This is a genomic window from Streptomyces atratus (assembly GCF_014648655.1).
Classification (GTDB): domain Bacteria; phylum Actinomycetota; class Actinomycetes; order Streptomycetales; family Streptomycetaceae; genus Streptomyces; species Streptomyces atratus.
The window spans coordinates 343,194-443,251 of record NZ_BMRN01000004.1 but is presented as its reverse complement, the minus strand read 5'-3'; the positions used below and the strand labels follow the sequence as shown (position 1 = coordinate 443,251).

78 protein-coding genes and 3 pseudogenes (1 of these 81 only partly in view) are annotated in these 100,058 nt (G+C 69.8%); 39 read left to right on the top strand and 42 right to left on the bottom strand.

All coding sequences use genetic code 11. The features are described from left to right. Positions 1–242: 242 nt before the first annotated feature. The 8 genes and pseudogenes from IEZ15_RS09995 to IEZ15_RS09965 all read right to left on the bottom strand — a co-directional run bounded on the left by IEZ15_RS09995 (position 243) and on the right by IEZ15_RS09965 (position 5,860). Positions 243–1,640, bottom strand: coding sequence for an 8-oxoguanine deaminase (locus tag IEZ15_RS09995; protein WP_093895919.1), 1,398 nt, complete (start codon positions 1,638–1,640; stop codon positions 243–245). Between the two features lie 44 nt (positions 1,641–1,684). Continuing rightward, positions 1,685–1,828: pseudogene (locus tag IEZ15_RS44575) on the bottom strand (purine permease); the annotation flags it as partial. 60 nt (positions 1,829–1,888) lie between these two features. After that, complete coding sequence (gene pucL / locus IEZ15_RS09990; protein ID WP_189275925.1) at positions 1,889–2,836, bottom strand: factor-independent urate hydroxylase; 948 nt, start codon at positions 2,834–2,836, stop codon at positions 1,889–1,891. A gap of 7 nt (positions 2,837–2,843) precedes the next feature. Continuing rightward, positions 2,844–3,233: a hydroxyisourate hydrolase gene (gene uraH / locus IEZ15_RS09985; protein ID WP_114247467.1), complete on the bottom strand. Its 390-nt coding sequence runs from the start codon at positions 3,231–3,233 to the stop codon at positions 2,844–2,846. Beyond that, positions 3,233–3,745 carry a 2-oxo-4-hydroxy-4-carboxy-5-ureidoimidazoline decarboxylase gene (uraD, locus tag IEZ15_RS09980; protein ID WP_114247466.1) on the bottom strand — a complete coding sequence of 171 codons (513 nt, stop codon included), beginning with the start codon at positions 3,743–3,745 and terminating at the stop codon, positions 3,233–3,235. The genes uraH and uraD overlap by 1 nt, the downstream gene beginning before the upstream one ends. Positions 3,746–3,936: 191 nt before the next feature. Continuing rightward, positions 3,937–4,317, bottom strand: coding sequence for a helix-turn-helix domain-containing protein (locus tag IEZ15_RS09975; RefSeq protein ID WP_189275922.1), 381 nt, complete (start codon positions 4,315–4,317; stop codon positions 3,937–3,939). Beyond that, positions 4,314–4,565 (bottom strand): YkoF family thiamine-binding protein, encoded by a 252-nt coding sequence (locus IEZ15_RS09970; RefSeq protein WP_114247464.1) that lies wholly within the window; start codon positions 4,563–4,565, stop codon positions 4,314–4,316. Before IEZ15_RS09970 ends, IEZ15_RS09975 begins: the two co-directional genes overlap by 4 nt. Positions 4,566–4,663: 98 nt before the next feature. Beyond that, on the bottom strand, positions 4,664–5,860 hold the full coding sequence (locus IEZ15_RS09965) for a lactonase family protein (RefSeq protein WP_189275920.1): 1,197 nt from the start codon (positions 5,858–5,860) through the stop codon (positions 4,664–4,666). A 224-nt stretch (positions 5,861–6,084) separates the two neighbouring features. On the opposite strand from IEZ15_RS09965, the gene IEZ15_RS09960 reads away from it, so the two are divergent. The 3 genes from IEZ15_RS09960 to IEZ15_RS09950 all read left to right on the top strand — a co-directional run bounded on the left by IEZ15_RS09960 (position 6,085) and on the right by IEZ15_RS09950 (position 9,546). After that, entirely contained in the window at positions 6,085–6,924 is an 840-nt protein-coding gene (locus IEZ15_RS09960; protein ID WP_189275917.1) for a TIM barrel protein, read from the top strand. Positions 6,925–6,971: 47 nt separating this feature from the next. After that, on the top strand, positions 6,972–7,871 hold the full coding sequence (locus IEZ15_RS09955; protein ID WP_189275915.1) for a 2-hydroxy-3-oxopropionate reductase: 900 nt from the start codon (positions 6,972–6,974) through the stop codon (positions 7,869–7,871). 217 nt (positions 7,872–8,088) lie between these two features. Further along, positions 8,089–9,546, top strand: coding sequence for a catalase (locus IEZ15_RS09950; RefSeq protein WP_189275913.1), 1,458 nt, complete (start codon positions 8,089–8,091; stop codon positions 9,544–9,546). Positions 9,547–9,831: 285 nt separating this feature from the next. Here the strand turns inward: IEZ15_RS09950 and IEZ15_RS09945 are convergent, their stop codons facing one another. Next, the gene (locus IEZ15_RS09945) at positions 9,832–12,936 is read right to left on the bottom strand and encodes a tetratricopeptide repeat protein (RefSeq protein ID WP_189275910.1); all 3,105 of its coding nucleotides are present in this window, start codon (positions 12,934–12,936) and stop codon (positions 9,832–9,834) included. Positions 12,937–13,079: 143 nt separating this feature from the next. Between IEZ15_RS09945 and IEZ15_RS09940 the strand changes: the two genes are divergently transcribed. Further along, positions 13,080–13,985: a hypothetical protein gene (locus IEZ15_RS09940; protein ID WP_189275908.1), complete on the top strand. Its 906-nt coding sequence runs from the start codon at positions 13,080–13,082 to the stop codon at positions 13,983–13,985. Between the two features lie 67 nt (positions 13,986–14,052). Here the strand turns inward: IEZ15_RS09940 and gcl are convergent, their stop codons facing one another. Further along, positions 14,053–15,828, bottom strand: a complete 1,776-nt coding sequence (gcl, locus tag IEZ15_RS09935; RefSeq protein WP_189275906.1) for a glyoxylate carboligase — start codon at positions 15,826–15,828, stop codon at positions 14,053–14,055. A gap of 351 nt (positions 15,829–16,179) precedes the next feature. On the opposite strand from gcl, the gene IEZ15_RS09930 reads away from it, so the two are divergent. From IEZ15_RS09930 to IEZ15_RS09920, 3 genes are all read left to right on the top strand, one after another. Beyond that, a complete protein-coding gene (locus IEZ15_RS09930) occupies positions 16,180–16,908 on the top strand; it encodes a hypothetical protein (RefSeq protein ID WP_189275974.1) in 729 nt (242 codons plus the stop codon). A gap of 23 nt (positions 16,909–16,931) precedes the next feature. Then, positions 16,932–17,486 carry a GNAT family N-acetyltransferase gene (locus IEZ15_RS09925; RefSeq protein WP_189275903.1) on the top strand — a complete coding sequence of 185 codons (555 nt, stop codon included), beginning with the start codon at positions 16,932–16,934 and terminating at the stop codon, positions 17,484–17,486. 76 nt (positions 17,487–17,562) lie between these two features. Next, positions 17,563–17,784: a hypothetical protein gene (locus tag IEZ15_RS09920; protein WP_114247456.1), complete on the top strand. Its 222-nt coding sequence runs from the start codon at positions 17,563–17,565 to the stop codon at positions 17,782–17,784. A gap of 22 nt (positions 17,785–17,806) precedes the next feature. Here the strand turns inward: IEZ15_RS09920 and IEZ15_RS09915 are convergent, their stop codons facing one another. Next, on the bottom strand, positions 17,807–19,414 hold the full coding sequence (locus tag IEZ15_RS09915) for an AMP-binding protein (protein ID WP_189275901.1): 1,608 nt from the start codon (positions 19,412–19,414) through the stop codon (positions 17,807–17,809). Continuing rightward, positions 19,411–21,087, bottom strand: a complete 1,677-nt coding sequence (locus tag IEZ15_RS09910) for an AMP-binding protein (RefSeq protein ID WP_114247454.1) — start codon at positions 21,085–21,087, stop codon at positions 19,411–19,413. The genes IEZ15_RS09915 and IEZ15_RS09910 overlap by 4 nt, the downstream gene beginning before the upstream one ends. Positions 21,088–21,220: 133 nt before the next feature. Here IEZ15_RS09910 and IEZ15_RS09905 point away from each other — a divergent pair, with 133 nt between their 5' ends. Next, positions 21,221–22,063, top strand: a complete 843-nt coding sequence (locus tag IEZ15_RS09905) for a response regulator transcription factor (protein WP_114247453.1) — start codon at positions 21,221–21,223, stop codon at positions 22,061–22,063. A 15-nt stretch (positions 22,064–22,078) separates the two neighbouring features. On the opposite strand, the gene IEZ15_RS09900 is transcribed toward IEZ15_RS09905, so the two are convergent. Then, the gene (locus tag IEZ15_RS09900) at positions 22,079–23,233 is read right to left on the bottom strand and encodes a winged helix DNA-binding domain-containing protein (RefSeq protein WP_189275899.1); all 1,155 of its coding nucleotides are present in this window, start codon (positions 23,231–23,233) and stop codon (positions 22,079–22,081) included. Positions 23,234–23,363: 130 nt separating this feature from the next. On the opposite strand from IEZ15_RS09900, the gene IEZ15_RS09895 reads away from it, so the two are divergent. Together IEZ15_RS09895 and IEZ15_RS09890 are read left to right on the top strand one after the other, a co-directional pair. Continuing rightward, positions 23,364–24,239: a DMT family transporter gene (locus IEZ15_RS09895; protein WP_189275897.1), complete on the top strand. Its 876-nt coding sequence runs from the start codon at positions 23,364–23,366 to the stop codon at positions 24,237–24,239. A 146-nt stretch (positions 24,240–24,385) separates the two neighbouring features. Beyond that, complete coding sequence (locus tag IEZ15_RS09890) at positions 24,386–24,811, top strand: cold-shock protein (protein ID WP_114247450.1); 426 nt, start codon at positions 24,386–24,388, stop codon at positions 24,809–24,811. An 81-nt stretch (positions 24,812–24,892) separates the two neighbouring features. Here the strand turns inward: IEZ15_RS09890 and IEZ15_RS09885 are convergent, their stop codons facing one another. Beyond that, the gene (locus IEZ15_RS09885) at positions 24,893–25,123 is read right to left on the bottom strand and encodes a DUF6296 family protein (protein WP_093895936.1); all 231 of its coding nucleotides are present in this window, start codon (positions 25,121–25,123) and stop codon (positions 24,893–24,895) included. A gap of 620 nt (positions 25,124–25,743) precedes the next feature. Here IEZ15_RS09885 and IEZ15_RS09880 point away from each other — a divergent pair. The 3 genes from IEZ15_RS09880 to IEZ15_RS09870 all read left to right on the top strand — a co-directional run bounded on the left by IEZ15_RS09880 (position 25,744) and on the right by IEZ15_RS09870 (position 29,914). Beyond that, the gene (locus tag IEZ15_RS09880; protein WP_189275895.1) at positions 25,744–27,870 is read left to right on the top strand and encodes an ATP-binding protein; all 2,127 of its coding nucleotides are present in this window, start codon (positions 25,744–25,746) and stop codon (positions 27,868–27,870) included. Then, the gene (locus IEZ15_RS09875) at positions 27,855–28,511 is read left to right on the top strand and encodes a response regulator (RefSeq protein WP_189275972.1); all 657 of its coding nucleotides are present in this window, start codon (positions 27,855–27,857) and stop codon (positions 28,509–28,511) included. Before IEZ15_RS09880 ends, IEZ15_RS09875 begins: the two co-directional genes overlap by 16 nt. Before the next feature lie 149 nt (positions 28,512–28,660). Then, positions 28,661–29,914, top strand: a complete 1,254-nt coding sequence (locus IEZ15_RS09870) for an alpha/beta fold hydrolase (protein ID WP_189275893.1) — start codon at positions 28,661–28,663, stop codon at positions 29,912–29,914. Between the two features lie 418 nt (positions 29,915–30,332). Here the strand turns inward: IEZ15_RS09870 and IEZ15_RS09865 are convergent, their stop codons facing one another. Continuing rightward, positions 30,333–30,554, bottom strand: coding sequence for a transposase (locus IEZ15_RS09865; RefSeq protein ID WP_229845821.1), 222 nt, complete (start codon positions 30,552–30,554; stop codon positions 30,333–30,335). Positions 30,555–30,559: 5 nt separating this feature from the next. After that, a complete protein-coding gene (locus IEZ15_RS09860) occupies positions 30,560–31,237 on the bottom strand; it encodes a hypothetical protein (protein ID WP_189275889.1) in 678 nt (225 codons plus the stop codon). 50 nt (positions 31,238–31,287) lie between these two features. Here IEZ15_RS09860 and IEZ15_RS09855 point away from each other — a divergent pair, with 50 nt between their 5' ends. The 3 genes from IEZ15_RS09855 to IEZ15_RS09845 all read left to right on the top strand — a co-directional run bounded on the left by IEZ15_RS09855 (position 31,288) and on the right by IEZ15_RS09845 (position 33,763). Next, the gene (locus IEZ15_RS09855; protein ID WP_189275887.1) at positions 31,288–31,761 is read left to right on the top strand and encodes a hypothetical protein; all 474 of its coding nucleotides are present in this window, start codon (positions 31,288–31,290) and stop codon (positions 31,759–31,761) included. Positions 31,762–32,712: 951 nt separating this feature from the next. Continuing rightward, the gene (locus IEZ15_RS09850) at positions 32,713–33,168 is read left to right on the top strand and encodes a DUF5709 domain-containing protein (RefSeq protein WP_114247444.1); all 456 of its coding nucleotides are present in this window, start codon (positions 32,713–32,715) and stop codon (positions 33,166–33,168) included. A gap of 226 nt (positions 33,169–33,394) precedes the next feature. Continuing rightward, positions 33,395–33,763: a nuclear transport factor 2 family protein gene (locus IEZ15_RS09845; RefSeq protein ID WP_189275885.1), complete on the top strand. Its 369-nt coding sequence runs from the start codon at positions 33,395–33,397 to the stop codon at positions 33,761–33,763. Between the two features lie 301 nt (positions 33,764–34,064). On the opposite strand, the gene IEZ15_RS09840 is transcribed toward IEZ15_RS09845, so the two are convergent. Further along, a complete protein-coding gene (locus IEZ15_RS09840) occupies positions 34,065–34,874 on the bottom strand; it encodes an ArsR/SmtB family transcription factor (RefSeq protein ID WP_189275883.1) in 810 nt (269 codons plus the stop codon). Between the two features lie 247 nt (positions 34,875–35,121). Here IEZ15_RS09840 and IEZ15_RS09835 point away from each other — a divergent pair, with 247 nt between their 5' ends. The 5 genes and pseudogenes from IEZ15_RS09835 (at position 35,122) to IEZ15_RS09815 (ending at position 43,638) form a co-directional block, all read left to right on the top strand. Further along, a complete protein-coding gene (locus tag IEZ15_RS09835; RefSeq protein ID WP_189275881.1) occupies positions 35,122–37,539 on the top strand; it encodes a DUF8508 domain-containing protein in 2,418 nt (805 codons plus the stop codon). 305 nt (positions 37,540–37,844) lie between these two features. Next, a complete protein-coding gene (locus tag IEZ15_RS09830; RefSeq protein WP_229845820.1) occupies positions 37,845–38,396 on the top strand; it encodes a 4-hydroxy-2-oxovalerate aldolase family protein in 552 nt (183 codons plus the stop codon). A 216-nt stretch (positions 38,397–38,612) separates the two neighbouring features. After that, positions 38,613–40,163, top strand: a complete 1,551-nt coding sequence (locus IEZ15_RS09825) for a peptidoglycan-binding protein (protein ID WP_189275879.1) — start codon at positions 38,613–38,615, stop codon at positions 40,161–40,163. Positions 40,164–40,758: 595 nt separating this feature from the next. Further along, positions 40,759–41,179: pseudogene (locus IEZ15_RS09820) on the top strand (transposase family protein); the annotation flags it as partial. A 134-nt stretch (positions 41,180–41,313) separates the two neighbouring features. Then, entirely contained in the window at positions 41,314–43,638 is a 2,325-nt protein-coding gene (locus IEZ15_RS09815; protein WP_229845819.1) for a M9 family metallopeptidase, read from the top strand. Between the two features lie 182 nt (positions 43,639–43,820). On the opposite strand, the gene IEZ15_RS09810 is transcribed toward IEZ15_RS09815, so the two are convergent. Further along, positions 43,821–44,069, bottom strand: a complete 249-nt coding sequence (locus IEZ15_RS09810; protein ID WP_189275874.1) for a hypothetical protein — start codon at positions 44,067–44,069, stop codon at positions 43,821–43,823. A 510-nt stretch (positions 44,070–44,579) separates the two neighbouring features. On the opposite strand from IEZ15_RS09810, the gene IEZ15_RS09805 reads away from it, so the two are divergent. From IEZ15_RS09805 to IEZ15_RS09775, 7 genes are all read left to right on the top strand, one after another. Further along, positions 44,580–46,034: an MFS transporter gene (locus IEZ15_RS09805; protein WP_189275872.1), complete on the top strand. Its 1,455-nt coding sequence runs from the start codon at positions 44,580–44,582 to the stop codon at positions 46,032–46,034. A gap of 100 nt (positions 46,035–46,134) precedes the next feature. Continuing rightward, complete coding sequence (locus IEZ15_RS09800) at positions 46,135–47,712, top strand: FGGY family carbohydrate kinase (RefSeq protein ID WP_114247438.1); 1,578 nt, start codon at positions 46,135–46,137, stop codon at positions 47,710–47,712. 75 nt (positions 47,713–47,787) lie between these two features. After that, positions 47,788–49,461 carry a glycerol-3-phosphate dehydrogenase/oxidase gene (locus IEZ15_RS09795; protein ID WP_189275870.1) on the top strand — a complete coding sequence of 558 codons (1,674 nt, stop codon included), beginning with the start codon at positions 47,788–47,790 and terminating at the stop codon, positions 49,459–49,461. Continuing rightward, positions 49,458–51,011, top strand: coding sequence for an FAD-binding oxidoreductase (locus IEZ15_RS09790; protein WP_114247436.1), 1,554 nt, complete (start codon positions 49,458–49,460; stop codon positions 51,009–51,011). The genes IEZ15_RS09795 and IEZ15_RS09790 overlap by 4 nt, the downstream gene beginning before the upstream one ends. Before the next feature lie 43 nt (positions 51,012–51,054). Further along, positions 51,055–51,714, top strand: a complete 660-nt coding sequence (locus tag IEZ15_RS09785) for a glycerol-3-phosphate responsive antiterminator (RefSeq protein WP_189275868.1) — start codon at positions 51,055–51,057, stop codon at positions 51,712–51,714. Positions 51,715–51,721: 7 nt separating this feature from the next. Continuing rightward, entirely contained in the window at positions 51,722–52,024 is a 303-nt protein-coding gene (locus IEZ15_RS09780) for a putative quinol monooxygenase (protein WP_189275866.1), read from the top strand. Continuing rightward, positions 52,021–53,160, top strand: coding sequence for a zinc-binding dehydrogenase (locus tag IEZ15_RS09775; protein ID WP_189275864.1), 1,140 nt, complete (start codon positions 52,021–52,023; stop codon positions 53,158–53,160). Before IEZ15_RS09780 ends, IEZ15_RS09775 begins: the two co-directional genes overlap by 4 nt. A gap of 88 nt (positions 53,161–53,248) precedes the next feature. Here IEZ15_RS09775 and IEZ15_RS09770 read toward each other — a convergent pair whose 3' ends face one another. The 4 genes and pseudogenes from IEZ15_RS09770 to IEZ15_RS09755 all read right to left on the bottom strand — a co-directional run bounded on the left by IEZ15_RS09770 (position 53,249) and on the right by IEZ15_RS09755 (position 55,664). Further along, positions 53,249–53,674, bottom strand: coding sequence for a nuclear transport factor 2 family protein (locus IEZ15_RS09770; protein WP_114247432.1), 426 nt, complete (start codon positions 53,672–53,674; stop codon positions 53,249–53,251). A gap of 105 nt (positions 53,675–53,779) precedes the next feature. Continuing rightward, positions 53,780–54,303, bottom strand: a pseudogene (locus IEZ15_RS09765) (dihydrofolate reductase family protein). Between the two features lie 19 nt (positions 54,304–54,322). Beyond that, positions 54,323–55,000 carry a class I SAM-dependent methyltransferase gene (locus IEZ15_RS09760; protein ID WP_114247431.1) on the bottom strand — a complete coding sequence of 226 codons (678 nt, stop codon included), beginning with the start codon at positions 54,998–55,000 and terminating at the stop codon, positions 54,323–54,325. Between the two features lie 148 nt (positions 55,001–55,148). After that, complete coding sequence (locus IEZ15_RS09755; RefSeq protein ID WP_189275862.1) at positions 55,149–55,664, bottom strand: DinB family protein; 516 nt, start codon at positions 55,662–55,664, stop codon at positions 55,149–55,151. A 232-nt stretch (positions 55,665–55,896) separates the two neighbouring features. Between IEZ15_RS09755 and IEZ15_RS09750 the strand changes: the two genes are divergently transcribed. Further along, positions 55,897–57,129: an MFS transporter gene (locus IEZ15_RS09750; RefSeq protein ID WP_189275860.1), complete on the top strand. Its 1,233-nt coding sequence runs from the start codon at positions 55,897–55,899 to the stop codon at positions 57,127–57,129. On the opposite strand, the gene IEZ15_RS09745 is transcribed toward IEZ15_RS09750, so the two are convergent. From IEZ15_RS09745 to IEZ15_RS09715, 7 genes are all read right to left on the bottom strand, one after another. After that, on the bottom strand, positions 57,116–57,844 hold the full coding sequence (locus tag IEZ15_RS09745) for a DUF4097 family beta strand repeat-containing protein (RefSeq protein ID WP_189275858.1): 729 nt from the start codon (positions 57,842–57,844) through the stop codon (positions 57,116–57,118). The two genes, IEZ15_RS09750 and IEZ15_RS09745, sit on opposite strands and share 14 nt — an antisense overlap. A 251-nt stretch (positions 57,845–58,095) precedes the next feature. Then, the gene (locus tag IEZ15_RS09740) at positions 58,096–61,854 is read right to left on the bottom strand and encodes a S8 family peptidase (protein WP_189275856.1); all 3,759 of its coding nucleotides are present in this window, start codon (positions 61,852–61,854) and stop codon (positions 58,096–58,098) included. 105 nt (positions 61,855–61,959) lie between these two features. Continuing rightward, positions 61,960–63,111, bottom strand: coding sequence for an XdhC family protein (locus IEZ15_RS09735; protein ID WP_189275854.1), 1,152 nt, complete (start codon positions 63,109–63,111; stop codon positions 61,960–61,962). A gap of 65 nt (positions 63,112–63,176) precedes the next feature. After that, a complete protein-coding gene (locus tag IEZ15_RS09730) occupies positions 63,177–64,628 on the bottom strand; it encodes an NCS2 family permease (protein ID WP_189275852.1) in 1,452 nt (483 codons plus the stop codon). A 349-nt stretch (positions 64,629–64,977) separates the two neighbouring features. Continuing rightward, positions 64,978–67,362 (bottom strand): xanthine dehydrogenase family protein molybdopterin-binding subunit, encoded by a 2,385-nt coding sequence (locus IEZ15_RS09725; RefSeq protein ID WP_189275850.1) that lies wholly within the window; start codon positions 67,360–67,362, stop codon positions 64,978–64,980. Between the two features lie 2 nt (positions 67,363–67,364). Further along, positions 67,365–67,991 carry a (2Fe-2S)-binding protein gene (locus IEZ15_RS09720; RefSeq protein ID WP_189275848.1) on the bottom strand — a complete coding sequence of 209 codons (627 nt, stop codon included), beginning with the start codon at positions 67,989–67,991 and terminating at the stop codon, positions 67,365–67,367. 2 nt (positions 67,992–67,993) lie between these two features. Continuing rightward, positions 67,994–68,884 (bottom strand): FAD binding domain-containing protein, encoded by an 891-nt coding sequence (locus IEZ15_RS09715; protein ID WP_189275846.1) that lies wholly within the window; start codon positions 68,882–68,884, stop codon positions 67,994–67,996. A gap of 426 nt (positions 68,885–69,310) precedes the next feature. On the opposite strand from IEZ15_RS09715, the gene IEZ15_RS09710 reads away from it, so the two are divergent. Both IEZ15_RS09710 and IEZ15_RS09705 read left to right on the top strand, forming a co-directional pair. Beyond that, positions 69,311–71,071, top strand: coding sequence for a PucR family transcriptional regulator (locus IEZ15_RS09710; protein ID WP_189275844.1), 1,761 nt, complete (start codon positions 69,311–69,313; stop codon positions 71,069–71,071). A 163-nt stretch (positions 71,072–71,234) separates the two neighbouring features. Then, positions 71,235–72,020: a hypothetical protein gene (locus IEZ15_RS09705; RefSeq protein ID WP_114247421.1), complete on the top strand. Its 786-nt coding sequence runs from the start codon at positions 71,235–71,237 to the stop codon at positions 72,018–72,020. 22 nt (positions 72,021–72,042) lie between these two features. Here the strand turns inward: IEZ15_RS09705 and IEZ15_RS09700 are convergent, their stop codons facing one another. Continuing rightward, positions 72,043–72,819 (bottom strand): GntR family transcriptional regulator, encoded by a 777-nt coding sequence (locus IEZ15_RS09700; RefSeq protein ID WP_114247420.1) that lies wholly within the window; start codon positions 72,817–72,819, stop codon positions 72,043–72,045. 145 nt (positions 72,820–72,964) lie between these two features. On the opposite strand from IEZ15_RS09700, the gene IEZ15_RS09695 reads away from it, so the two are divergent. Continuing rightward, positions 72,965–73,813 carry a (2Fe-2S)-binding protein gene (locus IEZ15_RS09695; RefSeq protein WP_189275842.1) on the top strand — a complete coding sequence of 283 codons (849 nt, stop codon included), beginning with the start codon at positions 72,965–72,967 and terminating at the stop codon, positions 73,811–73,813. A 192-nt stretch (positions 73,814–74,005) separates the two neighbouring features. Then, positions 74,006–75,082 (top strand): DUF2637 domain-containing protein, encoded by a 1,077-nt coding sequence (locus IEZ15_RS09690; protein WP_189275840.1) that lies wholly within the window; start codon positions 74,006–74,008, stop codon positions 75,080–75,082. 42 nt (positions 75,083–75,124) lie between these two features. On the opposite strand, the gene IEZ15_RS09685 is transcribed toward IEZ15_RS09690, so the two are convergent. Then, a complete protein-coding gene (locus tag IEZ15_RS09685; RefSeq protein ID WP_308427394.1) occupies positions 75,125–75,487 on the bottom strand; it encodes an ATP-binding protein in 363 nt (120 codons plus the stop codon). Positions 75,488–75,828: 341 nt separating this feature from the next. On the opposite strand from IEZ15_RS09685, the gene IEZ15_RS09680 reads away from it, so the two are divergent. Together IEZ15_RS09680 and IEZ15_RS09675 are read left to right on the top strand one after the other, a co-directional pair. Continuing rightward, entirely contained in the window at positions 75,829–76,221 is a 393-nt protein-coding gene (locus IEZ15_RS09680) for a guanyl-specific ribonuclease (RefSeq protein WP_189275837.1), read from the top strand. 93 nt (positions 76,222–76,314) lie between these two features. Then, positions 76,315–76,704, top strand: coding sequence for a barstar family protein (locus tag IEZ15_RS09675; protein ID WP_189275835.1), 390 nt, complete (start codon positions 76,315–76,317; stop codon positions 76,702–76,704). A gap of 100 nt (positions 76,705–76,804) precedes the next feature. Here IEZ15_RS09675 and IEZ15_RS09670 read toward each other — a convergent pair whose 3' ends face one another. Then, positions 76,805–79,189: a M9 family metallopeptidase gene (locus IEZ15_RS09670; protein WP_229845817.1), complete on the bottom strand. Its 2,385-nt coding sequence runs from the start codon at positions 79,187–79,189 to the stop codon at positions 76,805–76,807. 329 nt (positions 79,190–79,518) lie between these two features. Here IEZ15_RS09670 and IEZ15_RS09665 point away from each other — a divergent pair, with 329 nt between their 5' ends. Beyond that, a complete protein-coding gene (locus tag IEZ15_RS09665; RefSeq protein ID WP_229845816.1) occupies positions 79,519–80,985 on the top strand; it encodes an aminopeptidase P family protein in 1,467 nt (488 codons plus the stop codon). Positions 80,986–81,076: 91 nt separating this feature from the next. Here the strand turns inward: IEZ15_RS09665 and IEZ15_RS09660 are convergent, their stop codons facing one another. From IEZ15_RS09660 to IEZ15_RS09630, 7 genes are all read right to left on the bottom strand, one after another. Continuing rightward, complete coding sequence (locus IEZ15_RS09660; RefSeq protein ID WP_114247414.1) at positions 81,077–81,805, bottom strand: GntR family transcriptional regulator; 729 nt, start codon at positions 81,803–81,805, stop codon at positions 81,077–81,079. A gap of 88 nt (positions 81,806–81,893) precedes the next feature. Continuing rightward, a complete protein-coding gene (locus IEZ15_RS09655) occupies positions 81,894–82,838 on the bottom strand; it encodes an ornithine cyclodeaminase family protein (protein ID WP_229845815.1) in 945 nt (314 codons plus the stop codon). Continuing rightward, positions 82,835–83,836, bottom strand: coding sequence for a proline racemase family protein (locus IEZ15_RS09650; protein ID WP_189275831.1), 1,002 nt, complete (start codon positions 83,834–83,836; stop codon positions 82,835–82,837). The genes IEZ15_RS09655 and IEZ15_RS09650 overlap by 4 nt, the downstream gene beginning before the upstream one ends. 87 nt (positions 83,837–83,923) lie before the next feature. Further along, the gene (locus IEZ15_RS09645) at positions 83,924–84,832 is read right to left on the bottom strand and encodes a dihydrodipicolinate synthase family protein (protein ID WP_189275830.1); all 909 of its coding nucleotides are present in this window, start codon (positions 84,830–84,832) and stop codon (positions 83,924–83,926) included. Between the two features lie 111 nt (positions 84,833–84,943). Further along, positions 84,944–86,422, bottom strand: coding sequence for an FAD/NAD(P)-dependent oxidoreductase (locus IEZ15_RS09640; protein ID WP_189275828.1), 1,479 nt, complete (start codon positions 86,420–86,422; stop codon positions 84,944–84,946). After that, on the bottom strand, positions 86,403–86,729 hold the full coding sequence (locus IEZ15_RS09635; RefSeq protein WP_229845814.1) for a (2Fe-2S)-binding protein: 327 nt from the start codon (positions 86,727–86,729) through the stop codon (positions 86,403–86,405). The genes IEZ15_RS09640 and IEZ15_RS09635 overlap by 20 nt, the downstream gene beginning before the upstream one ends. A 37-nt stretch (positions 86,730–86,766) precedes the next feature. Further along, positions 86,767–87,927 carry an NAD(P)/FAD-dependent oxidoreductase gene (locus IEZ15_RS09630; RefSeq protein WP_189275825.1) on the bottom strand — a complete coding sequence of 387 codons (1,161 nt, stop codon included), beginning with the start codon at positions 87,925–87,927 and terminating at the stop codon, positions 86,767–86,769. A 160-nt stretch (positions 87,928–88,087) separates the two neighbouring features. On the opposite strand from IEZ15_RS09630, the gene IEZ15_RS09625 reads away from it, so the two are divergent. Continuing rightward, on the top strand, positions 88,088–91,201 hold the full coding sequence (locus IEZ15_RS09625) for an alpha-mannosidase (protein WP_189275823.1): 3,114 nt from the start codon (positions 88,088–88,090) through the stop codon (positions 91,199–91,201). A gap of 58 nt (positions 91,202–91,259) precedes the next feature. Here the strand turns inward: IEZ15_RS09625 and IEZ15_RS09620 are convergent, their stop codons facing one another. The 3 genes from IEZ15_RS09620 to IEZ15_RS09610 form a co-directional block, all read right to left on the bottom strand. Next, positions 91,260–93,002 (bottom strand): pyruvate dehydrogenase, encoded by a 1,743-nt coding sequence (locus IEZ15_RS09620; RefSeq protein ID WP_114247407.1) that lies wholly within the window; start codon positions 93,000–93,002, stop codon positions 91,260–91,262. Positions 93,003–93,067: 65 nt separating this feature from the next. Further along, positions 93,068–94,738: a protein phosphatase 2C domain-containing protein gene (locus tag IEZ15_RS09615; RefSeq protein WP_189275821.1), complete on the bottom strand. Its 1,671-nt coding sequence runs from the start codon at positions 94,736–94,738 to the stop codon at positions 93,068–93,070. Positions 94,739–94,865: 127 nt separating this feature from the next. After that, positions 94,866–98,627 (bottom strand): S8 family peptidase, encoded by a 3,762-nt coding sequence (locus tag IEZ15_RS09610; protein WP_189275819.1) that lies wholly within the window; start codon positions 98,625–98,627, stop codon positions 94,866–94,868. A 210-nt stretch (positions 98,628–98,837) separates the two neighbouring features. On the opposite strand from IEZ15_RS09610, the gene IEZ15_RS09605 reads away from it, so the two are divergent. Together IEZ15_RS09605 and IEZ15_RS09600 are read left to right on the top strand one after the other, a co-directional pair. After that, complete coding sequence (locus IEZ15_RS09605) at positions 98,838–99,827, top strand: helix-turn-helix domain-containing protein (RefSeq protein WP_189275817.1); 990 nt, start codon at positions 98,838–98,840, stop codon at positions 99,825–99,827. A 128-nt stretch (positions 99,828–99,955) separates the two neighbouring features. Beyond that, positions 99,956–100,058: the beginning of a DUF456 domain-containing protein gene (locus tag IEZ15_RS09600; protein WP_189275815.1), read on the top strand. It continues 380 nt past the right edge of the window; only the first 103 of its 483 coding nucleotides appear in the window; its start codon is at positions 99,956–99,958; the stop codon falls past the right edge of the window.

The following is a 100,058-nucleotide window of genomic DNA, read 5'->3' as shown; positions in this document are numbered from 1 at the left end:
CAGCTGGTGCGGGCAGCTTTGGTGCAGGTGGGGCAGGTCGTGCAGCTGGTGCGGGCAGCTTTGGTGCAGGTGGGGCAGGTCGTGCAGCTGGTGCGGGCAGCTTTCTTCACCGGTACGGGGGGCGCGTACGTGCAAGTACCCGCCCCCTGCACCGGTTGCCGTGGACCCCGCTCGGGTCCACGGCGGTCGGCCGAGGGCCGTCCCCCTCGGCCGGCCGGTATCGGGGGGGGTGTCCCGGAGCGTCAGGCTCCGGCGGCGATCTGCGCGAGACGGCGGGCCTCGTCGCGGGTGGCGCGGGCGATGGCGTCCTCGTCCGCGGTGATCAGGTGGTTGCCCTCGACGACCGGCTTGCCGTTGACGAGAGAGAGGGTGACGGGGGCCGCGGCGCCGAAGACGAGTGCGGTCACCGGATCGGCGATGGAGGCGTGGGCGAGGGTGTCCAGCTTCCAGAGCACCAGGTCGGCGAGCTTGCCTGGCTCGAGGGAGCCGATCTGGTCGGCGCGGCCGAGTACCTGGGCGCCGCCGTACGTTCCCAGGCGCAGGGCCTGACGGGCATTCAGGGCCTTTTCGCGATGGGCGCCGAGGCGGTTGATGAGGAGGGCGTTGCGCAGTTCGGTGTGGAGTTCGCCGGACTCGTTGGAGGCGGTGCCGTCGACACCGAGGCCGACCGGGACGCCCGCGGCGAGCATGTCGGGCACCCGGGCGATGCCCGCGGCGAGCCGGGCGTTGGACGAGGGGCAGTGCGCCACGCCCGTTCCGGTGCGGGCGAAGGCGGCGATGTCGGAGTCGTTCATATGGACGCAGTGCGCCATCCATACGTCGTCGCCGAGCCAGCCGGTCGACTCGAAGTAGTCGGTCGGGCCCATCCCGAACAGCTCGTGGCAGAACTTCTCCTCCTCCACGGTCTCCGATCCGTGGGTGTGCATGCGCACCCCCTTGCGGCGGGCCAACTCGGCACCCTGTCGCAGTAGTTCGGTGGAGATGGAGAACGGGGAGCAGGGTGCGACGGCGACCTGGGTCATCGCGTCGAACGAGGCGTCGTGGTGCGCGTCGACGGTCGCCTCCGTCCCGGCGAGCGCACCGTCCAAGGTCTCCACGGCGAAGTCCGGCGGCAGCCCGCCGTCCTTCACGCTGCGGTCCATGGAGCCGCGGGCGAGGGTGAACCGTACGCCCATGTCACGAGCGGCCCCGATGATGGCGCCGGACAGATCACCGGTCCCCTGCGGGTAGACGTAGTGGTGGTCCATGGCCGTGGTGACGCCGCCGCGCGCCATCATGGCGAGCGAACCCTGCGCGGCGGCGCGGACCATCGGCTCGTCGATGCGCGCCCATGTCGGGTACAGCGCGACCAGCCAGTCGAACAGGTTGTGGTCGGTGGCTAGGCCGCGGGTGATCCACTGGTAGAAGTGGTGGTGCGTGTTGATCAGGCCGGGGGTGACCAGATGCCCGGTGCCGTCGATGCGGCGTACGACGTTCTCCAGGCCCTCGGGTGCCCGGCCCGCGCCGACGGATTCGATGCGATTGCCCGCGACGACGACATGGCCCGAGGCGTACTCGGTGTCGTCGGCGTCGACGGTCGCGATCGAACAGTTCTCGATGACGATGCGTTCCACGTGCTCAGGAGCTGCCGATGCTGCCATGGTGCTTCCTCTTCCTTGTCCGGCGATGTGGGCACGGCAGGACCCTAGGAGGATTTGAGTGCCACAGCCGGGTGGCCGTGGGTGCCGAGATGGTGGAAGAACAGATTGAGCAGGACCGTGACGAGCACCCCGGCGCTGATGCCGGAGCCCGGGACGGTCTGGGCCCAGGGCGGGAATCCTGCGTAGAAGTCGTACGGGAGCTCGTCCCCGGGGCCGCTGCAGTGCCCCGGGGATTTTTGCGTCTCGCGTCAGAGGTTGGTCATGTCGACCGGGATCTGCGGCTCGATACCGTCCCGCAGAACGGTGGCCTCGATCAGGCCGTACGGGCGGTCCGCCGCGAAGTAGACCTCATTGTCGTTCTTGAGCCCGAACGGCTCCAGGTCCACCAGGAAGTGGTGGTTGTTCGGCAGGGAGAAGCGGATCTCATCGATCTCGCTGCGGCTGTTGATCACCCGCGAACCCATCTGGTACAGGGTCTGCTGCAGCGAGAGGGAGTACGTTTCGGCGAAGGCCTGCAGGATGTGCTTCTTGGCCTGCTCATACGACTTCTCCCAGTTGGGCATCCGGTCGGCGTCGCTGGTCCAGTTGTAACGCCAGGCGGCGGAGACGTCGGTGCACAGGATGCGGTCGTACGCTTCCTTGAGCGTCGTGTACTTGTCCTTGACGTAGCCCCAGAACTCCGAGTTGGTGGAGTTCATGACCGTGAGGTCCTTGAGGCCGGAGATGATCTCCCACTTCTCACCGTCGAAGGTGATCTGCGCAGTACGCAGCTCCTGGCCCTTGCGGGCGAAGGAGTGGTTGATCTCGTCCGAGCCGATGAACCTCGAGTTGTTGTCCGAGGTCGCGATGCGCTCCCAGGAGTACTCCTGGATCCGGATGCGCGCGACCTTGATCGGCTCCTGCGACGTCACGAAGTGGCGGGCGAGATGGATGCCGAACTGTTCGGCCGACTCGATGCCGTGTTCCTTGGCGAACGCGTACACCGTGTTCTTGGTGGTGTCGGTCGGCAGGACGTGGGCGTTGGAGCCGGAGTAGTGGACATCCTCCATGTCTCCGGAGAGGGCGATGGAGACGTTCAGGTCCTTGATGTGGTGGGTGTCTCCGTCCCGCGTGATCCTGACGACGCGGTTCTCTGCTTTGCCGTACTGGTTCTGGCCGAGGATCACAGGGCGGGGGCGGTGGGAATCGGCGGTCATGTCGGTGCTAGCTCCCTCGGTATACGGAGTAGCCGAACGGGTTGAGCAGCAGCGGTACGTGATAGTGCTCGCCCGGCCTGACGGCGAAAGTGATCGCCACCTCCGGGAAGAACGCACCGCTGTCCCTTACGCGGGGGGCGTCCTGCTGCGCCTCGGCTTGCTTCTTGGAGAAGTACGTCTCGACCTCGAAGTCGAGTCGTACGTGAGTGGTGCCTTCCGGCAGGGCCGGCAGGTCCTTGCACCGCCCGTCCGCGTCGGTCGCACAGCCGCCGAGCGCCACCCAGGCGGCTTCCGGGCCGGAGCGGGCCGAGAGCGAGACGGCGACACCTCCGGCGGGGCGTCCGACGCTGGTGTCCAGGATGTGCGTGGACACCGATGCGGTGGTTCTGGTGCTCATCAGTCCTTGTCCTCTTCCACGAGACGGGTCAGCCGGATTCGGTTGATCTTCCCGAGTTCGGTGCGCACGATGTCGCGCTCCTGCTCGGGCGAGTTCCCGATCCGGGACTTCACCGCGTCGCGCATCTGCTCACCGGTGGCTCCGGTGGCGCAGATCAGGAAGACATGTCCGAACCGCTCCTGGTAGGCCAGGTTCAGTTCGAGCATCTCGGCCTTGAGTTCCTCGGTGGCGTCCGCCATCCCCCGCTGTTCGCGGGAGGAGGTCGGGTCTTTGGGCTTCGGGCGGCCGATAGGCGGGTGACCGGCCATCGCATCGGCCAGATCCTCCGGGGTCAGTGCGGCCGTGGCGGCGTCACCGGCAAGGAGTAGGGCTTGTGCGGTGACGTACGGGCGTCGGGAGAGGATCGCTCTCCCCCATGCCGCACTGGCACACACCTCGTGCAACACGGCGGTGGCCTCGTCGTCCGCCAGGGTGTTGAACCGGGCGAGGCCCGGTGTGGAGCTCGAAGTCACGGGAGCCTCCGTGGCTGTTTTCGCTGTGCGTCTCTTCGCGTCGCGTCGGTCGGGCTGCGGATAGCTAACGCCCTCCACAACATCACGTCAACACTTTGTTGAAATTACGCGAACGTAAAAGGCCGTCGCCCGATGCTCCGGACGACGGCCCTCCGTGGCCTTCCACGGCCTTCACTCACCTACGGCCTCAACTACTCGCCTTTGGCGGCATTTTCCTCCCTGTTGAGGTAGTTGTAGACGGTGAAGCGGCTGACCCCCAGCGCACCCGCCACCGTCTCCACGCCGCGCCGTACGGAGAAGGCACCGCGTGCCTCCAGAGTTCGCACCACCGACTGCTTGGCCTTGCGGTCCAGCTCGGCGAGCGGCATACCGTGCCGGCGCTCCATGGCGGCCAGGATGTGGTCGAGCGATTCCGAGAGCTGGGGCAGCCGGACGGCTATGACGTCCTCGCCCTCCCAGGCCAGCACGACGTCGTCGGCCTGCGCCTGCTCGGGCCCTAGCAGTTCGGCGCCCATGGCGTCGACGAGCGGCTTGACCGCGGTGACGAGGGGGTGGTCCGCCGGTTCGGTCACTTCGAGCCCTCCCCGATGACGTTGACCTGGAGCGACACCCGTGTGGCACCCGATGCCAGGGCTCTGCGCAGCAAGGAGTCCACCGCGGTGAGCACCTGGTCCGCGCCGCCCTCCGCCGTGTTGCCGAAGGGCCCGACGTCCACGGCGTCCAGGTCGGCCGTCTGGATGACCTCGCGGGCCACGACCGCGTGGGCGGGCGCCTCGTCGAGATCGAAGGGCTCGGTGGTGAACTCCACTCTCAAGCGCACTGTGCCTCCCTCATGCGTTCGCCACGTCTTCGTGAACCCGCGGCTCGGGCCCGACCCTAACGGACGGGTGCCGGGGCCGTCCGGTGACGGTTTCGCCCTCAATCGCCGGCCGGGCTCGTACTCCGGTACGGAAGCACGCAGACGGCCACCGGGGCGGGGAAGGCGTCACCGGTGCGCGTCAGGCCGCCGCTGCGGGCGTCGACCCGGAACACCGTCACCGTGCTCGACCTCTGGTTCGCCGCGAAGAGCAGCTTCCCGTCCGGCGAGAAGGCGATCTGCCGGGGGAAGTCGCCGCCGACGGGCACCGTGTCGAGCAGCCGCAGTACGGCGCCGTCGTCCTCGACGGCGTATCGCGTCAGGCTGTTGTGGCCCCGGTTGGCGAGGTAGGCGAACCGGCCGTCTCCGGTGACCAGGAACTGCGCGGGATAGCTGGTACCGGCGCCGGTCCCGGTGGGCTGCGGGGCGCCCGGGGACAGGATGCCGGTGGCCGGGTCGTAGCCGCAGACGACCGCGGTGTTGTCGACCTCGCAGGCCAGGTAGGCGAAGCGGCCACCCGGGTGAAATGTGATGTGGCGCGGTCCGGCCCCGGGGCGCAGGGCCGCACAGGAGACCTGGTCGAGCGTGCCGCGGTTCTCGTCGAGCCGGTACGTGTACACGGAGTCGTTGCCCAGGTCCACGGCGAGGATGTGGTCGCCGTCCGGGGTGGTGACGATCTGGTGGGCGTGCGGCCCGTCCTGGCCGGGGCCAGGAGGCGGCGCGGTGTGGGCGACCAGGTCCGTGCGCTCCCCCAGCGAGCCGTCGCCCCGGATGGGGTGCACCACGACGCTGCCCGAGGTGTAGTTCGCGGTGAGCAGCCACCTTCCCGTGGGATGGACGGAGAGATGGGTGGGCCCCGCCCCGCCCGTGCTGCGGGTTCCCAGCACCCGGTGGCCGCCGTCCGGTGACAGGGCGACGGCCGTCACCCCGCCCCTGTCCTGCTCGTCGACTGCGTAGACGGTGGCGCCCGAGGGGTGCATGGCCAGGTACGAGGGGTTGTCGACGCCGGTGATCGCGGGGCCGGCGGAGATCGCCCCGGTGATGGCGTCGTACGAGGCCGTGCCGATTCCCTTACCGCCGCCCTCGGCCGAGGTGTACGTACCGAGCAGCAACTGCCAGGTGGTGCGCGGGCGCGAACCGACCGTGGGTGCGGAGTCCGGCGCAGGCCGGGGAGAGCCGGGCACCGCGGGGGCCACCGTCAGGGCGGCGCCGGCGAACAGGGCTCCGAGGACGGCGCGCCGGCTGGTGGCGTGGTTCATGCGAGGCACCTCGTGTGGGGGTCGGCTGCATCGGATGCACCAGCCACCCTGACCCGCCCCGCACCCACTCGGCAAGCGGCGCAATTCCGGTTGCACCTTGCACTACCCGCACGAAGGCACCCGGCCGAATTCCGGGCACCCCCTTGACAGCTCTCGCAGCTCCGGGCAATCTTCCGTCACGTAGAAACTAACTTCCGCAATACGGAAGGAGCACCGAAACCCTCATGGGCTACCCGGACCAGCGCTTCGATGTGAACCTTTCGATCCTCTTCACGGAACTCCCGCTCCTGGAGCGTCCCGCAGCCGCCGCCGCGGCCGGCTTCACCGCGGTCGAGCTGTGGTGGCCATGGATCGAGACCCCCACTCCGCCGCAGGCCGAGCTCGACGCCCTCAAGAAGGCGCTCGACGACGCAGGCACCCAGTTGGTGGGGCTGAACTTCTACGCCGGACAGCTGCCCGGCCCCGACCGCGGCGCGCTCTCCGTGCCCGGCCCGGAGTCGGACCGCTTCCGCGCCAATATCGAGGTGGCGGCCGGTTTCGCCGCCTCGGTCGGCTGCAAGGCGCTCAACGCGCTCTACGGCAACCGCGTCGACGGTGTGGACCCGAGCGCACAGGACGAACTCGCCCTGGAGAACCTGGCCGTCGCCGCCCGTGCGGCCGACCGGATCGGGGCGGTCCTGCTGATCGAGACCCTCAACAAGCCGGAATCGCCGCGCTATCCCCTGGTGAGCGCACCGGCCGGGATCGAGATCGTCGACAAGGTCAACGCGGCGACGGGGCTCGGGAACGCGAAGTTCCTGCTGGACCTGTACCACCTCTCGATGAACGGCGAGGACCTCGGCCAGGTCATCACGGCGTACGCCGACAAGACCGGCCACGTCCAGATCGCCGACAGCCCGGGGCGCGGCGCGCCCGGCACCGGTTCGCTCCCGCTGGAGCAGCTCCTCGACGAGCTGACGAAGGCCGGTTACGACGGCTGGGTCGGCCTGGAGTACAAGCCGGGCGACCGGCCGAGCGCCGAGGCCTTCGAGTGGCTCCCGGCCACCGCGCGGGCCGCCCGCTGAGGGCGGCCGACTCCCCCTCGCACACACGCTTATCGGAAGGCACCCTCATGAGCAACAACCTCCCCAAGGTTGCATGGATCGGACTCGGCATCATGGGCTCCCCCATGTCCGAGAACCTGATCAAGGCCGGGTACGACGTCACCGGTCACACCCTGGAGCAGGAGAAGATCGACCGGCTGGTCGCGGCCGGTGGCACGGGCGCGGGCTCGATCGCCGAGGCGGTCCGGGACGCCGATGTCGTCATCACGATGGTGCCCGCCTCCCCGCAGGTCGAGGCCATCGCGTACGGCCCCGACGGCATCCTGGAGAACGCGAAGCGCGGCGCGCTGCTGATCGACATGTCATCGATCACCCCGCAGACCTCCGTGTACCTCGCGAAGAACGCAAAGGAGAAGGGCATCCGGGTGCTGGACGCCCCGGTGTCCGGCGGCGAGGCCGGTGCGATCGAGGCCGTGCTGTCGATCATGGTCGGCGGCGAGCAGCCCGACTTCGGCGCGGCGCAGCCGATCCTCCGGGCGCTCGGCAAGACCATTGTGCTGTGCGGTCCGCACGGTTGCGGCCAGACGGTGAAGGCCGCCAACCAGCTGATCGTCGCGGTCAACATCCAGGCGTGCGCCGAAGCGGTCGTCTTCCTGGAGAAGTCCGGGGTCGACCTCGGCGCCGCGCTCGACGTGCTGAACGGCGGACTGGCCGGCTCGACCGTGCTGACCCGCAAGAAGGACAACTTCCTGAAGCGGGACTTCGCACCGGGCTTCCGGATCGACCTGCACCACAAGGACATGGGCATCGTCACCGACGCCGCCCGCAATGTCGGTGCCGCACTGCCCGTCGGCTCCGTGGTCGCGCAACTCGTCGCCTCGTTGCGCGCACAGGGCGACGGCGGCCTGGACCACTCGGCACTGCTGCGCTCGGTCGAGCGCCTGTCGGGGCAGCCCGTCGGGGCCTGACCCGTCCGACCCGGATAGGCCACCCAGAGACTTCCGGATGGCGTCGGCGCCGACACCTGTCCTGTCGCGCCCAGGCGTCGGCGCCGTCCGGAACACCAGACTCCAAATTTCAACAAACTGTTGACGCCTGGTTCGGGGCGTATTTACGCTCCTGGAGCCTCAAGCCGTCTCAGTTCAGCAGCTCAGCAGCTCCCGTACGGAAGGTCGCCCCGACACCATGACGCAGCGTGTGCTTACGACCGAGTCAGGCGCCCCGGTCGCCGACAACCAGAACTCCGCCACCGCCGGCGTCGGTGGCCCGATCCTCCTCCAGGACCAGCACCTGCTGGAGAAGCTGGCCCGCTTCAACCGGGAGCGCATCCCGGAGCGCGTGGTCCACGCCCGCGGCTCCGGCGCGTACGGCTACTTCGAGGTGACCGACGACGTCACCGGCTTCACCCGTGCCGACTTCCTCTCCGCCGTCGGCAAGCGCACCGAGACGTTCATCCGCTTCTCCACCGTGGCCGACTCGCTGGGCGGCGCGGACGCCGTACGCGACCCGCGCGGCTTCGCCCTCAAGTTCTATACGGACGAGGGCAATTACGACCTCGTCGGCAACAACACTCCGGTGTTCTTCATCAAGGACCCGGTCAAGTTCCCCGACTTCATCCACTCGCAGAAGCGCGACCCGTTCACGGGCCGTCAGGAGCCGGACAACGTCTGGGACTTCTGGGCCCACGCGCCCGAGGCGACGCACCAGGTGACCTGGCTGATGGGTGACCGCGGCATCCCCGCCTCGTACCGCCACATGAACGGCTACGGCTCGCACACGTACCAGTGGACGAACGCCGAGGGCGAGGCCTTCTTCGTCAAGTACCACTTCAAGACGAACCAGGGTGTGCGCTCCCTCTCCAGCGAGCAGGCCGCCGAACTCGCGGGCAAGGACGGCAACTCGCACCAGACGGACCTGCTGCAGGCCATCGAGCGCGGGGTGTACCCGTCCTGGACGCTGTACGTGCAGGTCATGCCGGCCGCCGAGGCCGCGGACTACCGTTTCAACCCGTTCGACCTGACCAAGGTGTGGCCGCACAGCGACTACCCGCTGCAGCGGGTGGGCCGGCTGGTCCTGGACCGCAATCCGGACAATGTGTTCGCCGAGGTCGAGCAGGCCGCGTTCTCCCCGAACAACTTCGTGCCCGGCATCGGTCCGTCCCCGGACAAGATGCTCCAGGGCCGGCTTTTCGCCTACGCGGACGCGCACCGCTACCGGCTGGGCGTCAACCACACCCAGCTCCCGGTGAACGCGCCGCGCACCGCCGTCGTCGACAACTACGGCCGCGACGGACTGCACGCCACGCGCAACGGTGCGCGCCACGACAAGAACTACGAGCCCAACTCGTACGCGGGCCCCGCCCAGACCGGCGCGACGCTCTCCGCCCCGCTCGCGATCCACGGCTGGACCGGCACCCACGAGGCGCCCGCCCACACCAAGGACGACGACTTCTTCCAGGCGGGCGAGCTGTACCGGCTGATGTCCGAGGACGAGAAGGGCCGCCTGGTCGCCAACATCGCCAAAGGCCTCTCCCAGGTCACCCGCGACGACGTGATCGAGAAGAACCTCGCCCACTTCCACGCCGCCGATGCCGACTACGGCAAGCGCGTGGAGGAGGCCGTCCACGCCCTGCGCGAGGACTGAGCCTCCCGCTGAACCCTGCTCGCGCCGTGTACCCGGATGAGGGGTGTCATACGGCGCGGGCAGGACGAGGTCGCGGCGGCTGTGCGACGCCAGTGCGGTGGTGAGGGCCCGGGGTGTCCCGTCTCCTGACCTGAAGGGGACGGGGCTTCGGGACCGATCGCCGCCGCCGCGACCCTGGTCTGCTTCACCCGTGCCAGGGCGCGGAGTACGGATACGGTCCCGAGCTCCGCGCCCTTCTCGGCGTGTGCGGCATGCGTGCCGGCCCCACCCGCCCAGCGGGGACGCTCACCCGGCCAGCAGATCATCCAGCGCGGACGCTGCGGCGAGGGTGCTCGGGTGATCCTCGCCCAGAGCGCGCGCACGGTCCTCCCGCACCGCGCGCATCGCCTCGATGGCGGCCGCCACGTCCCCGAGCTGCGCGGTGACCAGAGCCCGTCCGTACAACGTCGTGATCACCTCGGCATGGAGGGGATTTTGGTAGCGGGCGAGCCGGTCCGCGTGGAGGGCGTCCAGCTCTGCCAGGGCGGTGACCGGATCACCCAGCTCGGCCTTCAGCATGGCCATGTTGTAGCGGGAGATCATCACCGTGGGGTGGTTTGCGCCGTTGACCCGGCGCTGGTCCTCGATCAGCGCCTCGTGCAGCCTCAGCGAGCCCTCCGGGTCACCCAGTTCCCAGGTGTAGCGGGCGATGTTCAGCCGCACCACCAGCGTGTTGGGATGGTCCTCGCCGCGGATGCGCTCCACGTCCGGCAGGAGAGCGCGGTAGCCGCTGAGAGCCTCCTGCCGTCGCCCGGCCTCTCCCAGGAACCTGCAGATGTTCATCCGGCTGAAGACGACCTGCGCGTGGTCCTCCCCGAACACGGCGAGACGGTCGTGCAGCAGTTCGTCATGGAGGGCCAGCGCCTGCAGGGGCCGCCCGAGGACACCGTGCCAGTACGCGATGTAGTGGCGGCTCTCCAGCACGTCCTGATCCATCGGGCCGAGCACCCTGCGCTGATCCTCCAGCAACTCCTCGTGCAGCCGCAACCCCTCCATCATGTCCCCGCCCCGGCCGGTCCAGTACGCGATGTGATGCCGGGTGGCCAGAGTGCGCCGGTCGTCCGGGCCCAGGACCCGTATCTGATCGGCCAGCACGGCCCGGTGCAGCTCCACCGCCGTGTGGAAGTCGCCGGTCTCACCGGTCGCGTACGCGATCCGGTGCCGGGTCTCCAGCACCTCCGGCGCGTCCTGTGCGAGGACGCGCCGCTGATCCTCCAGCAGCTCCTGGTGCAGTTCCCGAGAACGCCGGTAGGAACCGGCCTTACCCGTCCAATAGGCGGCCCGCTCCCGTGCGCGGAGCGGAATCGGGGTGTCCGCGCCGAGACGCTCCGCCAAACGCTGGGCCCAGGCCGCCCATCGGTCGCGGTTGACCGTGGGCTCGGCAGCGGCGCGCTGCTCCAGGGCGGCGAGCAACCGCTCGTACTGCGACGGGTCGCGGAGCGCCGCCTGCCACAGGTGCTCCGGCTCGGCTTGTTCCGCGTAGGCGTGCAGCGGGTCGTCGGGCATGTGCTGATCCATGGGAGCCATGGTCTCCAACGCCCGGCACAGCGCGCGATGACCGGAGACCACGTCGAGTATCCCGGACAGGTACTCGACCAGGGTCTGGTGGTGCACCCCGAGGAGTTCGGTACCGTCGGGATGGTGCGCCCGCACGATCAGGCCCGGCAACAGATCCAGGACCTGACCGAGCGCGTCCTCGCCGGCCGGACCGCCCAGGTCCCCGGCTGCCCTGGCCAGCAGGGCGCGGGGCAGCTCGGCGCCGAGCCCGGAGGCCGCGAGCACGGCCAGAACGGCATCGACCCACTCCCCCCGCCCGTCCGGCGCCGCGTCCCGGGCCGGAAGGAGCACCCCCGCGTAGAGCTCCTCGTACGACACGCCGCCCGTGTGCGCCAGGGGCCCGAAGTCCGCGAGCAAGCGGGTGATCTCCCAGTTTCCGGCCGCTTGGCGCAGGATCTCCCGCCGTGCGTCCACGGAGTGGCTGTGGGCCGTCAGGTACGCGCTGAGCTGCCGTTCCCCAGCCGCCGCCAAGACCGACTCGCGGTGCCAGTCGTCCGGCAGGCGCACACCGTCCCGGCTGGTGACCACCAGGCCGAACCACGAGGGTGCCGCGTCGCTCAGCGTGGCCAGCTCGCGCATGACACCGACGCGGTTCGTGGGATGGACCTGGTCGAGTCCGTCCACGATCACGCGGACCGGCTCGCGGGACTCCATCAGGCCGAGCGGGCCGGCGACACCGAACTCCGCGGTACGCAGCGAGCCCTGGTCGTCCGCGGACGCCTGCGCCCTGTATGCCTTCTCGGCTTCCGGGAACCCCGGAAGGTACAGGCGCAGCTGACCGGCGAGCTGTGTCATGGAGAGGCCCGAGGTCCAGGCGGCGTCCGAGAGACGGATGACCGCGCAGATCGCCGGTGCCCCCTGCTCCGGGAGCAGTTCGGTGCGGCACAGCGCGGCGGCGAGCGTCGTCTTGCCCGTGCCCATGGCGCCGACCACGACCACGACCCGGTGCCGGCGGACCGACGCGGTGAACCTCGCCAGCTCGTCAGGGGCCTGGAAGTACTGAAGTGCGGGAACGAGCTCTTTGGCGGCACGCGTCCCTGCCAGCACGCTCAGGGACGCGTTGTGCGCGACGTTGTGGGCGATCCAGGTACCGTACGGGTCACCGGAGGCACTTCCGCCGCCGTCGTAGGAGGCCGTCTGCGGATCCTGCTTCACGAGCTGCGGATCCACCAGTCGGCGCACGGGGCCGGTGTACAGCTTCCCGCCCAGCCGGATGTCCCCTTGTCTGATCAGCCCGTTGAGGGCGACCGTGAACTGCAGACCGTACGCCAGTCGGCCGTCCGCCGACGAGAGGATCTCGACCCTTCGGCCCGTCTGCATGGCGGACCGGAACCAGGTGCTCGCGCCGGCGAGTACCGCGTAACCCGACATGCACGCGTCGACGATGACGGTGAGTTCCCGGACGCCGCCGTGACGCTGCGCAAGCGCGCGAAGTACCTGGGGAAGCTGCAGGGCCGTCTCCGGGCCGGGGACGGCCGGGGTGGAACATACGGGGAAGAGGAATTCGTCCTCCCTGCCGGCATGCCCGTGGCCGACGAAGCCGACCACCAGAGAGTCGCCGGACGCCGAGGCTCCGGCGAAGGACTCCGTGAGTGCGGCGGTCACCTCGTCGACCGTGGGATCGGTCAGCAGGCCGTCTCCCCATGCCGGCACGCACCCGCCGCGGAGGGGGTCCAGAAGCAGGGTGGTGAGCTCGGTGGCGCACGGTTCCAGCAGATCCAGCCTGCTCCCGGGCTTCTCCTCGCGGACGTCCCAGTGTGAAGCGATCACCAATGCCTTGCGTTCATCTGCCACCTGCTCATTATCGACACCGGAACTTCTTTCAACCAATCGCCCGGCCCGCAGAGTTGAGGAACTGACGACGGCCGCCGTTCGTCTTGGCGATGGAGTGCCGGCGCGTACGTGGGCAGCACGGACGCGGAACTGACAGGAGAGGCATGGCTGAGCTGGTCATGGTGCACGGCATCGGTCCCGAGGACGAGACCGAGGAGCAGCTGAGGACGGACTGGGTGCGCGCCCTGACACGCACCCTGCGTGAGAACGGCCGTCAGGAGCAGGCCGACAGGCTCCACGAAGGCTCGACGTCGGTCGCCATGGCCCATTACCGCAGCCTCTTCGCGCCCTACGTACCACAGGACGATTGGGACATGCCGTTCCCCGAACAGATGGCGCTCACCAGCGAGGCGGTCGGCGAGAACATCATGGACAACATCCACCGGCACGCGTCGGACCCGCTCGACAGCGCCGAAGCCGCCCGTGAACTGAGCGAACTGCGCACGGAGATCGGTCCTGAGCAGGGTCCGTACGCCCCGGTCCGGCTGGTTGTCGCGATGCTGGGCCGGCTCGGCCCGATCGCTCGCTCCGGTTTCGCCGCGCTCAGCAGCACCGGCGTATTCCACCTGGGCCAGGTGGCCGCCTATCTTGACGACGAGTCGGTACGCCAAGGGGCGATCGAGTCCGTGCTGTCCCGGGTGACGGGGGACACCAAGGCGGTGATCGCGCACTCGCTCGGCACCGTCGTCGCCTATGAGGCCCTGCACAGGCTCGACCGGCCGTTGCCACTGCTGGTCACCTTCGGCTCGCCGCTGGGCCTGCGCTCGGTCATCCGTGAACGGCTGCGCCCGCAACCGCTGCGGACGCCGGACCAGCTCAAGCGCTGGGTGAACATCGCCGACCGCGACGACTACATCGTCTCCACCCTTCGGCTGAGGACCCTGTTCCCCGAAACCGATGACGTACTGGAGCGCACGCACATGGTGAAGAACGCCAACGGCAATCCCCATGCTGCGCTGGAGTACCTCAAGCACTGGGAGACGGTGGCGCCTCTCGCGCAGGTGCTCTGACCGCTCCCGGGACACCGTGGTCCCCGCCCGGCTCCGGGGCGAGGACCACGGACCGGCCGACGTGCCGTCAGGGCGCGCGGAGCAGGCGGATCGCGGTCGGTGCGTGGGACGGGTCCGTCGCGATGTCCTCGAACTCGTTGACGGACGCGATGTCCGTACCGCTCATCGCGATGTTCGTCACGCGCTCCAGGATCGCCTCGACCACCACCGGGACCCGGAACTCCGCCGCCAGCTTCTTCGCCTCCTCGAAGGCCGGCAGCAACTGTTCCGGCTCGGTGACGCGGATCGCCTTGCAGCCCAGGCCCTCGACGACCTTGACGTGATCCACGCCGTAGCCGCCGATCTCCGGCGAGTTGAGGTTCTCGAACTCCAGGTTGACCTGGAAGTCGATGTCGAAGTTGCGCTGCGCCTGGCGGATCAGTCCCAGGTAGGAGTTGTTCACCAGGACATGGACGTACGGGATGCGGTGCTGCGCACCGACGGCCAGCTCCTCCAGCATGAACTGGAAGTCGTAGTCGCCGGAGAGCGCGACGACGGAGCCGTCCGGGTCGGCCGTGGCGACGCCCAGCGCGGCCGGGATGGTCCAGCCGAGCGGGCCCGCCTGGCCGCAGTTGATCCAGTGGCGTGGCCGGTAGACGTGCAGCATCTGCGCACCGGCGATCTGGGAGAGGCCGATCGTGGTGACGTACCGGGTCTCTGGGCCGAAGGCCCGGTTCATCTCCTCGTACACCCGCTGCGGCTTCAGCGGCACGTTGTCGAAGTGCGTACGGCGTTGCAGCGTGGCCCGGCGTTCCTGGGTGGACGCGGCCCACTCCGAGCGGTCCTTGAGCTTTCCGGCCGCCTTCAGCTCGCGCGCCACCTCGACGAACAGTTCCAGCGCGGCCTTGGCGTCGGAGGCGATGCCGAGGTCGGGGGCGAAGATCTTCCCGAGCTGGGTGGGCTCGATGTCCACGTGGACGAAGGTGCGGCCCCGGGTGTAGACGTCCAGCCTTCCGGTGTGGCGATTGGCCCAGCGGTTGCCGATACCGAGGACGAAGTCGGACTCCAGGAAGTTCTCGTTGCCGTAGCGGTGCGAGGTCTGCAGGCCGACCATGCCCGCGTTCAGCGCGTGATCGTCGGCGATGATGCCCCAGCCCATCAGGGTCGGGACGACCGGCACCCCGGTCAACTCGGCGAATTCCACCAGGAGTTCGGACGCATCCGCGTTGATGACGCCGCCGCCCGCGACGAGCAGCGGGCGCGCGGAGGCGTTCAGCATCTCCAGGGCTCGCTCGATCTGCTTGCGGGTCGCGGCGGGCCTGTGCACCGGCAGCGGCTCGTACAGGTCCGGGTCGAACTCGATCTCGGTGAGCTGGACATCGATGGGCAGGTCGATGAGGACCGGGCCGGGGCGGCCGGTGCGCATCAGGTGGAAGGCCTGCTGGAAGACCCCCGGGACCTGGGCGGCTTCGAGGACGGTCGTCGCGGCCTTGGTGACGGGCGCCGCGATCGAGGCGATGTCGACCGCCTGGAAGTCCTCCTTGTGGAGCACGGCGGTCGGGGCCTGCCCGGTGATGCAGAGGATCGGGACGGAGTCGGCGATGGCGGAGTAGAGGCCGGTGATCATGTCGGTGCCGGCCGGTCCCGACGTACCGATGCAGACGCCGATGTTGCCCGGGCGCGCCCGGGTGTAGCCCTCCGCCATGTGGGAGGCACCCTCGGCATGACGGGCGAGCGTGTGATGAATCCCGCCGGAGGCCTTGAGGGCCGCGTAGAAGGGGTTGATCGCCGCGCCCGGCACACCGAACGCGTTGCCGACGCCTTCGCGCTTGAGGATCTCAACTGCCGCTCGGGCAGCGGTCATTCGTGGCATTGAGTGCTCCTGCTCGGACCTGGTGGAGTCGGGCTCTGTCGCGCCACCTGAGAGCACCGATTCCGCATTGATTCCGCGTTTATTTCACATTGCGGAAACTTGATTCTGCTATGCGAAAGTCAATCTAAAGTGCGGCCGGGTGACCGTCAAGAGAGTGGGCGTGGGGCGGCCGATGCGCGCACCGGTCCACGAAGTACGCCAAGTCACCCCCCAGGGCCTCGCCCCTGGGGGACCATGGGGATACGGAGCGGAGTCGGCCCGCATCGGTCGGCGCCGGCGCGCTCGGGTGCGCCGAGGTGGCCCGTCGCCGGGGCGCGCGACCGGGGCCGGAGGGAGTTCATGGTGGAGTCGGTGCCGGTACGCTGCCCGGCCTGCCGCCGCGACCACACGTACAGCACACCGGCCTATCCCTGCCCGTGCGGTGCGCCGAGCGCCCCGCCCGTGCTGCGCGGCGCCCCGGTCGTACCCATCACGCACCGCACCTGGAACGACGACTGGGTGACGGTGCGCTGTCGCACCTGCGGGCGCCACGACCAGTGGCCGCAGCCGGAGCTGTGCTGCCCGTGCGGGACGGTGCTGCGGATACCGGTCCGGCCGGTGACGGAAACCGACAGCGCCCCCGGCCCCGCCGGCGGGGCCCGGCCCGACCGGCCGTCCCACATTCCGCTGCCGCGTACGGCGCCGCCACCCCGGCCGGCGTTCCAGCCCCTGCCGATCGGTACCGCACACGATGCGGTCGCGAGCGCCGCCCGGTATCTGAAGTGGCTGGGCTACCACGATGTCGTACAGCCGGCGGAGCGCTCCCCCGCGCGGATCGATCTGCGGGCCACCGGGCTGATCGCCCAGGTCGACGCGGTCTCCCGCCCGACCGTCCTGCGCGACGTCGAGTGCCTCTGGCTGAACGCGCTGAGCGCATCGGTCACGAGCGTGTTCTTCTCGCTCGCTGGGTACGCGCAGGACGCCGAAGCGCGCGCGGACGGCCTCGGCATGCCGCTCTTCGTCATGGACCGCACGGGAACGCCGCAGCCGGTCAACAGCGCCGCGGACCAGCTGATCAGCACCGGCGCCTGAGCCCGGGGCGCCATACTGGCCGTATGCGTATCCGTACCGCCCGCCGCTCCGATCTTCCGCTGCTTCAGGACATCGAGCGCGCCGCCGGCGAACCGTTCCGCGCGCTCGGCATGTCCGCCATCGCGGACGACGATCCCCCGCCGCTCGGACTGCTGGACGACTACCGCCGGGCCGGCCGCGCCTGGGTGGCCGCCGACCCCGACGACCGCCCGGTCGGCTACTTGATCGCCGACCCGGTCGACGGCGCGGCCCACATCGAACAGGTCTCCGTCCATCCGTCCGCCGCTCGACGCGGCCTGGGCAGCACGCTCATCGACCACCTCACCCGGTGGGCGCACGGGCGGCAGCTGGGCGCGCTGACGCTGACGACCTTCTCCCACGTCCCGTGGAACGCGCCGTACTACGCCCGCCTCGGCTTCCGTACGCTGGGTGAGGCCGAACTCACCGACGGCCTGAGGAAGATCAGGGCGGAGGAGGCGGAACACGGCCTGGACCGCTGGCCGAGGGTCTGCATGCGGCGCGAGATCCCGCGCGCCGGGCTCGACCCGCGCCTCAGCGGAACCGACCGACAACAGTGAGTGCAATCGGTCACGTTCGGGCCGAGGGCCACAAATGTTCGGCCGGTTGTCAGTGTCGGGCCTTAAGGTAGGGAACATGGCTTTAACTCCACGGCACACACCATCTGTCGACCCGCCGCGCACGACCCGACCGACATCCCCGTCCGCCGCCGAGGCGAACGAGGCGATACGAGCCCTGGTCGACGCGCGCGCCGGGCAGGACTGGTCCTCCGTGGAGTCCGCGGCCTACGAAGTGCTGCTGATCGAATGGGCGGCCGCGACCCGGGGCGTTGCCGGCGACATCATCGAGGCCGCCTGACAACGCCCGGGGCGATCCGGTCCTACTGCCCGTAGCTCTCCCGCAGTTCGATCTTCCGGACCTTCCCGCTGACCGTCATCGGGAAGGTCTCCAGGATCTGCAGCTGCCGCGGGATCTTGTAGTGCGCCAGCTGTTCACGGCAGTAGCCCGTCACCTCTTCCAGGGTCGGCGGGTTCGCCAGGTCCCTCGGGATGACGCAGGCCAGGACCTCTTCGCCGTAGGTGTCGTCCGGTATGCCCACCACCTGCACATCCGCGATCTTCGGGTGACCGTGGAGGAACTCCTCGATCTCCCGCGGATATACGTTCTCCCCACCGCGGATGATCACGTCCTTGATCCGGCCGACGATCTGTACGTAGCCGTCCTCCCGCATCACCGCGAGGTCCCCCGTGTGCATCCAGCGGCCCGCGTCGATCGCCTCCGCGGTGCGCTCGGGCTGTTCCCAGTAGCCGAGCATCACGCTGTAGCCGCGGGTGCAGAGTTCGCCCGCCGCACCACGTTCCAGGGTCACGCCGGTGACCGGGTCGACGACCTTGACCTCGATGTGCGGCATGACGCGGCCGACGGTGCCGGTGCGGCGCTCCAGGTCGTCGTCGCGGCGGGTCTGGGTGGAGACCGGAGAGGTCTCCGTCATGCCGTAGCAGATGGACACCTCGTCCATGTGCATCTCGGCGACGACCCGCTTCATCACCTCGACCGGGCAGGGCGATCCGGCCATGATGCCGGTACGCAGCGAGGAGAGGTCGTACGAGGCGAAGTCGGGGAGGTTCAGCTCCGCGATGAACATGGTGGGGACGCCGTACAGCGAGGTGCAGCGCTCCTGTTGAACGGCGGCGAGCACGGCGGCCGCCTCGAAGGCGGGAGCCGGGATCACGATGCAGGCACCGTGCGAGGTGATGCCGAGGTTGCCCATGACCATGCCGAAGCAGTGGTAGAAGGGGACGGGCAGACAGACCCGGTCCTGTTCGGTGTAGGCGACCAGCTCCCCCACGAAGTAGCCGTTGTTGAGGATGTTGTGGTGGGAGAGGGTGGCGCCCTTGGGGAAGCCGGTGGTGCCGGAGGTGTACTGAATGTTGATCGGGTCGTCGCAGGACAACTCGGCTTCCCGGGCAGCGAGTTGCCCGGAAGTCACGGATCCGGACGAAGCCAGCAGCCCGTCCCAGGACGGGTCACCGATGTAGTGCACGGCGCGCAGGTCGGGGCAGCCCGCGCGGGCCCGGTCGACCAGGGCGCGGAAGTCGCTGGTGCGGTGCGAGAGCGAGGAGACCAGCAGCGAGATCCCGGCCTGCTTCAGCACGTACTCCAGTTCATGCGCCCGGTAGGCAGGGTTGATGTTGACCATGACGGCGCCGATGCGGGCGGTGGCGTACTGCACGAGCACCCACTCGGGGCAGTTGATCGCCCAGATCCCGACCCGGTCCCCCTTGGCCACCCCCGACGCCATCAGCGCTCGCGCCAGCTCGTCGACCGCCGCGCCGAATTCGGCGTACGTCCAGCGTCGCCCCGATACGACGTCGACGAGCGCCTCGCGATCACCGAACGCCTCGACCGCGCGGTCGAGATTGCGTCCGATGGTGTCGCCGAGCAGCGCCGTGGTGCCGGTGCCGTGCGCGTAGGACAGCTCGCTCATCGCAGATCCCCCTCGTCGTACTCGGTGCCGGTGCCCTGGGCCGTGCGCTCGCGCAGCTCGATGCGGCGGATCTTGCCGGAGACGGTCTTGGGCAGCTCGGCGAACTCCAGCCGCCGGACCCGCTTGTACGGGGCGAGGACCGCCCGGGAGTGCTCGAACAGCACCTTCGCCGTGTCCGGACCGGGCTCCCAGCCCTCCGCGAGCACGATGTACGCCTTCGGCACCGCGAGCCGTACCGGATCGGGGGCCGGGACGACGGCGGCCTCGGCGACCGCCTCGTGCTCCAGCAGGGCGCTCTCCAGCTCGAACGGCGAGATCTTGTAGTCGGATGCCTTGAAGACGTCGTCGGCGCGGCCGACATAGGTGATGTAGCCGTCCTCGTCGCGGGAGCCGATGTCACCGGTGCGGTAGTAACCGCCCGCCATGGCCTCGGCGGTCCGGTCCGGGTCGCCGTGGTAGCCGGTCATCAGACCCACCGGACGGTCCGACAGATCGAGGGAGATCTCGCCCTCGACCGCGCCGGGCTCACCGGTGACCGGGTCTAGGAGCTCGACCTTGAAGCCGGGGCTGGGCCGGCCCATCGACCCGGCCTTCAGCAGCTGGCCCGGGGTGTTGGCGACCTGGACGGCGGTCTCTGTCTGGCCGAAGCCGTCCCGGATGGTGACGCCCCAGGTGCGCCGCACCGTCTCGATGACCTCCGGGTTCAGCGGCTCACCGGCCGCGACGACCTCGCGCGGCGGGGTCTTCAGCTGGGAGAGGTCGGCCTGGATCAGCATCCGCCAGACGGTGGGCGGGGCGCAGAAGCTGGTGATGCCCGAGCGGTCCATCTCGGCCATCAGCCGGCCCGCGTCGAAGCGGGTGTAGTTGAAGATGAAGACGGTCGCCTCGGCGCTCCAGGGCGCGAAGAGATTCGACCAGGCGTGCTTGGCCCAGCCGGGCGAGGAGATGTTGAGGTGGACGTCCCCGGGCTTGAGACCGATCCAGTACATCGTCGACAAGTGGCCCACGGGGTAGGAGACATGGGTGTGCTCGACGAGCTTGGGGCTGGCGGTCGTACCGGAGGTGAAGTAGAGCATCAGCGGCTCGTCGGCGTCGGTCTCCCGGTCCGCCCCGAAGGTCTCCGGCTGATCGTCGGCGCCGGTGTACGACAGCCAGCCGGGCATGTCGGCGCCGACCGAGATCCGGGTGTAGTCGCCGGGCACCTCGTCGAACTTGGCGGTGTCGGTGTCCCGTACCAGGACGTGCCGGACCCGGCCGCGCTCCACCCGGTCACGCAGATCGACCGGGCCGAGGAGCGGGGTGGCGGGGATGACGACGGCGCGCAGCTTCATCGCGGCCAGCGCCGTCTCCCACAGCTCGACCTGGTTGCCGAGCATGACGAGGATGCGGTCCCCGGCGCGTACCCCCTGGGCACGAAGCCAGTTCGCGGCCTGGTTGGAGCGGGCGGACATCCGGGCGAAGGACACCTCGGTGCGGCCGCCGTCCTCCTCCACGATGTGCAGGGCGGTGCGGTCGTTGTTCTCGGCGATGGCGTCGAACCAGTCGAGCGCCCAGTTGAAATGGTCGGTCCGGGGCCAGCGGAAGCCCTCGTAGGCCGCGTGGTAGTCCTCACGGTGCTGCAGCAGAAAGTCCCGGGCGGCCCGGAACGTCTCCGTCGCGCTGATTGCCGACATGTGCCCTCCTCATTGCGGACCGGACCGGTCACTTAACATCATGTAAACAGTGACCCAGGTCTCACCACCCCCGAACGGGGGTGCAGCAGGCGGAGACTGCCGAGCCTCCGGAGCCGGGCAGAGGGGCGTCAACATGCCGGAATCCGTCGATGCGGTCGACATGCAGGCAGCGCTGCTGCGGCTGCGCCGGACCAGTGGGCTGCCCGTGGCCTTCGGCGGGCTCCTCTCGGATGCCCGTCACGCCCGGATCGCCGAGCTGAACGGGGCGCAGACCACCGCCCTGCGCGGTCTTGTCATCTCGGCGGGCAGCGGGCTCGGCGGCAAGTCGATCGCCCTGTCCCGGCCCTGCGCGGTGACCGACTACCGCTCCTCGCGCCACATCAGCCACGAGTACGACATGGCGGTGGCGGCGGAGGGCCTGCGCTCGGTGGTCGCGGTGCCCGTCGTCGTACGGCGCAAGGTGCGCGGTGTGCTGTACGGGGCGCTGCGCGAGCCGGTCTCGCTCGGGGACCGTACGTTCGACGCGGCGGTCGCCGCTGCCCGCGATGTGGAACAGGCCCTGGTCGTACGGGACGAGGTGCAGCAGCTCCTGGCCGTGACCCGGGAACAGGTCACGGACCCCAGGGGCGCACCGGAGGCATGGGAGGACGTCCGCGAGGCCCATCGTGAACTGCGTGCCCTGGTGCCGAAGGTCGTGGACCCGGCGCTGCGCGACGAGTTGCTCTCGGTGTGCGGGCGGCTCGCCTCGGCGGCCGGTGCCCGCGCGCCGCAGCCCTGCGGGGTGCACCTGGCGCCGCGAGAGGTGGACGTGCTGGCCTGTGTGGCGGCGGGGACGACGAACGCCGGGGCGGCAAAACGGCTGGGGCTGCGGCCGGAGACGGTGAAGGGGTATCTGCGTTCCGCGATGCGCAAGCTGGGTGCGCACACACGTCTGGAGGCAGTGGTGGCGGCGCGGCGGGCGGGGCTGCTGCCGTAGTGCGACGGCGGGAGCTCACCGTTCGAAGTCGACGAACGTCGTGAACCGGATGTCGTATCCGTGCGCGTCGGTGCCCGCCGTCGCCATGGTGCGGAGCATCCGTACGGCCTCTTCCGTGACGGCGTCTCGATCGGCCCGGCTCAGCCTGCCGAGCGGTTGCACGGTGAGGGTCGTCGCCCCGGAGCCGGCACCGGTACCGCCGCCGAGCCGCCAGATCGCCGCGAGGAATCCGTCGACCAGCACCGTGCCGTACGCCTGATTGCCGTTCCCGTTGCGCCCCCGGTACTGCGGCGGGATGACGCGCGTACGGTCCGCATGGCCGAGCAGCACATTGTCGAACTCGGGCAGGAAACGCGGCGCGGCGGGGGTGTCCTCGTCGGGGCGTGGGGCGTTTGGCAGGTCGAAGAGTTCGACGCCGTTCTCGTCCCGGAAGGTGATGAGCTGCGGCCGCAGCCGTTCGAAGACCTCGCGCAGCCGGGTCAGTCCGGCCCACGTCTGCATGTCCTGCACGGAGGCGGGTCCGAAGGCTCCGAGATAGCGCAGCACGGTGGCGTCCGGTGCGGGGACCGGCCCCGACGGGCTGCCGAGCCAGTGTTCGGCGGTGGTCAGCGCGACCCGGCCGCTCTTCGCCCACACCCCCCGCGGGGTGACCTGGACCAGCGGCAGCAGACAGCGGGCGGCCACACCCAGTGCCTGCGGATCGGCGTGGGGCCACTCGGTGAGCAGCGCCTCGCGGATCTCCTTGGGGGTGCGGGGCCGCTCCTCGACGAGTTGTCCGGCGACCGCCCCGAGCCGGTCCAGGTCCACCCCGGCGAGCCCCTTGCGGAACATCTTGAGCTCCCGGTCGCGCGCCGCCTGGACGAGCGGGCGCAGGGTGAGCGCGTCGGCGGCCGTGTGCAGGTGGATGGTGGAGCGCATGGTGACGATACGAACCACCTCGCGGGACTCCATCAGCCCGGCGAGCTCGGCCGGGTCGAAGCCGTCGAGGCGGGCGAAGAGCTGGTAGTACGGCGGCTTGGTGTTCTGCGCCTGGAGGCCGACCAGATGCCCGACCGCTTCCTTCGCGGACATCGCGGTCCGGCGCAGCAACAACTGCCGCTCCAGCGTGGCGCGGCCCAGCGCGCGCGGGGAGAGCACGGCGGGTGCTGCGGGGTTCTTCTTCACGGCCATGGACGGCACGCTACGCAGGCTTGCGGACACCTTCGGTCCTCATCGGGGGACGTGCTCCGATCCGCGCGCCCGCCATGCCGCCGCCCCGCAGGACCCCGGGTCGTGGGCCCGCCACCTGCATCATGGGGCGGTGATCAGTGTTCTGTTCGCCATCCTGACCGCGATCAGCAACGGCGCGGCCTCCGTTCTCCAGCGCCGCGCCGCCCGCACCGTGCCCGACAGCGAGGCGATGCGTCTGTCGCTGATCGGGCATCTGCTGCGCCGCAGGGGGTGGCTCGCCGGGATCGGCCTGGTGATCGTCGCGGCCGTCTGCCAGGCCGTGGCGCTGGCCACCGGGCCGATCTCCCTGGTCCAGCCGATCTTTGTGATCGAGCTGCCGGCCACACTGCTGATGGCCGGGTTCGTTCTGCGGGTCCGTATCCCCGGGCAGATCTGGTACGCGGTGGCGGCCGTGACGCTGGGGCTGGCGCTCGGCATGGCCTCCGCGGCCCCGGGCGGCGGCAGCACGTCCGTGCGGGGAACTGCCTGGGTCACCGCACTGATCGTGACCGGAATCTTCGAGGCCGCACTGATCGGCGCGGCCCTGAGCACGCGAGGCAACCCCCGGGGCGCGCTGCTCGGCCTCGCCGCCGCATGCGGGTACGCCCTCACGGCCGCACTCATGAAGGACGCCATGGCACGGCTCGAAGGGGGCGGCGGAGCGGTGGCGCTCTTGACGTCCTGGCAGCTGTACGCCACCGCCGCGGCCGGAGTGGGCGCACTGTTCCTCCTCCAGAACGCCCTCCAGGCCGGCATGCTGGTCGCCGTCCAGCCGCCGCTGACCCTCGGTGACGCGCTGATCAGCGTCCTGTACGGGGTGACATTGTTCGGCGAGGAACTGCGCACCGGGTGGTGGGTGCTGCCCGAACTGGTCGCGCTCGCCCTGGTCACGGTGGGCTGCACCGAACTGGCCCGCTCCCCGCTGGCGTCCGGCACCGCACCCCCGCCCGCACGCAAGCTCAGGTGAGCCTGCCGCCGCCCCGTCGCAGGCTCTCGCCCCGATCCGGGCGATTCCCGTTGCAGGGTCGCGCCGCCCGGCCGCACAGGGTTATTCTCCGGTCGAGCCCTGTGTGGCAAACGGGCAAGGGGCCCGGTTCTTTCTTGGGGGTTGGTGTGGTTTCTGGTCGTGTGGTGCGGTTCGACGGCGCACGAGGATATGGCTTCATCTCACCCGATCACGGCGGTGAGGATGTGTTTCTCCATGTGAACGACATGTTGATCCCCGAGTCCTATGTGCACACGGGAACGGCGGTCGAGTTCGAGATCGAGGACGGTGACCGCGGGCTGAAGGCCTCGTCGGTCCGGCTCGCAGAGGGTCCCGACGGGAAGCCGCTGACCCCTCCGAGGCCTGCCTCGGTCAGCGTTTCCGGGTCGGCGGACGACGACACGTTGTGCGATGTGCTCAGTGCGGCCGAGTACAGCAAGGAGGTGACCGACGTGCTGCTGGAGTCGGCACCCTCGCTGACGGGGGCTCAGATCCTGCAGGTCCGGAGCGGGTTGCTGCAGTTCGCCAAGAACCACGGCTGGACCGAGGGCTGACGGGGCGGCGCGGCACCGGCCCGCCTTCCTGTAGTGCCGGGGCCCGTTTGGTCATGATCCGCCGGACGGGCCCCGGCTCATTCAGGCGCTCGGCTCCCGCACGACCAGCGGGGTGCCGAGCACCTGGTGTCCACCGCTGGCCAGCATGCGCACCTCTCCCCGGTCGCTGATCTCCGCGCGCACGATTCCGGTCTCGTCCTCGTAGATCGGGTATCCACCCGCTCCCGACTGCGCCGTACGCCGGACGATCACCGTGTCGTCCTCCACGGCGGACGCCTGAAATACCAACTGGTAGCTCTCCGGGTAATCCATGGTGGATGTCCCCAATCACGCCCTGAGCCGGGAAACAGACCCCAGCCCGCCGGGATTCCGGAATCCTTCCGCTCGCCGCAGAGGATTCCGCCTCAACCCCAGTTTCCTCCGGCACTGCCCACGCCGCATCCAGAACATCCGGCGTCCGCTCTTCCGCCTCAGCGAAGAGATGCGGGTGCGTCCGCTGCCGGACGGATGCCATGGTTTTGCGCGAGCGCACGGCCGCCGTGCGGTGTGCGGTAGTCAGCCGTCGCCATGGCATTGCGCTTCGGCTCCTCCCTGGCAAGGGCGACCATCTCTGCGTCATACGCCGTCGTCGGTGGGGGAATCACTCGTCCGTAGGCGGGCAGCGGCTCGGCGGGCGCCGAGCAAGTGGGTGGAAGGCATCTTCACCCGCGTCCCTGACCAGCCGGCCCTCGTGCAGCCCGATGCCAGGGGCCACCGTAACGCCGCCGATCACGTCGCAGCCGCGATGCCGGACGCCATCGGCGTGAGCTGACCCGCACACGGCGTCCCCGCCCGCGATCCAGAAGTGAACCGCATCCGGCACAGCCGGAGGCGGTTGCGGGTTCCGGGCAAACTCCAGGTCCGGCTCCGACCACAGGAGGTACGTTCCGGCCATGACCCGGTTTACGTGGTCGGTGACGAACGGTCCGCCCGGATGGCGCGATCTGGTTCTTCCCGTGCTCGTCCTGGCCGCGACGCCGGTGGCCGCGCCCTTCGGTACGGCTGCGGTTGTGGGCGCGGTGGCCGCACCGGTCGCCGTGCTCATCGCGCTCCACGCATTGGCCGTGCACCAGTCCGCCGGGCCCGCACTCGCGGGTGCGGCCACGGTCACACTGGTCGCCGCCGGCACCGCCGCCACGATCGGCGAGCCGCCGCACTGCGTGGCAGGCGTCGCACTGGTAGCGGGTGGTGGCGCGGCGGTCGCCTGGGCGACGGGCCGGTCACGCCGACGCAGGCGGGCCAACCGGTCCGCGCTGGTCGCGTACCGGGCCGGCACCGCCGCAGTGCCCCGGTTCGCGGCGCTCGCGGAGCGAGACCGGCTGGCGGCGGAACTGCACGACGTGGCCGCGCACCGGCTGACCGGAATCGTGGTGTCCGCCGGCGCCGCGCTCCGGCTCGGAGACCAGGAGCGGACTGCCGAGGCGCTCCGGCACGCGATCGACGCGGGCCGGCAGGCCGTGCGCGAACTGGACCGTCTCACGGGACCGGGCGAGCGCGCCGCAGTGGCCACCCTCGCCGACATCGACGCGCTGGCCGCCGAACACGCGGTGGACTACCGGCGCACGGTGGACGCGGCACCCGGGAGCAGCACGGAGGCGGCGTACCGCGTGGTCCGCGAGGCACTGACCAACGCGGCCCGGTACGCCCACGGGGCGGCGGTGCGCGTACGCGTAGAGAGGGCTGACAAGGGCGGCGGGACCGAGGGGGCCAACAGGTCCAACGGGCCCGGCCGGTCCGAGGGCGGTCCCGGGCTGACCGTCACCGTCACCGACGACGGCGGTACGGTCGCCGAGCCCGGCCTCGGGACCGGGCACGGCCTCGCGGGGTTGCGGGCCGTGGTCGACGCGGCGGGCGGAACGCTGTCGGCGGGCCCTGGAGGATCCGGCTGGACCGTACGGGCACAGCTGCCGTCGGCCGCGTCACCTGCCGCACGCCGGTGGCCCCGCTGGCGCGGGCCAACCGGGCTCGACTGGGCGTTGGTGGTCCTCGCGATTGCCCTCTCGCTCGGCGCGAGCCTGCTGTCGGCCGACGTACCGGACTCCTTCCGCGGCTTCCTGCCCGCGGTGCCGACGGTCCTGCTTTCGGGGCTGCACGCCGTGCCGCTCGGATGGCGTTCGCGCATGCCCGGACGCGGGATGGCGGCGGTGCTGCTGGCCCTGATGCTGTGGCTGGCCTGCGATCTGGCCGGCTGGATGCAGCCGCCGGTCAGCGACATCTTCCTGGTGTACTGGTGGGTCGAGCTGACCCTCGCGTACAGCGCCGGAGCGTATCTGCCCGGCCGTCGCAGCCGACTCGCGCCCGCCGCGGTGGCCGCCGTGGGCGGTCTCGCGCTCGCCGGCGGCAGCGGCATCACCGGCAACCGGGCGGCGGCCTGGGCGGTGCTGACCGTCATGCTGGCCCTCCCCGCGTTCGCCGTCTGGTCGCTCGGGCGGTTCACGGCCCGTCGCCGGCACCGGCTGCGGGCCGCTGCCGCCCAGCAGCGGGAACTGCTCGACCGGGACGCCGACGCCGCGGTGCGCGACCAGCGCCGGCGGATCGCCGCAGGGCTCCGACGCACGGCGCACCGGCACGCGCGGGCGGTGGTCGCCGCCGCCGAGGCCGGTCACTTGGAGACCGCACGGACCGAGGCCCGTGCCGGCCTCACCGCGCTGCGGGAACTGCTCACCGAATTGCGAGGCCGGGACGGTGCGGACACCCCGCCCCCCACCGTGGCCGGGATCGCGGCGCTGGCCACCCGGTACGGCACCGCCGTCCGCTGTACCGGGCCGCGCCGCCCGGCACCCGCCGTCGTGGAGGTCTCCGCGTACCGCATCGCCGCGATGCTGATGGCCCCGGGGGTGACACTCACCGTGCGCAGCCTCGACGACGGGGTCGAGCTCTGCGGCCCCACACCCGCCGACCCGGGAGTTCGGCGGCGGTTGCGTGCGATGGCCGATGCCACCGGCGGTACCCTCTCGACGACCGGCCGCGGTGCGGTACGGGTGTGGCTGCCGGAGGTGTTCCCATCACGATCAGAGTGACCATCGCGGACGACCAGGCCGTCGTACGTGCCGGCATCGCGGCGATCATCGACGCGGAGCCCGACCTGTGCGTCGTCGGGCAGGCCGCGGACGGCGAGGCCGCCGTCGAACTCGCGCTGTCGCTGCGGCCGGACGTCGCGCTGATGGACATCCGGATGCCGGGCGCCGGCGGCCTGGCGGCGACCGCCACGATCACCGCGCGCAATCCGGCGACCCGCGTCCTCGTGCTCACCACGTTCGACCTCGACGAGTACCTGTTCGCCGCCCTGCGCGCCGGAGCCGCCGGCTTCCTGCTGAAGGACGCCGAACCGGAGCGGGTCATCGACGCGGTACGGGTGGTCGAGGCCGGGGCCGCACTGCTCGATCCGGCGGTGACCAAAAGGCTGATCGACCGGTTCGCCGAGGCGCCCGACCCGTTCGACACGACCCGGCTCGACCGGCTCACCCCGCGCGAGACCGAGGTGCTCCGGCAGGTCGCGCGGGGGCTGTCCAACACGGAGATCGCGGCGGCGCTGGGTATCAGCCCGCCCACCGTGAAGGACCACGTCTCCGTAATCCTCGGCAAACTCGGCGTACGGGACCGGGTCCAGGCGACGATCGCCGCTTACGAGACCGGTCTGATTCGTCCCGGCACGCGCTGAACCGCAGGCGCAGGCGCCGCGGCCCGGGCGACGTTCACGACCCCGCCGTGCGGCGGGGTGGGCGCCCCGCCGCACGGCGGTGACCTCCCGCCCTCGGATCGTCCCGCAGCGGGAAGGAATGCACGCACCGCGTTCATAGCCTCGTCCGTATGGCACACACACTTTCCCGCCGCATCTTCGGCGGCGCTCTTCTCCTGCTCGCACTGCCGCTGGCGCCCGTCGCCGCGGCGGCCGGTTTCCTCGTCACGGCGTCCGTCACCACGAGCGTTCCGGTGTTCGCCCTCGCCGGGCTCGCGTCCGGCGCCTTGGTCGGCTGGCTGCTCGGCCGCGCGGGGTTCGCCCTGCTCGGCGCGGGCCGGCGGGCAGCTGTTCTCTTCGCGGGCGGGCTGACCATCGCCGTGGCAGTACTCGCCGCCGCCACTCTGTTCCGTCCGATGCCGACCTCCGCGGCGGTGCCCGTCCCGCCCGGCGTCGGATTCTGGAAGCTGCCGACCGGCTCGCGCATCGCGTACGTCCACGTCCCCGCCGTCGGCACGGCCAGGCCGACGCCGGTGATTTTCCTGCACGGCGGACCCGGCACACCCGCCGAGGGCATTCCGGCCGGCGGCCGGGAACTCGCGGCGGACGGCTTCGAGGTCTACTCCTACGACCAGCTCGGAGCGGGCCGCTCCACCAGGCTGCGGGACATCACCGGATACACGGTCGCCCGCCAGGTCGCCGACCTCGACGCGATCCGCCGTACGCTCGGCGCGGACCGGATCGTCATCGTCGGCCAGTCGTGGGGAGGGTCGCTCGCGGCCCAGTACCTGGCGGCCCACAGTCGGCACGTGGCCAAGGCGGTGTTCACCTCGCCGGGCGCGCTGTGGGGTCACAAATACCCCGGCTCCACGGCCGGCGAACCCTGGAGTCGGCTCACCCCGGCCCAGCAGGCCCGGCTCGAAAAGCTGAACAGCACGCCCCGGATGCTCGCCGCGAGCCTGCTGCTGGACGTCAACCCCGGTGCCGCGCACGCCCTGGTCGGCGACCGCGAGGTCGATCACTGGATGCACGAGGTCGCTCTGACGGGCAAGGACAGCGCCTCGTGCCAGGGCGCGCCACCCGCCGCGGCACACCACAACCCTCAGGGCTTCTACAGCAACCAGATCCTTCGTGAAGACTTCGAGCGGATCCCCGACCCCCGGCCGAACCTGCGCGCGGCGCACGTCCCCTCGCTCGTCCTGCGGGGCGAGTGCGACTTCATCAAACCCGCAGTCACCGACGAGTACCGGCGCACCCTCCCGGACTCCCAGCTTGTGACCGTCAAAGGTGCCGGTCACGCCATCTCCCGCGGCCGGCCGCGCCTCTATACCGCGCTGCTGCGGGCCTTCCTGCTGGGCAGGCCACTGCCCGCGACCACGGCCTGAGCGGCTGAGTGACAAGCGGCGGCCGGCCATGGAGGGCGGCCCGGGACGCCCGGCCTCCCCCGCGGCGAACCGACGTCATCACCGCCGTCAAAGCGCGACACGGCGCATACGCAACCGACGAAGCCCGGGAGTTCACTGCCGAGCAAGGCATCGGCCTGGCCGCAGGGGGGCAGACACCGGTCCAGCACCTCAACAGGCCCTGGAGAGTGTCCAGGGTTTGGTTGAGAGTGTTCGCGGTAGTCGTGCTCGATCCGCCAGCGCATCTTCGCCCATCGCACCAGATCCTCAACGGGTGCGGTGGCGGACAGGTTCGAAGCTGCTACCTGCCACCAGTGCCTGAGTGAAGGGAAATTCCTCGGCGTTGTCAGTGATCTCTGTTGGCTTCGCACGGCTCGTCTGATCCACGAGCCTCAAGCGATCACAGGGGAGGGCCACTTGACCAGAGGTCCCGCCGCGGGATGCCGGTGCGCGTGGGGAACCGTATGCCGTTGATCAGCTGCCGCTTGCTGTGCACCGACGGTCGGCCAGGCTCAACGCCCTTCGGCAACAACGGTTCCAGCACCCCCAACTGAGCATCCGTCAGATCTACCCGAGCCAGGTGATCACCGCAGAACCTTGATCCACTTTCGAAACAGGTCATAGCGGCTACTGGCTCAGCTCGGGGTAGTAGGTCAGCTGGTACGGCGACAGCCGGAAGACGGCCAACTGGCCCCCGCCCCGGCAGATGGGGCAGACGCGTTGCCCGCCGCACTGGCGGCAGTTACTGCGCCCATGGGGCTCGCTGGGCACCCAGCCGCGTCCACCGCAGCCGTGGCAGGCACCGAGGCCGTCGCACTCGTAGCAGAGCACGTAGCCGGGCGTGAGGGTCTCGGGCGTCCGGACCGGCTCCGGCCACTGGAACTCCTCCGGCTCGCGCAGGGCCAGGGCGGGGGTCTGCCCGCTGTAGAGCACGGCCGAGTTGTGGTCGCCCGTGCGGACTTCGATGCGGGTGCCGTCGGGACGGCGGGCGGTGAGGACGTACGTGCGTTTCGTGCCGTCGATCTCCTCCTGAGGCCCCGCGATGTCCCAGCCGGCCGGGCTGAGCAGGCCGGCCGCCCGGGAGGCGACGTCGGCAGCGCCGACCCCTTCGGGGCGTTCCCCACGGAACACGGCCGAGTAGCTGTAGCGCAGAGGCTCGTGCCAGTCGGCGACGTTCGGCTCGTCGAGGAAGAGGAGGCCGAGGTCGGCTCCGGGGGTCAGTTCGTCGATCAGCTCGACGAGCTGCGCACGCAGAGCGCGCCCGAGCCGGTCCAACTCCTCACGCACACCTGGTATTTCTCCCACTGGAGCCCCCTCTCTCGCTTGATCGCGGGCATCCTATGCGGGTGAGAACGGTGAGAACACAGGCAGAGGTCCGTACCCAGCTGCTACGGCACTTCACGGAGACGCTCCGTGCGCTGCCCCCGGAACTGTCGCTGGCGCTACGGCATCCGGACCTTCCCCACGCGGTCCTGCACCGCGGGGTTGTCCTGTCCGAGGACCTGAACCATCCCGATGACGACTGGGCGACCTTCGACATCCGGTACTGGGTGCTGGGAACCACGCCGGACACCTGCGACCGGCATTTCGACCTGGTGACGGGGGTGTGGTGCGAGTGGGGCTGGGCGCCGAGGGACGGAGGGCTTGCCCGTACGCGCACGGGTTGGGCGGACACGCCCGACGGCCACGGCCTCTCCCTTACGCGAAGTGTGAACGGCTACCTGAGCATGGCCGGCTCGACACCGCTGTTCCTGCGGGACTCGGTGGTGGGGGAGCCGATGCCGACGCGGATCGCTTGGCGGGACGGGGAGGCGGTGTCCTCCTTGTAGTCAGGCTCGCAGAGTGAGTGGTGTGCATCGTGACATGGCGGGTCACGGACCTGGTGTGCGTCGGTGTCGGCGTGCTCACGCTGGTTGTGGGCGGATGACTTCGGTGCAGATCGTCGGTCTGCGGGCGACTTCTCGGTTCGTCAGGGCCAACAGGGCCCGCACCAGCGCCGTCGCCCCTTCGGTTCGGGCTGTGACCAGCACTTTCGAAACACTCCCCAGTACCGCTGGATGGTGCGGCGCTCAACACCGATGCGGTCGGCGAGCTGATCCTGCGAGAGGAGCGAGGTGCACCGGGCTGAGGCCGGACGCCGGCCCAGTTCCCTGCGGCGTGCGATGGCCCACTCGGGCAGGGGCGTTCTTCGGAGGGGCACAGACCAGACCTCGCGGCGAAATGATCACGAGCTCAGCACCCGAACGGTCACATTTTCAATCAATTCTGCCGACCGCCACTCCTCGGTTCCGGACCCGCACTACACGGGTCCGGGACCGAGAGACTTTCCGGGATCTCGTGGGGTGTTGTTCCAGTGGTCAGGAACCCACTGGCGTTCCTGAAGAATTCCGGCAGGACATTGAATTCCGCCAGTTTTCCGATCAACCACGGCACGAACGTCAACACCATGAAACACGTTGAAACACCAGTTTTTGCAGGTCATCCACCCTGCAGCTCTCCGATCAGGTCAAGCGCGCAGATGTCGGAACATCCATGGCGGTTCTCCCGATGAGGAATGGGGCGGAGCATGCTCCGCCTGCACCTTCCATGGCCCCTCGGACCGGCCTGCCGCGCCCGGGCGGCGGCCCACGGCTGCGGGCTCGCACCCGGGCCACTTATCCTGAACCCATACGGGCGGTTCGACGGCACTCGGGCGCTTACCGAATACATGCCCCCCTTTCCCCCGAGTCGCGTGTGCGGCACGCACGACCGGGATCCCCACAACCGGGAAGGGACACACCATGAAGGATGCCGACATGGGAGACGATGTCTACCAGCCCCAACAGCCTGAGGCCTCCGACCTCACCGAGCAGCTCGACATCGAGGACACCCTGGACAACCGGGTGGGACTGACCGACCTGCTCGATGAGGGCTACTCCCCGCCCGAGCGACCGTGGGCGGTGGAGGATCTGGGCACCACGGCCGCCGAACAGCACAATGGCGAGCCGCTGGAGGGCCGCCTGGCACGGGAGCTGCCCGATGTCACCGAAGCCGACGGCGACGACCTGGGAGATCTGTCCGACGGTGACGGCGAACTCTGGGACGCGGAGGTCGGTACGGTACGCGCCGGCCGACTGACCCGGCAGCTGGACATCAACGAGCCGGACACCCTGGCCGCCGAGGACGTCGGGATCGACGGAGCGGCAGCATCGGCCGAGGAAGCCGCCATGCATGTCGTCCCGGACAGCCTGGGGTGAGGAGGCGCTTCTTCCCCTTGCACCGACGCCAGGAATGCATCGGCGGGAATACATTGACGCCAGGAATTCTTCACTTCCGCTTTACTGCGATGTGGCATCTCACCGGCGGCGCTCGGACCATGACCTCGGAGGTAATCGACGCCTTCCGCGCCATCGGACATCGTGTTCCTCACGAGCACACGGGAGCCCGGCCCCAGGGTCCGGGACGCGAGGAGAGGACAGCACGATGACCGCATACGAGGACGCCGTTCAGCGCTACTTCGTCGCCTGGAACGCGGCCACCCCCGAGGACCTGGAGAAGGCTGTCGCGGCCGCCTTCACCGAGAGCGCCACCTACACCGACCCGCTGGCCGACGTGCGTGGCCACGAGGAGCTCACGGCCACGATCAACGGGGCCCATCAGCAGTTCCCCGGTTTCGAGTTCCGGCTGACCGGCACCCCGGACGGGCACCACGACATCGTGCGCTTCAGCTGGGAACTGGTCTCCACCGCCGACGGCTCGGCGCCTGTCGCCGGGTCGGACGTACTCGCACTCGCCGACGACGGACGCATCACTTCGGTCAGCGGCTTCCTCGACCGGGTACCCGGAGCCTGAGCCGAGGGCAGAAGACAGTCGTCACCCGAGCTCCGCCAGTCCGATGCCGAGATGACCGTCGCCGCGGCCGACGGTCTCGAACAGCCGGTCGGCGGGGCGCGGGGCCGCAGAGTGTACCGCCGTACCGGCGAAAGGTACGGTGACCGCGGCCGCCGCCGAACCGGCCGATCGATTGACGCACCCCATCGATTGACGGACAGTCAGATGATCGCGCCTACGCCCGCCGCGTGTTGCCCGCGCCTTGCGCTGCCGCGCCGGGCGTCCGGCGCCGCCCCGAAGCCGGCGCCGGACCACCTGGTCGTCATGCCGGCTCGTCGAGGAACTTGCCGCCCTCCAGAAGGGTCTTGAGCGACGAGAGAATCACGACCCAGCCGCCGCTGACGCCCTCCAGCATCTTGCTGTCCGGGCTGTCGAACCCGTCGTGGGTGATCGTCAGCTTGATGCCCATCTCGGGCTCCTCGGCCGGCTCGATGTCGAAGGCGACCTTGGACCGCTCCTGGACGGCCTTCTCCCACTCCTCGTCCGAGGCGAAGTCGAACATCTGACGGTGCATGGGCTGCAGGGTGTGCCAGGTGTACGAGAGCCGCTTGCCGGGCTCCGCTTCCAGGACCCGCTGGCCGACCTCCTCGAACTCGCCGTCCGGGTCCATCTTCCAGCGGACCGGCGCACCGACCTCCCAGGTCGACTCGGGACCGTAACCGCCCATGTAGATCTCGATGAATTCGGGATCGGTCAGCGCCCGGTAGAGCTTCTCGGCGGTGGTCTGGATATAGATGACGTAGACGAACTCGGGCTTGTCCATGGCCGTTCCTTCCAGGGTCTGTTCGAGTGGGGACAGCGCGGCCGGGCGGTGGCGCTCGTACCGGCCGATCCAGCGGTCGGCGAGCTCCCGGATCGGCACCGGGTCGAGGTAGTGCAGCTTCTCCCGGCCCTGGCGCACGACGGTGACCAGCAGCGCCGATTCCAGCACCGCCAGGTGTTTGCTCACCGCCTGTCGGCTCATGCCCAGGCCCTCGCCCAGCTCGCGCAGGGTCTGACCGCCCCGGGCGTTGAGCCGGTCGAGCAGTTCCCTGCGGCTCGGGTCGGCGAGTGCCTTGAATATCGGATCCATCGTCGCCATCACGGTCACCATCGCCTGTTCGTGTTCTCCGCCCCTTTGCAGCATAGGCAACCTTTTGGTTGCATGCCGAGCCGGGCCGAGCCGGGCCGACCCGAAGGCACCCACCACACCTCCACGCTCCTCGCCCCATCGCTTCGGGGCCGCCGGAACGATTTCTGGAATTAACTTCTGATGTCTTGTCACGGCTGGTTCTACGCGCATAGCTTTTGCCCTCACCACACTTCGGGAGCAGCCCACCGTGCACATATCCAGACCCCGTTCCGTCCTGCTGGCCGGCGCCGTCGCCGTGACGCTCTCGGCCACCGCGCTGCCCGCCGCTTTCGCGGCTCCGTCCTCGACCGCCGTGATCTCCGAGGTGTACGGCGGCGGGGGCAACTCGGGTGCGACACTCGCCCGGGACTTCATCGAACTGGCCAATGCCGGTTCCGCCTCGTACGACCTGTCCGGTTTCAGCGTGCAGTATCTGCCAGCCTCGCCTTCCGCCGGTTCGCTGTGGCAGGTCTCCGCACTGAGCGGGTCCGTCGCCCCCAGCGGCCGCTACCTCGTCGCCGAGGCAGCGGGCACCGGCGGCACCGTCGCCCTGCCGGCACCGGACGCCACCGGCACGGTCGCGATGGCGGCCGGCGGCGGAACCGTCGCGCTGGTCTCCGGCACGACTCCGCTGACCTGCAAGACAGCGGCCGACTGCGCGGCCGACACACGGATCGTGGATCTCGTCGGCTACGGCTCCGCGGTCGTACGTGAGGGCAGCGGCCCGGCGACGGGGGCATCGAACACCTCCTCGGTGGCGCGCGGTGCGTCCCTCGTCGACACCGATGACAACGCCGCCGACCTCACCGCGGGCACCCCGACACCGGTCAACTCGGCCGGTGAGACGTCCGGCGGATCCGGTCCGCAGGACCCCGGCGGCCCGACCGAACCCGGCACCGTCCGGATCCACGACATCCAGGGCACTACGCGTGTGTCGCCGCTGGAGGGCCGCCCGGTGACCGGTGTCCCCGGCATCGTCACCGGCGTACGGACCACCGGTTCACGCGGCTTCTGGATCCAGGACACCGCGCCGGACACGGACGCCCGTACGGGTGAGGGCGTATTCGTCTACACCGGCTCCACCGCGCCGGATGTCGCCGTGGGCGACTCGGTGCTGGTCAGCGGCAAGGTGGACGAGTACTACCCGTCATCGACCACCCAGTCGATCACCGAGATCACCGCCCCCAAGACCACGGTCCTGTCCTCGGGCAACGCGCTGCCCGCCCCGGTCGTGCTCGATGCGGCCTCGGTGCCGGACGCTTACGTCCCCTCGGCGGACGGCGGTTCGATCGACTCGCTGACCCTCGACCCGTCGGCGTACGCCCTCGACCTCTACGAGTCGCTCGAAGGTACTCGCGTCGAGATCTCCGACACTCGGGTGACGGGTGCGACGAACGCGTACGACGAGGTCTGGGTGAGCGTCAAGCCGGACGAGAACCGGACCCGGCGGGGCGGCACGCTCTACTCCTCCTACGACGACCAGAACACCGGCCGTATCAAGGTGATGTCGCTCGCCCCGGACCGGCCCGTCCCTGTCGCCGACGTGGGCGATGTGCTGTCAGGCGCCACCACCGGTGTCATGGACTACGCGTCGTTCGGCGGCTACAACCTCCAGGCCACCGAGCTCGGCACGCTCACCGACAACCACCTGAGGCGCGAAGTCACCCGGAAGCAGAAGGGCAAGGAGCTCGCCGTCGCCACGTACAACGTGGAGAACCTGGACGCTCTCGACGAGCAGGCCAAGTTCGACACCCTCGCCGAGGGCGTCGCGGCCAACCTCTCCTCCCCGGACATCGTGTCGCTGGAGGAGATCCAGGACGACAATGGTGCGGTGAACGACGGCACGGTCGGCTCCGAGGCGACGCTGAAGCGGTTCACCGACGCGATCGTCGCCGCGGGCGGTCCGCAGTACGCATGGCGGTATGTCGCCCCCGAGAACGGCAAGGACGGCGGCGAACCCGGCGGCAACATCCGCAACGTCTTCCTCTTCAACCCCGAGAGGGTCGACTTCGTGGACCGCGCGGGCGGTGACGCGACCACCGCCGTGACCGCGGTGAAGACGAAGAAGGGGGTGACGCTCTCGGCGTCGCCCGGCCGGATCGCCCCGACCAGTGACGCGTGGGCCGACAGCCGCAAGCCGCTCGTCGGCGAGTTCCGCTTCCACGGGAAGCCGGTCTTCGTCATCGGCAACCACTTCACGTCCAAGGGCGGCGACCAGCCCCTGCACGGCCGGTACCAGGAGCCGCGACGCAGCTCGGAGACCAAGCGGGTGAAGCAGGCGGCGGAGGTGAACACCTTCGTCAAGTCCCTTCTGGCCGCAGACGATTCGGCCCGGGTCATCACGCTCGGCGACCTCAACGACTTCGCCTTCTCCCCGACGATGGACGCGCTGACCAGCGGCGAGGTACTCAAGCCACTGATCACCACGCTGCCTGCGAGCGAGCAGTACAGCTATGTGTACGAGGGCAACTCGCAGACACTGGACCACATCCTGACCAGCCCCGGCGTCCGCCGCTTCGACTACGACGTGGTGCACATCAACGCGGAGTTCGCCGACCAGGCCAGCGACCACGACCCGCAGATCGTGCGGGTGGACGTCAACGCCCCGGGCCACGGCGGTCACTGACCTCCGAAGTCTGCGCGAACGCGCGAGCCGCAGGTGGGGATGTCCGGTCGCCGGGCCGCCCCACCTGCGTCGACATGTGGATCACGTCCGACCCGTACCGACTGCCCGGACCCGCCTCTCACGCCCTGCGCACCGGGTGCACGCCCGCCGACTGCCGTGGGAGGGCGGCCCGATGTGAGCGTGCAGCACTTCGGGGCCGCGCGCGAGCTCGGCATGGAGACGGTCGGCTTCCTGATGCTGTCGCACCGCATCGGTCCCGAGGCGCTCGCCGGGCAGGCCCGGATCACGGCCGACGCGGGCTGCCAGTGCGTGTACGTCGTCGACTCGGCCGGTGCGCTGCTGCCGAAGCAGGCCCGGGACCGGGGGCGGCGCTGGTCGCCGAGCTCGGCGACGACGCCCAGGTCGGCATCCACGCCCATCAGAACCTGGCGCTCGGGGTCGCGAACTCCCTTGCGGCGTACGAGGCGGGGGCCCGGCAGATCGACGGCACCCTGTGCGCGCCGGGCGCGGGGGCGGGCAACTCGCCCACCGGGATCCTGGTGCCGGTACTGAAGCAGATGGGCGTACCCACGGGGGTGGACACCCAGAAGGTACTGGCCGCCGCCGAGGAGGTCGCCCGGCCGTTCATCCCGCGGCTGCCATGCACCGACCGGGCCGCGATCACCCAGGGGTACCCGGGTGTGTACTCCAGCTTCCTGCTCCATGCGGAGCGGGCCGGTGAGCGGTACGGCGTACCGGCGCACGAGGCCCTGCGGAGGGTGGGCGAGGCGGGGTACGTCGGCGGTCAGGAGGACGTGATCACCGATGTGGCTCTGCAGCTCGTCGCCGAACGGGAGCGGGGTGCGGTGCGCGTCTGACGTTCGCCTCTCGGCCCTGCCCGGTGACCGCCCATCAGGTCACCCGGCAGGGCTCCGACCTGCGCCTCAACTGCGTTGGAGTGAAAGGGAGTTCGACACGCGATCAAGTGATTGTCATGCCCTGGACACGCCGATACTCTGAGCGGGCTTCGGCCCCTCGGCCCACCCCACTCGGGCCCGGGGGCCGTTCTTCTCCCCCACAGAGCAGGAGCAGGTATGCCCAGACGAGCCGCCGCCCACACAAAGCGCCGCGCATCCGTCCTAGCGGCCCTCACCGCCACGGCCCTGGCCGCGACCGGAAGTCCGGCCTTCGCCGCTCCGGCCGACGGCCACTCCATGAGCCAGGCGTTCGCACGGGCCGCCGCGAAGTTCGACGTACCACGTGATCTGCTCGCTGCCGTCGGGTACGGCGAGACCCATCTCGACGGCCACTCGGGGCGCCCCAGCCAGGCGAACGGGTACGGCGTGATGCACCTGGTGAGCAACCCCACGAACCCGACGCTGGAGCGGGCGGCCGCCCTCACCGGCGAACCCCTCGTCGACCTCCGCACCGACACCGAGGCCAACATCCTGGGCGGCGCGGCGGTGCTGCGCAGTTACGCGGACAAGCTCGGCCTCGACGACCGGGAACGCGACGACGTCAACGCCTGGTACCCGGCCGTCGCCCGGTACAGCGGCTCGACGGGACCCGCCGCCACCCTCTACGCCGACGCCGTGTACACCTTCCTGGCCCACGGGCTCTACGCCACCGTCCCCGGCGGTGAGCACATCTCGGTGACGGCCCGTCCGGTCTCACCGCACAAGGGCTCGCTCGACACCACCGACGTACCCACACAGAGCACCGACTACCCGTCCGCACTGTGGGTTCCGGCCAATGCGAACAACTTCGCCGCGGGCCGGACGGCCAAGATCGACAAGGTGATCATCCATGTCACACAGGGCTCGTACGCGGGCTCGATCAGCTGGTTCCAGAACCCGACGGCCGAAGTGAGCGCCCACTATGTGGTGCGTTCCTCCGACGGCCAGATCACCCAGATGGTGCGCGACAGAGACACCGCGTACCACGCACGGGGCCAGAACGCCTCGGCACTCGGCATCGAGCACGAGGGGTTCATCGACGACCCCTCCTGGTTCACGGACTCGATGTACCGCTCCTCGGCGGCCCTGACCCGCCACCTGTGCGACCGGTACGGCATCCCGAAGGACCGGGCGCACATCATCGGGCACAGCGAGGCACCGGGCAACGACCACACGGACCCGGGCCCGTACTGGGACTGGAATCGCTATATGCAGTTGGTGGGCGGGAACACCGGCGGCAAGAGCGGTGACGCACTGAGCTTCACCGCGTACGCGACCCAGCGGAGCGGCTCGACGGGCCCCCAGGTCAAGGCGGTTCAGCAGCTGCTGAGCGAGCAGGGCTACGTGGTGGGCGCGGTGGACGGCAGCTTCGGACCGGCCACGAAGAACGCGGTGATGGCGTATCAGACGAACCACGGGCTGACGGCCGACGGCGTCGTGGGAGACAGGACCTGGACCGCGGTGCTGTCGGCCGGTCCGACGACGCCCCTCGAGCAGGGCAACTCGGGCGACGGAGTGAAGCGGCTCCAGCGCTCGCTGACCGCGGCGCTCGGCTCGACCGTCGGCATCGACGGGAGCTTCGGCCAGGAGACGGCGACGGCGGTGCGCAGCTACCAGGCGAGCCGGGGCCTGACGGCCGACGGCGTCGTGGGGGCGAACACCTGGGCGGCGCTGCAGTCGGGGCACTGACGAAAACCTCACGGGCACGGGGCGGGGTGGTGCGGATCACGCACCACCCCGCCTTTCGCATGCCGCTCGCGCCCCCTGTCTCGTGCCGGGCATCGCCCTCCGCCCTCCCGCCCTCACAACCCTCGACAGGACACCACGCCGCCCCGATTGTGTTCGTTGTCCACGGGCAAGCGTGCGCAATATGCGCATGGAGGCTGTCAGGGGCCTCCTTCGCGATGTCCACGATTCGGAGCCGCCACAGGTCCTTGCTCTGGCGCGGAGACGAGTCAACGCGCTCTGGGCCCTCATCCGGGACCGGCGCTGCTATGAGGTCATGCCTCCGCCAGCGCTCCGGGCACCGACGACACGCTGCTGCCGAACCGGCGAAACCGGCCAGGAGAGCCCTGGTGGGAGACTGAGGTTCCCCCGAGATGCGGGGGAACCTCAGACCCGCACCATCTGGCAGTGCCGGCGCGTCCCGGCTTTGTCGGAGCTGCTTGCCGCCCTCCCCGGCACCTCCCGGTTCAGGCTGCCCCCAGCTTCAACTGCCCTGCTGCGAGAGGACGATGGGGTTGGCCTTTCACCTGCACTCGAACAACAAGCTCCTCACGGCGCACACTCGGGGAAAAACAAGCGCCACGGCATGAGCGTGCAAGTCCTCACCGACACGTTCGGGCCCCGTTCTGGGCCTCACCCGCACTGCCCGGCTCGACCCACGACCTCACCGCCGCCCGACAGCACGGAATCTTCGAAGCAGTCACCGAGTCGGGGCTCAAATGCTGGGCGGACAAGGCGTATCAGGGAGCCGGCGGGACCGTCCAGGTACCGTTCCGAGGCCGCCGCCTGAGCGATGGAGGCGCCGCCACAACAGCAGCCACGCCGAGATCCGCTGCTTCGGCGAGCAAGCCATGACCACCCTCAAGGGCTGGCGCCTCCCGCGAAAGCTCCGCTGCAGCACCAACCGCATCACCGACATCGTCAAGGCCGTCCTCGTCCTTCACCACACCTCGATCCGAGGTTGGACCAGGCTCAGTTGACAACGTTTCAGTTGCGGTGGCCGATAATCTGGCAAAAACCTTTCGATGTAATGCGACATGTGCAATTTTACATGTCACACATCAACTGCCCGTGCCCCCAGCACGCGGCCAAGCGGCCCCGGAGGCCCCCACAGATGCATCCCTTCCGGATATCGAAGGCCAACGCGCGCAGACTTCCTGCGCTCGGCGCAGCCGTCTTCATTGCGCTCGGCCTGTTCGCGCCACAGAGCCAGGCCTCCTCCGTCGGCGCCACGACCCCGGCCGGTGCGAAGGCAAGTGAAACCGCGGCCTCGGCGCCGCGGTCGATCCCGGTCCCCAAGTCGCCCGATGCGATGAGCAACAACTCCCGCTTCCGGATCTCCTCGCAGGACAGTGCCGAGGAGTCCGCCCCGGCACCCGCCCCGACCGTCAAGCCTGTCAAGGCCGACAAGCAGTCCTCGGCCGCCGCCGGGGACGAGTGCGGCGACATCTCCGGCGTGATCAACGCCACGGGCAGCGCGTTGGTCCAGCAGCTCAAGGCCCTCCCCCGGATCACCTGTACCTACCCGCTGTTCAGCCTCACCGGGGAGGACGCGCGGAAGACCTTTCGTGAAGCCCAGATGGTGACCGTCGCCAACGCGCTGCGCGACGCCTCCGCCACCTACTCGGGCAACAACAGCGCCGCCATCGGGCAGCTGGTGCTGTTCCTGCGCGCGGGCTACTACGTGCAGGACAACCACGCGAACGTCGTCGGCGACTACGGCACGGCGCTGGACAGCGCGGCGCTCGGCGCGCTGGACGCGTTCTTCGCCTCCCCGCACAGCAAGGACGTCACCGACGCCAACGGCGAGATCTTCAACGAGGTCGTCACGCTGATCGACAGCGCCCACGCGGCCGGCCGGTACGCCGGCGTCGTCAAGTGGATGCTCGGCAGCTACGACGGCACCTGGCCCAGCCAGATGAACCTCGCCATGCAGCACGTCGAGTGGGTTGTCGAGAACGGTTTCAAGGCCAAGAACGACGACCGCGGCTGGCGGGCCGCCCTCAAGGCCGACCCCACCATCCTCAACACCTGGGCCGGCTTCATCACGCGCAACAGCGCGCAGCTGAACCGCTTGGACGTCGTCAGCAACGTCGGCCGCTACCTCGGCTACGCCCTCGACGTCCCCGAGCTCAAGGACCGGGTCAGGCCGCTGCTGAAGGACCTGATCAACCGCTACCCGAACGTCGGCCCCACCGCGCCCATCACCATGAACCTGGGCTGGTACACGCGCCAGTACGACAGGAACAACTGCGCGGCCTACGCCATCTGCGACCTGGGCGACCGCGTGCTCCCGGCGATCCTGCCGATCCAGCACACATGCACCCCGGACCTGAAGATCCGTGCCCAGGACATGTCCCCCGGACAGCTGGCCGGCACCTGCGCCAGCCTGGTCAACCAGGACGCCTACTTCCACCGGGTCATCGGCGACAAGGGCGCGATCCCCGGTGACGTGAACACCAACCTCGAGGTCGTCGTCTTCGACGACTACACCCAGTACTCGCTGTACGCCTGGGCGATCTACAACATCGACGTCGACAACGGCGGCATGTACGAGGAGGGCAACCCGGCCGCCGCCGGCAACCAGGCCCGCTTCATCGCCCACGAGGCCCACTGGCTGCGCCCGGACTTCCAGATCTGGAACCTCAACCACGAGTACACCCACTACCTCGACGGCCGCTACAACATGGCCGGCGACTTCGAGGCCAGCCTGACCACGCCGACCATCTGGTGGGTCGAGGGCATCGCCGAGAACATCTCGTACGGCTACCGCAACGAGCGCAACGCCGACGCGATCGGCGAGGCCGGCAAGAAGACCTACAAGCTCAGCGACCTGTTCGACACCGTCTACAACCAGGACGGGGACCCCGAGGTCAACTCGAACCGGGTCTACCGTTGGGGCTTCCTCGCGGTCCGCTACATGCTCCAGGCGCACCCCGCTGACGTCGAGACCGTGCTCAACAAATACCGCACCGGTGACTGGAACGGTGCCCGCACCTTCCTGAAGCAGACCATCGGCACCAGCTACGACGCCGGCTTCGCCACCTGGCTCACGACCGCCTGCGCGACCAACGACTGTGGCCCCCTGCCGGAGGCCTCGTCCACCCCGCTCTGCACCATCAGCGACCCCCGTCAGTTCGACAAGAACTGCCGCCGGGACAATCTCGCGGCCTCCACCGGCAACTACAGCTACCACTTCGTGTACCTGCCGGCCGGCCTCAAGCAGCTGACCATCACCACTGGCGGCGGCACCGGCAACGCCGACCTGTACTACGGAGGCAGCACCTGGGCCACCACCAGCAGCTACCAGGCGAAGTCCACCAACGCCGGCAACAGCGAGACCCTGACGGTCGACAACCCGCCGTCCGGCTGGGTCTACTTCAGCCTCGCCGCCGCGCAGGATTTCAGCGGTGTGAGCGTCTCCACGCAGTCCAAGTGAGCCGGTCCGCCGGGCCAACTGCGCCAACTGCGCCGGCTGGGCTTCGGCGAACGAGGATCCGCTGAACAGGGATCCACTCGGCGAGGAGGGCCCCGCCGCACCCGCGCTGCCGGCCACCGGGGCCTGAGCGTGACGGCGGTCCTTGCCATCCGACCGCGGATGGCAAGGACCGCCGTTCGTGTTCAGGCGACCGGATGGACGCAGACGGCCCGCCGCGGCAGCCGCCACCCGAACACGTGACAAGCCGTATTCATATCGATCACCGAGCTTGTGGCTCGAACAGCGGGAACCGGGGTCAGGACACGGGCGTACGCGGTCACCCGTCGCTCCGCCATCTCTGCATGAATCCGGCGGCCCCATACCGAGGATCGGGGCGGCCCGGCGGTGGCTTCCTCGGTGGCGTCGTCGAGGACGGCGGTGGTGCGGGGCATCGGCCGGCCACCACGCTCGGCACCGGACTGGCCCCGCTGATCGCGCCACCAGCCTGCTCTCCGCGGCAGGCGGCGGCACGCACACCGGCACCGTCTCCCTGTTCCCGGCGGGCGTCCGCGTGGTCAGCGCCGTGGCCATCCCCCTCACGCGGGAGAGTCACCGGGATGACCTTTCCGCCCCGGAGCCGGCCGCCGCGACGAAGCGGGCAGCCGCTGCGGCCCGACCGGGCACAGGCGGTGCTCCGGGGGTCGTCACAGGCCGCCGGAGCACGCTCCCTCCAGCACCGTCAAGGCCCGCGTCACGTTTGAGTAACCTGCCGGAAACCCTTGACGTTTCTCCTGACTCATTCTTAACCTCACTGCGTAGTACGTACTTCTTGCAGTTCACGTGCTGCGGCGCTTTCCGCAGTGTTTTGACAGGCACAGACATAGACCACCTGTCGGTGGTTTCGTCATGCCTGTTTTTTGTGCTCCCCGTGCCGCCGATGGGTCTTCCTCGAAGGCGGATTCATGGCACAACGTCCGAGCGTCAAAGGCGTCGCCGACGTCGTTGCGCTCATCGATGGGCTGGGAAAGATCACCGGCCGGGCGCAAGTCATCTGGTTCCTCGTGTTCGGCGGGCTGTTTCTCGACGCCTATTCGAATGCCGCGCTGAGCGCCGGTCTGGGACCGATGACGTCCCAGATGGAGCTGACCAGCACCCAGGTCTCGATCCTCACGGCCACCGCTCCGGCCCTGGCGATCATCTTCAACCCGGTCGGCGGCTGGCTCGCCACCCGGATCGGCCGCGTCCCCCCGCTGCTCATCGCCAAGGTGTTCGCCATCGCGGGCGCCCTGCTCGCCGCCTTCGCCGGCGACTTCACCGTCGTCTGGCTCGGCCGGGTCCTGGTGGGTGTCGCGTACGGCATCGACTTCGCGGTCGCCATGGCGCTGCTCGCCGAGTACACCCCCGCGAAGCTGAGTGGTCGGCTGAACCTGTGGCAGGCGGTCTGGTACGTCGCCACCACCAGCAACCTCGCGCTCGCCCTGCTCTTCTTCAACCTGGACGTCGGCGCGGACATCTGGCGCTGGTCGGTCGGCTCGGCCGCGGTCGTCGCCGTCGCGCTGCTCGTGGGCCAGTGGCTGATGCTCAAGGAGAGCCCCACCTGGCTGGCGAGCAAGGGCCGTCTGGACGAGGCGGTCGTCAATCTGGACAGGATCTACAAGATCGAGGCCGTCGCCGGCAATCCCGACGAGGCGACCCGCGCCGCCACCGAGGCTCCCGCCATCGGGTTCCGCCAGGCCGGACTGCTCTTCAAGGGCGAGTACCTGCCGCGCACGGTCCTCTCCTCGGTGATATCGCTCGGGCAGTCGATGCAGTACTTCGCGGTCGGCTGGTACCTCCCGCTGATCAGCCTGACAATCTTCGGTGAAAGCTTCGAGAAGGCCACCATCGGCTCGATGGTCTTCAACGCCTTCGGTATCGCGGGCGGGCTCCTGTCCGCTTACTTCGGCCGTCGGCTCGGACTGCGGCTCAGCTCCGCCGCCGGATTCGCCGGAGTCTTCGTCGCCCTGCTCGCGATGGGGCTGACCTTCGAGAAGGTGCCCACCGCCGTGGCGTTCCTGCTGCCGGTCCTGTTCATCCTCTGCCACTCCTCGGGCCCCGGCGCCAACGGCAAGTCCATCGCCGCGCTCTCGTACAGCAGTGATGTCCGTGCGCTCGGCACGGGTGTCACCGGGATGGTCGGCAGCTTCGGCAGTGTCGTCGGGCTGTACCTCTTCCCGCAGATCAAGGACTCGCTCGGGCTCGCCGACACCTTCCTGGTGCTCTCCGTCGTACCGCTGCTCGGCCTGATCACCTGTCTGGCGATCAAGTGGGACCCGACGAAGGCCGCTTCGCCCGACGAGGTCGCCGGACAGGACCGTGCCGCGGCCGGTTCCCGGGCCGGCTCGACAGAATCCGCGCAGTCCGTCACCGCGCGCTGACCGGCCGCCGGACCTGTCGCATCACACGATGGTCCCCTCTCCCGTACCGCCTCCGTATCCCCTCCGCACAGCTCGCGATGCTCGCAATGAAAGGGCTGCAATGACGCAGACGTTCCCCGGCGCCGCCCCACGGCGCGGTGTGCTGTCCATCGACGAGGGCACCACGGGCACCAGGGCCGGAGTCGTCCTCGACTCGGGCGCCGCCCACGAGGTGTTCTACCGGTCGATCAAGGTCAGCCATCCGGACGACCTCTCGGTCGAGCAGGACCCGATGGAGATCTGGACCGCCACCGTCGAGGTGGCGCGCCGGGCCGTCGGCCGGGCCCGCGAGGAGGGCATCGGGATCACCGCAGTCGCGCTCTCCACCCAGCGGGCCACCGCGATGCTGTGGGACCGGGTCAGCGGACAGCCGTTGCTGCCCGCGGTGGTATGGCAGGACCGGCGGCACGCGACCGAGCTCACCGCGTACGAAGCCGAGTGGGACGCCTCCCTGCTGGCCCGTCAGGGCCGGCCGGTCGGCGCCCGCGCCCCGTTCCTCTGGGCCGCCCGGCAGATCGCCGCACATCCGGAGGTGGCCGCCGCCCACCGCGAGGGCCGGCTGCTCTTCGGCACCGTCGACACGTGGCTGATCTGGCGCCTCACCGGCGGCGCCGTGCACGCCACCACCCCGACCAACGCCGCATCCACCGGCGGCTATCTACTGGAGCGGCACGCCTGGGACGAGGAGTGGATCAGCCACCTCGGCTTCCCCCTCGACCTGCTGCCGGAACTCCGCTCCGACGACGCCGGATTCGGTACGACCGACCCTGCCGCCCTCGGGATCGCCGTCCCGCTGGCCGCCTCCATGGGCGACCAGCACGCCGCACTCGTCGCGCTCGGCGGTCTCGCCGCCGGGCAGGGCATGTGCGTGTACGGGACCGGCGCCTTCGTCGACGCGGCGACCGGCACCACGCCCGCCCTGCCCCGGCCGGACATCTCCGGGGTGCTCGCCCAGCCCGGCCGGCGGCAGGGCGACATCAGCCACTACAGCCTGGAGGCCTACACCTCCACGGCGGGTTCGGCGCTGCGCTGGCTCTGCGACGACCTGGGCCTGTTCGCATCGCCGAAGGAGCTCGGTGAGGAGGCGGGCCGGGTCCCCACCCGGCCGGGCCGCACCCCGCGTTTCGTCCCGGCACTCGCCGGGGTCCGCACGCCGGTCTGGCACCCGGAGGCCACCGCATCCCTCACCGGGCTCACCCTCGCCACCACCCGCGCCGATCTCGCGCGCGCCGTGCTGGACGGGATCGCGCACTCGGTGTGCGACCTGATCGACGGGGTCGCCGACACCATGGGCACGCCGTTCACCCGGCTCCGGGTCGGCGGCGGCGTCTCCGGCAGCGACCCGCTCATGCAGATCCAGGCCGACCTGACCGGCCTGCCGCTGGAACGGGTCTCCGACTCCGCGACCGCCAGCCTGCGCGGCACCGCCTATCTGGCCGGTGTCGCCCAGGGTCTGTGGTCCTCGCTGGAAGAGGTCGTCGAGGCGCAGCCGCACGGCCGGATCTTCGAGCCCACGATCACCGGGGCCGAGCGCGCCGCACAGCGGTCCGCCTGGCGCGACGTGCTGATCGCCCACCTGAACGACCCGGCACTGCTCCCTCTGAAAGATCCCGCACCCAAGCCTCACACCCCCCATTGACGGCCCCGCACCGTCGCACTGGCGCCCCGTACCCGACCACACCGGCGCCGCACCGAAACACCAGGAGTTGATGTTGTGATCACCATGCCCGCCCGGAAACCGCGGCGCAGCGCCGCGGCGGCCCGCCGAACGCCACTGCTGCTCGACCGGGCAGCCCTCAAGCGCCGGCTGGCCGACGACACGTACGACGTGCTCGTCATCGGCGGCGGCATCACCGGGGCGTACGCCGTGCTCGACGCGGCCTCCCGCGGGCTGCGCGCGGCGCTGATCGAGAAGGACGACTTCGCATCCGGCACGTCGTCGAAGTCGTCGAAGATGGTGCACGGCGGCCTGCGCTACATCGAGCAGGGCAACGTCAATCTGGTCCGCCACTCGCTCCTGGAGCGTCACCGCTTCCGCAAGAACGCCCCGCATCTGGTGCACCGGCTGCCGTTCCTCTTCCCGATCCTGGAGAAGGAGGGCATCTTCGACGCCCGCCTCGCCAAGGGCTTCGAGGGTCTGCTGTGGACGTACGACCTGGTCGGCGGCTGGCGGATCGGCAAGCTCCACCAGCGGCTCACCGTCCCCGAGGTCCTCGCGCAGGCGCCGACGCTGCGCGCCGAGAACCTCAAGGGCGGGCTGATGTACTTCGACGCCCGTACCGATGACGCCCGGCTCGTCCTCACCATCATCCGCACCGCCGCCGCGCTCGGCGCGACGGTCCTCAACGGTGCCAGGGCCGAGGGTCTGCTGATGCAGATGGGCAAGGTGGCCGGTGCCCGGGTCTCGGCGGACGGCGACACCATCGACATCCGTGCGCGGGCCGTCGTCAACGCCACTGGGGTGTGGACCGACGAACTCGACGCGAAGGCGGACGAGGGTCACAAGCCGCAGGTGCGGCCCGCCAAGGGCGTCCACATCGTGGTGCCGTGGGACAAGGTCCGGATCAACTGCACCGTCACCGTGCCGATTCCCGGCCGGGCCCGCCGCGCGACCTGCACCCGCTGGGGCAACAGTGTCGTGCTGGGCACGACGGACGAGGACTACCAGGGCTCCCCGGACGATGTGCACTGCACCCGTGAGGAGATGGACTTCCTGCTGGAGGGCGCCAACACCGCCTTCGAGGGGAAGCTCACCCCGGACGACGTGGTCGGTTCCATCGGCGGTCTTCGTCCGCTGGTCGGCGGCAAGGAGGGCGCGACACTCGACATGCGCCGCGACCATCACATCACCGTCGGCCGCACCGGCATGGTGACGGTGACCGGCGGCAAGCTCACCACCAGCCGGCACATGGGCGAACTCGTCATCGACAAGGTGATGACGGTCCTCGGCCGCAAGGGGAAGAGCCGCACCACCGACCTCCCGCTGCTCGGCGGCGCCGGTTACGACGCCGAGGCCGTCGCCGCATCCGGTGGCATCGCCGCCCATCTCGGCGAACGCTTCGGCACCGAGGCCCGGTTCGTCGGCGACCTGATCCAGGACGACCCTGCACTGGCCGAGCCAATCGTCGCGGGGCTCCCGTACACCAAGGCGGAGGTCGTGTACGCGGCCCGTGCCGAACTGGCCCGCTCGGTCGACGACGTGCTCTCCCGCCGGATGCGCGCCCGTCTGTTCGCCCGGGACGCCTCCGTCGACGCCGCCGAGGCCGTCGGCGCGATCCTCGGCCAGGAACTGAACCTCTCCCAGGCCGAGGCCGACCGCTCGGTCGACGAGTACCTCGCAGCCGTCCGCCACGAAAAGTCCGTACTCCTCGAAGGAGCAGCAGCATGATCAGCCGTCAGACCATCACCCACCCGTTCAACCGGGGCAACTACACGATCGGCGCCCCCAGCTTCGCCAAGTGGGCACAGAACACTCCGATCGGGGACGGCGAGGCCGCCCTCCAGACCGACCCGGTCGAGGTCCCCGAGGCCGTGGTCGAGGCGCTGCGCGAGGCCGCGCACGCGGTGCACACCTCCCGCGACGAGGTCGTCACCCGGACCCGTGACTGGTGGGCCGGCTCGATGATCGGCGAGACCGAGGGCCGTCCCGCGACGCCGAACGCCGTGATCGTCGAGGCGGCCGACGCCGACCAGGTCGCGGCCGTACTGCGGATCTGCCACGAGGCCGGCATCCCGGTCACCCCGTCCGCGGGCCGCTCCAATGTCACCGGTGCGGCGCTCCCCGTGTTCGGCGGCGTCGTCCTGGATGTCTGCGGGCTGAACCGGATCACCGGCTTCGACGCCGAATCGAACATCGTGGACGTCCAGGCCGGCATGTTCGGCGACCTCTTCGAGAAGCAGCTCCAGGAGGAGTACGGCGTCACCACCGGTCACTGGCCGTCCGCGTTCGCCGTCTCCACGGTCGGCGGCTGGATCGCCTGCCGCGGCGCCGGTCAGCTCTCCACCCGTTACGGCAAGATCGAGGACATGGTCGTCGGTGTGGATGTCGTGCACGCGGACGGTACGCGTGCCACGTACGGCGACTACGCCCGCGCCGCGGTCGGCCCGGACCTGCGCCAGCTGTTCGTCGGCTCCGAGGGCACCCTCGGCGTCATCGTCTCGGCGCGTCTGCGGGTCCACCCGCTGCCGGAGTACGCCAATGCGGTCGCGTTCGGCTTCAAGACCTTCGCACAGGGCCTGGACGCCTGCCGCAGGATCATGCAGCGCGGTGCGACCCCGGCCGTCCTGCGGCTGTACGACACCCTGGAGTCGGGCACCCACTTCGGCCACCCGGAGACCAACCTCCTGCTCGTCGCCGACGAGGGCGACCCGGCCATCGTCGACGCCTCGATCAAGGTGGCGAAGGAGGTCTGCGAGGAGTACGGCCCCGAGCTGGACAGCAAGGCGGTCTTCGAGCGCTGGCTGGACGAGCGGATGCTGGTCGGCAAGTCCGCCGACGGCTTCGAGCCCGGCCCCGGCTTCGTCGCCGACACCCTGGAGATGGCCGCGTCCTGGACCGACCTCCCGGTCATCTACGACGAGGTGGTCGACGCGATCCAGTCGGTGCCCGGCACCCTGGCCGCCTCGGCCCACCAGTCCCACGCGTACACCGACGGCGCCTGCGTCTACTTCTCACTGCGTGGCGACGTGGCGCCCGAGTCGCGCCGCGACTGGTACCGCTCGGTGTGGGACGCGGCCAACGCCGTACTCATCAAGCACGCGGCGGCGCTCAGCCACCACCACGGCTGCGGTCTGCTGCGCGGCCCCTACCTGGAGGAGTCCCTCGGGGCGGGCTTCGCGACGTTCGTCGCGGTGAAGAAGGCCCTGGACCCGGCCGGCATTCTCAACCCTGGCAAACTGGGCCTTCCCAGCCGATTCGGTACGTCACCGCTGAACTGACGTCAGCAGCCACGAACCCTCCTTCTCCAGGCAGGCCCTTGCCATGACCCCTTCCCAGTCCCGGTCCGGTGCCGCACTCGCCCCCCGGCTCGCCTCGGCGTTCGCCGAGGTGCCGGTCGTCGCGTCGGTCGTCGGCACCCAGCCGCTGCGGCAGTTCCTGACCGCGCCGGCGAAGGTGTGCATCCTCGCGTCGCTCGCGGTGGGGCAGCTGCCCCAGGTCGTGCCGGCGCTGGGCCGGGCGGGGAAGACCGTGTTCGTGAACGTGGACAGCAGCCCCGGTCTGGCTCAGGACCGGGGCGCGCTGGAGTTCATCAAGAACATGGGCGCGCACGGCGTGGTCAGCACCCGGCTCTCCCTCATAGAGAAGGGCCGCCCGCTCGGCCTGCTGACGATGATGAAGGTGTTCGTCACCGACCGGTCCAATCTTCGCCGCTCCACGGACGCCATCTCGCGCGGGGCACCGGACCTGGTCGAGATCATGCCCGCCCCGATCGTCGCCCGGATGAGCGCGCAGGCACAGCGCGCCATGTCCCCGTCGGTCGCCGCCGGCTTCGTGGAAACCGCCGCGGACGTGGCGCTCGCGCTGGCCCTCGGGTCGGCCGCGGCCGCCACGTCCGACCCCCGCCTCTGGCACCTGCGCCGGGACCAGTTGCCACCGGTCCCGCCGGCCGCCCTGAAGAGGCCCGCCGCACCCCAGGAGTAATCCCCCCATGACATATGTGGTCGTAGCCCGCTACCGCACCAAGGCCGGCGAGGAAAACACCGTCCTTCCCCTGCTCGACACGATGGCCGCCGCCTCCCGCGAGGAGCCGGGCAATCTCGCCTACCGGGTCCACCAGGGCGTCGAGGACCCGCAGGCGATCGTGCTGTACGAGGAGTACGCCTCCGAGGCCGACTTCACCGCGCACTGCGCAACCCCGCACTTCCAGGAGATCGTGCTCGGCAAGGTCGTCCCGCTGCTGGAGAGCCGCGACGTGCTGCGCTGCGCTCCGCGTGCACAGGTGCAGTCGTGAAAACCCGTGCGGTGGTCCTGCGCGGGATATCGACGGCCCGCCCCTACTCCAAAACCCGCCCGGTCGAGGTGGAGGAGCTGGAGCTGGGCGCCCCGCGCGAGGGCGAGGTGCTGGTCCGTATCGCGGCCGCCTCGCTCTGCCACTCGGACCTCTCGGTGGTCAACGGCGACCGGGTCCGCCCGCTGCCGATGGCCCTGGGTCACGAGGCGGTGGGCGTCGTCCAGGAGACCGGACCGGGCGTCGGCCGTGTCTCCCCCGGCGACCATGTGGCCCTCGTCTTCGTGCCCAGCTGCGGTTTCTGCGGCGACTGCGCGGCGGGCCGCCCGGCCCTGTGCGCGCAGGCAGCTGCGGCGAACGGCTCGGGCGCGCTGCTGCACGGCCCGTCGCTGCTGACCGACGCCTCCGGCAACCCGGTCCACCACCAGTTGGGTGTCTCCGCGTTCTCCGAACACGCGGTGCTGGCCCAGGAGTCGGTGGTACCGATCCCCAAGGACATCCCGTTCACGGTCGCTTCGATGTTCGGCTGCGCGGTCCTGACGGGCGCCGGTGCCGTCATCAACACGGCGGCCCTGCGCCCCGGCCAGTCGACGGTGGTCTACGGCCTGGGCGGCGTGGGCCTCTCCGCGGTCCTGGGCGCCCGCGCGGCAGGGGCGTATCCGATCATCGCGGTCGACCCGGTCCAGGAGAAACGCGACCTGGCCGTCCGGCTGGGTGCGACGCATACGTACGCCCCCGGCGACGCGATCGAGGCGGTCCGCGAACTCACTTCCGGTGGCGCCGAGTCGGCAATTGAGGCGGTAGGCAGCCCCAAGGTCATGGCTGAATGCCTGACGGTCGTGGCCCGGGGCGGCAGGGTCGTCTCGGTGGGCCTCCCCGCCCCCGACCGGGTGCTGGAGGTCCCGGCCCTGGCGTTCGCGGGCGAGGGCAAGTCCCTGCTGGGCTCGTACATGGGCGACGCGGTCCCGCGCCGTGACATTCCCAGGTTCCTGGACCTGTGGCGGGCGGGCCTGATGCCGGTGGAGCAGATGCACACGGGCACGCTTCCGCTGGCCGACATCAACGCGGCGATGGAGGAGCTGGCTTCGGGCCGGGCGATCCGCCAGGTCATCGACACGTCGGGGATGCTGAACGCCTGACGCGTCGCCCGGAATCCGTTGACGGCGCCCCTGCGGGCTGCAGGGGCGCCGTCAGCAGCCGCCCAGGCATCCGGGGACATGTGACATGTCATTCGGGCCGCTCGTTCGCGTCATTCGCACCGGTCGGCGCGCGCCGTACGGCGACCTTGCGACGGTTGATGCGCCACCCGTTCTCACCGCGCACGATCACGTCCTCGTACATCACACTTCCGCTCGTACCGTCCGCCTTGATGCCGATCCCCTTGGACCGGGCACGCACCTGATCGTCACCGACCTCGGTGAGGACGACATTGGTGACGTGGTGACTGACGGGGCCGCGTTGCCCCATCGCCCTGGCCGTGTCCCGGAAGGCCTCCAGCCCGTGCATCGATCCGTGGCCCAGGTCAGAGGCGTCGTAGACGACGTCGGCGGTGAACAGCTCGTCCAGTCGGTCGAGTTCACCGTCATCGATCAGATGCCAGTGCAGGGCGATCAGTTCATGGATGGCCAGGCGGTCCTCGACTCCGAGCGTCATCGCCGGTCCTTTCGTGAGATCTCGCGACGGTTCGGCAGTTATACGGGGAGGGCTCCCCGTATGGCCCGGCAATGCAGCGGTCTTGCCACCGTGGGCTCGAGGAGTTCATCCCGGTGGAGCAGCCGCCGGGCGATCGTAGCGGAGGAGCACGACCCCGTTGCCGAAGGTGCGGGTCTCGGCCAGTTGGAGATCCGTCCGGGCATCCGAGGTCGGGAACAGGGGCTTACCTCGTCCGATGAGGACCGGATGGACATGGATGGACATGGATGCGGTACTCGTCGATCAGGTCGTGCCGCATGAAGGACGCGGCGAGATCGGCGCCGCCGAGCGACAGATCTCCGCCGGGCCGGGCCTTGAGAGCCGTGATCTCGTCGACGTCGACCTCCCTCATGAGGGTGGTGTTCCAGTCGGCCCGCTCCAGGGTCCGGGAGAACACGACCTCGGGCATGTCCCGCCAGATGGCGGCAAACTCCTCCATGGGACCGGTACTTGAGGGGTCGGAGTCGGCGGTCGGCCGGAGCTCAGCCATGAGCTGATATGTCACACGCCCGTCCAGAAAGCCACCCACGGTCGGGTCCCTCGACGAAGCCGTCGAGGGACATCGACATCATCAGGATGATCTTTCTCATCGCAGCCCTCTCTCATTTCTCATCGCAGCCCTCTCTCACCGGAGCCGTCGCGCCATACGAGTGTGTAGCGCCAGAACAGTCGACGCCTGAGCCGCACGCCCGGCAGCACCTGACGCGCTTCGCGAACGATGTCGGAGAAGGTCATCTCCGCCGGCCGGGTCCTGGCGGTCATCGAGTCGGGGCGCGGCGCCCTGCGCCCCTTGTTCTTGATCAGGGCCATGGCGGCATTCAGCGGAATGGAGGCGAGACTCAGCAGGTGATCCCCGAGGGTTTCCTCGCGGGAGAGGCCGACCACCACCAGGGTTCCGCCGGGCGCCAGATGCTCGCGGAAGCGGGTGAGAGCTTCGGTGAACGGCAGATGGTGGACGGTGGCGACGCAGGTGATCACGTCGTACGGGCCGGGCGGCATCCCGGCGGGCGCGTCCGCGACGGTGAAGGTCACCGGAGCGGCCGGGACGGTCGGTTCACCGGCCCTCGCCACGATGTCCGGGTCCGAGTCGATTCCGTGCACCGTCTTCACCCGTGTCGCCAGGAGCCGGGCCAGTTCTCCGCTGCCGGAGCCGACGTCCAGGGCGCTGTCGCATCCGCTGGGGAGCTGCCGCAGAATCCACCGGTGGTAGTGGGCGTTGTGGTCCCAGGGGTGGGCGGCATGGAAGCGGTCGAGGGCATGGAAGACTCGGTGCAGCAGCTTCGTCATGCATTGATTCCATCAGACCGGTACTCCGACCGATTGGCGTCCGGGCCAACAGAGGGGGACTCGGTGTGAGAGTCGGTACGGCCCGAGCAGCCGCGGGCAGCCGCTGCCGACATCATCGGATGAGGCGGACGAGGCGACGGGAGCCGGGTCAGTAGTAGCCCTTCTCGCCGTCCAGGATCTCCCTGATGGCGTCCAGATGGCCCGCGTGCCGGGCAGTCTCCTCGATCATGTGGAACGTGATCCAGCGCACGCTCGCGGCCGAGGCGTCGAAGTCCGGGTGCCGACCCACGTCGTCGAGCGACTTCGCCGCAACGATCTCGTTCGAGACCGCGATCTGCCGGTCGTAGCTGTCGAGGAGCTCTGCGAGCGGGACGCCTTCGACCCTCATGTCGCCGTCCTCGGGCCCGTCGAACCTGGGCCCCACGGCGGGGCGGCCCAGCAGGACGACCTCGTACCAGAGGTGCTCGACCCATCGAAGGTGTGACATGACACCCGCCACCGTCATATGGGGCGAGGTCGGCAGAACGGACCGATGGGCGTCGGTCTCGGAAAGCCCTTCGCACTTCCAGCGGGCGACCGCTCGTTGCATGTCGAGCCAGCCGACGAGCTGAGTTCGCTCGTCCGCGTCGTAGGCAGGGCGATTACGTGAAGGGGAGGGCGACATGGGCGCCGAGGCTACTCGATGCGCTGTCACACCTCACAGCAATTTTTGACCGATGCGGCCCTGAATCGACCCTCCACAACACGCTTCCCACCCTGATAAGTTGGCCGACATGTTCCTCTCCCGTGCGTAGGACCCCGTACTGACCGCACCCCGTCCCGCCGGGTGCGGCACTTCGGTGTCCCCGCATGCCCGCAGCGCCGCATGCCGCGCTGCCCTCACGAGGAACGTCCTCATGCTTTCGCCGTCACCCGCGCCCGCGCACGCCCCTTCGTACGCCACCGTCCTGCGTACCCCTCACGCCTCCCGCACCTTCGGTGCCGCTCTGTTGGGGCGGCTCTCGTACGGGATGGTCTCCCTCTCCCTGATGCTGGCGGTGAAGGACGCCACCGGCTCGTACTCCGTCGCGGGCGCCGTCATGGCTCTGTTCGGGGCGACCAGTGTCTTCCTCTCCCCCGCCCGTGCCACGCTGATCGACCGGTACGGGCCGCGGCGGGCACTGCCACCGATGGCCGGTGTCTACGCCGCGCTGCTCGCCGCCCTGGCCTACGTGACCTGGCGGCCGGGGGCTTCCTCGTTCCTGCTGGGGGCGCTTGCCGTGACGGCAGGCGCCTGCACCCCGCCGCTTGGACCGGTGATGCGGACCCTGTGGAGCAGCCTCGTTCCCGACCGTGAGCTGTTGCAGCGCGCGTACAGCCTGGACGGTGTCGCCGAGGAACTGCTGTTCGTCACCGGGCCTTTGCTCGTGGGTCTGGTCATGAGGTTCACCGTCCCCGCAGCAGGTGTCGCGATCAGTGCCGCACTCGTGCTGGTGGGCGCGTCGGCATTGGTGTCCTCACCCGCGGTGCGCGGTATCGGCGCGCCACCGCCGACGGAGAAGACCGCTGCGTCACAGGACACGCCTCGCAGACAGCGGTTGCTCGGCATCGTCGGATTGCGGCACGCCGCGATCGCGGCAGCCGCCGTGGGGCTGTGTCTGGGGGCGCTGGATCTGCTGGTGGTGGCGTTCACCGAGCAGCATCACCGGGGCACGGCGGTGGCGTGGGTGCTGGCCGCACTCTCCGCCGGAAGCGCGGTCGGTGGGCTCGCCTACGGTGCCGTCTCATGGCGTACGCCGAACCGGGTGCGGCTGCCGGTGCCGGCCGCCGGTCTCGGTGTGGCGATGGTCGTGGCCGGGATGTCGCCCAATGTGTACGTACTGGTCGCGATGGTCACAGCCGCCGGGGTTTTCGTCGCCCCGGCGTTGACCACCGCGTATCTCGTCGCGGACGAGTCCGTGGGCGCGGACAGCCGCACACAGGCGGGTGCATGGGTCAATACCGCGGTCAATGCCGGGTCCTCGGCGGGCACCGCGGCAGTGGGTCTGCTGGTGGACCGACTGCCGCCGGCTGTCTGCTTCGCGGTCGCGGCAGTCCCTGCGCTGCTGTGTGCGGCTGCGGTGGCGCGCGGCGCGATCAGCCGTTCCTGACCGTGATGGAACCGTTGGTGGTGGCCAGATCGATCTTGTGGTCGCCTGCCGGGTCGTTGGCGATGCCGATGTCCTTGTGACCGTGGTGAGTACTGGCGACGACCGCGTACCGGCCCGTCGGCGCAGTGATGACGATGGCCCCGTTGGATGTCCTGGCCCGGACATCCTGCGGGTTCACCGGGGTCAGTTCGATCCGGCCGTTGGAGGTCCTGGCCCGGACGGGACCGGCCAGTCCATGCCTCTCGATCCGGCCGTTGGAGGTGTGCACATCGGCCGGGCCGGTCACTCCGTCCAGCTCGATCCGTCCGGAGTGCGTGGTCACGTTCACCGGCCCCACTCGGGCCAGGACCACGGATCCGGACGACGTCCGGCCGGAGACCGGGAGGCCCTCGGGCACCTCGACGGTGTAGGACACCGAGCACCGGCTGCCGCAGCCGCTCAGCACCAGGACGCCGTTCTCGACCCGGTGCGACGCGCCTTCGGGCTTGTCCCCCCGGTAGCGGACCGAGCGCTGCAGGGACACGTCGGCGGTTTTCGCCACGCCCCGCAGATTCACCCGGCCGGAGCCGAGATCCAGCCGGACGGAGGTGATCTTCTGCGACACATGGGCGTCGTCCTCGAAGGTGTTCCAGTCGATCAGGCCGCATGCGCCGAACCCGATCAGACCGCTTCCCCCCATCGTTGCCGTCATGAACGCCCTGAGCCGGTGACGCATGAATCTCCCCCTGGATCCCGATCGGCCTGGTCTCCGGCCCGCTCGGGGCCGGTGCTCGGCGCAGGCTATCCAGGCGCGTCCGGGGCGGCCATGGGGCAAGCCCCCGGCTCAGATGGGAGAAACCCCGTCGGTGCACGTCATGGTGATGGTCCGTCACTTCCACTTCGGGGAACCGTGCCAGTCGACTAGAGAGGCGGCCGCACACCCCCGCTCGGGGGTGTGCGGCCGCCTCAAGCGCGGTCCTCAGAAGGTCACTTCAGGCCGAACGCCCGAATGATCTCCTGATCGATGCCGAGCCCGTCCCCGGCCTCGGAGTGCGCCTTGATCGAGACGAAGCCGCCGGCCTTCTCGGGGGTCTTGAACCGAGCGGTCCAGTTGCCCTCGGAAGTCTTGCGCAGCTCCACGGCGTTCCAGCTCTTGCCTTCGTCGTAGCTGACCGACAGCGACGCCTTCTTCGCCTTCACGGCACCGTCCATCCACTCCTGCGTACCGGAGGTGAGACCGATCTCGGTCCACCGGCCGGCCTCGACGTCACCGGCAAGGTCGGTGTCGACCCTGTAGTCCAGCTGCAGCAACGGCAAGTCGGCCTGGAAGGGACCGTTCTCGTCCATGGCACCCGAGACGAAGTTCCACTCGGTGTGCGTACGGGTGGAGGTCTTCCACACGTCGCCGTCCCGGGTGGCGTCGAGCACGAAGCGATACGGCAGCTTCTCGGCGGACACGTCCCAGGCGAAGCCTGCCCGGCCCTTGACCTTCTTGATCAGCGTGTCGCCCTGGTAGAAGGCGGTGCTGGTGGTGTCGTACTCGTCCTCCGGCATGGCGCCCGAGTGGCCCGCGCCCGAGTCGGTCCACGGAGTGAAGTTGAACTGGATATCGTTGTAGACGGAGCGGAACGGACCCCAGTAGCCGGTGCCCAGACGCGGGCGGGAGATCGGCGCGAACCACTCTGCGGAGTAGGTGCGGCCCGCCTTGTAGTCCAGGTCGCCGCTGCGCATCTCGTGCGCGAATCCCGTCTCGGCGGAGTTGAGGACCGAGTGGTTCTCGTACCAGAAGGAGGCGCCCGGAAGCGGGTTGACCCACTCCTCGCGGGTGCCGGGGAACTTCTCGTACTCCTCGAAGCCGAGACCCGGGCCGTAGTCCGGGATGTCGTAGCGGAAGCCACCGCCGAGCACGTCCTTGTGACCGTAGAAGGTGTTCTCCACCTTCGCCAGCTGACCGGTCGACGGAGCGAACGCCAGCGAGCGGTCCGGGACTACGCCGTCGTGGCGGTCGACAAGGTCGTACACGTAGCGGGCGAAACGATGCTGATCGATCGTCAGCTTCGCACCGCGCTGGACGGACTTGATCAGGTCCTCGCCCGCCAGGCGCTGGACCGAGGCGACCGGGATGGTGCCCTTGGTCCCATAGGGGGTGTAGCTCTCCATCAGGACGCCGTCGCCGTCGTTGACGACGAACAGTGCCCCGGCGCCCGCGGCCACCGCGTTGGCGAGCCGGTCGGCGGGAGCGACCGAGTCGCTGCTGCGGATGACTACGGCCTTGCCCTTGACGTTCAGACCCTCGTAGTCGGCCACGGCGCCGTTGCCCGCGAAGACGCCGGCCAGCTTCTTCTCGCCGCTCTCGGCGATGGCCGCACCACCCTGCGGGAAGACCGGCACATCACGGCCCTCGGCCGACACGTCCAGCTGCTTCTCGCCCTGCCGCCAGCGGGTCAGGAAGGAGAAACTGCCCTGTGTGACCTTCTTGGTGGGGCTGGCCCACAGCTGGTCGTAGGTCAACGGGATCTGGTACGCGTCGCGCTGGACTGTGCCGTCCGGTGCGGTACGTGCCATGTCATATCGCAGCTGTCGGGTCTCGGTCTCCTTCGGCGTCCGCACGCTGACCTTGCGGGCCTTGGACGCGTCGAGGGTGACCGTGGCCGCCTTGTCGAGGATCGTCTCGGGGGCGGCGAGGAAAGCCACGGCCTTCGAGTCGGGGCGGTCACCGGCGATGTCGACAGAACTCCAGGCGGTGTAGTTGCCCGGCGGCAGCCGCAGTGTGGTCTCGCCCGACACCTGGACGATGCCCAGGTTCGGGTCGCCGAGCGCGCCGAGGACGACCAGGCCGTCCATCGGCTTGCCGTCGCGGTCGCGGAGCCTGAGCGTCAGGTCGTACAGCTCCTGCTCCTTGTTCAGGGCGAAGCCGGTGTGCGCGACGACGGTGCCCGCCGCGTCCTTGGCGATGACCTGACCGGAGAACCGGGTGTCGTTCGCGACCTTCGACGGATCCAGCGAGAGCACGGCATCGGCGGTGGAACCGGCCGGGACGGTCAGCTGCTTCGTCGACAGGGTGTAGGCATCGGCGTCCGTGTCCGTGGCCAGGTCGAGGGTGACATCCTTCGTACCGGTGTTGCGGTACGTGATGGTCCGCTGGGCGACCGGATCGGACGCGGAGTGCGGCCAGTCGTAGGAGGCGACGGCGACGGAGCCGGTGGCCTCGATGGTGGTGTCGACCGCGGCCTTCACATCGAGCCGACCGGTGCCCTGCTCATACGGGGTGTACGCGTCGAGCTTCTTCGACGAGCTCATCAGCGCGTCCTTGATCCGCCCGCCGGACCAGTCCGGGTGACGCTGTTTCAGGATGGCTGCGGCGCCCGCGACATGCGGGGTCGCCATCGATGTACCGGACATCGTCCGGTACATCCCGCTGACGCCCGGGACCGCCTGCGAGGCGGCAGCGTTGATGTCCACACCCGGTGCGGACAGGTCGGGCTTCAGGCCGTAGGACCTGACGAGCGGGCCCATCGAGGAGAAGCCCGCGCGGTTGTCCTGCTTGTCGACGGCGGCGACGGTGAGCGCCTTCTCCGCCGAACCGGGCGAGCCGATGGTGCCCGCGCCGTACGCGTTGCCCGCGGCGATCACGAACAGCGGCCCGCCGTCGGCGGAGAGCGCGTCGACGGCCTGGGACATCGGGTCGGAGCCGTCGTCCGGGATGCTGGAGCCGAGGCTCATGGAGACGACGTCGGCGCCTTCGGCCTTCGCCCACTCCATGGCTTCGATGATCCCGGAGTCCGCGCCGGAGCCCTCGTTGCTGAGCACCTTTCCGATGATCAGGTCGGCGCCCGGGGCGACGCCCTTGTTGACGCCCTCCGAGGCGGCGCCGGAGCCCGCGATCGTGGAGGCGACGTGCGTGCCGTGGCCGTGCTTGTCGAGGACCTCCTCGCCCGGCACGAAGCTCTTGGTTTCGAGAATGCGGTCCTTGACGTCCGGGTGGGTCGCGTCGATACCGGTGTCCAGGACGGCGACCGTGGAGCCCTTGCCGTCGTAGCCCTCGGCCCATGCCTGAGGGGCGTTGACCTGCGGCACGGAGTCCTTGAGCGCGGCCTCCACCCGGCCGTCGAGCCAGAGCTTGGCGATGCCGTTGTCCAGCGAACGGGCCGTGGAGGTAGGGGCGATGTCGTTCCAGAAGGCCCTGGTGGTGTCCTTCTCGGCCTTCAACGCGGCGCCGTGGATGCTCTCCAGAGTGCGGGTCTTCTCAGCACCACGAGGGGCGGCGGGCAGTGAACGGCCCTGGCTCGCCGAGTAGGTGGCGATCAGCGGAATGCCGCCCGACTTCCTGTCGTCGTACCCCATCTTGGCCAGAGCCGAGACATTGAACAGCCGACGGTCCAACTTGCCTGCCGCGATAAGGGAGTTGGCCTCGTCGGGCAGTACGTACAGATCATCGCCGGCCTGTTGGACATGCACGCCGCCGACCGCTCCGTCGGGGCGGTCCACGGTGACGGTGTCCTGCTTGCCGACACCGTCCGAGTAGTGCACGACATCGCCCGTGAGCAGGGTGATGTCGTACTCCTTGACCGGGGCGGCGGCCTGGCGGTCGAGGGGCCTGGACTGACCTGCGGCGGCGGAAGCGGAGCCCGCTGCGGGCAACAGTGCGCCACTCACCAGGGCGACCGAAGTCGCTATGAGCAGAGCCCTGCGTCCCGCACGAGCGGACCTCGCCCGGCCGGAAGCGGAGGAAGGTGTGAATGTCATGCAGCAGATCTAAAGGCAAAACCGAAGCTACGGTTGAGTTCACACCTGGCGTGAAACCGCCGTGGCGGCAACCCGCCCACGGACAATCATGGTTCACGGGACGGTTCAGGCCACGGACGTGATCAATCCCGTCGATGTCCGGCCGTCCTCGTGGTGGATCGGGGTGTGTGCGCCCTTGAGCGGTACGCCGCTGCCGCCGCGCCGGTCGGCGACGATTTCGGCGGCGATCGACAGCGCGGTCTCCTCAGGGGTACGGGCGCCGAGGTCGAGGCCGATCGGCGAGTGCAGCCTGGCCAGTTCCAGCTCCGTGACGCCGACGTCACGCAGCCGGTCGTTGCGCTCCAGATGGGTACGGCGCGAGCCCATCGCTCCGACGTACGCCACCGGCAGCCTCAACGCCAGTTCCAGCAAAGGAACATCGAACTTGGCGTCGTGGGTGAGGACGCACAGGACGGTGCGCGCGTCGACATCGGTCGTCGCGAGATAGCGGTGCGGCCAGTCGACGACCAGCTCGTCGGCCTCTGGAAAGCGGGCCTTCGTGGCGAAGACGGGGCGAGCGTCGCACAATGTGACGTGGTACCCGAGGAACTTTCCTGCCCGGACCAGCGCCGAGGCGAAGTCGATGGCCCCGAAGACGATCATCCGGGGCGGCGGGACGCTCGATTCGACGAGCAGGGTGAGCGGTTGCCCGCAGCGCGAGCCCTCGGCGCCGATGGTGACGGAGCCGGTGCGGCCCGCGTCCAGCATCGCGCGGGCGTCGGCCGCAGCGGTGCGGTCCAGCTCCGGGTGTCCGCCGAACCCGCCCTCGTACGAGCCGTCGGGGTGGACGAGCAGGGGGTGGCCGAGGAGTTCCGCGGGCCCGTCGGTGATCCTGGCGACCGTCGCCGCCCGACCCCGTGCGGCGGCGGCGAGCGCGGCGGCGAACACCGCCCGTGCGGGGTCGTCCGCACGGACCGGTGTCACCAGGATGTCGATGACGCCGCCGCAGGTCAGTCCGACCGCGAAAGCGTCCTCGTCGCTGTAGCCGAACCGTTCACGCACTGTGATGCCGTCGTCCAGTGCCTGCCCGCACAGTTCGTACACCGCGCCCTCCACACACCCGCCGGAGACTGATCCGATCGCCGTGCCGTCGCGGTCGACGGCGAGGGCGGCTCCCGGCTGCCGGGGCGCGCTGCCGCCGACCGCCACAACAGTGGCCACGGCGAAGTCGCGTCCCTGCTCGACCCACCGGTTGAGCTCTTCGGCGATGTCCAGCACGGCGTTTCTCCTTCTACAGGTGTGCGGAGGGGCGGAGGGGCGGACGAGCCTTGTGCGGGCCGGTCCTACTTGGCGCCGATCCAGCTCTCGATCGGGCTGAGCGCGAAGTACACGACGAACACGCCGGTCAGCACCCACATGAAGGCACCGACCTCACGGAACTTGCCCTGCGCCGCCTTGATCGCGGCGAAGGAGATCACTCCGGCGCCCACTCCGGCGGTGATGGAGTACGTGAACGGCATCAGAGCCACGGTCAGGAAGACCGGCACCGCGACGGAGCGGTCGCTCCAGTCGACATGGCGGGCGTTCTGCATCATCATCGCGCCGATGACGACCAGCGCGGCGGCGGCGATCGGCCCCGGCACGATCTGGGCGAGCGGGGTGAAGAACAGTCCGGCGGCGAAGAGCACACCGGTGACGATGGAGGACAGACCCGTGCGGGCCCCCTCGCCGACGCCGGTCGCCGACTCGATGAAGACGGTCTGGCCGGAGGCTCCGGAGACACCGCCGATCGCCCCGCCCGCGCCGTCGATGAACAGCGCCTTGGACAGGCCCGGCATCCGGCCCTTGCTGTCGGCGAGCCCGGCCTCCGTACCGACGCCGATGATGGTCGCCATCGCGTCGAAGAAGCCGGCCAGCACCAGGGTGAAGACGATCACGCCGACGGTCATCACGCCGATGTCGCCCCAGCCGCCGAACTCGACATGGCCGAAGAGCCCGAAGTCCGGCATGGAGACAGCGCTGCCTTGCAGTTCGGGTGCGCTGCCGCCCCATGCCTCGGGGCCGATGTCACCGACAGCGTTGACGACGACGGCGAGGATCGTGCCGACCACAATCCCGATCAGGATCGCGCCGGGCACATTACGGGCCTGGAGCATGAAGATGAGCAGCAGGGTGACGCAGAAGAGCAGTACGGGCCAGCCGGAGAGCTGCCCGCCCACGCCGAGCGTGACCGGGGCGCCCTTGCCCACGAAGCCGGCGTTGACCAGGCCGATCAGCGCGATGAACAGGCCGATGCCGATGGTGATGCCGTGCTTCAGGGCCAGGGGTATCGCGTTCATGATGATCTCGCGCAGCCCGGTGACGACCAGCAGCACGATCACCGCGCCGTACATCACACACATGCCCATGGCCTGCGGCCAGGTCATATGGGGTGCCACCTGAGTGGCGAGCACGCCGGAGACGGAGAGCCCCGCGGCGAGCGCGAGCGGCACCTTGCCGATGAAACCCATCAGCAGGGTGGAGACGGCTGCGGCGAGCGCGGTCGCCGTGATCAGCCCGGCGTGGCTGAGGCGGTGGCCCGCCGCGTCCGGGCCGGACAGCAGGAGCGGGTTGAGCAGAAGGATGTAACACATCGCCATGAAGGTGGTGATGCCGCCGCGCACTTCGCGTGCGACGGTGGAGCCACGGTCGGAGATGTGGAAGTACCGGTCGAGCCAGGATCTTCCGGCGGGGACGCGCGAGCCCGGGCCCGCATCCTCCGCACTGGTCCTGGGCTCCACTGACTGCTGGGTCATGATGCCTGACTCCCAAGGTTCACAGGGGCACCCGCGATGAAGAATCGATATGCGGGATTTGGGATGACTGCGCTGGCGGCACGACCCGGGGGACGGCCCGAGACGAACTGTTCATGCAGAGTGGAATGTGACGTGTGACGTGTTGCATGCGGTGTCACCCGCACTGCTGGCACTGCGGTACTGCGGTACCGCGACCACGGGTACTGCGTAGTACTGCCCTTTCGGGGCGGGGTGGACTCAATGGCCGTGAGCGGTACGGCACTTGGGCACTCCGGGCGGTGCGGGCGGCGGAAGTGTGACGTTCCTGGGAGGCGCGCACCGCCCGGAGAGTTCAGGAGGCAGCAGTGACTCAGGTGCCGGTGATGTGCTCGGGGCGTACCGGCGTCCTGTTGAGCTCCAGGCCCGTCGCGTTCCGGATCGCCGCGAGAACGGCCGGGGTCGACGAGAGGGTGGGGGCCTCACCGATGCCACGGAGCCCGTACGGGGCGTGGTCGTCGGCGAGTTCGAGCACATCGACCGGGATCGTCGGGGTGTCGAGGATGGTGGGGATCAGATAGTCCGTGAAGGACGGGTTGCGCACCTTCGCGGTCTTCGGGTCGACGAGGATCTCCTCCATGACGGCGACGCCCAGGCCCTGGGTGGTACCGCCCTGGATCTGTCCTTCGACGGACAGCGGGTTGAGGGCCTTGCCGACGTCCTGGGCGCAGGCCAGTTCGATGACCTTGACCAGGCCGAGTTCGGTGTCGACCTCGACGACCGCTCGGTGGGCGGCGAAGGAGTACTGGACATGGCCGTTGCCCTGTCCGGTACGGAGGTCGAACGCCTCGGTGGGCCGGTGGCGCCACTCCAGCTCGATGTCGACCGCCTCGTCCTCCAGTACGTCGACCAGATCGGCCAGTACCTCGCCGCCGTCGGTGACGACCTTGCCGCCCTCCAGGAGCAGTTCGGCGGTGGCCCAGGCGGGGTGGTACGTACCGAACTTGCGACGGCCCATCTCCAGGACCTTCTCGCGGACGGCCTCGCAGGAGTGCTTCACTGCGCCGCCGGTGACATACGTCTGCCGGGAGGCGGAGGTGGAGCCGGCCGAGCCGACCTGGGTGTCGGCCGGGCGGATGGTGACCTGGGCGACGCCGAGTTCGGTACGGGCGATCTGGGCGTGGACGGTGACGCCGCCCTGCCCGACCTCGGCCATCGCGGTGTGCACGGTCGCGACGGGTTCGCCGCCGATGACCTCCATGCGCACCCGGGCGGTGGAGTAGTCGTCGAAGCCCTCGGAGAAGCCGACGTTCTTGAGGCCGACGGCGTAGCCGATGCCGCGTACGACGCCTTCGCCGTGGGTGGTGTTGGACAGTCCGCCGGGCAGGGCCCGTACATCGGCCGGCTCGCCCGCCACCTCCCACTGGCGCTCGGGCGGCAGCGGCCTGGCCTTGACCCGGCGCAGCAGCTCGGCGACCGGCGCGGGCGAGTCGACGACCTGTCCGGTCGGTAGGAGGGTGCCCTGCTCCATGGCGTTGAGCTGCCTGAACTCGACCGGGTCCATGGAGAGTTCGGCGGCGAGCTTGTCCATCTGGGCCTCGTAGGCGAAGCATGCCTGGACCGCGCCGAAGCCGCGCATGGCGCCACACGGCGGGTTGTTGGTGTAGAGCGCGATGGCCTCGATGTCGACGTCGTCGATGACGTAAGGGCCAACGCTGAGCGAGGAGGCGTTGCCGACGACGGCCGGAGAAGCGGAGGCATAAGCTCCGCCGTCCAGTACGATGCGACATTTCATATGGGTCAGCTTGCCGTCGCGGGTGGCGCCGTGCTCGTACCAGAGCTTGGCGGGGTGACGGTGCACATGCCCGAAGAAGGACTCGAACCGGTTGTAGACGATCTTGACCGGCTTGCCGGTGCGCAGGGCGAGCAGGCAGGCGTGGATCTGCATCGACAGGTCCTCACGGCCGCCGAAGGCACCACCGACGCCGGAGAGCGTCATGCGGACCTTGTCCTCGGGCAGGCCGAGGACGGGGGCGATCTGGCGCAGGTCGGAGTGCAGCCACTGGGTGGCGACGTACAGGTCGACGCCGCCGTCCTCGGCGGGCACGGCCAGACCGGACTCGGGGCCGAGGAAGGCCTGGTCCTGCATGCCGAAGACGTACTCCCCGCTCACGATGACATCGGCGCGGGCCGCCGCCGCGTCCGCGTCGCCGCGGACGATGGGCTGACGGTGGACGATGTTCGGGTGCGGGACGTGCCCGGCGTGGTGGTCACCCCGTCCCTCGTGGACGAGGATCGCGTCGGGGGCGGTGGCGGACGCCTCGTCGGTGATGACGGGCAGCTCGCGGTAGTCGATCTTGATCTTCGCGGCGGCGCGGCGGGCCGTCTCCGGGTGGTCGGCGGCGACGAGCGCCACCGGCTCGCCGTGGTGACGGACCTTGCCGTGGGCGAGGACCGGGGTGTCCTGGATCTCGAGCCCGTAGTTCTTCACCGAGGTCGGCAGGTCGTCGTAGGTGAGTACGGCGTAGACGCCGGACGTGGCGAGCGCTTCCGAAGTGTCGATGGAGACGATCTCGGCGTGCGCGACGGTGGAGCGCAGCGTGTGGCCCCAGAGCATGTCCTCGTGCCACATGTCGGAGGAGTACGCGAATTCGCCGGTGACCTTCAGGATGCCGTCCGGGCGCAGCGTGGACTCACCGATGCCGCCCTTGGTGCGGGTGCCCTGGTTGATGCTGGTGGGGTTGCCGGTAACGCCCATCGTCAGACCGTTTCTTCCGCGCGGGCGGCCGCGAGACGGACCGCGTCGAGGATCTTCTCGTAGCCGGTGCAGCGGCAGAGGTTGCCGGAGAGCGCCTCGCGGATGTCCGCGTCGGACGGTTCCGGGTTGCGCTCCAGCAGCTCGTCGGCGGCGACCAGCAGACCAGGGGTGCAGAAGCCGCACTGGACGGCGCCCGCGTCGATGAACGCCTGCTGGATCGGCGAGAGTTCACCGGTGTCCCGGGTCTCCTCGCCGGCCGGCTCGGCCTCCCACTGCCGGGCCTTGTCGAGTGCGGTGCCACAGGCGCCGGAGGCACAGCCTCCCCCACTGCGCTCCGCGTGCGGGAGGTGCCCCCTGCCGGGGTGTGCCTGGGAGCGCCGGGCGGCGAAGTCGGCGAGGCCTTCTACGGTGACGACCTCGCGGCCCTCCACCTGGCCCGCCGCGACCAGACAGGAGCAGACCGGGACACCGTCCAGACGGACCGTGCAGGAACCGCACTCGCCCTGCTCGCAGGCGTTCTTCGAGCCGGGCAGGCCCATCCGCTCACGCAGCACATAGAGGAGGGACTCGCCTTCCCAGACGTCGTCCGCTTCGTACCTGCGGCCGTTGACCGTGAAATTGACGCGCATGATCAGGCAGCTCCTTCGGTGCTGCGGCCGTTGCCGCGGTACGACTCCCAGGTCCAGCCGAGGGTGCGGCGGGCCATGATCCCGACCGCGTGCCTGCGATAGCTCGCGGTGCCGCGTACATCGTCGATCGGGTTGCAGGCACCGGCGGCGAGGTCGGCGAACTGTTTGGCGATGGACGGGGTGATGATCGTGCGGCTGTCCCAGAATCCGCCCTCTTCGAGCGCGGCGTTCAGGAATTCCTCGGCCTCCTTCGCCCGTACGGGTGTGGGGGCGGCCGAGCCGATGCCGGTGCGGACCGTGCGGGTCTCGGGGTGCAGGGCCAGTCCGAAGGCACAGACGGCGATGACCATCGCGTTGCGGGTGCCGACCTTGGAATACTGCTGCGGCCCGTCGGCCTTCTTGATGTGCACGGCCCGGATCAGCTCGTCCGGGGCGAGGGCGTTGCGCTTGACGCCGGTGTAGAAGGCGTCGATCGGGATCATCCTGGTCCCGCGGACGGATTCGGCCTCGACCTCGGCGCCTGCGGCGAGCAGCGCCGGGTGGGCGTCCCCGGCGGGCGACGCGGTGCCCAGGTTGCCGCCGACGCCGCCGCGGTTGCGGATCTGTGGCGAGGCGACGGTGTGCGAGGCGAGTGCCAGTCCGGGCAGCTCGGCGCGCAGATGCTCCATGATGTGGCTGTACGGGACACAGGCGCCGAGCCGTACGTTCTCCTGGCCCACCTCCCATTCGGACAGCTCTCCGATGCGGTTCAGGTCCAGGAGGTACTCGGGCCGCCGGTGGTCGAAGTTGATCTCGACCATCACATCGGTGCCACCCGCGATGGGCACAGCCGTCGGGTGCTCGGCCTTGGCGGCGAGCGCCTCCTCCCACCTGGCGGGGCGAAGGAAGTCCATGAGTGGCTCTCTTCTTCTGAATCGGGTCGTTCGCTGGGGCCAGGGCCTGTCGTCGGTCTGCCGTCGTCGTCCGCAGGACGGCCGCACGGCGTCCGGTGCATGCGATCGCAAGGCGCCGGAGGGGCCTCGTAGCGGAGCTACCAGGGCTCTTCGGCAACGCCGCGAGCGTGCGTGCCAGACGTCGGGCGGCAGACCGACGACAGGCCCTGGGGACGGCCGGCCCTCGACTGGTCGTTCATGTGTTGTTGACGCGGTGTGGGGCCAAGTACACAAGCCGTGCTCCACCCGGTGCAGTCACCGAAACCATGAAGGAGTTGGCTGGTCGATCTCCTCGTCTTGTAGATTCGAACGAATGGCGGGGGTCAGTGACCTCACCCCAATACCCAGTTTTCACCCGCACCAACGAAAGAGATCGGCGGCGACGAGATGCGGCTGCGCGCACTGCTGGAGACCGACGCGCTGGGCCTGCGGCTGCTCGGCGGCGAGGACGAGCTGGACCGGTCCGTCCGCGGCGTGATGACCACCGACCTGCGGGATCCCAGCCGTTATCTGTCCGGCGGCGAGCTGGTCCTGACGGGCCTGGCCTGGCGCCGTGACGCGACGGACTCGGAGCCGTTCGTACGGATCCTGACGGGCGCCGGGGTCGCCGGGCTCGCGGCGGGCGAGGCGGAGCTCGGCGAGATCCCCGGCGATCTGGTGGAGGCGTGTGCGCGGCACCGGCTGCCGCTCTTCGCCGTCCATGAGACCGTTGCGTTCGCAACGATCACCGAGCATGTGGTGCGCCAGGTGTCCGGTGAGCGTGCGGGCGATCTGGCCGCGGTCGTGGACCGGCACCGCAGGCTCATGACCTCGGGCCCGGCAGGCGGTGGGCCCGAGGTGGTCCTCGATCTGCTCGGCTCCGACCTCGACCTGCACGCCTGGGTGCTCTCCCCCACCGGCCGGCAGATCGCGGGCGCCGGTGACGCACCGCTGGCCGGACCGGTCGGCGCGGCGCTCGCCGGCCACCATCTGGCCGCCACCCGCACCGGCCGCCGGGCCCCGCACCGGGCCACGGTCGGCGGCACCACGTATTCGCTCTTCCCGATCCGGAACGCCGGGCGGGGAGCGGTCCCCGCCTCCCGCGATGTGCGCGAGTCGGTGCTTTCCGACTGGCTGCTCGCGGTCGAGGCGGACGCGAGCGACTGGCCGCCCGCCCGGCTGGATCTGCTCCAGGGCGTCACCCAGCTGATCGCGGTCGAACGGGACCGGCGCGATGCGGCCCGTACGGTCCGCCGCAGGCTCGCCCAGGAAGTCCTCGAACTGGTCCAGACGGGCGCCCCACCGGCCGAGATCGCCGCCAGGCTGCGGGTCGCCGCTCCGGTACTGCTCCCGGGTATCGGGACCGCGCCGCACTGGCAGGTCGTGGTGGCGCGGGTCGAATGGGGTGTCGCGGAGGGCTCCGCCACGACGGGCGCCCCGGCCGGCAGCTCCGGCTCCGCCGTCGCGGGCGGCCCGGTCGCCCAGGCGCTGCTGGAGGAGATCCTGGTCGACCCCGCGGTCACCGGCCCCGACTCCGCGGACCGGATCGCGGTCGCCCACACGGGCGACGAGGCCGTCGCCCTCGTACCCCTGCCCGCCGTCACCGCGCCCGCACCGGCCCACGACTCCGGCCCGGACATGATGCCCGCCGAGGCCTCCGCCGACGAGGATCCCGCGCTGCACGCCGATGTGCTGCTCGCCGCCGTCCGCGAACCGCTCTCCGCCGGCCTCGCCGACGACGGCCGGCTGACACTGGGTGTCAGTGCGGCCGTGCACTCCCCCGAGGGTCTGCGCGGCGCCCTGGAGGAGGCCCGGCACGCCCGCCGGGTGGCGGCGGCCCGCCCCGGCAGGGTCTGCGCGGCCGGGCACCACGAGCTGGCCTCGCACGTACTGCTGCTGCCGTTCGTCCCCGACGACGTGCGCCGCGCGTTCACCGCACGGCTGCTCGACCCGCTGCGCGACTACGACCGGCGCCATCGCGCGGAGCTGATCCCGACGCTGGAGGCCTTCCTGGACTGCGACGGTTCCTGGACCCGCTGCGCGTCCCGGCTCCATCTGCACGTCAACACGTTGCGCTACCGGGTCGGACGAATCGAGCAGTTGACGGGGCGTGACCTTTCGCGCCTGGAGGACAAGCTCGATTTCTTCCTCGCCCTGCGTATGAGCTGACTTCCGGGCCCTGCCACGGCTCTCGGCGGGTCCGGGCGTTTGTGAAATCTTTCACCTGACATTGCCCCGACCCCTTGGCCCGGCGTGCCATTCCGTGCTGAGATGCGGCCAGACTCAACAGCTCGATGGCGCGCTCGGGGAGGGCAATGTGGCGCATACCGCCATGTCTGGTTCCGGAACGACAGCAGATGACGATCCGCCGCTCCAGACAGCGGTATGGCGGCTGCGGTCACGCGCCTGCTGGACGGACGCCGCCGCGCTGCTGGAACACGACGCCGCCACCGATCCGGCAGCGGCACTCCAGCGCACCGCCCTGCTGACCGAGCGGTGCCTGTACACCGGACAGGGCTGGACCGACGCCGAGGACGCCCTGCGCACCGCCGAGGCGCTGGCCCACGACGACGCCGAACGCGGCGCAGCCGCCTGTGAGCGTGGCCATCTGGCCTACGCGTCGACGCTTCTCGGCGTACGGGACCGGGCCGACGAGGCCAGCGTCGCCCTGAGCCGGGCCGCCGCGCTGCTCGCCCCGTCGGCGCCGGGACGCCCCCTGCTGGACTTCCGCCGGGGCCTGATCGCGCAGAACATCGCCGACTCGCCGGAGGCCGCGCGTGCCGCATACCGCAGGGCCCACGCCGGCGCCACCACCCAGGGTGACGCGCTGCTGCTCTCCTCGACCTGGCGCCATCTCGCCCTGCTCGCCCTGCGCGAGGGCGAACTGGCGGAGGCGCGGCACGGTTTCACCGAGTCCCTGCGGATCAGGGAGGAGCTGGGCTATCTGATCGGTACCGCTCCGGCCCTCATCGCGCTGGCGGACTCCGAGCCGGAGCCGGAGGCGGCGACCCGGCTGCGCGCCGAGGCGGGCCGGCTCTTCCGGCTGCTCGGGGGCGTTCCGACATGGCTGGCTCCGCACCTGGACCCGCCACCCCCGGAGACGGCCGAGGCGAACTGAGCCCCGGAGGGCCGGTGTGACGTCAGCTCTCGGCACCGGTGAAGTGTTCCCGTACGAGCGCCTGCACGACGTTCAGGTCCTGGGCGATGAGCGCGTCGAGCAGGGCGGTGTGCTCGGCGGCGTCGGCGAGCAGGTCGGCGCGGCGGCTGGCGGGGGTGTTTCCCAGGGGCCATTGGGAGCGGCGGTGCAGGTCGTCGGCGACCATCACCAACTGCTCGTTGCCGCAGAGTGCGAGGACCGCGCCGTGGAAGGCCCGGTCGGACTCGGCGTAACTCGCCCGGTCGCCCACGGCGGCCGCCGCAACCGTGGCTTCGGCCAGCGGGCGCAGGGCGCACCAGCGGGCCGGTGGGACGGTGCGGGCCAGCCGCAGCATGACGGGGACCTCGATCAGGGCCCGCACCTCGGCCAGCTCGGCCAGCTCGCGCGGGCCCCGCTGGGACACCCGGAAACCGCGGTTCGGTACGACCTCGACGGCGCCCTCGATGGCCAGCTGCTGCATCGCCTCGCGCACGGGGGTCGCGGAGACCCCGAAGCGGGCACCGAGAGCCGGGGCGGAGTAGACCTGCCCCGGAACCAGCTGACCGTCGACCAGCGCGGCGCGCAGGGCGTCGAGGATCTGGCCGCGTACGGAGTGCCGCTGCACCGCCGGCCGCGGGGCGGGCGGCTCGCTGTGGGTGTGCTCGCCACGTGCCTGCTCACCACGTGCCTGCTCGGGCACGCGTACGGACGCCGGGGTCGTCGCGGACGCGACGGGCGCGTACGGCGGCCGCGCCTGCTCACGCGCTCTGCCCTGCTCCACTCGGACCTCCTCGACCCGCCGTGGGCGCGGCTCGCGTACGCCATGCCCCTCTGCACGATAGGCGGCACAGGCCGCAGTTCAAACATCGATCCATTCGGGTAAGGTAAGGCTTACCTGTAAACGATCGCGATTCGGTGGGCCCTGCATGACACTCGCCACTCCGCTTCCCGGCACCACCGCGTCCGCCGTGACGGGCGCGTACGCACGTCTGGCCGAGGTCTTCCCCGGGCTCCGCGCAGAGGTGCTGGAGGACGGCAAGGCAGCCCCTCGAGGTGCCGGCTGGGTGGGTGCGGACGAGCTCGCGGCGGGGGGCGCCTCACTCGACGCCTTCCTCGCCTGGGACCATGCGCAGGTGCTGCGGGACTACGGGCAGCAGCCCCGGCCCGATGTGGTCGCCAGCTTCGGGCTGCACCGGTACGCCTGGCCCGCCTGCCTGCTGGTGACGGTGCCGTGGTTCCTGAACCGGCGGGTGCCCCGGGTCCCCGTCGAGGATGTGACGTTCCAGCGGGCACTGGGCCATCTGACCGTCCGCATAAGGGAATTCGCCTGCCTTCCGGGCGATCCGGCGGCCGGTCTGCCGGGCGCCCGGGTGGTACCGGACGAGGCGGCGCTGCGGGCCGAGGTACTCGCCGCCGTGGCCGACCACATCGGTCCGGTGCTGGACGGCTTCGGACCGCGGATGCGGCGCGGCAGGCGGGCGTTGTGGGGCATGGCTACGGACGAGGTCGTGGAGGGCCTCTGGTACATCGCCCACCTGCTCGGCGAGGAGCGGCGCGCGATGACCGAGCTGGAGGCGCTCCTGCCGGGCACCACGAAGCCGTACGTCGGCTCGGCGGGCTTCCGTGAACTGGCCGGGCCGAACGGCGAGTCGCTGCCCACCCGCGACCGGGCGAGCTGCTGTCTCTTCTACACGCTGCGCCCCGAGGACACCTGCGTCACCTGTCCGCGCACCTGTGACGCCGAGCGGGTACGGAAACTGACACCCACTCACTGATCGACACCGCTCATACGAGTAGTACTATTCGAACGCAGATCACTGGCCGCGTACGGATATTCGATCAGATCCCGGCTATCCGTATGCCCTGCCAACCCAATGGCGTTCTCTTGCCCCGAAACCCCCCTGAGTGTGACGGGGTTTCGGCAATCATGGCGCCCGAAATGCCCTACGCGATGCAAGGGACCGCGCATGAGACTGACCGACATATCGCTGAATTGGCTGCTTCCGGGCGCCGTGTTGCTCGTAGGGGTCCTGGCGGCGGTGGCGGTGGTCGCACGCGGCAAGCGCGCCGCTGACAATTCCGCGGCCGACGACAGCTGGGAGCGCAGCGAGGAGCGTCGCAGACGCAAGGAGGCGCTGTATGCCACCGCCTCGTACGTCCTGCTGTTCTGCTGCGCCGCGGTCGCTGCCGCCCTCTCCTTCCACGGGCTCGTCGGCTTCGGCGAGCAGAACCTCGGCCTCTCCGGGGGCTGGGAGTATCTCGTTCCGTTCGGCCTCGACGGGGCCGCAATGTTCTGTTCCGTACTCGCGGTGCGCGAGGCCAGCCACGGTGACGCGGCGCTCGGCTCGCGCCTGCTCGTGTGGACGTTCGCCGGCGCCGCCGCCTGGTTCAACTGGGTGCACGCGCCGCGCGGTATCGACCACGCGGGAGCCCCGCACTTCTTCGCGGGGATGTCGCTCTCGGCAGCCGTGCTCTTCGACCGGGCGCTGAAGCAGACCCGACGGGCCGCGCTGCGCGAGCAGGGCCTGGTGCCCCGTCCGCTGCCGCAGATCCGGATCGTGCGGTGGCTGCGCGCCCCCCGGGAGACCTTCGGTGCCTGGTCGCTGATGCTGCTGGAGGGCGTACGCACCCTGGATGAAGCGGTCGAAGAGGTGCGTGAGGACCGGCGGGAGAAGGAGCAGAACCGTCTCCGCAGGAAGGATCAGGAGAAGCTGGACCGGGCCCACATCAAGGCGCTGAACCGGCAGAACCGGGCCTGGCGCAGGGTCGGCCGGGGCGGCACCCAGGTGGACGTTCAGGCCATCGCCCCCGCGCCGGGCTCCGCGCAGTCCGCCATGGAGCCCGCCATATCCGAGCCGGGTCAACTGCCCCTGCGCTCCCGGCCGTCCCTGCAGGCCGTGACGGGTCCGGGCTCCAGCACCTCGGACCGGAACTCCTATGATCCGGTCACTGTCGACCTCACCGCCGAGGACGACACCCAGGCACTGCCCCGGCTCGATTCGCTGGAGCGGAAACTGAAGGACCTGGAGCAGCAGTTCGGCTGATCCGTCAACAAAAGCCCTGATGGCCCGGTCTCTTCCGGGCCCTCAGGGCTTTTCGCCGTCCAGCTCGAACCAGACGACCTTGCCCAGCGCGTGTGCGCTGACCCCCCAGGCGTCCGCGAGGCTCCGCACCAGGATCAGTCCTCGGCCATGCGTACCGTCGTCGGCGTTCGGTACGTACGACAGGGGCATTCCGGATACGAAGTCCCGAACCTCCACCCGTAGTTTCGCCGGTGCCACACTCACCGTGACGACCGCGCCGTGCCTCGTATGGATCAGCGCATTGGTCACCAGCTCGCTGAGCAGGAGCTCCGCCACCTCGGTCGGCTCGGCCGGCCACCGGTATCGCAGGAACTCCCGTAACGCGCGACGCACTTCGCTCACCGCCGCCAGATCCGTGTGGGCCAGTCTGCGACGCAGCCGGACCGGCTGCTGCCCCTGCGCACCCGGCTGGTGCGCCGCTCCGTCCGCCATGGAATCGGCATCTCCCTGACGCTCCATCGTTTCCCCCGCCCGCACAGTGAATCGCCCCCTTCTCGACTTCTCGATTTCTCGTCGCCTGGGGATGCATGCCCCACAGGCGGGCTGCCACGCTTGTCGACTCATCAATAAGTGAACAGAGAACGGGCGGCACGGCCCGGAGCGGCGGCCACATGAATGTCACACTTCCGCCTCTCCGGTTAACTTCCAGAAAATTCACACCGATTGACGTTGACGTGGCCATGTCTACGCGCGTCATCATGGTGGCTATGCGAATCCCCCCACGGATCACCACGCTCGGTGGCGCTGCCGCCCTCCTGTCCGTCCTCTTCATCGGCGGCCCGGTCCCCACGGCCGCAACGGCAGCCACCACCTCGGTCGGCAGCATCTGTTACTCGGTGCTGCCTGCCCAGGCGCACGACACCCTCGACCTGATCGACGCGGGCGGCCCGTTCCCCTACTCGCAGGACGGTGCCGTCTTCCAGAACCGTGAAGGCGTCCTGCTCGGCCAGAACACCGGCTACTACCACGAGTACACGGTCATCACCCCCGGCTCCCCCACCCGGGGCGCGCGTCGGATCGTCACGGGTGAAGAGGTGCAGGAGGACTACTACACCAGCGACCACTACGCCACCTTCGACCTGATCGACCAGGGCTGCTGAAGCCCGGTCCTCCGAGCCGATCCGCGCCGTAGCCCCCCACCTGCGGCGCGGATCACGGACCGCCGGAAGCGGCCGGACTTGTACTCTCCCCCCATGACCGTGACCTATGTGATCGACGGCTCCCGGGTCACCGGACTGGAACGCTTCTGGGAAGTGATCGGCGAGGCCGTGAACGGCCCCGGTGGGTACTTCGGCCGCAACCTCGACGCCCTGGCGGACTGCCTGAGCGGCGGGATGGGCACCCCGGACGACGGCGACTTCGTCTTCGAGTGGCGGGACCACGCGCTGTCCGCACGGGCCCTGGGCCACGAGGAGACGGCCCGTCAGCTGCGACGGAGTCTGGAGCGGGTGCATCCCACCAACCAACCCACGATGCGGGAGCGGCTCGACGAGGCCTTGGCCGGACGGGGGCCGACGCTCTTCGACCTGATCGCGGCGATCCTGGCGGACGACACGACCCCCGGCACGCTGCGGCTGTCGTGAGCCCGGGGTCGCGTCCGGCGGGCGCGGCCCCCGGGCCACGGCACCGGCCGGCCGAGCGGGAACATCACTCGGCCGGCCGATGCTGTGGGGGTCGTAGGGATCAGAACTCGGTGGTGACCTTGGCGCCGTCGAACTGCTCGGTGCCGTAGAGGCTGATGAAGTGGTAGCCCGGCGCCGGGTTGTTGACAGTCAGGGTGTGCTCGTTGCCCGCCCCGACGGACTTGTCGGTGTAGACCTCGGTGGTCGCCCACTCCTTCGCGCTGTAGTAGAGGTCGGCGTCACCCGTGCCGCCGGAGGCGGTGATCTTCAACTGGGTGGTGCCGGCCGGGATGAGGACGGCCAGGTAGGCGTAGTCGCCCTTGACGGCCTTCAGCTCGCTGCGCATGCAGTTCCGGCCCAGCAGCCTGGTGTCGGCGTCCTTGCACTCAGTGATCTCACCGGGCGGGTTGGTAGACCCGCTGCCGCAGGCACCGGCCGCGCAGGCGGTCAGCCAGGTGTTCCAGTCGGCGTCGTAGCGGCTTCCGATGGTCGATGTGAGCAGGGTGCGGGCAGCGTTCCAGTCACCCTTGCGGTAGAGCCCGAGAAGCGTGTCGACGTCAGCGCGGTGGGACTCCAGCATGTAACGGACCGCCAGGTAGCCCCAGTTGTAGACACGGGTCTGGTCGGCGTTGTCGTAGGTGGTGTCGAACAGGGTCCGCAGGGTGTAGGTGTGGTTCGCGGCCTGGGCAACGGCGTTGTCGTAGGTGACCTTGCGGTACGAGTAGGAGACGTACTCCGCAAAGCCCTCGACCCACCAGACGGTCGGCGTGGTCATTCCGGCCCCGAAGTCGCCGAACATGTTGAAGCGGCCGTCGAGGTAGTGCGTGTACTCGTGGTTGAGGTTCCAGATCTGGAAGTCGGGGCGGGCCCACTCGGCCTCGTAGGCGATGAACCGGGGCTGGTTGCCCTCAGCCTTGGGGTCGCCCTCCAGGTACATGCCGCCGTTGTTGGTGTCGATGCCGAAGATCACTCCGGCGTAGGTCTGGTAGTCGGTGCTGGAGTCGAAGGCCACGACCTCGATGGTCTTGTTGTTGTCGTCGGCGACCGCGCCGTTGTCCCGGGCCACCTCGTGGAAGTAGGCGTCCTGGTCGCGCAGGCTGGTGCAGCTGGCTTCGAGTTCCTCCGCGGCCATGTCCTGCGCCCGGATGGTGATGCTGTCGCTACAGGTGTGCTTCACCGGCAGGACGACCTTCTCGAGACGCTCCGCGAGGTTGCAGGCGCCGTAGTCCGCGCAGTTGTCCTTGTCGTAGGCGTCGACCATCTTGGCCAAGTTGACCCAGAGCGGGGCGGTGGGGCCGTCGATGGAGCTCTTGCCCATCAGGTCGACCGCGATCGGGCTCGCCTTGGCGCGCAGCGAGTCCTCCTTGAGGAAGCGGCCGAGTTCGAGTCCCGCGTTGGAGACCAGGAACGACTGCTTGGTACCCAGCAGGTCGAGGTGGTTCGCGGCGAAGTCGTGCAGGGAGTTCAGCACGCTGGAATCGGCCTCGATGGCGCTGATGAACTCGGGCACCTGGTGACCGCGGAACATGACCGTGTACACGCTGTTCACGGCGTTGAGCATGTACCAGGAGTCGTTGTACGACTCGTCGTAGTCGGCCAGCATCCGCTTGACGATGTTCAGGTAGCGGGCGTTCTCCTCGGCGCTGTCGACCAGGATGATCGCCTCGGACAGGCTCTCGCCGTTGGCGTCGGTGACGTCGAAGGCGTGCGAGGAGCCGAAGAAGCCGTCGAGCGCGCCCTGGATGGCCGTGCGCAGGCGCGGCCCGTACTCCCCGACGGTGTCGGGGTCGTAGTACTGCACGTAGTAGCCGGCCCGGAGGAAGAGAATCAGCTGGGGCATGCCGGTGCTGTCGTCACCCGGGTAGGAGGCCGACGCGCCGCGCATCGCATCGGCGACGGTGACCATCTGGTCCTCGCGGAAGGCGTTGTAGCCGTCCTGGCCCTTGAGACGGAACAGCGTGTTGACGCAGTCGGTGGTCGCCGCCTTGACCTTCTCGACCAGGGCGCTTCCGGTGTTGTTGGTGAAATCGGTGATGTTGCACTCGGCCGCGGCCTTGCCGAGCTTCTTGGCGCGGCGCTTCTCGGCCTTCATCGAAGGTGCCGGGTGGCTCGGAAGCGCGGTGGCCTGGTCGTCGTAGTCCCGCTTGAGCGCGTCCTTGGACGCGGACAGCGGCGGCTGGTCGGCGGCCTTGAGCGACTTGCGTTGGACGTGAGCGGCATCGTCGGCGGGTGCTGTCAGCGCCTCGGCGGTGGGGCCGCCGGGGTCCTCGGTCCGGGGTTCCGCCCGCTTCTGCGCGGCGTCCGAGGAGTGGGGGGTCACGGTCGACACGGCGGGGCGTTGCTCGACGGCCTGGCTCGGTGCCGTGAACAGGCCCACGCCCAGGCATGCTGCCAGGACCGCGGTGGACAATCCGGTTATTTTTTGCCGAACCCTCAGGTTCTTCACGTGCCGCCTCCAGCGGAGTGGTGACCGCGCAACGGTGCGCGGCTGTGGGGGAATGCGCGGGGGTGGGTCCGGGTCGGGTCCTGGCGCTTTCGCACCGTGGCATGGACACGACCTCTCCCCTCTGCGCGCTGTACAATGGCACATGTCACATGTTCTTAGGAAGCCTTCTCACACACATTCATCTCCGCGACAACTCGTCGACGCAGCAACGGACTTCAGTGGCGGCCCGCGCGCAGACGGCCGCCGCCATCGGATCCCTGACCGCCTGGGCGCTGTCGGACAGCGCCCCGATCCCCGAGCCCCGACAGAGCCTTGAGGAGAAAACGCCCGTGTCCCATTCCCTCCCCGCACCCCGAACCGGCAGCCATGACCTTCCGGTGTCGCCCGCGCTGGACGACTTCATGCGCACGGCGTGGGCCGACAACCCACTGCCGGCGGACATCCGCGTTCCCTCGTACGGCGTCACCCCCGCCCGCCGGGCCCGGCTCGCCGCCCGCTTCCCGGGCGAGCGCCTGGTCATCCCGGCGGGCGCGCTCGCGGTCCGCTCCAACGACACCGACCATCGCTTCCGTCCGCACACGGGCTACGCCTGGCTCACCGGCCTCACCGGCGAGGAGCAGGCCGGCCATGTCCTCGTCCTGGAACCCGACGGTGACGAGCGGCACGAAGCGGTGCTGTACCTGCGTCCCCGGTCACCGCGCACCGGTCACGAGTTCTACCGTGACCGCAGGTACGGGGAGTTCTGGGTCGGGCGCCGGCCGGACCTGGCGGAGGCCACCCGGATGACCGGCATCCGCTGCGCGCACCTGGACGCCTGGGAGAAGCTGCTGACCGGACCACAGCCCCCGGTACGGGTGCTGGGCGGTGTGGACCCGTCCGTCGACGAACTCCTGAGCACCCGCGGTGCTTTTCCGCCCGGACGGTCGGCTCCGGCCGGACTGGCCGCGGTGCTCAGCGAGCTCCGGCTCGTCAAGGACCCATGGGAAACAGGTCAGTTGCAGCATGCCGTCGATGCGACGGTGGCTGGGTTCGAGGATGTGGTACGCAGCCTTCCGCAGGCACTGCAGCACCCACGCGGCGAGCGTTGGATCGAGGGCGTCTTCGATCTGCGGGCCCGGCTGGAGGGCAACGGTCCGGGCTACTCCACGATCGCCGCAGCGGGGGCACACGCCTGTGTCCTGCACTGGATCCGCAATGACGGTCCACTGGACCGCGACCGGTTGCTGCTCCTGGACGCCGGGGTGGAGACCGATTCGCTCTACACGGCCGACATCACCCGCACCCTGCCACTGTCCGGCCGCTTCTCTCCCGTACAGCGCAGCGTCTACGAGCTGGTGCTGGCCGCACAGGAAGCGGGCATCGCGGCCCTGCGTCCCGGGGCGCGATTCCGTGACTTCCACATGGCAGCCATGCGGATCATCGCCGAAGGGCTGCACGAATGGGGCGTGCTGTCGATGTCCGCCGATGAGGCGCTCGACGCCGACAACGGCCTCTACCGCCGGTACACACTCTGCAGCAGCGGCCACATGCTCGGCATGGACGTTCATGACTGCGCCCAGGCACGCGCCAACACCTATCTGGACGGGCGCCTGGAAGTCGGCCAGGTACTGACCGTGGAACCGGGACTCTATCTCCAGCCCGACGACGAGACGCTGCCCCGGTCGCTGCGCGGAATCGGGGTGCGGATCGAGGACGACCTCGTGATCACGGCCGACGGCGCCCGCCTCATGTCGTCCGCGCTGCCGCGCACGGCCGACGATATCGAGGAGTGGATGGCCACTCTGCTGGACAGCTGAGCCGACCGGCCCTCTTCAGCGGCCGCCCCGCGTATCGGAGCGGCCGACGAAGGACGGAGCGCCCCTGGGACGCTGCGACGGGACCGACGGTTCAGGCCTCTGCGACCGGCAGCGACACCCTTCTGATCTGGATGCCTCCCGCGCCCGTGTCGTTGCCCTCCTCCTCGGCCCAGAGCGACCTGACATGTGACATGTGGGTCAGCATGCAGGCCTCGGAGCGCTGCGCGTCACCAGCGATCATGAGGTCGAGCAGTTGGACATGCTCCTCGGCCGATACGGTCAACTGCCCGGTCTCGGCAAGACGGTTCAGTCCGAAGAGGCGCGATCGCTTGCGCAGGCTGCCGACTTCCTCCACCAGTCTGCGGTTGCCGGCCAGCCCGAGCAGTTCGAGATGGAAGCGACGGTCCGCCTCCAGGTAGCCGATGATGTCGTGCTCGGCGGCTGCGGCGACGATCGCCAGAGCGAGCGGCCGCAGCGCCTTCAGCTCCCTGACCTTGCCCATCCGGGCAATGCGGCCGACTGTGGGTACCTCGATCATGGCGCGGAGTTCGGTGAAGTCGTCGAGGTCCTGATCGGTCAACTCGGTTATCCGGAAGCCCTTGTTGCGGACCGCTTCGACCAGGCCCTCACGCGCCAGGTCGAGCATGGCCTCGCGGACCGGGGTGGCGGACACCCCGAATTCGGCAGCGAGCGCGGGAGCGGAGTAGATCATGCCCGGACGGAGGTCCCCGGCGATCAGGGCCGCCCTGAGGGCGTTCGCCACCTGGTCGCGCAAGTGCTCTTGCACCGAGATGACATTGAGCGTCGACAGGCGGGCCATGTTTGTTCCTCCAACGCCGTGCGGGCCCTCAGAATACAATGTCACGTTTCCGCTCGGGCCCGTCGCTCCTGGCCTGTGGACAACTCGGTCAGGGCGCCGACTTCCGGTGCACCGCCGCGGCGACCGCGAGGTCTTCCCAGCCCATTCCGACGCTCTTGAAGAACCGGGGGCGCTCGAAGGCAACCGGCTTCTCACCGGGGATCCGACCGGTCACCAGGTCGGCGAGGTTGCCGGCGATGTCCTCGGCTCCGAAGGCTCCTTCCGCCATCGGGATCAGCAGATCGCCCGCCTCCGACAGGGCTGCCACCCTCGATTCGACGAACACGGTGGAGCGTGACACCAGCGTGGTGTCCACCTCCCGGGCATCCGGGGTGTGCGAACCGACCGCGACGACCGTCGCCCCGTCCGGTACCAGGGCGCCGTCGAACAGCGGGGTTGCGGACGTGGTGCAGCAGAGCACCAGATCCGCCGTGGCGACCTCCTCGGTCCCGTGCGCCGCGCCCGCACGGGCGTCCACGCCGAGTTGACGGGCATGCTCGACCAGTGCGGTGACCCGGCGCGGGGTACGGCCGATCACGGTGACGCGTTCGACGTGCCGTTCCGCGAGCACCGCGGCAAGGTGTCCGTACGCCTGGGGGCCGGTTCCGAAGAGCACCAGATGACGCAGGACGGGCCCGGTGAGGTGGCGGATCGCCAGTGCGGACACGGCCGGTGTGCGCAACGTGGTGAGCGCGGCCCCGTCGAGCAGGGCGAGCGGCAGCAGAGTGGGGCCGTCGAGCAGCAGATAGCTTCCGGTGATCCGGGGCAGGTCGCGTGCCGGGTTGCCGGGGGCGACTCCGGCGATCTTCACTCCGGTCACCCGCTGGGTGGTGGCAGGCATGATCAGAAGTTCCCCGCCGGGCACTGTGACATGGTGCCGGGCCGGGGAGGTCTCCGGATCGAGTCCCCCGCTCAGCGCCGCCTCCAGGGCGTCCAGGGCTCCGGTCGGTCCCAGGACCTCGATGTCGTCGGCGCCGAGCAGGGGCAGGTTCACAGCAGGAATCCTTCGGGGAAGGGGTCGGACGGGTTCAGGAAGAATTGTGCGGTACCGGTGATCCAGGCACGGCCCGTGATGGTCGGGACGACGGCGGGCAGCCCGCCCACGGTGGTCTTCTCGATGAGACGCCCGGTGAACGACGTTCCGATGAAGGACTCGTTCACGAAGTCGGTGTCCAGGGGAAGTTCACCGCGTGCGTGCAGTTGGGCCATGCGTGCCGAGGTGCCGGTTCCGCAGGGCGACCGGTCGAACCAGCCGGGGTGGATGGCCATCGCATGTCGGGAGTGGCGGGAATCGGAACCGGGTGCGATGAACTGCACGTGCTTGAGGCCGTGGATGTCGGGGTCTTCTGGGTGAACGGGCCGGTCAGCGGCGTTGACCGCGTCCTTCAGGGCGAGTCCGGCCGCCAGGATGTCGTCCTTGCGCGCCCGGTCGAAGGGCAGCCCGAGGTCGGACAGTTGCACCATCGCGTAGAAGTTTCCGCCGTAGGCGAGGTCGTAGCGGACCGGTCCGTAGCCGGGTACGTCCACCGTCCGGTCGAGTGCGACGCTGAACGCGGGAACCATGGTCAGGGTGACAGCTGCGGCCGCGCCGTCCCTCACCCGGACGTCGACGCTGACGAGTCCGGCCGGGGTGTCCAGCCGTACGGTGGTGACGGGTTCGGTGACCTCGACCATGCCGGTCTCCACCAGAACGGTCGCGACCCCGATGGTGCCGTGCCCGCACATCGGCAGACACCCGGAAACCTCTATATAGAGGACGCCGAAGTCCGCGTCGGGCCGGGTGGGCGGTTGGAGGATCGCACCGCTCATGGCGGCGTGGCCGCGCGGTTCGTACATGAGCAGTGTGCGCACGGCGTCCCGGTGCTCCTGGAAGTACCTGCGCCGTTCGGCCATCGTGGCACCGGGGATGGTGCCGATGCCGCCGGTGATGACGCGGGTGGGCATGCCCTCGGTGTGTGAGTCGACCGCATGGAAAATGTGACGTGTCTGCAAGGCTCCCCCTGGTTCGTCAGTTCGTCACGAAGAACACTAAGAACGGGCTGGGTCGGGCGCTGGCCATGTACAACGGCCGGACCGCGCTCAGCCGAGGCCCCCGGCCAGTGCCTTCTCCGTCGCGGCACGTACGGCGGCCTCGTCGTCGGCGGGCAGGGGAAGACGTGGCGGACGGGTACGGCCGCCGTGGCGACCGACAACGTCCATGGATGCCTTGATGGCCTGGACGAACTCCGGCTTCGAGTCCCACCGCAGCAGGGGATGCAGCTCGCGGTACAGCGGCAGGGCAGTTGCCATGTCACCCGTCACAGCGGCTTGGTACAGCTCGACACAGCAGGACGGCAACATGTTCGGACAGCCGGCGATCCAGCCGACGGCCCCGGCGAGTGCCAGTTCCAGCAGTACGTCGTCGGCGCCCACGAGCACGTCGAGGCCGGGCGCCTGTTCGGCGATCTCGTAGGCCCGTCGGACATCGCCGCTGAACTCCTTGACCGCCACGATGCTGCCCTCCTGGTGGAGAGCGGCGAGCAGGCTCGGTGTCAGATCCACCTTGGTGTCGTACGGATTGTTGTACGCGACGACCGGAACCCCGACTTCGGCCACAGCGGCGTAGTGGGCTCGGACCGCCGCGTCCTCGCAGCGGTATCCGATGGGCGGCAGGAGCAGCACCGAACCGGCGCCCGCCTCTGCGGCCTGTTCCGCCCAGCGCCGCGACTCCGCGCTGCCGTAGGCGGAGACGCCCGGCATGACGCGGCTGCCGTCGCCTGCCGCCTCGACGGCGACCCGGACCATCTGCTCGCGTTCGCTGTCGGTCAGGGTCTGGTACTCCCCCAGTGACCCGTTGGGCACCACACCGTCGCAACCCGCCTCGATGAGCTGTCGGACATGCGTGGCATATGCGTCGTAGTCGATCGTGCAGTCGTCGCGCAATGTGAGCGGGGTGGCGACCATGACCCCGTGCCAGGGGCGGGTGCGCGGGTGGTTGTTCGTCTGCATCGTGGCTCCTTGAGAGGTGTGACATGTCATGGTTCAACGGAAATACGGGCAGTCTCTGGCGGCGCGCAGTGCCGAGGCGCGACCGAGGCGTGTCGGGGGGCGGCTGCGGGTCTATGCGGGTTCGGCCAGGTCGGCGAGCGTGGACAGCCTCACCGGGCAGGCCAGCGGGCGCCGGTCGGGGCCGTCCGGCTCTTCACCGGCGCCGCGTCCGCTGCCGTGCGCGTCGGCCAGTTCGCGGACGGCGAATCCGCAGGTCCGGCCCTGACACCACCCCATTCCGGCCCGGGTGAGCAGTTTGACGGTCCTGGTGTCACCGGCTCCGAACTCCTCGCACGCGGTACGGATCCGGCCCGCGGTGACTTCTTCGCAACGGCAGACCTCCGTGTCGCCGGTCAGCCATTCGCTCCACCCCGCCCCCGGCCGGTGCACGGCACCCATCAACGTGGAAAAGGCCCGCAGACGACGTCGGGAGCGAAGCAGAGCGACTGCTCTGCGCGCCGCTGCCCGCTGCACGCCGCCCCGCATCTCGCGAATAACCGATAGCGCTGCCAACTCGCCTTCGCAGAGGGCAAGTTCGACGCCTCCGATGCCGCCGGCCTCTCCCGCCGCCCAGACCCCCGGCACGGTGGTCCTGAGCTGCTGGTCGAGGGTGACCGCATGCGTGCCGTCCGCGCACGCGCGCGTACCGCAGCCCGCCGCCACGGCGAGTTCCAGCTGAGGAGCGAGCCCGTGTCCGACAGCGAGCGCATCGCAGGCGATCTCGCGGCCGGTCCCCGGCACGGGGCGCCACCGGCGGTCCACCCGGCTGACGGTCACCGCCTCCACCCGGTCGTCGCCGTGCACGTCGGTCACCGCCCGGCGAGTCAGCATTCGGACTCCGGCGCCGGTCAGTGCCGCCCCGTGCCGGACCCCTTCCGCCATCTTGCCGGGGTTGGCGGCCAGCACCTGGGGAGCGCGCGCGTACGCCCCGTATCCGGACGCTTCGATGAGTGCGGGAACGCTCGCACCGGCGCGCGTCAGCGAAAGGGCGACGGCCTGCAGAAGCGGGCCGCTCCCCGCGACCACGATCCGGCGGCCGGGCAGCACCAGGCCGGACTTGAGCATGGCCTGGGCGCCGGCCGCGCTCACCACACCCGGAAGCGTCCAGCCGGGGAAGGGGAGTTGACGTTCATGGGCACCCGTCGCCAGCAGCAGTCGGCGGGCCCGGACAGCGGAACGTTGATCCCCTTCGGCTCCGGTGACGGCGTGCAGGATCCAGTCGCCGTCACCGGCTCGTTCGACCGTCCACACCTGATGGTTGGGGAGATGGCGGATCGCGCCCGAGTCGCGGTGCGCGGCAAGTCGTGCGGAGAGTTCCGCGAAGACGGGCCAGCCATGGTGGAGGGCGCCGGGCCGGGTCGCGCCGAGCCCGCCGGGTGGGCTTCGGTAGTACTGCCCACCGGGCGTGACGGCCGAGTCCAGCAGAACCACGTCGAGCCCGTGATCGGCCGCGGTGACGGCGGCGGCCAGGCCGGCCGGTCCCGCGCCCACCACGGCGAGTCCGGCGCAGTCCGCGTCCCGGGGGCGGCGTTCATCTGTCGAGTGCGGCATACCCGTCACCCTCCTGTGTGGTGATGGCGTCGCCGGGGCGGGCGGGAAGCAGGCATGCACGCTGGTTCGGACGGCCGTTGACCGTGGCCAGACAGTCGTAGCAGGCGCCGATGCCGCAGAAGGCTCCACGCGGCCGGCCGTGGACCCGAGTGGTGCGCCAGGTCAGGATGCCCGCCGACCAGAGGGTGGCGGCGATGCTCTGCCCCGGCAGTCCACGAATCGGGCGCCCGTCGAAGGTCAGCTGGAATTCCGGTTCGGGCCGCGCCGCGACGAGCTCGGCCGGGGTACGCGCATGGGTACGTCTCACAGGGTCCTCTCCCGGGGCACGCGAGCCCCCTTCGCAGTCATGTGACATGGCACGTGGTATCGAACCGGTCCGGGGCGAACGGTCCGGGATCGAGTACCGGCTGCCGCCCGGCGATCGCGTCGGCGATCAGCAGCCCGGTCGCGGGGGCCAGCCCGATCCCGGCCCCTTCGTGGCCGCAGGCGTGGAAGAGGCCTGGCACCCGGGGGTCCGGGCCGATCGCCGGCAGGTGATCGGGCAGGTAGGGGCGGAACCCGTGGTAGGCGCGCATCACCCGCACATCCGCCAATACGGGGAAGAGAGCGGCGGCCTGGGCGGCCAGCCGGGCGATCGCCGGAACCGACAACGTCCGGTCGAAGCCGACCCGTTCGCGGCTGGCCCCGATCAGCACCGGGCCCGAAGGGGTTCCCTCCACCACGGGCGAGGTCTGCAGCGCCGCGGACCCGCTCGACACATCGGACACGTACTCCGCCGCGTAGACCTTGTGCCGGATCAGCCGCGGCAACGGCTCGGTGACGAGCACGAACCCCCTGCGCGGCAGGACCGGCAGGTCCACCCCGGCCATTGCGGCCAGGTCGCCGCCCCAGGTGCCCGCCGCGTTGACGACCACCGGGGCGCGCAGTTCACTCCGTGCGGTGCGCACCCCGCGTACCGCGCCATCCCGGTGCCTGAGTATCCCGACGACTTCCTCCCCCGGGCACAGTCGTGCTCCGGAGCGGCCGGCTTCCCGTAACAACTCGGCTGCCGCCAGGGCTGGTTGAACCTGAGCGTCTTGCGGGTAATGGCAGCCTCCGGCGAGGTGCGGTGCGAGGTGAGGCTCGGCATCGCGGAGCCGGTCGGATGTGACGTGGTACGCCTCGACTCCGGCTCCCCGCTGGGTGGCGGCCGTCGTGGACAGGGTGGTCAGGGATTCCTCGGACGCCGCCACGACCAGACCACCCTTGATCTCGTACTCGATGTCCGAAGAAAGTTCTTCCGACAGTTCGCGCCACAAGGAGGCCGAGAGCAGAGCCAGTTCCAGTTCGGGGCCTGGCAATTTGTCGGAGACCAGGAGGTTGCCCTCCCCGGCTCCGGTGGTGCCTCCGGCGACCGAACCTCGGTCGACGACGGCTACGGACAGTCCGGACCGGGAGGCGTAGTAGGCGCAGGCGGCACCGACCACTCCGGCCCCGACGATGACGACATCCAGGGGCTGTCTCATGAACACGACAGTAATATGTCACATTGTTTTGATGCCGCCAAGGGTGCGTGCAGGGCCAGTTGATCAACCATCACCCCGTCGCGCCGCTCGCAGGGGTGCCGGTTCCGCCGCCGGGGAAGTGGAGCCATGAACACCGCAGGCGCCGACCCGAGGAGCCGTGATGCACGACGACCGCACATTGGTGGAGGACCGCCTCGAAAGGGCCCTGCACCAGTTCATCCGCCCGGCCCAGTACCCGGCCCGGAACCCGCTCGCCCTCTCCGTCCGGCACATCCCCGGCGAACCCGTACCGGTGGCCGAGGTACTGGAGGGAACCTACGAGCCGTTCACTGCAGGTACGGAGTGGGGGAAACCGTGGTCCACCAGCTGGTTCCGGCTGGAGGGGGCGGTGCCCGAGGACTGGGCGGGGCGGCGCGTCGAAGTGGTCGTCGACCCCGGCTTCTCCGGTCAGGGGCCCGGATTCCAGGCCGAGGGGATGCTGTACGACACCGCGGGCGTTCCGCTCAAGGGCATCCACCCGCGAAATCGGCATCTGACGGTCGCGTCCCGGGCCACCGGCGGTGAACCGGTCTCATTGCTCCTGGAGGCGGCGGCCAACCCGGCGATTCTGGAGCACGGCTTCGCGCCGACGCCGCTCGGGGACGTACTCACGGCGGGTGACCGGCCCCTCTACCGGTTCGCCTCCGCGGACCTCGCCGTGCTGGACGAGGAGGTCTGGCATCTCGTTCTGGACATCGAGGTGCTCTCCGAGCTGATGCGGGAACTGCCCGTCGACCGGTCCCGGCGGCACGAGATCCTGCGGGCGCTGGAGTGCATGCTCGATGCGCTGGATCTGCACGATGTGGCGGGCACGGCGCGAGCCGGCCGGGACCGGCTCACCGAGGTGCTGTCCCGGCCGGCGTCGGCGAGCGCACACCGGATCTCGGCCGCCGGGCATGCGCACATCGACTCGGCGTGGCTGTGGCCGCTGCGCGAGACGGTACGCAAGGCCTCGCGCACCTTCGCCAATGTCACCGCGCTGGCCCAGGACTATCCGGAGCTGGTCTTCGCCGCGTCGCAGGCCCAGCAGTACGCCTGGGTGAAGGAGCATCAGCCGCACATCTGGGAGCGGATCAAGCGGGCCGTGGCGGACGGACAGTGGACGCCCGTGGGGTCGATGTGGGTGGAGTCCGATGCGAATATGCCGGGCGGTGAGGCGCTTGCCCGGCAGATCGTGCACGGCAAGCGGTTCTTCGAGCAGGAGCTGGGGGTGGAGACTGAGGAGATCTGGCTGCCGGACTCCTTCGGCTGCACGGCCGCCTTCCCGCAGCTGGCGCGACTGGCAGGGGTGAAATGGTTCCTGACGCAGAAGCTGTCCTGGAATCAGAGCAATAAAATGCCACATCACACCTTCTGGTGGGAGGGCATCGACGGGACCAGGGTCTTCACTCACTTCCCTCCCGTGGACACCTACAACGCACAGATCCATGGCCGCGAACTGGCCCATGCGGAAAGGAACTTCACGGAGAAGGGCCTGGCGACGCGCTCCCTCGTCCCGTTCGGCTGGGGTGACGGCGGGGGCGGTCCGACCCGCGAGATGCTGGAGAAGGCACGCAGGCTCAGGGATCTGGAGGGTTCGCCCAGGGTCGAGATCCAGAGGCCGTCGGCGTTCTTCGCGGCGGCCGAGGAGGAGTACGGGTCACAGGCACCGGTCTGGTCCGGTGAGCTGTATCTGGAGCTGCACCGGGCCACGTACACCACCCAGGCCAAGACCAAGCAGGGCAACCGACGCAGCGAGCACCTGCTCCGTGAGGCCGAGTTGTGGGCCACCACGGCGGCGCTGCGGACTCCCGGCCACCCCTATCCGTACGAGGCGCTGGACCGGCTGTGGAAGACGGTGCTGTTGCATCAGTTCCATGACATCCTGCCGGGCTCGTCGATCGCCTGGGTGCACCGGGAGGCCCACGAGACATACGAACGGGTGCGGGAGCAGCTGGCCGATCTGGTGGCGGACGCGGTGGCGGCGCTGGGTGGGGCCAAGGCTCTCGTGGCGCTCAACTCATCGCCGTACCGACGGAGTCAGGTGGTCGAGCTGGATGCCGGGGCGAGCGCGGTGCTGCCCTCGGGTGCGCATGTGCAGCCGCTGGGCGAGGGGCGTACGGCGGTGCTGGCCGAGACACCCGCACTGGGCGCGGGTCTGCTGGACGGCTCGGCGGTTCCGGAGCACGCGGTCACGGTGACCTGCTCGGCGGACGAGGGTTTCGCATTCGACAACGGGCTGCTGCGGGTCGTGGTCGACGGCGACGGGCTGATCGCCGCCGTCCGCGATCTCGGGGCGGGGCGGGACGTCCTCGCCCCCGGTCACCGGGCCAACCTTCTCCAGTTGCATCCGGATCATCCCAATCACTGGGATGCGTGGGACATCGACCGCCACTACCGCCGCACCCGCACCGATCTCACCGACGCCGACTCCGTCGAACTGGTCGAGGAGGGACCGTTGCGGGCCGCCGTCCGTGTGATGCGGTCGTTCGGGGCGTCGCGCGTCGTGCAGGAGATCCGGCTGACCGCCGGCAGCCGACGGATCGACATCGACACCGAGGTGGAATGGCGGGAGTCGGAGAAGGTCCTCAAGGTGTCGTTCCCGCTCGATGTGCACGCCGAACGGTCCACGGCCGAGATCCAGTTCGGGCACATTCACCGCCCGACACACGACAACACCGGCTGGGACGCGGCCCGTTTCGAGATCTGCGCCCATCGCTGGCTGCGGGTCGCCGAGCCTGGGTACGGCATCACATTGCTCAACGACTCGACGTACGGGCACGAGGTGACCCGGACCCCGCACGCTTCGGGCCTGGGCACGACCGTACGGCTGACGCTGCTGCGCGCCCCGCACAGCCCGGACCCGGAGACCGACCTCGGCAGGCATCGGTTCACGTACGCGCTGGCGCCGGGCGGTGAGGTCACGGATGCGGTACGGGAGGGGCTGGCGCTCAATCTGCCGTTGCGGGCGGCCGTTGCGCCGGTCCTGCCGCCACTGATCAGTACCGGGCATCCGGCAGTCACTGTGGAGTCGGTCAAGCTCGCCGAGGACCGCAGCGGCGATGTGATCGTGCGGCTGTACGAGTCGGCGGGCGGGCGCGCCGACACGACGCTGCGGGTCGGATTCCCCGTCGTGCAGGCCCGGATCACCGACCTGCTGGAACGGCCGCTGCACGGGGCGGACACCGATGAGCACGGTCTCGTACTGTCGCTGCGGCCGTTCCAGATCCTGACGGTCCGCCTGACCCCTTCCTGAGGACCCGGCCGACCCCGGCGTGAAGTCCCGGCCCGCCCCGCCCGCTGCTCGGGTTCGTTCAGGGGCGGGGCACGTTCCGCAGGTTGGAGCGGGCCATCTGGACCATCCGGCCGACTCCGCCGTCCAGCACGATCTTGCTGGCGGAGAGCGCGAAGCCGGTCACCATCTCCGCGCTGATCTTCGGCGGGATGGAGAGCGCGTTGGGGTCGGTGACGACATCGACGAGCGCCGGGCCCTTGTGCTTGAAGGCGTCCTTGAGGGCGCTTTCGAGCTGCTTGGGCTTCTCCACCCGTACGCCGTACGCCCCGGCTGCCCGGGCGATCGCCGCGAAGTCCGGGTTCTTGTTGGTCGTACCGAACGAAGGCAGGCCGGCGACGAGCATCTCCAACTCGACCATGCCGAGCGAGGAGTTGTTGAACAGTACGACCTTCACCGGCAGGTTGTACTGCACCAGGGTGAGGAAGTCGCCCATCAGCATGGTGAATCCGCCGTCGCCGGACATCGACACCACCTGCCGGTTCCGGTCGACGAACTGGGCGCCGATGGCCTGCGGCAGCGCGTTGGCCATCGAGCCGTGGCTGAACGAACCGATGACGCGGCGTTTGCCGTTGGGCGAGAGATAGCGGGCGGCCCAGACATTGCACATGCCGGTGTCGACGGTGAACACGGCGTCGTCGTCAGCCAGATCGTCCAGCACCGAGGCGACGTACTCCGGGTGGATCGGGATGTGCTTCTCGACCTTGCGGGTGTACGCCTTGACCACGCCCTCCAGCGCGTCGGCGTGCTTCTTCAGCATCCGGTCGAGGAACTTGCGGTCGGTCTTGGTCCTGACCCGCGGGGTCAGACATCTCAGTGTCTCGCGGACATCGCCCCAGACCGCCAGATCCAGCTTGGAACGGCGGCCGAGGTGCTCAGGGCGCACATCGACCTGGACGATCTTCACATCGCTGGGAAGGAAGGCGTTGTACGGAAAGTCGGTGCCGAGCAGGATGAGGAGATCGCACTCGTTGGTCGCCTCGTAGGCAGCGCCGTAGCCGAGCAGTCCGCTCATGCCGACGTCGTACGGGTTGTCGTACTGGATCCATTCCTTGCCGCGCAGCGCGTGCCCGACCGGGGCCTTCACCCGCTCGGCGAACTCCATCACCTCGGCGTGGGCACCCGCCGTGCCGCTGCCGCAGAACAATGTCACACGTTTCGCCTCGTCGACCATCCGGCAGAGCTTCTCGATCTCCTCGTCACCGGGCCGTACCGTCGGCCGCGAAGTGACCAGGGCGTGCTCGACCGACTTCTCCGGGGCGGGCTGCGATGCAATGTCACCCGGCATCGAGACGACGCTGACGCCACCTCGGCCGATCGCGTGCTGAATGGCCGTCTGGAGCAGCCGCGGCATCTGCTGCGGATTGGAGATCATCTCGTTGTAGTGACTGCACTCCTGGAAGAGCAGCTCCGGATGGGTCTCCTGAAAGTAGCCGAGACCGATCTCGCTCGAAGGAATGTGCGAGGCGAGGGCGAGAACGGGTGCCATGGAGCGGTGGGCGTCGTAGAGGCCGTTGATGAGGTGCAGATTGCCGGGGCCGCAGGAGCCCGCGCAGGACGCCAGCGAGCCGGTGATCTGGGCCTCGGCTCCGGCGGCGAACGCGGCGGTCTCCTCGTGCCTGACCTGGATCCACTCGATGGCCGAGTTGCGGCGGATGGCGTCGACGACCGGGTTGAGACTGTCGCCGACGACGCCGTACATACGCTTGACGCCCGCCCGGGCGAGGATGTCGACGAACTGCTCCGACACGTTCTGCTTGGCCATGGGTGCGTACCCTTTCCGCGCTTCGGCTTCCGGACTCCGCATCCATCAACCCATGGCGCGCGTGGTTACGCCTCCCAGACGCCGACACTCGTACGGTCGTCGGAGTACCCCTTCACCCTGAGCTGGGTGTCCGCGAGGAAGGTGGTGAGCCCGGGTGCCTGGTCGGGGGTCCAGCGTTCGGCGAGCTCCTGGGCGAGCGCGGGCTCGCCGCGGAGGGGGTCGGCGAGACCGCTGCTGCACAGCAACAGGGTGTCCCCCGGCCGGGCCACCGACGCCCGGAACCGGAACGGCTCGGTGGGCGGGGCGAACGGGCTCTCGACATACGGGGACGGGGGCGTGGCGATGTCCGGATCCAGGGTGAGGTGGTCTCCGTCGGGGCCGCTCCCGGGAGAGGGGGAGCCGAATCCGACCGCGGCTTCGCCGCTGACGTCACCGGCTTCCGGAACCTTCGGTTCGAGGTCCTGCCAGCCGCCGTCGCGCAGCCGGAAGAGCCCACCGGTGCCGACGCCGAAGAAGACCCTGGTACGGCAGTCCGGGTCCGCCGACAGCAGGAGGCAGCGCAGGCCCGCCGTGTACTGCTGCGGTTCGAGTCCCAGCTCGGCGGCGCGGGCGCGCAGCTTGCCGTAGCTGCGGTCGGTGAGGCGGTGCAGGCCGGATTTGAGGTCGCCGCGGCGGCCGGCCCTTATGTCCTCGGAGAGCCGGACATGGCTGCGGCCGACGGCACCGCCGATCCAGCGGCAGGCGTCGGCCGCCGCCAGATGCGCCCGCTCGGTGGCGCGGGCCCCGGTGGCGACGGCGACCAGGACGAGCGCACTCCTGTCGGTGCCGAAGCGCACGGTGAGCAGCGCATCGCGGCGGGGCTCTCCCCGCAACCGTGCGGAGTCCCCGCGCACGGAGGCGGCGCGCAGGGTGTACGTGCCGTATCCGGCGCCGTCGAGCACCGTGTCGGCGACCAGACCGTCCAGCTCTTGGGGGACGGTGGCGGGCAGCGCGGTGGGCTCGGCGTCGTAGGTGGGCGGCCGGTCACCCACATGGCTGATCGCGGGGCGGAGTGGGGCGGGTGTGGGTGCGGGTACGGCAGGTATGCGTTCCGGCTCGGGTACGAGTGCCTGTGCGGTGACCGTGGTGACGGGGGCTTGCCAGGCGGCCGGTCCTTCGCTTCCCGGCCGCCCGGGCAGAGGCGGCGCCGGCGCAGACGCCCCATCGGCGGTGGATGGCTCGGGCGCGAGCTCGGGCCCCGACGGCAAGTCCGGCCCCGACGGCAGGCCGACGGCAGCCGGAGGACCGGACGGAACCGGCGGTACGGCGAAGGTGCGCGGCTGCGAAGGGCCGGCCGGGGACGCACCCGGGCCGCGTACGGGCGCAACCGGCGGCTCCCACGGAGCACGCACCCGCACCGGTTCAGGCACCAAGGGCGCGGACGGCGCGGGCCCGGCCGGTGCGACTGGCGGAGGCGGAGGCACGGACGGCGGAGGCACGGACGGCGGAGGCGGCAGCGGCGGCCCGGCCGACGTGCCCGGCACCACCGCCGAAGGCGGAAGCAGAAGCCCAGCCCCCTCCCCCGCCCCGTCAAACCCCCCGGGCCCGCCCTGACTCACCGCGTCCGACGCCGAGTCGAATCGGTCGTCGAGGCTGTCGGCCGCGCTGCTCGCCCCGGCGTCCCTTGCGGTCTCGTCGTACAGCCTGCGCCACCAGTCGTCCTCGTGGGCGGCGGGCCTCTCCCCCTGCTGGCTCATGCCCTCATTGTCCACCGCACGGGCCTTACGAAAACGGGTCATCCGGAAAAAGTGGCCACCAAAAAAGGTCCGCCGGGCGGCCCCACCCCCCACGGGAAGGACGCCCGGCGGACCGGTCAGGACGTGATCAGCGCACGGCGTACGCGTCGTTCACGGTCTGGATGACGGAGTTGCCGTTGGCGTCCGTCAGTTCGGTCTTCAGGGTGACCGGCTTGCCGGCCGCGCCCGTGTGGTTCACGGTCGCGGTCCAGTGGCCGCCCTGCTGTGCGGTGGTGGCCCGGGTCCAGGTCTCGCCACCGTCGTACGAGTAGGAGACCTTGGCGGCGACCAGCTTGCCGGGCGTGTAGCCCGCGTGGCCGGTGACGCTCAGGCCGATCGTCTGACCGTCCTTCGCCGGGAGGGTCTTGAGTCCGTCGGTCTCCAGGTCGTAGCCCGGGAAGAGCAGCGGAATCCCCTGCGAGTACACGTTCTCGTCCCGCTCCGAGCGGAACTTCCAGGTGGTCTCGGTGCTGGTGGACCGCTTCCACACGGCGGCGGGCTGGCCGAACTTGGCGGTGGTCATGGTGAGTTCGTACGCGGCGTCCCCGGCCGGGACGGTGAACACCCCGGACGGCCAGCCGGACTCACCGAGCACCTCGCCACCGCTGGTCAGCCGCATGCTGCCGATGTCTCCGAAGGCGCCCTGGAGACCGGCGTGCTCGGTGTCGCTCCAGAAGCCCGGGGCGACGCCGATCAGGTTGTCCTGCCGCTCGGCGGCGAGCTGGACCTTGCCCGCGGCGTCACGCGGAGCGGCCGGGACCGGGATGCCCCGGTACCAGTTCTCCGTACGCTGGGATCCTGCCGTGTACGTACGGGGCTGGTCGACCATGTACTCGCCCCAGGGGAAGCTGGAGGAGAGGTACCGCTCCCAGCCGGTGTCGCCCGCCGAGTAGTACTCGGTGCGCTTGCCGGGGACGGCGACGGTGTCGAAGCCACCGGAGTAACTCCCGCCGTACGGGCGGTTGATGATCATCGTGTCGACGTAGTCGGCCGCGACGCCCATCGCCTCGTACGTGGCGGTGGACTTGCCGAGCTTGCTGTCACGGACCTTGTAGGTGCGGTCCGAGGTGACGGGGCCGGCCTCGGGGAAGGCGAGGTTGTAGACGAACGGGCTGGCGGCGGTGGCCTTCCAGCTCAGCTTCACGGGGCCGTCGGCCAGGGCTGCCTTCAGGGCGTCGGCCTCGCTCGACTCGATACCGAGAGAGGGCAGCGGCGCCGGACCGTAGCCGACGGACGGCTTCCAGGGGCCCGCGGACGGCCGGTACGCGATGACCGCCTTCGCTCCCGCGGCCTTGGCGTTCCGCGCCTGAGTGGCCATCATCCCGTCATCGGCGATCTCGACCAGGGCGATCTTGCCCGAGACACCGGCGGTCTTCAGCTCGTCGGAGGTGCCGGTGCCCGCGTCGACGAGTGCGGCCTCCCCGGTACCGTCGAGGTTGACGGAGCCGGTGCTCGCCGCCGTCGGGTGCAGTGCGGCGCCGCCGACGACCGACAGCTTCTCGATCTGCGGGGCGTACGCGCGCCAGAGGCTGGCGAACTCGAAGTCGCCGTCGCTCGCCTTGCCCTGCACGTCTGCCAGATAGTTCATGCCGGTGGCGGTGCCGGTGATGGAACCGGAGTGCAGCCAGACATCGTCCCAGCTGCGGCCGAAGGAGAGCGTCGTGGAGCGGCTCTCGGACGCGCGGTCCTGCGTCTTCACCTGGATCCGGTGGGCCTTGCGGGCGTCCAGGACCAGGGTGGTGTCCTTGGTGACGTTCAGCTGCGGCCTGGCCAGGTAGCCGACGGACTCGACCATCCGGCCGGTGGCGTCCTTCAGGTCCGGCGACGTGATGAAGCTGGAGACGAAGTACGCACCGGGGCGCACCTGGTAAACCTGGTCGGTGGCACCGTCGTTGAAGCGTCGCTCACCACTGGCGGTGTCGGTGCCGATGATGTCCAGCGAGGAGGAGCCCGCGGCGGGCTTGCCGGTGCGGTCGACGAGCTTGACGCGCAGGGTGACGGTCTCCGGTCCGACGTACATCGAGAACGGGGTGGAGACCTTGACGCCGTCGGGCCCGGTGGCGAGCACACGTCCTGTGACATCGCCGTACTGGGATGCCTTCAGCTTCGCGGTCGGGTCGATGTGCAGCGGGACCTCGACGGTGGCTCCGGCCGGGACGGTGACGGTGCTCGCGTCGAGCTTCGCAACCGAGGAGCGGACGTCCGAGCCGTCGTTGCCGGTGACGCCCTGGACCTTGAGCGACAGCTTCACCGGCTTGGTGCCGGAGTTCGTGTACGGGACATCGACCGCGGTGCGGTCGCTCTTGTCCTGCGGCCAGTTGAACGTGCCGCCCTGGACGGCGGGGGCGCCGACGACGGTGGTGTCGATGGCGGCCTTCACATCGAGGCGGCCACCGCCGGTCTCGCGTACGTCGCCGGGGATGTCGCTCTTCGCGGAGGACACGAGGGCCGCCTTGATCTGCTGAGCGGTCCACTCCGGGTGACGCTGCTTCACGATGGCTGCGGCGCCCGCGACATGCGGGGTGGCCATCGACGTACCGGACATCGTCCGGTAGGCGTAGACACCGCGGCCGCCTGCTGCGGCGGCCGAGATGGCGACGCCGGGAGCGGCGATCTCGGGCTTGAGGGTGTGCGATCCGATCACGGGTCCGCGGCTGGAGAACTGGGCCGTGGAGTCGTCGCGGTCGACGGCGCCGACAGTCAGCACGCTCGGGGCGCAGCCCGGCGAGGAGACGGTGTTCAGCGTCGGCCCCGAGTTACCGGCCGCGATCACGAACAGGGTGTTCTTGCTCCGGGCGAGTTCCTCGGCGGCGACGCTCATCGGGTCGGTGCAGTCGGTCGGCGTCGGGCTGCCCAGGCTCATGGAGACGACGTCGGCCTTCTGGTCGACGGCCCACTGCATACCCGCGATGATCCAGGACTCGGCGCCGGAGCCGCTGTCGTTGAGGACCTTGCCCGCGAGCAGGTCCGCGCCGGGTGCGACGCCCTTCTTCTTGCCGTCGCTGGCGGCGCCGGAGCCACCCACGGTGGAGATGGTGTGGGTGCCGTGGCCCTGCCGGTCGTCGGTGGTGTCGGAGTCGGTGAAGTTCTCCGAGGCGGCGACCCGGCCCTTGAGGTCGGGGTGTTCGGCGTCGACACCGGTGTCGAGCACGGCGACCTTGGTGCCCTTGCCGTCGTATCCGGCGGCCCAGGCGAGGTCGGCGCCGATCTGCTTGGTCGACTTGTCGAGAGTGGCCTGGACCTTGCGGTCGAGCCAGAGCTTCTTCAGACCGGAGGCCGAGCGGGAACGGGTGTTGGTGACGTCGGACCAGAAGTCGGCGGCCTTCCCCTTGTCCGCCTTGAGCGCAACGCCGTCGATCGCGTCGAGTTCGAGTCCGCGCTTGGCGCCGCGCGGGGTGGCGGGCGCGGAGCGGGCGATGTCCTTGCCGTAGACCGCGATCAGCGGCAGCGACTTGGTGCTCGCGTCGTCGTAACCCTGGCGGATGAGCCCGGTGACGTTGAAGAGTTCCTCGTCCACCGTGCCCGCGGCCAGCGCGTCAGTGGCGGTGTCGGGGTAGACGTAGAGGTCCTTGCCGGACTGCCTGGTCTGTACGAGGGGGACGGTGCCGTCCTCGCGCGGCAGTGCGACGACCGATGCGGCCCCCGAACTGTCCGTACTCACCAGGACCTTGTCTCCGGTGACCAGAGTGACGGTGACCGGCTTGCCCTCCTTGGCGGCGGCCGCACTGCCGGTCAGTGGTCTCTTCGCGGTCGTCTCGTCCTGCGGCGCTGCCGCGGACGGTGCGATCGCGGTGACGGCCAGGACGGCGGCGGTGGCCGCTCCCAGTGCCGTACGCGATATCGGACGCATCGCTCTCCCCAAGTAAAACCGGAACGTCTCTTAACAAACCGCAGCATTCCGGAGGTTGTTGGTACTGCGGTGGCGCCACATTGGCAGAGCGACGGGCGATAAAGGGATGATGTACACGGCGGGTTTACGCCGTGGCCGCTTTCCGCCACGACCGGGCGCCCGAGGACAGCGACATCGTGCGGAATCAATGCGTCCGGGAGGGGTCCGGGGATGCTGGGAGCCATAGGTCTCGACGAGATACAGGAGTCGGCGTACCGCGCGCTCGTGGCGGTGGGAGCCGCGGAGGTCTCCGATCTCGCGCACCGGCTGGCACTTCCCGAGTCGGACACCGAACGGGCGTTGCGCCGGCTGGAACAGCATGGGCTGGCCGCCCAGTCGTCGGCCCGCACGGGCCGCTGGGTGGCCGCGCCGCCGGGCGTGGCGCTGGGTGCGCTGCTGACCCAGCAGCGCCATGAGCTGGAGCAGGCGGAACTGGCGGCGGCACTGCTCGCCGAGGAGTACCGGGCGGAGGCCACCGATTCGGCCGTGCACGATCTGGTCGAGGTGGTCACGGGCGCGAGCGCGGTGGCGCACCGTTTCCACCAGCTGCAGCTGGGTGCGACGAGCGAGGTGTGCGCCCTGGTCACCGGGAAGCCGATCGCGGTTTCCGGAATGGAGAACGAGTCCGAGGAGCAGGCTGCCACGCGCGGGGTGTCGTTCCGGGTGGTGGTCGAGCGCGAGGTGCTCGCGCTGCCGTCCGGGATCACGGAGCTGTCGGCCGCGCTGAGCCGTGACGAGCAGTGCAGGGTCGTCGACCGGGTGCCCACCAAGCTGGTCATCGCCGACACGGCCCTGGCGATGGTGCCACTGACCGGACGGGGCGCCGAGCCTGCGGCACTGGTGGTTCATGCCTCCGGGCTGCTGGAGTCATTGATGGGGCTCTTCGAGGCGGTGTGGCGCGAAGCCATGCCGCTCAGGCTCGGCGAGAGCGGCCGGATGGAGGAGGAGTCCACCGGACCCGATGCGACGGACCTGGAGATTCTTTCGCTGCTGCTGGCCGGGCTGACGGATGCGAGCGTGGCGAAGCAGTTGGAGCTGGGGCTGCGGACCGTACAGCGGCGGGTGAAGGGCCTGATGGAGCTGACCGGGGTGTCGACCCGGCTGCAGCTGGGCTGGCACGCGTACGAGCGGGGCTGGGTGTCCCGGACGCCACGGACCTGAACGAGGCCCCGCCGGATACCCCGGCCCGGTGTCCCCGCCGCTTCGTCACGGCTCTGAGCTGCACCGACGGTCCCCGCCCCGAGCCGCGCTGACGGGCGGGACCGGCCGGACTCCGGCAGGCTGGTCAGATGGGAGTGTGGCAGCTCGTCGCCGTCGGCCTGGTGATGCTTCTCGGCCTGGTCGGCGTGCTGGTGCCGGGGGTGCCGGGGCAGGCGATCGTCTGGGCCGCCG

Coding starts and splice junctions, on each gene's coding strand:
- IEZ15_RS09995 (WP_093895919.1), bottom strand. CDS start 1,640: ATGGCAGCATCGGCAGCTCCTGAGCACGTGGAACGCATCGTCATCGAG.
- pucL (WP_189275925.1), bottom strand. CDS start 2,836: ATGACCGCCGATTCCCACCGCCCCCGCCCTGTGATCCTCGGCCAGAAC.
- uraH (WP_114247467.1), bottom strand. CDS start 3,233: ATGAGCACCAGAACCACCGCATCGGTGTCCACGCACATCCTGGACACC.
- IEZ15_RS09965 (WP_189275920.1), bottom strand. CDS start 5,860: ATGAACCACGCCACCAGCCGGCGCGCCGTCCTCGGAGCCCTGTTCGCC.
- IEZ15_RS09960 (WP_189275917.1), top strand. CDS start 6,085: ATGGGCTACCCGGACCAGCGCTTCGATGTGAACCTTTCGATCCTCTTC.
- IEZ15_RS09955 (WP_189275915.1), top strand. CDS start 6,972: ATGAGCAACAACCTCCCCAAGGTTGCATGGATCGGACTCGGCATCATG.
- IEZ15_RS09950 (WP_189275913.1), top strand. CDS start 8,089: ATGACGCAGCGTGTGCTTACGACCGAGTCAGGCGCCCCGGTCGCCGAC.
- IEZ15_RS09940 (WP_189275908.1), top strand. CDS start 13,080: ATGGCTGAGCTGGTCATGGTGCACGGCATCGGTCCCGAGGACGAGACC.
- gcl (WP_189275906.1), bottom strand. CDS start 15,828: ATGACCGCTGCCCGAGCGGCAGTTGAGATCCTCAAGCGCGAAGGCGTC.
- IEZ15_RS09925 (WP_189275903.1), top strand. CDS start 16,932: ATGCGTATCCGTACCGCCCGCCGCTCCGATCTTCCGCTGCTTCAGGAC.
- IEZ15_RS09920 (WP_114247456.1), top strand. CDS start 17,563: ATGGCTTTAACTCCACGGCACACACCATCTGTCGACCCGCCGCGCACG.
- IEZ15_RS09915 (WP_189275901.1), bottom strand. CDS start 19,414: ATGAGCGAGCTGTCCTACGCGCACGGCACCGGCACCACGGCGCTGCTC.
- IEZ15_RS09910 (WP_114247454.1), bottom strand. CDS start 21,087: ATGTCGGCAATCAGCGCGACGGAGACGTTCCGGGCCGCCCGGGACTTT.
- IEZ15_RS09905 (WP_114247453.1), top strand. CDS start 21,221: ATGCCGGAATCCGTCGATGCGGTCGACATGCAGGCAGCGCTGCTGCGG.
- IEZ15_RS09900 (WP_189275899.1), bottom strand. CDS start 23,233: ATGGCCGTGAAGAAGAACCCCGCAGCACCCGCCGTGCTCTCCCCGCGC.
- IEZ15_RS09885 (WP_093895936.1), bottom strand. CDS start 25,123: ATGGATTACCCGGAGAGCTACCAGTTGGTATTTCAGGCGTCCGCCGTG.
- IEZ15_RS09880 (WP_189275895.1), top strand. CDS start 25,744: ATGACCCGGTTTACGTGGTCGGTGACGAACGGTCCGCCCGGATGGCGC.
- IEZ15_RS09870 (WP_189275893.1), top strand. CDS start 28,661: ATGGCACACACACTTTCCCGCCGCATCTTCGGCGGCGCTCTTCTCCTG.
- IEZ15_RS09865 (WP_229845821.1), bottom strand. CDS start 30,554: ATGACCTGTTTCGAAAGTGGATCAAGGTTCTGCGGTGATCACCTGGCT.
- IEZ15_RS09850 (WP_114247444.1), top strand. CDS start 32,713: ATGAAGGATGCCGACATGGGAGACGATGTCTACCAGCCCCAACAGCCT.
- IEZ15_RS09845 (WP_189275885.1), top strand. CDS start 33,395: ATGACCGCATACGAGGACGCCGTTCAGCGCTACTTCGTCGCCTGGAAC.
- IEZ15_RS09840 (WP_189275883.1), bottom strand. CDS start 34,874: ATGGATCCGATATTCAAGGCACTCGCCGACCCGAGCCGCAGGGAACTG.
- IEZ15_RS09825 (WP_189275879.1), top strand. CDS start 38,613: ATGCCCAGACGAGCCGCCGCCCACACAAAGCGCCGCGCATCCGTCCTA.
- IEZ15_RS09815 (WP_229845819.1), top strand. CDS start 41,314: ATGCATCCCTTCCGGATATCGAAGGCCAACGCGCGCAGACTTCCTGCG.
- IEZ15_RS09810 (WP_189275874.1), bottom strand. CDS start 44,069: ATGCCCCGCACCACCGCCGTCCTCGACGACGCCACCGAGGAAGCCACC.
- IEZ15_RS09805 (WP_189275872.1), top strand. CDS start 44,580: ATGGCACAACGTCCGAGCGTCAAAGGCGTCGCCGACGTCGTTGCGCTC.
- IEZ15_RS09800 (WP_114247438.1), top strand. CDS start 46,135: ATGACGCAGACGTTCCCCGGCGCCGCCCCACGGCGCGGTGTGCTGTCC.
- IEZ15_RS09790 (WP_114247436.1), top strand. CDS start 49,458: ATGATCAGCCGTCAGACCATCACCCACCCGTTCAACCGGGGCAACTAC.
- IEZ15_RS09785 (WP_189275868.1), top strand. CDS start 51,055: ATGACCCCTTCCCAGTCCCGGTCCGGTGCCGCACTCGCCCCCCGGCTC.
- IEZ15_RS09780 (WP_189275866.1), top strand. CDS start 51,722: ATGACATATGTGGTCGTAGCCCGCTACCGCACCAAGGCCGGCGAGGAA.
- IEZ15_RS09770 (WP_114247432.1), bottom strand. CDS start 53,674: ATGACGCTCGGAGTCGAGGACCGCCTGGCCATCCATGAACTGATCGCC.
- IEZ15_RS09760 (WP_114247431.1), bottom strand. CDS start 55,000: ATGACGAAGCTGCTGCACCGAGTCTTCCATGCCCTCGACCGCTTCCAT.
- IEZ15_RS09755 (WP_189275862.1), bottom strand. CDS start 55,664: ATGTCGCCCTCCCCTTCACGTAATCGCCCTGCCTACGACGCGGACGAG.
- IEZ15_RS09750 (WP_189275860.1), top strand. CDS start 55,897: ATGCTTTCGCCGTCACCCGCGCCCGCGCACGCCCCTTCGTACGCCACC.
- IEZ15_RS09745 (WP_189275858.1), bottom strand. CDS start 57,844: ATGCGTCACCGGCTCAGGGCGTTCATGACGGCAACGATGGGGGGAAGC.
- IEZ15_RS09740 (WP_189275856.1), bottom strand. CDS start 61,854: ATGACATTCACACCTTCCTCCGCTTCCGGCCGGGCGAGGTCCGCTCGT.
- IEZ15_RS09730 (WP_189275852.1), bottom strand. CDS start 64,628: ATGACCCAGCAGTCAGTGGAGCCCAGGACCAGTGCGGAGGATGCGGGC.
- IEZ15_RS09725 (WP_189275850.1), bottom strand. CDS start 67,362: ATGGGCGTTACCGGCAACCCCACCAGCATCAACCAGGGCACCCGCACC.
- IEZ15_RS09720 (WP_189275848.1), bottom strand. CDS start 67,991: ATGCGCGTCAATTTCACGGTCAACGGCCGCAGGTACGAAGCGGACGAC.
- IEZ15_RS09715 (WP_189275846.1), bottom strand. CDS start 68,884: ATGGACTTCCTTCGCCCCGCCAGGTGGGAGGAGGCGCTCGCCGCCAAG.
- IEZ15_RS09710 (WP_189275844.1), top strand. CDS start 69,311: ATGCGGCTGCGCGCACTGCTGGAGACCGACGCGCTGGGCCTGCGGCTG.
- IEZ15_RS09705 (WP_114247421.1), top strand. CDS start 71,235: ATGTCTGGTTCCGGAACGACAGCAGATGACGATCCGCCGCTCCAGACA.
- IEZ15_RS09695 (WP_189275842.1), top strand. CDS start 72,965: ATGACACTCGCCACTCCGCTTCCCGGCACCACCGCGTCCGCCGTGACG.
- IEZ15_RS09690 (WP_189275840.1), top strand. CDS start 74,006: ATGAGACTGACCGACATATCGCTGAATTGGCTGCTTCCGGGCGCCGTG.
- IEZ15_RS09680 (WP_189275837.1), top strand. CDS start 75,829: ATGCGAATCCCCCCACGGATCACCACGCTCGGTGGCGCTGCCGCCCTC.
- IEZ15_RS09675 (WP_189275835.1), top strand. CDS start 76,315: ATGACCGTGACCTATGTGATCGACGGCTCCCGGGTCACCGGACTGGAA.
- IEZ15_RS09660 (WP_114247414.1), bottom strand. CDS start 81,805: ATGGCCCGCCTGTCGACGCTCAATGTCATCTCGGTGCAAGAGCACTTG.
- IEZ15_RS09645 (WP_189275830.1), bottom strand. CDS start 84,832: ATGCAGACGAACAACCACCCGCGCACCCGCCCCTGGCACGGGGTCATG.
- IEZ15_RS09640 (WP_189275828.1), bottom strand. CDS start 86,422: ATGCCGCACTCGACAGATGAACGCCGCCCCCGGGACGCGGACTGCGCC.
- IEZ15_RS09630 (WP_189275825.1), bottom strand. CDS start 87,927: ATGAGACAGCCCCTGGATGTCGTCATCGTCGGGGCCGGAGTGGTCGGT.
- IEZ15_RS09625 (WP_189275823.1), top strand. CDS start 88,088: ATGCACGACGACCGCACATTGGTGGAGGACCGCCTCGAAAGGGCCCTG.
- IEZ15_RS09620 (WP_114247407.1), bottom strand. CDS start 93,002: ATGGCCAAGCAGAACGTGTCGGAGCAGTTCGTCGACATCCTCGCCCGG.
- IEZ15_RS09615 (WP_189275821.1), bottom strand. CDS start 94,738: ATGAGCCAGCAGGGGGAGAGGCCCGCCGCCCACGAGGACGACTGGTGG.
- IEZ15_RS09610 (WP_189275819.1), bottom strand. CDS start 98,627: ATGCGTCCGATATCGCGTACGGCACTGGGAGCGGCCACCGCCGCCGTC.
- IEZ15_RS09605 (WP_189275817.1), top strand. CDS start 98,838: ATGCTGGGAGCCATAGGTCTCGACGAGATACAGGAGTCGGCGTACCGC.